The following is a 111,663-nucleotide window of genomic DNA, read 5'->3' on the forward strand; positions in this document are numbered from 1 at the left end:
GGCCCCGACGAATGGTTCAGCGGATCACTCGACGGCCAGCGCCTTGTCCAGCAGTTCCTGACCTTCGGGCGAGCCTTCCAGGAACGCTTTATAGGCGGTCTCCTGCGCGATCTCGCGCCAGGCGTCGAACTCTTCCTGGCTCATCTCGGCGATCTCCACGCCATTGTCCGCAAAGACCTGGCGCGCATTGCCGTCCTGGCTCTTGGCTTCTTCCAGATAGAACGCCTCCGCCTTCTCGGCGGCCTCCATCAGCGCGGTCTGCTGTTCCTCGCTCAGGCTTTCGAACTTGGATTTGTTCATCAAGAGCGGCTGATACATGAACCACAGCGCATAGTCGCCCGCCGGGGTAAAGCACGACACCTGCTCGTAGATGCGGTAGCTGACAAAGGACGAGGACGAGGTGTTCGCGGCATCCAGAACACCCGTCTGCATGGCGTTATAGATCTCGGCCGAGCTCATCGAGGCGATCGACGCACCGGCGCCCGCCAGCATCTGCTCGAACGCCTTGCCCGCCGCGCGGGTCTGCAGGCCTTCCACGTCCTCCGGCGCGGTGATGCACTTTTCCTTGCCCGCGAAACCGCCGGCCAGGTAGCCGTGCACGAGGACCATGATGTCATCCTCGGCCATGATATCCTCGATATCGCCCATGAACTCGGACTCGTTCAGACGCGCGGCATGGTCGTGGTTCTTCACCAGTCCCGGCATCAGGGTCAGGTTGTAGGCGTTGCGCAGGCCGCCTGCATAGGACAGCGGAAAGACGATCATGTCGACCTGCCCGCGGGCCAGCGGCTTGTACTGCTCTCGCGCCTTGAACAGCGACTGCGAGGGGAAGATCTGGATATCCAGATCAACATCCGCCGCCGCGACCTCGTCGGCGACCATCTGCGCCACCTTGTGACGCACGTCGCTGGTGGACCACTGGTGCGACAGGCGCAGCTCTTCGGCGCTTGCCGTAAAGCTGCCTGCGAAAAGGGCTGCTGCCGCGACCGCGGCTGTGAAATTCAGTTTCATGTGTTCCTCCCAAAACGTCCTGATTCGTGTTCGGACTGCCCGAACCCTAACGAGATTGTGTCGTCAGTCAAATTTTTTGTATACAAGAACGGATTTCTTGCGCTCTACGCGGCGCTGTGCTAGCGGATTTACATGGAACGCAAGCGTGCAGACCTCATCGCGGACGCCATCGAGGAGTTGATCCTCGAGGGGACGTTCGACGATGGCGACCGGCTTGACGAAGTTCAGCTGGCCGAACGTTTCGACGTTTCCCGAACGCCAATTCGTGAGGCTCTTCAACGACTTGCGCTCTCTGGCCTCGTCGAACAGATTCCCCGGCGCGGCGTGTTCGTGCGGCAACCCGGGCCGGTCGAACTGATCGAGATGTTCGAGGTGATGGCAGAGCTTGAAGCGATCTGCGCGCGGCTGGCCGCGTCGCGCATCTCGGATGAGGCGCTGGCCCGGCTGCGCATGATCAATGACCGGTGCCGAGCGGCGACAGAGGCGCAGGACGCCGACGGAAACTACCACCAGAACGACCTTTTCCATGCCACGCTCTACGCCCAGACTGGCAACGCGTTTCTGGAACAGGAGTGCTTGCGGCTACAGCGCCGCCTGCGCCCTTTCCGCCGCCTGCAACTGCGCTGGCGCGGGCGGATGGCGCAATCGGTAGCCGAACATGACGCGATCCTTGCGGCCATCGAGTCCGGCGAGGGTGAGCAGGCCAGCAATCTGCTGCGCCAGCACGTCACCGTTCAGGGCGAGAAATTCCACCGCCTGATGTCCAGCCTGAAAGCCGCTGCCGAATAGGCACGCCGCTCAGGCCAGCGCGGTGTCCACCGCCGTTCCCAGCTTGTGGACCAACTCATCGACCTGGTCCTCGGTCAGGATGAAGGGCGGCGCCAGCAGTACGTGATCGCCGCGTTGACCATCCACCGTGCCGCCCATCGGGTAGCAGATCAGCCCCGCCTCGAACGCCGCCGCCTTGATCCTGGCGTGCAGCTTGCGGGCCGGGTCGAACGGCGCCTTGGTGTCTCGGTCCTCCACCAACTCGATCCCCTGGAACAGCCCGCGCCCGCGGATGTCGCCCACATGCGGATGGTGCCCGAACCGCTCGACCAGCCGCGCGCGCAGCGCCTCTCCCAGAGGGGCGACGCGCGCCGCCACTCCGTCGTCCAGCAAGCGGTCCAGAACCGCGCCCGCCGCCGCACAGGCGGTGGGGTGCCCCAGGTAGGTGTGCCCATGCTGGAAGAACCCCGATCCTTCGGCGATCGTGTCGTGAATCTCGGCGGTGCAGAGCATGGCACCGATCGGCTGATACCCCGCGCCCAGCCCCTTGGCGATGGCGCAGATATCCGGCGCTATGCCGTCCTGCTCGCACGCGAAAAGTGTTCCGGTGCGCCCCATGCCGCACATCACCTCGTCGAGGATCAGCAGGATGCCATGCCTGTCGCAGACCTCCCGCACCGCGCGGTAATACCCCGCTACGGGCGGCACTGCGCCCAGCGTCGCCCCCACCACGGGTTCGGCTACGAAGGCCATGATCGTCTCGGGGCCGTACTCCTCGATCTCGGCATCCAGTTCGGCCACCAGCCGCGCGACATAGCCCTGCGCCGTCTCGCCCTCCTGCATTCCGCGATAGGCATAGCACGGCGAGACATGACTCACCTCCATCAAGAGCGGCGCGAAAGGCGCCCGCCGCCACGCATTGCCGCCCGTGGCCAGCGCCCCCAGCGTGTTGCCGTGATAGCTTTGCCGCCGCGCGATCACCCGGCTGCGCTGCGGTTGTCCAGCCTCGATGAAATACTGCCGCGCCAGCTTCAGGGCCGCTTCCATCGCCTCGGACCCGCCCGACACGAAATAGACCCGCGCCAGGTCGCCGGGTGCCACGGCCGCGAGCCGGGCCGCGAGCGCCTCGGCGGGCTCGGACGTCATAAACCCGGTATGGGCAAAGGCGACCCGGTCAAGTTGCGCCTTGATCGCTTGAGTCACGTGCGGATCGCCATGGCCCAGGCAGGACACCGCCGCGCCACCCGATCCGTCCAGATAGGCCTTTCCGGACTGGTCGAAGAGATAGGCCCCCTCGCCCCGCGTGACGGTCGGCGGTTCGACGCGGCTGTTGCGGTGAAACACGTGGCTCATTCGGCTAACACTTTGAATCTATTCATTTGTCGCCTCATGGTCTTGCAAGCCCGGCCAGTTCTGGCTCTACTGGCCCCATCGACTCATCTCGAGATGATGTTCGCAACTAAGGGAGAACACCATGAAAAACTACCTTCTCGGCGCCTTCGCCGCCGCAGGAATCGCCATTTCCGCGCCGGCCTCGGCGCAGGAATTCATTTCCATCGGCACCGGTGGCGTGACAGGCGTTTACTATCCCACCGGGGGCGCGATCTGTCGTCTCGTCAACAAGTCCCGCAAGGATCACGGCATCCGCTGCGCCGTGGAATCCACCGGGGGTTCGGTCTACAACATCAACACGATCAAGGCCGGCGAGCTGGAATTCGGCGTGGCGCAGTCCGACTGGCAGTACCATGCCTATAACGGCACCTCGACCTTCTCGGACAATCCGTTTCCGGAAATCCGCTCGGTCTTTTCGGTCCACCCCGAACCCTTTACGCTGATCGCCCGGTCCGACGCCGGCATCGAGAGCTTCGAGGATCTCAAGGGCAAGCGCTTCAACGTCGGCAATGCCGGCTCCGGCCTGCGCGCCACGACCGAGGTGCTGATGGCCGAGTACGGCATGACCATGGACGACTTCGCGCTCGCCACCGAGTACAAGGGGTCGGAGATGTCGCAGCAACTCTGCGACGGCAACATCGACGCCATGGTCTACGTCGTGGGTCACCCGGCCGCCGCCATCCAGGAAGCGGCGACCACCTGTGACGTCACTCTCGTGAACGTCACCGGCGACGTGATCGACAAGCTGATCGACGAAAATCCCTATTACCGTACCGCCACGGTTCCCGGCGGCATGTACGCCGGCAATGACGAGGACGTCACCACCTTCGGCGTCGGCGCGACCCTCGTGACATCCGCCGACGTGTCGGAAGACACGGTATACGTGCTTGCGAAGGCGGTCATGGAGAACATCGACGACTTCCGCCAGTTGCACCCGGCCTTCGCCAACCTCGAGCCTGCCGAAATGGTTCAGGATGCCCTGTCGGCCCCGCTGCATGCCGGTGCCGAAAAGGCCTACAAGGAACTGGGCCTGATGGAATAAGCCCGCGGGCTTCGAAGGGCGCCCCCTCGCGGGCGCCCTTTTACTTCATAGGAATTGCCTGAGGGGGCATGACAGTGAGCGATCTGACCGAAAACACACGTTCCGCCGACGACATGTTGGCCGAGACCGATACCGGCGCCCGCAACCCGTCCGCGGCCTGGCAGACCAAGCTGATCATCGGCACCTGTATCGCCTGGTCCATCTTTCAGCTCTACATCGCCTCGCGCGTCCCCGGCATCGTGGCCCAGGCCACGGGCATGTCGATCTTCGCCAATATCGTCGCACAGGCCCGCTTCGTGCACCTGGCCTTTGCCATCATGCTGGCGACGCTCGCCTTTCCGCTGTTCAAATCCTCGCCCCGCGACCGGATTCCGCTTTATGACTGGGCTTTGGTGATCCTGGGTGTGTCGGCCTGTCTTTATCTGGTGGTGTTCCGGTTCGAGATCGCCGACCGACCGGGCCTGTGGAACACCACGGACGTCACCATGTCGGCCATCGGGATGATCGTGCTTCTGGTCTCGGTCTACCGCTCGCTGGGCCTGCCACTGGTCATCATCGCGTGCTGCTTCATCCTGTTCGCCTTTTTCGGCGGGTATTCGGAATGGGCGCGCAACATCACCAATTACGGCGGCTCGTCGCTGCCCAAGGCACTGGGTCACTACTGGATGCAGACCGAAGGGGTGTTCGGCGTGGCGCTCGGCGTGTCGACCACGATGATCTTCCTTTTCGTCCTGTTCGGCGCCCTGCTGGACCGGGCCGGCGGCGGCAACTGGTTCATCAAGGTGGCCATCGCGCTTCTGGGCGCGCTGCGCGGCGGGCCAGCCAAGGCATCGGTTCTGTCGTCGATGATGACCGGCATGATCTCGGGCTCGTCCATCGCCAACACTGTCACCACCGGCACCTTTACGATCCCGCTGATGAAGCGCATCGGCTTTCCGGCGGAAAAGGCCGGCGCGGTCGAGGTGGCCTCGTCCACCAACGGCCAGCTGACACCGCCCGTGATGGGCGCGGCGGCCTTCCTGATGGTCGAATACGTCAACATTCCCTATATCGACGTGGTCAAGCACGCCTTCCTTCCGGCGGTCATCTCCTACATCGCTCTGCTCTACATCGTGCACCTGGAAAGCCTGAAGATGGGCCTCAAGGGGCTGGAAAAACCCGGCCGCCGCATCGGCGTTCTGATGATCCTGATCCTGTTCCTGTCGGGCTTCCTCTTCCTTGCCCTCTGCACCTTCCTGATGATCGGCCTGCGCGGCATCCTCGAGCCAATCATGGGCAACTCGGTCTATGCGGCGGTGGCGCTCGTGGCCGTGCTCTACATCGTGCTCGTCGCCATCGCGGCCCGCTATCCTGATCTGCAACTGGACAAGGATGAAGGCGGCCCGCCCGTCGCACCGCGTCTGACGCCCACACTGATCGGCGGGCTCTACTTCGCGATCCCGATCTTCATCCTGGTGTGGAACCTGATGGTGCGCACCGACACGCTCGACCGGTTGTCGCCCGCGCTCTCGGCCTTCTGGGCCACGATCTTCATGATCATCATCGCGCTAACGCACCGTCCGCTCAAGGCGATGTTCCGCGGCGAGGGTTTTGCCGGCGAAACCTGGCACGGCTGGCGCGACTTCATCGACGGCCTGATCCTGGGCGCGCGCAACATGATCGGCATCGGGGTCGCGACCGGGGCCGCCGGCATCATCGTCGGCACGATCAGCCTGACAGGCGCGCACCAGGTCATCGGCCAGGTGATCGAGGTGATCTCGGGCGGCAACCTGATGATCCTGCTGTTCCTCGTGGCGGTCCTGTCACTGATCCTCGGCATGGGCCTGCCGACCACTGCGAACTACATCGTCGTCTCCTCGCTGATGGCGCCCGTCATCGTGTCCGTGGGCGCACAGGCGGGCCTGATCGTGCCGCTCATCGCCGTGCACATGTTCGTGTTCTACTTCGGCATTCTCGCCGATGACACGCCGCCTGTGGGCCTTGCCGCCTATGCCGCCGCCGCCATCTCGCGCGGCGACCCGATCAAGACGGGTATCCAGGGGTTCGGCTATGACATCCGCACAGCGCTTCTGCCCTTCCTCTTCATCTTCAACACCGACCTGCTGCTGATCGACGTCGGCTTTGCCAAGGCGATCATGGTCTTCTGCATATCGCTCATAGCCATGTTGCTCTTCGCGGCGGCGACGCAAGGGTATTTCATCGCCAAGTCCCGGAAATGGGAAAGCGCGGCGCTGCTTTTCATCGCCTTCATGCTGTTCCGTCCGGGGTTCTTCCTCGACCAGATCTCGGAGCCCTACCAGACCGCCACCGGAACCGAGGTCTATGCGCTCATGGACAGCGCCGACACCGGCCAGCCGATGCGCCTGACCATCGAAGGCCCCGATTTCGACACGGGCGAGAACAGGCCCATCACCATTTCGGTGCCCGGAATCGAGGACGACGGCACCGCCGCCCTGTCCGAACAGGGCCTCAGCATCTTCGAAGAGGACGGCCAGTTGAAGCTCGAGGAACCCTTCCCCGGCACACCGCATTTCGAGGCCATCGGCATCGAATACGACTTCTACGGCGACAGCCCCGTGGTGGTCAGCAAGGTCGAGATCGAGAACGAGCGCCTGCCCAAGGAACTGTTCTTCATCCCCGCCCTGATCCTGCTGGCCGGCATCGTCCTGATCCAGCGGCCCCGCGCCAAGCAACCCGCCTTCTGAGGAGAACCGTGATGTTCCAGAAACTACTGCTGGCGATCGATATCAACGCGATGGAAGGCGCCAACCGTTTGGCACAGGCGGCCAGGCTGCTTGCCGCCGGCGACGGCGCCGAAATCCACGTCATCAACGTGGTTCCCGGCAGCGGCATGAACATGGTCGGGGCCGCGTTTGAGGGCGACTATAACCGCTCGGCAAAAGGCGCCGCCGAAAAGGCGCTGAAAGACTGGACGGATGGCGCCTTCGACGGCAAGGCGCATGTGCATGTGACCGAGGGAAATATCTATGACAGCGTGTTGCGCACGGCCGACAAGATCGGCGCCGACGTGATCGTCGTGGGCGCGCACCGGCCCGAGTTGCGCGACTACCTCGTGGGCCCCAACGCTGCGCGGATCACCCGCCATGCCAACCAGTCGGTCATCGTCATACGCTAGGAGTTTTTGGCGGTCACCCGCGCCAGCAATGCTTTCGCGGCGGTCTGCTCGGCCTGTCGCTTGGCCCCGGCGGTCGCCTGCTCGGCCTCGCCGTTCTCCAGCCGCGCCTCGATGGTGAATTGCGGCGCGTGGTCCGGCCCGCTGCGGGCGGTCTCCGCGTAGACGGGCGGGGCCAGCCCCTGCGCCTGTGCCCATTCCTGAAGCGCGGTCTTGGCGTCCCGCGCATCGGCCTTGACGGATGTCACGCGGTCCCCCCACAGCCGCAGGATCACCTCCTGCGCCGCATCGAACCCGGCATCGCGGTAGACGGCGGCGATCACCGCCTCCATCGCATCGCCGAGCAGCGCCTGCTTGCGCCGCCCGCCCGACATCATCTCGGACCGGCCCAGTTTCAGAACCGCGCCAAGGTCGATCTGCCGCGCCACCTCGGCGCAGGTCTCCTTACGCACCAGCGCGTTGTAGCGCGGCGCAAGCTGGCCTTCGGCGGCGCCCTTGTCGCTTTCCAGGAGCGCCTCGGCAATCACCAGCCCCAGCACCCTGTCGCCGAGGAACTCCAGCCGCTGGTTGTCATCCCGGTTGGCCGTGGTCATCGACCCGTGCGTCACGGCCCGCACCAGCAGCTCCGGCCGCCCGAACGCATGCCCCAGGCGGCTCTCGAAAGCCTTGAGATCGCCTGAGAGCTTCATCACTGCATCAGTCCAGCTTTTCGAAAAAGCGGTCGCCGCGCCATGTCCAGAAGAACAGCATCGACCGGCCTGCGGAGGAAAAGATCACCCGGTCCGCGCGTCCGATCAGGTTCTCGAAAGGAACATACCCCACCCCGCCCGGGGCCGTCAGCGGCGCGCGGCTATCGGTGGAATTGTCGCGGTTGTCGCCCATGAAGAAATAATGCCCGTCCGGCACCTCGTAGACTCCCGTGCTGTCGTAGCGCTGAGGGCCCACGTTCAGGATACTGTGCGACACGCCGTTCGGCAGGGTTTCGATCTTGCGTTCCTTTTCGCAGATACCGCCCACGCCGACAGCGCCATTGGCGCAGCGCGGCGTCTTGCCCAGCGGCCCCTGCGGCTCCAGCACTTCCTCGAAGTTTCCGGCGTCTTCCAATTCGACCGGCTCGCCGTTGATATGCAGCACGCCCTCTTTCATCTGGATACGTTCGCCGGGCAGGCCCACGACGCGCTTGATGTAATCCGTGCCGTTGCTGGGATGACGGAACACGATGATGTCGCCACGCTCGGGTTCCGAGCCGAAGAGCCGCGTGTTGTCGCCATCCAGGAACCCGCAGATGTTCTTGGCGTCGATATCCAGCCCGATCCGCTCGATCTTGATGTTCGGGCAGGACGCATAGGAATAGCCATATGCGAACTTGTTGACGAACAGGAAATCCCCGATCAGCAGCGTGTCCTTCATCGACCCGGACGGGATCCAGAAGGGCTGGAACAGGATCGTGCGGAAAACACCGGCGATCAGCAGCGCCCAGAACACCGTCTTGATGGTCTCCCAGATCGTGCTCGATGTCTTGGATTCTTCGGCCATGCCTGCCTCCGGTTGCTCTTCTGCGCTACATGCGGGGCGGGGGGACGGGTGTCAAGCCACGCTCGCGTCAGCGGCCCGGGTTGCGGTCTGCGACACCACCACGCAGGGGTGCATCACGTCGCCCGCCGCGCCTCGATCACCACGAAGGCCTGCGCCCAGGGATGGTCATCTGTCAGCGTGACATGGATAATCGCCTCGTGCCCCTCGGGCGTCATTTCCGCCAGCCGTTCCGCGGCCCAGCCCGTGACCTTCATCACCGGCTGCCCGGTCTCCAGGTTGCTGACCGCCATGTCCTTCCAGGCGATCCCCATGCGCAGGCCGGTGCCCAGCGCCTTGGAACACGCCTCCTTGGCCGCCCACCGCTTGGCGTATGTGCCGGCCACGTCGCGGCGCCGCTCGGCCTTGCGCTGCTCCACGTCGGTGAAGACGCGGTTGCGGAACCGGTCGCCGAACCGCTCCAGCGTGCCGGCGATCCGGTCGATATTCGCAAGGTCCGTGCCGATTCCCAGGATCATGAGTGCGCCCCTTATCCGGCTGAAAACAGGGGGAAACTTACAACCAAAGCCCAGGCAAGCGCCAGCCCCGGACCGACACTCTCCCCAACGCCGCCAAAACGTGACCCGGCAAGATCAAAAAGCCCAGCCGCGCCAAGATGCGACGGCCCCCTCCGGATGCAGGCACCGGCCATCAGCCACGCCACCTGTCATTTTCCGGGCCGCTCGTTACGGGCCTTGTCGCGGCTCATCGTGTTGCCCGCGCCGATGCCGAAAAAGAACCGGTTGGCCAGCAGGTAGCCCCCCGCGTACATCAACAGCAGCGTCACGAATTGCTGCGATCCCGGCGCGGCGATGGCCAGCTTGGCGAATTCCGGCGCCACGGTCGGTCCGGCATAAGCCAGGGCCACGTTCAAAACCGTTGCCACGCCCATCGCGATGAAGGCAAAGCGCCATGCCCCGCCCGACCCGGGCAGCGCCGCGTGGCGGCGGACATATTGCTGCCCTTCGATCAATGCGGCGATCATTGCCGGCACCATGATCTGTGCCGCCGATCCCAGCATCTCGTCCTTGGTTATGTCCAACAGCCGTACAACCTGCGCCACGCCGATGGCGACGGCCAAAAAAACGACCCCGTAGCGCAGCCAGGTCATCCAGCCGTCCGCAACGCGTCGCTGCGCGCCTCGTCCATCAGCCGCCGCATCTCGCCGATCGCCGGCCCCAGCCCGCGAAAGATCGATTCTCCTATCAGGAAATGCCCGATATTCAGCTCCATGACCTCGGGAAACGCCGCGATGGGCTTTACCGTATCGTAGGTCAGCCCGTGACCGGCATGCACCTCCAGCCCCAGCGAATGGGCGAAAGCGGACATGTCTCGCAGGCACTCCAGCTCCCGGTCCCGTTCTTTGAAATGTCCCTCCGCATGGGCATCGCAATAGGCGCCCGTGTGAAGCTCGATCACCTCGGCGCCGATCCGGTGGGCCGCCTCGATCTGGCGGCGGTCGGCGGCGATGAAGATGGACACCCGGCAGCCCGCCTCGCGCAAGGGTGCGATGAAATGCGCCAGCCGGTTTTCCTCGCGCGCCACTTCCAGCCCGCCCTCGGTGGTGCGTTCCTCGCGCTTTTCCGGCACGATGCACACGGCGTGCGGTTTGTGGCGCAGCGCGATCTTCTGCATTTCGTCGGTCGCCGCCATCTCGAAATTCAGCGGCAGCTTCAGCGCCGCCATAAGCCCGTCGATATCCGCGTCCGAGATGTGCCGGCGGTCCTCGCGCAGATGCGCCGTGATCCCGTCCGCCCCGGCCTCCTCGGCCAGTTTGGCGGCGCGGACCGGGTCGGGATAGGCCCCGCCCCGAGCGTTCCGCACGGTCGCCACGTGGTCGATATTCACGCCAAGGCGCAGTTTTCCGGTGTCGCTCATGACCTCTCCCGCTACAGATGCACGACTCGCTTCAGACCCTAGTGCTTCTCGATCTCCGCGTCAGCCTTGTCCTTGCGCCCGCCCCTGGCCTCTTTCGCGGCGGCTTTCTCGGCGGCTTTCTCGGCCGCCTTTTCCCGGATCGCGGCCAGCTTGGCCTTGAGCATCCCGCGGCGGCGATTCTGGTAGGCCTGGATCAGCGGCAGGCTGACATAGTAACAGGTCAGGCCCGCGATCGTGCCCGGGATCAGCCCGCCAACCATGTAGGGAAAGAACACCTCTTCATAGAAAACCGTCAGCCGGCTCCAGTCGGCGCTCTGTTCGTTGAAGATCGCCCAAAGGTTATCCTTCAGGTCCCGCCCCGCATCCACGAACTTGCTCCCAAGCGAGCCATGCGCCTCCAGCTCGGGATTGTTGCGCAGGCCCAGCAGGAAATATCCCGTCTGCAATGACGACGCCCCGATAAAGACGAATGTCAGCGGGTTGCCGAAAAAGGTCGACAGCAACGCGGCCACGATATTGCCGCGCAGGATCCACGCGACGACGGCAGCCAGAAGAAAGTGCAGACCGAAAAAAGGCGTGAAGCTGACGAACACGCCGGCCAGGATGCCCCGCGCGATCCGGTGCGGCGGGTCCGGCAGGCGCCGCACGCGGTGCTTTACATAGTGAAAAGCCCGCGTCCAACCCGATCTCGGCCAGAGAAACCGTAACGTGGCCTTCCACCAAGGCAGTCTGTCACGGCGTTTGAAAACCACGGGGCGCGGCTCCTTCGGGTCAGCTTTGTTCCGTTCCGCTACTGGCCGCCAGCCGGCCGGGATCGCGGAACCGTTCCACCGTGGCCACGTCGCTTTCGGCATCCAGAACCGAGATCACGCCATGCAGGTGTTCCGCATCGCGCAGCTCGACATCTATCAGCAGCCGGTAGAAATCCGGTTTGCGGTCCACGAATGTCAGGTCCGAGATATTGGCCTTCTGCTCTCCGATCAACGTGCAAATACGTCCCAGCACGCCGGCGTCGTTCCCGATCGTGACATCCAGGGTCGCCTCGTAGACGGCCGCGTGCGTGCCGCCATGCCACTGCAGGTCCATCCAGCGATCTGGCTGCTCTTCGTAGCGTTGCAGGTTCTCGCAGTCGATCGTGTGCACCACCACGCCCTTGCCGCGATAGGTGATCCCGACGATCCGCTCGCCGGGCAGGGGCTGACAACACGGCGCGCGGTCGAATCGCTGGTCCGGTTCAAGCCCGATAACCGCCCGGTCCAACCCCACCTCGTTGCCCGTATCCGGCGCAAGGTCCGGGTAGACCGCATTCAGAACCCGGCTGGTGGTCAGCTCGGCGCTGCCCAGACGCGCCAGAACCTCGTCGCGGCCTTTCAGGCGCAGGGTCTTGGCGGCGCGTTCCAGCGCCTTGTCGGTTGGTTTCTTGCCCACATGCTCGAACGCCGCGCGCGCCAGTTCGCGGCCCAGCCGGATATAGCGGTCCCGGTCCACCTCGCGCAGCGCCCGGCGAATTGCCGCGCGCGCCTTGCCCGTGGTGGCGATATCCAGCCACGTCGCCTGCGGCGTCTGACCGTCCGCGGTAATCACCTCGACCGACTGGCCGTTCTTGATCCGCGTCCAAAGCGGCACGCGCATGCCGTCCACCTTGGCGCCGACGCAGCCATTGCCGATGCGGGTGTGGATCGCATAGGCGAAATCGATCGGCGTCGCACCGCGCGGCAGCTTCACCACGTCGCCCTTTGGCGTAAAACAGAACACCTGGTCGGCATACATCTCCAGCTTCACCGCCTCGAGGAACTCGTCGTGGTCCTCCTCGCTGTCGAACTGCTCCGTCAGGCTGGAGATCCACTTGGCCGGATCGACGGCGAAAGGGTTCTCGGCCGGCACACCGTCCCGGTAGGACCAGTGCGCGGCCACGCCCGTCTCTGCGACCTCGTGCATCTGACGGGTCCGCAGTTGCACCTCCACCAGCTTGCCGTCGCGCCCCGATACCGTCGTGTGGATCGAACGATAGCCGTTCGACTTGGGCTGACTGATGTAATCCTTGAACCGCCCCGGCACCGCCCGCCAGCGACGGTGGATCACGCCCAGCACGCGATAGCAGTCATCCTCGGCCGCGGTGATGATCCGGAACCCGTAGATATCGCTCAGCCGGGAAAATCCCATCTCCTTTTCCTGCATCTTGCGCCAGATCGAATAGGGTTTCTTGGCTCGACCCAGGATCTCGGCCTTGATCCCGGCTTCCTGCAATTCCAGCCGCATGTCGCCGGTGATCCGCTCGATCACGTCGCCCGCCTCGCGTTGCAGGGTGATGAACCGCCGCATGATCGACGCCCGCGCCTCGGGGTTGATCACGCGAAACGCCAGGTCTTCCAGTTCCTCGCGCATCCACTGCATGCCCATCCGGCCCGCCAGCGGCGCGAAGATGTCCATCGTCTCGCGCGCTTTCTTCAGTTGCTTCTCGGGGCGCATCGCCCGGATCGTGCGCATGTTGTGAAGCCGGTCCGCCAGCTTTACCAATATCACGCGCATGTCCTTCGACATCGCCATGAACAGCTTGCGGAAATTCTCGGCCTGCTGGGTCTCGGTGCTGGAAAGTTGCAGGTTGGTCAGCTTGGTGACGCCATCGACCAGATCGGCGATCTCGCCCCCGAACCGCTCCGCCACGGCGTTGTAGGACGCGCGAGTGTCCTCGATCGTGTCGTGCAGAAGGGCGGTGATGATGGTGGCATCGTCCAGCCGCTGTTCGGTCAGGATCGCCGCCACCGCCACGGGATGGCTGAAGTAGGGCTCGCCGGAATGCCGGGTCTGGCCCTCGTGCATTTCCTGACCAAAGGCATAGGCTGCCCGGATCAGAGATGCATCACTCTTGGGGTTGTAGGCGCGGACAAGATCGACAAGCGTATCTGCACCAATCATCCGGTCCGCTTTCCGTCATCCGCCGCCCGGGCCGTGGTTCAACCCTGGCCCTGCGCCTCCATCAGCGCGCGCAGCAGCTTCTCTTCGGACATGTCGTCGTCGGCCGGCTTCTCGGTTTCCTCGCCCATCAGCAGTGCCATGGAATCGTCTTCCGGCTCATCGACCTCGATCTGGCTCTGGTTCGATTCGATCAGGCGTTCGCGCAGGTCGTCGGCCCCTTGCGTCTCCTCGGCGATCTCGCGCAAGGCCACGACCGGATTCTTGTCGTTGTCGCGGTCCACGGTGATCGGCGAACCCGACGAGATCTCACGTGCGCGGTGCGCCGCCAGCATCACCAGGTCGAAGCGGTTCGGAACTTTGTCAACGCAGTCTTCAGTGGTTACGCGCGCCATGGGGCCTCCAGATAGGGCAAATATCTCAAGAAGCCTTTCATTTAAAGCCTGCCCAACGGGTTTACAAGCAGAGAATCAGTCCAGCGGCACCACCTCGGCGACCTGATCCTCCGGCAAGGCGGCCAGCATTGCCGCCACGGTCAGGTTCGACACGGGATGCACCCAGTCTGACGCGACGTCATTCAGCGGGACAAGCACGAACCCCCGCTCGTGCAGTCTCGGGTGGGGCAGGATCAGGCGGTCGGGCGCATCGCGCATCTGCCGCTCCAGCGGCAGGCCCTGCCACGCGTCGAACGTCTCACGGTCCGGCAAGATCCTGTCCCCCGCCGCCAACAGGTCCAGATCCAGTGTCCGCTGGCCCCAGCGCTGAACCCGAGCGCGCCCGAACCGGTTTTCCAGTTCGTGCAGAAGTTGCAAGAGTTCTGCAGGGTTCCCATCGAATGCCAGCCGCGCCGCCGCATTGACGTAATCCGGCCCTGCCCCTGCTGGGAAACATGGCGTGCGGTACATTCGGCTGGCCGCCAGCACCCGCGCTCCCATGCCGGGCAACCGCGTCAGCGCGGCGTGCAACGTCGCACGGGGCGCCCCCGCGTCGGATGGCGAATTCCCGCCCAAGGCGATCAGATAGTGTTGCTCAGACATGCCGCGGCCTTATCCTTGTTCTTTATCTAACGGTCTTGCGAAGGTCTCACTAAACTTCTAAGTACAGCGCCTAGTTCTGCCGGGTTCCCAATCCACTCACTCGTACACCGTTTAGTACATCGTCGCGGCAGAGCAATCACATGCGGAAGGACATTTTAATGTTTTACAAGGACGAACGGCTTGCGCTGTTCATCGACGGCTCGAACCTGTACGCGGCCGCCAAGGCGTTGGGGTTCGATATCGATTACAAGCTTCTGCGAACGGAATTCATGCGCCGTGGCAAGTTGCTCCGCGCCTTCTACTACACGGCGCTTCTGGAAAACGACGATTATTCCCCGATCCGCCCGCTGGTCGATTGGCTGAACTATAACGGCTTCACGATGGTCACGAAACCGGCCAAGGAATACACCGACAGCCAGGGCCGCCGTAAGGTCAAGGGCAACATGGATATCGAACTGACAGTCGACGCGATGGAACTCGCGCCCCGCATCGACCACATCGTCCTGTTTTCCGGCGACGGCGATTTCCGCCCGCTGGTGGAAAGCCTTCAGCGCCAGGGCGTGCGTGTCTCGGTCGTCTCGACCATTCGCAGCCAGCCGCCGATGATCTCCGACGACCTGCGTCGTCAGGCCGATAATTTCATCGAGCTTGAAGACCTGAAGGAAGTCATCGGGCGCCCCCCGCGCGAGGATGCAACGGAACGTCAGCAGGCCTCTGCCTGACGGATCTCAAGCCAAAAATAACGGCCGGGACGCGGGCGTTCCGACGTCCCGTGCCGCTAGACGCCAACCTCCTATGCCCGCCCCCTCTGGACGCCGCACGCCACAGCCCTTAGGTCTGGAGAGTGAACAGGAGTGTCCATGACCAAGCCGCCCCTCACCCTCTACCTCGCCGCGCCGCGCGGTTTCTGCGCCGGAGTCGACCGCGCGATCAAGATCGTGGAGATGGCGCTCGGCAAATGGGGCGCGCCGGTCTATGTCCGGCACGAGATCGTCCACAACAAGTACGTGGTCGACGACCTGCGGGCCAAGGGCGCCGTGTTCGTCGAGGAACTTGACGAATGCCCCGATGATCGGCCTGTGATCTTCTCCGCCCACGGCGTGCCCAAGTCGGTCCCGGCCGAGGCCGCCTCGCGTCAGATGGTCTATGTCGACGCCACCTGCCCGCTCGTCTCGAAGGTGCATATCGAGGCCGAGCGCCACGCCGCGAACGGCCTTCAGATCATCATGATCGGCCATGCCGGCCACCCCGAGACCGTCGGCACCATGGGCCAGCTGCCGGACGGCGACGTCCTGCTCGTCGAAACGCCCGAGGATGTGGCGCATGTCGAGGTCCGCGATCCAGCCCGTCTGGCGTTCGTCACGCAGACCACCCTTTCGGTGGACGACACCGCCGATATCGTCACCGCGCTGCAAACCCGGTTCCCCGACATCACCGGACCGCACAAGGAAGATATCTGCTACGCCACAACCAACCGGCAGGAGGCCGTCAAGGCCATGGCCGAAAAGGCCGAGGCTATGCTGGTGGTGGGCGCCCCGAACTCGTCCAACTCCAAGCGCCTGGTCGAGGTCGGCGCCCGCGCCGGCTGTTCCTATTCCCAGCTCGTGCAACGCGCCGCCGATATCGACTGGCGCGCGCTCGAAGGCATCACCACAATGGGCATCACCGCCGGCGCCTCGGCCCCCGAGGTGCTGATAAACGAGGTCATCGACGCCTTCCGCGACCGCTATGACGTCACCGTCGAACAGGTGGAAACCGCGCAGGAGAACGTCGAATTCAAGGTCCCGCGGGTTCTGCGCGAACCAACCTGATCACGTGGCCCGCCGCTGTATTTCCTGGCGCGAATACGTGTGATCCGTCCCCGGGCCGTCAGCACAACGTCACTTGAAACCGCGCAACGGCGCCACCTGCGCCGCCCGTCCCGGGCCTGACCCGGGACCTCTTGATCGCGAGTCAGGTTTTCCTGCCTTTTCAATTCCCACCGTGACTGTAGGTTTCCCTCGAAAGACGGGAACGATCCTTTGACACGCAGCTTCCTTGCCTGGATAACGGGCAGCGCCATCACCACTTTCGCCCGGCTCATCACCGCCGTGCGCGCCATCTGGGACGGGTCCGAGCCCGTGCCGATGCAGCGCGTCTATTTCGCCAATCACACCTCCAACGGCGATTTCATCCTGATCTGGACCGTGCTGCCGCCCACCTTGCGCGCCCAGACCAGGCCGGTCGCCGGTGCCGACTACTGGCTCACGTCGCCGCTGCGCAGCTTCATCGGCCGCGATGTCTTCAAAGCCGTGCTGATCGACCGCAATGCCCAGGACCGCACCCAGGATCCGATGAACCTCATCCTGGAGGGGCTCGATACCGGCGCCTCGCTGATCATTTTCCCCGAGGGCACGCGCAACACCACGGGTAAGCCCCTTCTGCCCTTCAAGAGCGGCCTCTACAACATTTCGGACGCCCGTCCCGAGGTCGACCTCGTTCCGGTCTGGATCGACAACCTCAACGACGTCATGCCCAAGGGGAAACTCGTTCCGATTCCGCTTTTGTGCACCGTTACCTTCGGCGCGCCGATGCGGGCCGAGCCCGGCGAGGCGCGCAAGGATTTTCTGAAACGTGCCGAGGCCGCCCTGCTGGCACTGGCCCCTGCGGGTGACGCCACCGAAGAGGCCCCCGCATGACCGAAACACATGCCGATTTCCTGACCCTTCTGGCCGGCATCCTCTGCGTCCTCATCGTGGCCAGCGGCATCGGCTACGTGCTCAAGCAGCGCGTCGCGCCCGACGGCACCAACGCCACGATCGAGAACCTCAACGCCCGCATCCTCGCATGGTGGGGCATGACCGCGTTCCTCGCCGTGGCCTTCCTCGCCGGGCGCGGCGGCGTGATCGCGCTTTTCGCCTTCACCTCCTTCGCCGCCCTGCGCGAGTTCGTCACCCTGACCACCCGCCGCGCCTCCGACCACTGGGCCATAGCAACCGCCTTCTTCGTGATCCTGCCCGCGCAATACCTGCTCATCTGGTACGAATGGTATGGCATGTGGTCGCTCTTGATCCCGGTCTACGCCTTCCTCATCCTGCCCATCATCGCGGTGCTGCAAGGCGACAGCCGCAACTTCCTCGTCCGCATCAGCCAGATGCAATGGGCGCTGATGATCTGCGTCTTCTGCGCCAGTCACGTGCCCGCGCTCCTCTTCCTCGACATTCCCGGCTTCGAGGCGCGCAACGTCCTGCTGATCGCCTTCCTCATCGTCGTGGTCCAGCTGTCGGACGTGCTGCAATACACTTGGGGCAAGCTTTTCGGCCGCCACCCGGTCGCGCCGTCGCTCTCGCCCTCCAAGACGTGGGAAGGGCTGGTCGGCGGGGTGGCGTCGGCCACGCTGATCGGCACGGCACTTTTCTGGATCACGCCCTTCACACCGCTGCAAGCGGCGGGCATGTCGCTCGTCATCACGCTTGCGGGGTTCTTCGGCGGGCTGGTGATGTCGGCGATCAAACGCGACCGCGGGGTCAAGGACTGGGGCCACATGATTGCCGGCCATGGCGGGTTCATCGACCGGCTCGATTCGGTTGTCTTCTCTGCCCCGCTGTTCTTTCACCTGACCCGGTACTACTGGTCGCTGACGTGAGCCTGCTGCGGTCGAATTTCGCGCACATGGCGGGCGGCTTCGTCCTGATGGGCGGCTGGGCCGTCTGGGCCAACTCCTCCCATCCGATGCCCGCGCCTTTGACCGCTGGTCTGGTTCAGGGCGTGCTGTCCGCTTGCATAACCCTGCTGCTGAAAACCGTGACCGAGCGCCTTCTGCCACGCCTCTCCGGCGCGCCCGGCCTGGTCCTGCCCCCGCTGGCCTGCGCCGCGCTATCGGTCACGCTTTTGTCGCTCGTGCATCATGCCGCCGGCACGCCCGAAATCATGACGACGCTGGCCCTGCCCGTCACGGTCGCGACCAGCTACGCCGCGCTCTACAATTACCGCCTGAGACATGCATCATGACCGATACCCGCCGCCCCCTGAACAGCCGCGACACCGGCTGGGCCCGCCGCATCGCCCGCTGGCTCGGCCGCACATCGCTGACGCCCAATCGCACCAGCCAGGGCTCGATCCTGTTCGCCGCCCTGGCCTGCCTGGCTTTCTGGGCCTCCGCCCATATCGACGTGAACAAGACCGTTGTCCTCCTGCTCCTTGCCGCGCTCTGCTGCCAGCTGCGTTTGCTGTGCAACCTCTTCGACGGAATGGTCGCCGTCGAAGGCGGCAAGTCCGAACCCGACGGCCCGTTCTGGAACGAGGCGCCGGACCGCGTCGCCGACCTTCTGATCCTCACCGGAGCGGGGCTGGCCACAGGGTATCTTGATCTCGGCCTGCTTGGCGGCGCGCTGGCAATCGCCACCGCCTATATTCGCGAACTTGGCCGGGCCGAAGGGTTGGGCTCCGATTTCTCCGGTCCGTTCGCCAAGCCTCAGCGCATGGCCACCCTGACCGGCGGCGCGGTTCTGGCGGCTGTCGAGACCGGGCTTTGGGGCACTGCCCACGCGCTCCTTGTGGCGCTGGTCATCACTGTGCTCGGCACGGGCTGGACAGTTGTCTCCCGTTCGGTCCGCATGATCCGCGCCCTGAATGACCGCCCGACGGGCAGTTCCGGCACTTGATCCCGTCCGGGCGGGCTTCTAAACCGAACCGACCGCAACCGACCAAGGACCGCCCCGCGCCGTGACCGAGATCCCCCGCACGCCCCTCGTCCTCGCCCTTGCCGGCCTTCTGCCGTTCGTCTGGAGCGCCGCGACCGTGCTGTCGCCGGGTCTGTCGGACTGGGCGCAGGGCACGCTGGGCGCGCGGTTCGTCGGGCCCTATACGGGCCTCTTCTATGGCACGGTGATCCTCAGCTTCATGTCAGGGGTTCTCTGGGGCTTTGCCACGAAGATGACCGGATCTTCGGCCAATCTCGGCTACGTACTGTCTGTTCTGCCCGCGCTCTGGGTGTTCTTCACCACGGGCGGCGGGGCCCATAATGCCGGGGTCATGCTGCTGATCGGCTTCACCTGCATTCTCGGCCTTGACTGGTATTTCTGGCGCGCCGGCGCGGCACCCGGCTGGTGGATGCGCCTGCGCCTTATGATCACCGCCGTGGTGCTGCTCTGCCTCGTCATCGGCCTGACGCAATGAGCCGCGACGCCGAGACCATCCGCGTCTACGGCGCCGAGGCCGCGCGCTATGCCGACGTGACGAAGGATGCCGCAAAGGACCCCGTCCTGCGCCTCTTTCTGGACCATCTCGCCATGGGCAGCCACGTACTCGACCTCGGCTGCGGCCCGGGCATCGCCTCGGCCGCCATGGCCGCTGCGGGCCATACGGTCACGGCCACGGATGCCACGCCCGAAATGGTCGCACTCGCCGCCGCTCAGCCGGGCGTGACCGCCCGGCTCGCAACCTTCGACGACGTGACGGACGTGTCGGCCTATGACGCGATCTGGGCCAATTTCTCGCTGCTGCACGCCGCCCGTGCCGACCTGCCACGCCACCTCTTCGCGCTGGTCGCAGCCCTGCGGCCCGGCGGGCTCTTTCATATCGGCATGAAGACCGGCGAAGGGTCTCAGCGCGACAGGATCGGCCGCCTTTACACCTATGTCACCGAGGATGAACTGACCGGCCTGTTGCAGGAGGCGGGCCTGACACCCTTCGAGACCCGGACCGGCGCCGACGCCGGCCTTGACGGCACCGTCGCACCTTGGGTCACGATCCTGGCAAGGAAGCCCACCGATGGCTGATCTTTTCGCCTATACCGACGGTGCCTGTTCCGGCAATCCCGGCCCGGGCGGCTGGGGCGCGCTGCTCCAGGCCAAGGAGGGCGATGCGGTCGTCAAGGAGCGCGAACTCAGCGGCGGCGAGGCCGAGACCACCAACAACCGCATGGAACTGCTGGCCGCGATCACCGCGCTGGAAACCCTGTCAAAGCCCACGCGGATCACCATCGTCACCGACAGCGCCTATGTGAAGAATGGCGTCACCGGCTGGATTCACGGCTGGAAGCGCAACGGCTGGAAGACGTCGAACAAGAAGCCGGTCAAGAACGTCGATCTCTGGCAGCGCCTCGATGCCGCCGCCCAACGCCACGACGTGACATGGGAATGGGTCAAGGGCCATGCCGGCCACCCCGAGAACGAGCGCGCCGACGAACTGGCCCGCGCGGGCATGGCGCCGTTCAAGCCCGGCAAGTCCCGGGCATGACCGTGCTCTTCCTGCTCGATCACGCCTCGGTGCTGATCTTCGCTCTTACCGGCGCTCTGGTAGCCTCCCGCGCGCAGCTCGACGTTGTGGGCTTTGCCTTCATCGCCTGTCTCACCGCGGTGGGCGGCGGCACGGTGCGCGACGTGCTTCTGGATCGCAACCCGATCTTCTGGATCGCCAACCCCAGTTTCATCGCCACGGCCTGTGCCGCAGCACTTCTGATCTTCTTCACCGCGCATCTGTTCGAGAGCCGGTACCGCCTGCTGTTGTGGCTCGACAGCCTGGCGCTGGCCGTGGCCGTGCCGGCGGGCGTCGGCACCGCGCTGGCGATGGCGCAGCCCTTGCCGATCGTGGTGATCATGGGAATGGTGACGGGTTGCCTTGGCGGTCTGATGCGGGACGTGGTGTGCAACGAACTGCCGCTGGTGCTGAAACAGGGCGAGCTTTACGTGACCGCCGCCTTCGCCGGATCGCTGGCCGCGATGGGGGCGCTCATGGTCACCGATCGCGAACTTTTCGCCCTTTTCGCCTGTGCCGGGGTAACCTGGGCCCTGCGCGCAGGCTCACTGGCCTTCGGCTGGCGTCTGCCGGTCTACCGGTCTCGCCCCCCGCGGGCCTGAGCTATTTCCGCGCCTTGTACGCCTGGTAGCCCCAGATCAGGACAAGCGCGCCCAGAACCGCGCCGATGATCCCGCCCAGAAGACCGAGAAACGCCAGGATGCCTTGCAGGATCAACCCACCCAGCAGCGCGCCGGCCATGCCGATGCCGATAGTCACGAGCGGGTCGGCGTCGATCCGCATGATCCGCGTCGCAAGATACCCCGCCACGGCCCCGATGATGATGAGATAGATCAGCCCCATGGCGTCCCTCCGTTGTCAGCGCCCGCGGCGCCAATGGGTCGGGATGATGATCAGCGCCCCGATCGACGAGATGATCGCATCCACCCCCGGCGCACCAAAGCGAAGCCCGAACATGATCCGCACGAAGTAGAACAGGAAGGCCCCGCCGACGCAGATGATGATGGATTGCAGGATCCCGTTGCGGGTAAAGCCGGACTTCTCGCTGAGATATCCGACGATCCCGGCAATCACGACCGTCCCGAACAGTTGAAGGTACATGCGGCCTCGTCGCTTTGGCTGGCCGGATGCTGGCCTGTTTCGTGGCGGGACGCAAGCGCGTGTCGGCGCGTTTCGGATTGCGCGAGCGCAATTCGACCGGGGGGAGAGGCCAGCCCCTCGCGCTCCCCGGGATATTTAGGGCCAGAGGAAGGGGCGGGTCAGAGGCGGGTTCCCCTGGTCAGCGCAATGCCGCGCAGGAAGTCCGCCGTCGCCTGGGGCCCACGTCCGGCCTTTTGCAGGCGCAGGACCCGGATCGCGCCCGTGCCGCAGGCAATCGTGAGCGTGTCGTCGAGAACCTCGCCGGGCGCGCCGCTGCCCGCGCCGATCCGCGAGGCAAGAAACTTGATCCGCGTGCCGTCGTGGTCGATCCACGCGCCGGGAAATGGCGAGAGGCCGCGGATCTGACGGTCGATCTTTTCGGCAGGTCGGGTCCAGTCGATCCGCGCCTCGGCCTTGTCGATCTTGTCAGCATAGGTGACACCGTCCTCCGGCTGCGGCTCGGGCGTCAGTTCCTTCAGTCGCGCAAGCGCCTCGGTGATGGCATCGGCGCCCATCCGGGACAAACGGTCATGCAGGGCGCCCGTGGTCTCCTCCGCCCCGATCGACGTCTCGCGGCGCAACAGGACAGGGCCGGTGTCCAGCCCTGCCTCCATCTGCATGATGCACACGCCGGTCCTGTCATCCCCCGCCATGATCGCCCGGTGAATCGGCGCCGCCCCGCGCCAGCGCGGCAGAAGGCTGGCATGGATGTTGAGACAGCCCTGCCTGGGCGAGTCCAGGATGGCTTGCGGCAAGATGAGGCCGTAGGCCACGATCACCGCCGCATCCGCCTCGAGCGCCGCGAACTCGGCCTGCTCATCGACGCCTTTCAGGCTGACAGGATGGCGCACCCTCAACCCCAGGGCCTCGGCCCGCGCCTGCACCGGGCTGGGCCGGTCCTTCTTGCCGCGACCCGCCGGCCGGGGCGGCTGGCAATAGACCGCCGCGATCTCGTGGCCCGCCGCGACCAGCGCGTCGAGCGCCGGCACCGAAAATTCGGGCGTTCCCATGAAGATCAGGCGCATGACACTCTCCTGCCGTTGGTTCAGCGTCGCTTGGCCGCGCGACGCAGCAGCATGTCACGCTTCATCTTGCTCAACCGGTCGAAATACATCCGCCCGTCGAGGTGATCCACCTGATGCTGCACGCTGGTGGCCCAAAGGCCGACGAAATCACGCTCCTCGACCTCGCCATCCGCGTTCAAGAACCGCACCGTCACCGCGCGCGGGCGGGTGATCTTCGCGTGGACACCTGGCAGATTGGGACTGGCCTCGTCATGGTCGCGCATCTCTATGCTGGAATGCAGGATCTGGGGGTTGGCCATGCGCACCGCCTGTCCGCGCGTGTCGCTGGCATCCACCACGGCCAGCCGGCGCATCACGCCGATCTGCACCGCGGCCAGGCCCACGCCGGGCATCGCGTCCATCGTCTCGATCATATCCTCCCAGATCGCTTGCTCGGCCTCCGTCACCGCCTCGACCTCCGCCGCGGGCGTCCGCAACCGCCTGTCCGGCCAGGGCACGAAGGGGCGCACGGCCACGGGGCTAACCCCGCGCCTTTTCGCGCTTCAGCTTCTGCATCTTGCGGGTGATCAGCTGGCGTTTCATCGGACCAAGGTAATCGATGAAGAGCTTGCCGTTCAGGTGGTCTATCTCGTGCTGCACGCAAGTGGCCCACAGCCCGTCGAACGTGTCGGACCGTTCGTTGCCGTCGCGGTCGATCCAGGTCACGTCCACCACCTTGGGGCGCGTCACCTCGGCGAACTGGTCGGGGATCGACAGGCACCCCTCCTCGTAGACGTTCGTTTCGTCCGACGACGCCACCACCTCGGGGTTGAACATCACCAGCGGGCGCGGCGGCTCGCCCGCCTCGTCATCCTTGGCGCAATCCAGCACGATCAAACGGTTCATCACCCCGATCTGCGGCGCGGCCAGGCCGATGCCCGGCGCGTCATACATCGTCTCAAGCATGTCGTCGGCCAGCGCGCGCAGTTCGTCGCTCAGGTCGGACACCGGGTCGCACACCTTTTTCAGACGCGGGTCGGGATGGATCAGGATCGGTCGCAGCATCGGCCCTATCTATGCGTTCGTGGCACTCTTTTGAAGCCGGGCACCCGGCCATCGCGCCAAATGCTTTAGGCGATTGCGCCCGCGCCTGCAACGCCATAGCTTGCGCCCAGGATCCAAGCCACCAATACCGGAGACAGCCTTGAATTTCGACGACCCGATCGACCGCCGCGGCAGCAACTGCAGCAAGTGGGACAAGATGGAACAGCTCTACGGCGTGCCGGCCGAGGATGGGCTGGCCATGTGGGTGGCCGACATGGATTTCCGCCCCCCGCAGTGTGTCAGCGATGCGCTGCGCGGGATGCTCGACCACGGTGTCTTCGGCTATTACGGCGATGACAGCGGCTATCGCAAGGCGATCACGTGGTGGATGGACACCCGCCACGGCTGGCAGGTGGATCCCTCCTGGATCTTTACCACCCACGGGCTGGTCAACGGCACGGCCATGTGCGTCGACGCGTTCACCCAGCCGGGCGACGGGGTGGTCCTCTTCACGCCGGTCTACCATGCCTTCGCACGGGTGATCACTGCGGCGGGACGGCGGGTGGTCGAATGCCCGCTGACGAACAACGAGGGCCGCTACGAGATGGATTTCGCCGCTTATGACGGCATCCTCGACGGGTCCGAGAAACTGCTGGTCCTGTGTTCGCCGCACAACCCGGGCGGGCGGGTCTGGACCAGGGAAGAATTGCAAGGCGTGGCCGAATTCGCCCGGCGGCACGACCTCGTCCTCGTGTCCGACGAGATTCACCACGACCTCGTCTTTCCGGGGCAAAACCATACCATCATGGCCCATATCGACGGGATCGCCGACAGGCTGGTGATGATGACCGCCACCACCAAGACGTTCAATATCGCGGGCGCCCATGTCGGCAACGTGATCATACCCGATGAAACCCTGCGTGGCCGCTTCGCCCAGCGCATGGCGGGGCTGGGCCTGTCACCCAACGCGTTCGGGCTTGTCATGGCCGAGGCCGCCTATTCGCCCGGCGGCGCGGAATGGGTGGACGCGCTGGTGCCCTATCTCGATGCGAACCGCAAGGTGTTCGACGCCGGCGTCAACGCCATTCCGGGCCTCAGCTCCATGCCGTTGGAGGCGACCTACCTGTCATGGGTCGATTTCTCCGGCACGGGCATGACTCCCGAAGAGTTCACCGCCCGGGTCGAAAAATCGGCAAAAATCGCGGCCAATCACGGGCCGACCTTCGGGACCGGCGGCGAAAGCTTCCTGCGCTTCAACATCGCCACGACCCGCGCGCGGGTAGAAGAGGCCGTTGCCCGGCTTCAGGACGCGTTTTCCGACCTGCAATAGCCTCTGACCGGATGCGCCCCTGTCGCCATCCCGGCACGGGGGCGCGCCGCGTCAGTCTTCCGCAATCAGCGCGACAGGCGCGTCGTCGGGGCGTTCGAAATCCACCGGCTGCTCGCCCGAGGCCTCGTTGACCACCTTCAACTCAAACCGGATCTCCCCGCCGTCCTCCTCGGACGCGACGATCAGGCACCGCTTGAGGTGACGCGCGCCGTCATAAAGGTCCACCAGCCCGCGCAAGTGCGGCGCCGCCCCGGCGGGCAGCGCGAAACCGTCGTGCCAGGCCCGCAGAACCGCATGGGATTGTGCGCCAGCCTCAACGCGCAACCGGTTGCTTTTTTGCCAGCCGCGCATCCGCGCCTCTTCGAGGCCCGCAAGAACTTCGGGGGAAAGAAAGGTCGTCATGTCCGGCATCCGAGCAGAGAATCGTCACCACAGAATGTAAGGCTAAATCGTGACAGTCACGTAAAAATTTCGCCGCATTGCCGCAATGCAGACGCGGCGCGTCATTCCCCAAGCAGCCCGTCCAGCTGGTCGCCGAGATAATAGCACACGGCCACCTGCCCGCCGGCGCCATGCGGCCCCATGAAAACGCCGTCGGCGTCCGATATATAGGCGCAGATCGCCTGGAATTCCGCAAGCCGCGTCGCATCCACCGGCCCGCCCCGGCTCAGCAGGTCCTCGATCTCCTGCCGTTCTCCGAACTGCTGCACCGCCCAGGCCGCCTGCTGCATCCGCAGGGGCACATCCGGATGCCCCCAGGCCCACATCCAGCTGCCATCGTCCGAATGGGTGCCGACCACCTGCGCCTGCGCCGCGGTCTCCTGACCGGTCTCGGACAAAAAGACAATGCGGCCCTTCTTCAGGTTCAGGCGAAACCCGGTCGAACCGTCCGGCGGCGGCGCACAGTCGCTGCCGGCCATGCGGGTCTTCAGGTAAAAGCCCGCGTTGACGGCCAGCTGGCGGTAGCTTTCGGGCAATTGCGTCGCCCCGGCATCCGCCTGGCGGCCGGCAAATTCCAGCAGGATCTCGTTCATGTCCTCGTTCCTTTCGGGATGGCGGGTGGGGCGCCGTTGCGCCGCGGCGCAACCAGCGTCACCCGGCATCCTGTTCAGCGCTTCACCATGCTCCATTGCATGACGGGCGCCAGGGGCCGCCAGCGGGGCTCGCCACCCAGGACCTCCGCCCGCTCGACCCCCATTCTGACAAGGTCTCCGCCAAGCGCGCCAGCGAGATCCGACAGGACAGCTTCGGTTTCCGGCGTGTCCGCGTTCGCCACCAGCCGGCCCAGCGGGCGCAGCCGCGCCCACGCCGCGTCGAACACTGCCCGGTTCAGCCCTCCGCCGATGTACACGGCGTCTGGCGCAGGCAGCCCCTCCAGCGCGTCCGGCGCCGTTCCGTCGACGAGGTCCAGCTTCGGCACGCCCAGCGCCAGTGCGTTCGCAGCGGCCATCGCCCGGCGGTCGGCCCGCGGCTCGATCCCGATGGCCCGGGCATAGCGGGCGCCGCGCATCCATTCCACCGCGACCGAGCCGCACCCGGTGCCGATGTCCCACAGGACCGCGCCGCGCATCGGCATCAGTTTGGCCAATGTCGCCGCGCGCACCTCTCTCGGGGTTACGGTGCCGTCATGGTCGAACAACGCGTCATCAAGTCCCGGCACCCGCGGCAGAAGGGCGGCATCCGGCGCGGCCACGCACTCCACCGCCAACGTGTTGAACGCCGGCACCTCGTGGTTCCACGTGTCCGCCACGCCCTCGAACCGCGCCTCCTGGGTTCCACCCATCGCGGCCAGCACCGTCATGCGGGAGGCGCCAAACCCGCGCTCTGCCAAAAACCGCGCGATCCGGCCCGGCGTGCCGGCGCCGGTGGCCAGGATCAGCAACCGCGCATCCGGCTGGATGAAGGCGATCATCTGCTCCACCGGGCGGCCATGCACGGTCAGGGTTTCCACGTCCGCCAGGCTCCAGCCCATGCGGGCGGCGGCCAGCTGAAACGCGCTCACCTGCGGATGGTAGGTGATCTCGGCCGGATCGAGCACCCGCCCGATCCGGGCCCCGATGGAAAACCACAGCGGATCGCCGGCGACCAGCATCACGACGCGCCGCCCGCGCAGGCCGCGCAAAAGGGCGATCAGGTCCTCGAATGCCTCGGGCCACGCCACGCGCTCGCCCGCGCCGGGCAGGACCGGATGCCGGTCGCCACCCACGATGATCTCGGCCGCCTCGACCACGGCCCGGGTGGCAGGCAAGAGACCTTCCATGCCGTCCTCGCCGATGCCCGCCACATGCAACCAACGTGTATCCATTGCTCATCCATCCCCGGCGCGAGGGCCTTGCGGCGCGATGCTCCACCTGTCGGCACGACACCTACATCAGGCATCGCGAACGGGCAAACCAAAGCGAACGCGCCGTCGCGGCTGGCCCACCTTGTGTATGTCTGCACAGGGTCTGCGCGGCCGAGGGGCCTGCCCGAAACCATCTTTGCCGCTATGTGTTGACCCACAGGCAATGGAGGACCCGATGGGCGAACTGATAGACGGCGTCTGGCATAGCGGCTGGTACGACACCAAGAAACACGGCGGCGCGTTCAAGCGCGACACCTCACAATTCCGCAACTGGATCACCGCCGATGGCAGCCCCGGCCCCAGCGGCGACGGCGGCTTCAAGGCCGAGGCGGGGCGCTATCACCTGTATGTCTCGCTGGCCTGCCCTTGGGCGCATCGGACGTTGATCTTCCGCCGGCTGAAGGACCTGACGGACCTCATCGACGTCTCGGTGGTCCATCCCGACATGCTGTCCGACGGCTGGACCTTCGACGATGACTTCCCCGGTGCGACCGGCGACAAGCTCTACGGCCTTCCTTTCGCGCGAGACATCTACATCCGCGCCGATCCCGAAACGACCGGCCACGTCACCGTGCCGATCCTGTGGGACATGCAGCGCGAAACCATCGTGTCGAACGAAAGCGCCGAGATCATCCGCATGTTCAACTCCGCCTTCGACGACATCACCGGCAACCGCGACGACTATTATCCCGCCGACCTGCGCGCGACGATCGATCCCATCAACGACCGCGTCTACGACACGGTGAACAACGGGGTCTACAAGGCGGGGTTCGCGACCACGCAAGAGGCCTATGACGAGGCCGTCGGACCGCTTTTCGACTCGCTGGACTGGCTGGAAGAGCTGCTGTCCGAACGGCGCTACCTGGCAGGCAACCAGGTGACCGAGGCCGACTGGCGGCTTTTCACGACGCTCATCCGCTTCGACAAGGTCTATCACGGGCATTTCAAGTGCAACCGCAACAGGATCGTCGATTTTCCCAACCTGTGGGGATATCTGCGTGAACTCTATCAATGGCCCGAAGTGGCGATGACGGTGAACTTCGACCACATCACCCGGCATTATCATTACAGCCACGACACGGTGAACCCGCACCGCATCATTCCGATCGGCCCCGACCTTGACCTGACGGCGCCGCACGGGCGCGGCTGACCGACGCGATCAGGCGGCCTGCCAGCCGGGCGCGCCGCCTGAATTTGCGCGGACCGCAGCACCAGCGCCCGCGCCGGCTTCGCCTTGCGCGTCAAGGTGGAACCGCGTCACGAGGGCGTGCAATGTTTCGGCTTCATTCTTCAGGCTGGTGGAGGCTGCCGATGATTCCTCGACCATCGCGGCATTCTGCTGGGTGACATGATCCAGCTGCGCGACCCCGGTGTTCAGTTCGGCCAGGCTGGTTGATTGTTCATGTGCGCCGCTCGCGATGTCCGCGATCAGATCCGCGATGTTGCCCACCCGCGTGACGATGTCGGTCAGCGCGTCGCCGGCGTTGTTCACGAGCGAAACGCCGTTCTCCACATGCCGGCTGCCGGCCCCGATCAAGCCTCTGATCTCGCGCGCGGATTCGGCGCTGCGCTGCGCCAGCGCCCGGACCTCGGATGCGACGACGGCAAATCCCCGGCCGGCGTCACCGGCGCGCGCCGCCTCGACACCGGCGTTCAGCGCAAGAAGATTGGTCTGGAATGCAATATCGTCGATCACCCCGACGATCTGGTTGATCTCGTCCGACGATTTCTTGATCTCCGTCATCGCGCCTATGGCGTCGCGCACCACGTCACCGCTGGTTTCTGCGCGGCCACGCGTTTGCTGGGCCACGTCTTTCACACGCGTCGCACCTTCCGCGGCGGACCGCACGCTCGACGTCATTTCCTCGAGCGCCGCGGCGGTTTCCTCCAGAGTGGCGGCCTGTCCTTCGGTGCGGCGCGACAGATCCAGAGAGCCGGCGCTCAGTTCCTCTGCGCGCAGATGGATCTCCGTCGCGTTCTCGGCCACCGCGCCGATCAGCTCGCGCAGGCTCGTGACGGTCGTGTTGAAATCCCGACGCAGGCTGTCGTACTCCGCCGGGAAAGGCGTGTCGATCGTCTCGCGCAGGTTGCCGGCGGCAAGGGTGTTCAGCCGCTCGCGCAGAACGCCGACAAGGTCCTGCACGTCGCGCTCGGCCTGCTGTGCCGCGTTCCGCGCGGTGTCCGCTTCTTTCGTCAGCCTCAGCGCCTCGCTGCGCTGACCGATCATGGCCGCGCGGCGCCGGTTGGCATCCAGCATGGACAACGACAGCACACCGCCTTCGATCACGACGATCGTACCGTGCAGCGCCGTGCGTATCACGTTGCTCATCAACTCGGCCGAGGGATACACCATCGCCGGAACCGCCAGGGTCAGGCCAAGGTGATGCACCGCCGTCAGGCCGCAGGCCATGACGAGCACCCGGATGCTGCCCATGGTCGAAATCACCGCCAGCACGGCAAAGAACATCATGTGGGTGTCGATCTGCCAGGGATGTCCGGCCAATGCCGCCGTGAACAGCGCGCATTGCCCGACCAGGCCCGCGGCGATGAATGCGGCCGCCAGCCTGCTGCGCGAATGTTGCGCCAGTGCGCCCGCACCGGCAAAGCCGAATGACATCAGCACGAGCGGCAGAACCGCGTTGCCGGCCAGCCATGCCGCAGCCCCCGGCAGCGGCGCCATGAGCATCAGCATGAGGCTCGCGAATTTCAAACGATTTCCGTCGTCGATCGGTTCGTCCCTGGTCATCTCAATACCCTTCGATCCCGCAAAGCGACGCAAGCGCCGTGGCGTCCATCACCGCCCAGGCGCCAGCCGGAACCACGTCTTCCGGCCTGTCGAGAACCGCCAGGCGCGCCAAGGGCGCGGAACCCGGCCCGATTTCACGCCCACCGGCCGCCGCGATGATCCTGGCCGGGTCTGCACCCCAGGGCGAAACCACGACCAGCGCCGGACGACCCGCCCGGGCCGGAGCGGACATCAACACCGTCACCGGCAGCGTCGCCAGAAGCTGCACCGCAACAAAGCCCGCAAGGCAGGTTTCCAAGATCCTCGAACGTCGCACGCCCCGGGTTTAGAGGCACAATCCCTAACAGGCGGTTTAGCCGGGCGGAAAAATTCGGTCAGGCTTTCGGATCGGTTAAGGCAGACCCCGCAAAAACCGGCCCCGAATCCCTTGACGGGGTGGTCCAATGGCCGTAAAGACGCGCAACGGAATTCAGGGCGCTGCCTATGGCGGTGCCCCTTTGTATTGAGTGGGCCCGCTCCGCGCCCCAGTGAAAAACGAGGATGAACCCATGTCGCGCCGCTGCGAACTGACCGGAAAAGGCCCGATGGTTGGCAACAACTCCAGCCACGCCAACAACAAGACCAAGCGTCGCTACCTGCCCAACCTGAACGACGTGACCCTGCAATCCGAAACGCTGGGCCGCGGCATCAAGCTGCGCATCACCGCCGCTGCCCTGCGCAGCGTCGACCACCGCGGCGGGCTGGACCGTTTCCTGGCCAAGGCCAAGGACACCGAGCTTTCGGACCGCGTGCTGAAGGTCAAGAAAGAGATCGCCAAGGCGCAGGCCGCCAGCGCCTGATCGCCGTGCGCATTGACAAGACGAAAGCCCTGCCGTTTGGCGGGGCTTTTTCTTGTGCGGTTGTCTCCGCTTTTTTAGCGAACGTCGGCTAAGAGCCCAGAGTAACGAAAACTGCGGCCTGCGAGAAGGTCTGCTTAGCGGAGCAAGGCTACTTCGTTTCCAGTCGGAACTTCAGGAACCTCTCCCCGTCGTAATCGACATCCCCAACCTGCACCGCGCCCAATCTTTCGAGCGCTCCAAGATTCTTCCGGGAGGGTGGCAGCAGAAACGTCACAAATGGGATGCGGTCGTCAGCGATGGCGAAGTCTATGGCCTTTCTTGAAATTCGCCTGCCAAGGCCAAACGCATCCGGCCGCAAGACGAGCCCGAAATCCCACTCGTCACCTTCTTTCTGAAAACCGCCCCACCCAACGTATTCGCCGTCGACCAGAAATGCCCAATGCCCGAGTCCATCCCGGGCCCAGTACGCCTCTTTCATTTTGACGAATTTGAGTGCCATCTCCGTGTCCCACGCACCCGTCAAAAGCGGCATGTGTTCAGCAACCCTAGCGTCGGACATGTGCTCGGAAATTTCGGAAGTTGGCACATCAATCAGCCGGGAAAATGTAATCTCATGTGTCAACGTGTCGTCCCCTATGTCCTTCAGCTGCCGTATCCCGGCAGCGCGTTGGCAGCAACCTCCCAACCCGACTTTGGAGTCAGCTCTGCGGACGGCAGCAAAGTCCCGCAAAGCGGACAGCCCACCATCTTTCGTTCCGAGTGCTTGCGCTGTACCGGCCTGAACTCAGCTCCCCGCAGCATCCCGAATGGCCCGCATGTTCTGCCCGTAGACCTCGGGCTTATCCACCGAGCCACCCTTGAACACCGCCGAGCCGGCCACCAGCACATCCGCGCCCGCCTCCACCACCAGCGGTGCGGTTTCCGGCGTCACGCCGCCGTCGATCTGGATATGCACCTCGCGGTCCCCGATCATCTGGCGCAGCAGCCGCGTCTTCTCGATCCCGGACGTGATGAACTTCTGCCCGCCAAAGCCGGGGTTCACCGTCATCAGCACCACCATGTCCACCATGTCGAGCACATACTCGATCGCCTCCAGCGGCGTGCCGGGATTGACGCAGACCCCCGCCTTGCACCCCGCCCCGCGGATGGCCTGCAAGGTGCGGTGGATATGCGGCCCGGCCTCCACATGTGCGCTTATCATGTCCGCGCCCGCCTCGGCATAGGCCTCGATATACTGATCCACCGGCGCAATCATCAGGTGCACGTCCATGAAGGTTTTCACATGCGGACGGAACGCCTTCACCGCCGGCGGGCCGAAGGTCAGGTTCGGCACGAAATGCCCGTCCATCACGTCCACATGCACCCAATCCGCGCCCTGCTCCTCGACCGCCCGGATCTCGGCCCCGAAATTGGCGAAATCGGCAGACAGGATGGATGGCGCAATCTTGACGGAACGGTCGAACGGCATGGCAGGCTCTCCTTGGGGTTTGCCGTGCACATGCGGGGTTTGGCCCGCGCCGTCAAGCCTTGGGCAAACCCGATTGATCCCGGCCGATTGATCCCCCGGCCCATTCGTGCCACCAATTGGCCCCGCCATTCCGTTCAAGGGAACCCCCCGCCATGCTCGGCCAGATGCAGCACCGCCCGCTCAGGATCATCGATATCCTGATCTATGCCGCCGAAGCCTTCCCCGAACAGGGCCTCGTGTCCGTCCGCGACGAAGGCGACATTCACCGCGCCACATATCCCGAAACCCTGGCGCGCGTCGGCCAGTTGGCCCACGCGCTTGAGGCGCTCGGGCTGAAGACCGGCGACCGCATCGCCACGCTTGCTTGGAACGGATACCGCCATTTCGAGCTTTACTACGCCATCGCCGGCATCGGCGGGGTCTGCCACACGATCAACCCCCGCCTGCCGCCCGAGCAGATGCAGTATATCCTCGACCACGCGCAAGACAGCGCGATCTTCGTGGATATCAGCCTCGTGCCGCTGCTGGACAACGTCACCCTGCCCGAAGGCTGCCGCGTCATCGTCATGACCGACGCGGGCCACATGCCCGAGGCCCCCGAGGGTGCGCATATCTACGAGGATCTCCTCGCCGATCAGCCCACGGGCTACGACTGGCCCACCCTGCCGGAGGAGACAGCCGCCGGCCTCTGCTACACCTCCGGCACCACCGGCAACCCCAAGGGCGCGCTATATTCCCATCGCTCTACCGTGCTGCACGCGCTGCTGGTCATCGCCGGCCACCCGCAAAGCCTGCGCCACGGCGCGCGCGTCCTGCCCGTGGTCCCGCTCTTTCACGTCAACGCGTGGGGGATGCCCTACACCGCGCCGTTGGCGGGCATGACCATGGTCATGCCGGGCCGCCATCTCGACGGGGCCAGCCTCTATGACCTGATGGACCGCGAACAGGTCTTTTCCGCCTGGGGCGTGCCCACCGTCTGGGCCGGCCTGCAACAGGAAATCGCCAAGCGTGGTACGCCGCCCAACGGCTTCAAGGACCTCGTGGTGGGGGGCTCCGCCGCCCCCCGCTCGATGATCGCCGCCTTCGAGGAGATGGGCGTCAACGTCAACCAGGCCTGGGGCATGACCGAGATGAGCCCCATCGGCACTCGCGGCATCCTGCCCAGCCATCTCGACGACGCGCCCTTCGACGAACGCATAGACGCCAAGGTGGGCGCTGGCCGCCGCCTTTTCGGCGTGGATTTCCGGCTCAAGGACGATGACGGCACCCTGATCCCTCACGACGGCAAAACTCCCGGAGAGCTCTTCGTGCGCGGCAGCACCGTGATCTCGGGCTACTACAACAACGACAAAGCCACCGCCGACGCGATGGACGAAGACGGCTGGTTCGGCACCGGCGACGTCGCCACCCTCGACGGCAATGGCCGCCTCATCATTCGCGACCGCGCCAAGGACCTGGTGAAATCGGGCGGCGAATGGATCAGCTCCATCGACCTAGAAAACGCCGCCATATCGCACCCGCTGATCGACACCTGCGCCGTCATCGCCGTGCCCCACCCCAAGTGGGACGAGCGCCCCGTTCTGGTCGTCGTCCCGGCGGGCGATGAAAAACCCACATTGAGCGATATTCATTCCCATCTCGAACCCTATTTCGCCAAGTGGCAGATGCCCGACGACCTCCTCTTCACCGATGCCCTGCCGCTGACCGCGACCGCCAAGGTCTCCAAGCTGACCCTGCGCGAGCAATTCTCCGATTACGTCCACCCCGACCTGCGCGAGGACGGCGCGTGAGCCTGCCCCTCGACACGGCCGCGCTGGAGGCATGGGCAAAGGTTCACCTGCCCGTCCTCGGCGGTCCGGTCACTGCCACCAAGTTCTCCGGCGGGCAATCCAACCCCACCTACCTGCTCGACACGCCCCCGGGCCGCTTCGTGCTGCGCCGCAAGCCCCCCGGCGTGCTGCTCAAATCCGCCCATGCCGTCGACCGCGAATACCGCGTACAAAAGGCACTGGCGGACACCGACGTGCCGGTGCCGAAGATGCACGCCCTCTGCGAGGATGACAGCGTGATCGGCTCGGCCTTCTACATCATGGACCACGTCGAAGGCCGCAATTTCGACCAGCCGTCCCTGCCCGAAGTCGCACCCGAGAAGCGCGGCGCGCTGATCGACGCCATGAACCGCACCCTCGTGGCCATCCACTCCGTCGATCTCGACGCCACCGGCCTCGCCGACTATGGCCCGCCCGGCCACTATTGCGAACGCCAGACCGAACGCTGGACGAAACAGTACCGCGCCACCGCGACCGAGGACATCGCCGAGATGGACGCCCTCATCGACTGGCTCTTCGCCAACATGCCCCCCGATGACGGCCAGCGCACGCTCGTCCACGGTGACTACCGCCTCGACAACCTGCTCTTTGCGCCCGACGCTCCCCGCGTCGCCGCCGTGCTGGACTGGGAGCTGTCGACCAGCGGCCACCCCTATGCCGACCTGGCGGCGGTCATCATGCAATGGTCCATGCCCGCCACGACCGAGGGGCGCGGGCTGGAGGGGATAGACCGCGCCGCCCACGGCCTCTGGTCCGACCGGCAGTTCATCGACACCTATTGCGAAAGGCGCGGCCTCCCCGGCATCGAGGACTTTCACTTCTACCTTGCCTTCACCTATTTCCGCATGGCCGCCATCCTGCAGGGCGTCAAGAAACGCGCCCTTGATGGCAACGCCTCCGACCCCGACCGCGCCCTGAAACTGGGCGCCTACGTTCCCTTTTTCGCCCGTTCGGGCCTCCAGGCAGCAACAGGATGACACAGACCACCGATCCGACCACTTTCGAGACGCCCTCTCCGCTGTCCCAGACCTTCGGCTTTCGGCTGACCGAGTGGACCGAGGGGCACACCCGCGTCGAGGCCCCGATCTCGCACAACATGACGAACCGCCAGGGCCTGCCCCATGGGGGCGTCTACGCGGCCCTTCTGGACACCGCGATGGGGTATTGCGGATGCTACACCGGCGACCCCGAAGTGAAGCAGAACGCTCTCACGCTGTCGATGACCGTGAATTACCTCGCCCGGGCCACCGGCACGCGGCTCATCTGCGAAGCGCATGTCACGGGCGGCGGCCGCTCCACTTTCTTCGCCAGGGGCGAGGTGCGCGACGACACCGGCATCCTCATCGCCGAGGCGACCGGCGTCTTCAAACTGCGCTCCCGGAAATAACCGTAGGGTGGGATTCCACCCCACCGCGCCCCACTCGCACAAATGCCTCGCCAACGCGTAGGGTGGGTAAAACCCACGCGCCGGCACCCGGACCGAAGAAAGGCGTTCCACCCCCTTGACCTTCCAGTCACTGGAACCCTTATCTGCGTCCCATGACAACGCTCACCCTCGAACTTGACGGCATGTCCTGCGCCGGATGCGCAGGCCGGGCCGAGCGCGCCCTCACCGCCCTGCCGGGCGTGGGCAAGGCGTCGGTCAACTTCGCAACCGGCACCGCACAGGTGGACCAGGACGGCGCATCGCTCGAGACCATCACCGACGCGCTCGTCGCCGCCGGTTATCCCGCCCGCACCCAGCAAACCACACTCTCCATCGACGGCATGCACTGCGCCTCCTGCATGGGCCGGGTCGAGGACAGCCTGACCGCCACGCCCGGCGTCCTGACCGCCGCCGTGAACCTGGCCACCCAGACGGCGCAGGTCACCTATCTCTCGGGCACCACCACCCCCGCCGAGCTTGCCCGCATCGTTACGCAAACCGGCTATCCGACGCGCACCGCCGAGGATGACGCACCCGATCCCGCCGCCTCCCGCCGCGCGGCAGAGATCACCGATGCCCGCGACGCAACCCTGATCGCCGCCGTTCTGACGCTGCCTGTTTTCCTGGCAGAAATGGGCGGCCACCTCGTGCCCGTCTTTCACGAACGGCTGCACGCAACCATAGGCCAGACAAATCTCTGGACCCTGCAGTTTCTGCTCACCTCACTGGTCCTCGCCTGGCCCGGGCGCCGGTTCCTGACCCTCGGGTTGCCCGCGCTCCTGCGCGGCGCGCCCGACATGAACAGCCTCGTCGCCCTCGGCACGCTCGCCGCATGGAGCTTCTCGACGGTGGCCCTCTTCGCCCCCGGCCTCCTGCCCCCCGGCACCGTCGCGGTATATTTCGAGGCCGCCGCCGTGATCGTCACCCTCATCCTGCTGGGCCGCTGGATGGAGGCCCGCGCCCGCGGCCAGACCGGCGCCGCCATCCGCCGCCTGATCGGCCTGCAACCCGACACCGCCCGCGTGATCTGCAAGGGCGCGGCGCAGGAGATCCCCGTGGCCGAGGTCGTGGTCGGAGACACGCTTCAAATCCGCCCGGGCGCGCGCATTCCCGTCGACGGCACCGTCACCGACGGCACCTCCCACGTGGACGAATCCATGATCTCGGGCGAGCCCCTGCCGGTCTCCAAGGCCCAGGGTGACCCCCTCGTCGCCGGCACCATCAACAAAGAGAGCGCACTGACCATGACCGCCACCGGCGTGGGGCGCGACACGATGCTCGCCCGTATCGTCGCCATGGTGCAAGAGGCGCAGGGCGCCAAACTCCCGATCCAGGCGCTGGCCGACAAGGTCGTGCGCATCTTCGTGCCCGTGGTCATCGCCACCGCACTCGCGACCCTCCTCGCCTGGCTCACCTTCGGCCCTGCGCCTGCGCTCGGCCTTGCCCTCGTGGCGGGCGTTTCGGTTCTGATCATCGCCTGCCCCTGCGCCATGGGCCTCGCCACGCCCACCTCGATCATGGTCGGCACCGGCCGCGCCGCCGAGCTTGGCGTGCTCTTCCGCAAGGGCGACGCGCTCCAGACCCTTGCCGAGGCCCGCGTCGTGGCCTTCGACAAGACCGGCACCCTCACGATGGGCCGCCCGACCCTCACCACGCTGCACCTCGCCCCCGGCTTCGAGCGCGCCGAAACCCTCGCCGCCATCGCCGCCGCCGAGGCACAGTCCGAACACCCCATCGCCCGCACCATCGAGACCGCGGCGCGCGATGAGGGACTGACCCTGCCGCTGGTCAAGGACTTCACCGCAATTCCCGGCCACGGCCTGTCGGCAACCGTCGGTGGCCAGGTCCTGCTGGCCGGCACCGCGCGCCTGATGCGCGACCACGGCGTCGACACCGCGCCCTTTGCCGACCGGCTGGACGAACTGACGGCCAATGGCGAAACCCCGGTCTTTGCCGCCATCGAGGGCCGCCTGGCGGCCCTGCTCGCCGTCTCCGACCCTGTCAAGGACACCGCACGCGACACCATCCGCGCCCTTCACGCCATGGGCCTTCAGACCGCCCTCGTCACCGGCGACACGCCGGCTACCGCCCACGCCGTCGCCGTCGCACTGGGCATCGACCATGTCGAGGCCGAGGTCCTGCCCGCCGACAAGCGCGACACCATCGCCCGCCTGCAGAAGGTCCACGGCCGGGTCGCCTTCGTCGGCGACGGCATCAACGACGCCCCGGCGCTGGCGCAGGCCGATACAGGTATCGCCATGGGCACCGGTACCGACATCGCGATCGAAAGTGCCGACGTGGTGCTTGTCTCCGGCAACCCCAAAAGCGTACTGACCGCCCTGCATGTCTCGCGCCGCACGCTGCGCAACATCCGGCAAAACCTCTTCTGGGCCTTTGCCTACAATGCCGCGCTCATTCCCGTGGCCGCCGGCGTGCTCTACCCTGTCACCGGCACGCTCCTGTCCCCCATGCTCGCCGCCGGCGCCATGGCGCTCTCCTCGGTCTTCGTGCTGACCAACGCCCTGCGCCTGCGCCGCCTCTCGCCAGAGGGAACCTGATGAACATATCCCAAGTCTCCGACCGCACCGGCCTGCCGCCCAAGACCATCCGCTACTACGAAGAAATCGGCCTCATCACGCCCGACCGTGGCGCCAACGGCTATCGCGACTTCTCGGATCAGCACCTGCACAAGCTGGCCTTCATCGGCCGCGCCCGCGCGCTGGGATTTTCCATCGAGGAGTGCCGCATCCTGCTGGCCCTCTACGAGGACGACACCCGTGCCAGCGCCGACGTCAAGGCCATCGCCCGCCAGCATCTCGAACATATCAACGAGAAGATCGAACAGCTGCAGTCCATGGCCGACACGCTCGGCCATCTCATCGACTGCTGCGCCGGCGACAACCGCCCCGACTGCCCGATCCTCAACGACCTCGCCCGCCACTGAGCGCCAGAATTTTCGCACGAAAATTCTTCCCCAAGATTATTCGTACGAATAATCTCAAACCTCCGCGCCGCTCTCCATTCCCCCCGCTCATCGTCGCATCCGCCCCGATATACCTGAACGGCAGGCGCGACGGCGCGCCTTGCGCCATGACGTGCTCCACGATCTCGCTTTCGGCATGGCCATGCAGGGCAAATTGACCCCGGGCGCCGTCACCCGGGGCTCCGTTGTAACCGCTACACAACCGCCCTCGCGCCGCAGTTCCGTCACGGGCGGCTGCTTAAAAATCCGCTTTCGGTTGCGGGTCAGACCCTTCGCCCCCGGCCCCGCATCACGCGATCTCGTATTTTATCGGCAGGCTCAGCGCACCGGTGTTCCCGCTGTCCGGCAGCCATTCCGGCGCGCCGTCATACGCCACCGTACGGAACGTCTGCCGCAATGCATCCAGCGCACAGCCCGTATCCGTCCGCGCCACGAAATGACCGATACAGTGATGCGCCCCTCCGCCGAACCCGAAATGCCGCTTGCGCCTCACCGTGATGTCGAACGCCGGATCCTCGCAGATCTCCGGGTCTCGGGCCGACGCATGGACCAGCAGGTTCAGCACCGTTCCCTTGGGGATCACCATCCCGTCCATTTCCACATCTTCCACGGCCTCACGGGTGGACCACGTCGTGGTGGGCCTTGCCCGGATGAACTCTTCCACCGCGTTGGGGATCAGGCTCTCGTCCTCGCGCAGCATCTGCCACTGCTCGGGGTTCTCGATGAACAGCGACAGGCCAAGCCCCAGCAAGGCCCGCGTCGTATCCACGCCGCCAAAGATGGAAATGACGATGGTGTTCAGCAATTCCTCATGCGTGCAGTCGCCATTGCGATCGAACTCCGCCACCATGCGGGCCACGTAGCTTTCGCTGTCCTCGCCGCGCCGCACCTTTGTCACCAGTTGGTCGGCCAACTGGAACAGAGTCTCACACGCCGCGTTGAACCGCTCCTGGTATTTCGGCGCCTCGATCCCCATCGCCAGCCCCAGGTCGGCGGCATTATGCGCCACCAGCGGCCACGCCTCGCGTTCCATGCCCAGCAGCGTCGTGATCGCCTGCCCCGCGAACGGCTCGCAGAACGCCGACTGGAACTCGCATGTGGTTTTCTCGCGCAGGTCCGCGCAAAGGTCCCGTGCGATCTCGTCGAACGCAGGGACCAGCGACAGCACGTAGTCCTCGCTCAGCGCCGGCACCGCCAGCGCCCGCAACTTCTGGTGCGAGTCCCCCTCGCGCCCGATCACGGAATCGCGCCAGAAATCCGCGAAAGCGCCTTCGATGCCCACCGTCTCCGGCCAGTTATGGCTGCCTTGTCGAAACCGCCGGTCGCGCAGGATTTTGCCCACCTGCCGGTACCGCAGCACCGCCAGGCCAAAGGGCGTCTCGGCGCACCAATGGGCCTCCCGCGCGGCGATGACTTCCGGCGCCCGGGTCGAGAACGTCGGGTCCTTAAGGTTCAGATACGGCAGGTTGCCCATGTGCGTCACTCTCCCGCGCCGCTGCGCGTCTTGAAACTCCTGATCCATCGCGTCGGGTTTTCGCGCTCGCGCCCGGCAATATACGCCAGCAGCACCTCTTTCACCCCCTCGTCCAGCTTCGGCTCTTAATACTCGTTCAGCATCCTGCGCGCATGGGTCTTCCCCGAAGCACGATTTCTTTTGCGCGCATCGGCGCGGTCAGCGCCCCCCACGATCCTTCATCGGCAAGACGTCCAAATAGAAAGACTACCGCCGCCCGCCCACCGGCGGATCGGCCCGGCTCGCGTCCCAGTCGGGCTCGAATCCCAGCACCTCGGTCGCGGGTGGCAAGGCCGGGTTGAACAGGACATTATGCGCCATCGTCGCCTGGTGCAGCAGGTTGTGCGGCGCCAGCCGCCAGACCTTGCAAGCCAGCTCGAACTCCTGACCGTAGGCATCAAAGCGCAACGTGGCATGCCCCGCCTCGTGCAGCGCCTTGGCGCCTTCGCTGCCCGGCGGGAAGGTCGCGGTCAGGATGTCCGAGAACTCCTTGGCCTTCTGATAATACGTCGCCGACAGGAACTGCAGCGCGTTTTGCCGCCGCTGCGCCGGGTCGTTGGTCTTGGCCGCCATATGCTGCAACTCCGGCGTCACCGAATAGCCCGGCGCCTTGTTCAAAAGCGTGATCACCACGCCCATGGGCGCCTCATGCCCTTCGGGCGTCACTTCCGGCATGATCGCGTCATCGGGGCGCCCGTCATTGTTGCGCATCGCCAGCTGCCGCACATGGCACTGCCACTTCAAAAACCCCAGCCGCAGCGGATTGTCGGAATAGCTTTGCCCCAGTTGGGCCGCCAAAGATGTCATGCCACGCTCCTCTCGGGGTCTGGCGTTTCCATGTCGAAATCCCGGTCGCTGGTCAGGCTCGGCACCCGACCGGCGGCCTTGTCCACGTCATCCAGGTCGATCTCCGCCTGTACGACGCCGGGCTCCGTGCCGCCCTCGGCCAGCACCTCGCCCCAGGGCCCGAGGATCAGCGAATGGCCGTAGCATTCGCCCCCACCCGGCACCGGCCCGATGGCACAGGGACTGACGACAAAGCGCGTGGTCTCGATCGCCCTTGCCCGGTTCAGCACATGCCAATGCGCCTCGCCCGTCTTCCTGGTAAAGGCGGCGGGGCAAATCAGCATCTCCGCCCCTGCCTGCGCCAGCCCGCGCCACAGCATCGGAAACCGCAGATCATAGCAGATCGTATGCCCGATCCGCCCGAACGGCGTGTCGTGAATGACGGCCCGAGACCCCGGCGCCACCCGCTCGCTCTCGCGATAAACTTCCGTCTCGCTCAACTGAATGTCGAACATGTGGATCTTGTCATACCGCCCCGTGACCCTGCCCTGATCATCCAGCATGATCCCGCGATTGATGATCCGCCCGTCCGGTCCGTCCACCGCGACGGACCCGAGGTTCATCCACACGCCCGCCTCTTTCGCAAACGCCTGCGCGTCGCGCAGGAACGGATGCTCGCCTTCCGGGGCAGAGGGCGCCGCCACAGCCGCACCCTCCGTTTTCAGTCCGCCGCAATATTCCGGCAGGAAAAGAACCTGCGCGCCCTTTGCCACCGCCCTCTCGGCCAGGGGCCGAGCCTCCGCCCAGGCCGATGCGAAATCGGGCATGGGCCGTGTCTGCAGGCAGGCGATATTGATCGGGCGCGTCATGTCTGGTCCTTTCAAAGTCCTCTCAGAACTTCATATAGGCCTTGCGCAGGTTCACCAAAGGGTGCCGGTCCGACATCTGGAACTTGATCAAGAGCTCCCGCGCGATCATGTCCCGGTCCTGCTGGTTGTCCGGCAGGTCGATAGAATCGGGCACCCGCACCCAGCCATTGTTGTTGCGGTCGAACACCGCCGGCGCGCCCTCCTCGTAGCCCATGTGCACGTCTTCCAGCCAGTTCAGGTCGTCCCAGCCCATTGTTTCCATGTACTTTTCCAGGAACGGCGTGATCCGGTCATAGTCCGGCACAAGGTTCACGTCATAGCGATACCCGATATGCTGCCCGATTTCCTTTTCACGTTCCGAGCCAAGCCCGTCCTTGTCCTTCAGGAACTGGTCGACATCGGTAATCTGTGATCCGCGATACTGTGATCCAGCCATTGTTTTCCCTCCTTGTCGGGAGGTGGGGTGAAACCCCACCCTACGCGATATCCGTAGGGTGGGTTTCAAACCCACCGATTAGAAATGGTGATAATCCTCGACGCCAACCGTATGGCTGGTGCCCGCCAGCGGAACCCCCGCCATGGCCGAGGCCTCCATCGTCAGCGCGGCCAGGTCCTCGGGCTCGAGGCTGTGCAGGTAGGTCTTGCCGCACGCCCGTGCGAACAGCTGCGCCTCGATGGTCAGCGTGTGCAGGAAGTTGTACACGCGTTCCGCCGCCTCGTCCGGGTCCAGCCGCTCGCGCAGCTTGGGATCCTGCGTCGCCACACCCACCGGGCAGCGGCCCGTGTGACAGTGATAGCAATAGCCCGGCTCGGCCCCGATTTCCTCGGGATAGTTGGCCTCGGGGATATCCTTGTTGCAGTTCAGCGCCATCATGGCCGAGTGGCCGATCGCGATGGCATCCGCGCCCAGCGCGATGGCCTTGGCCACGTCCGCGCCGTTCCGGATCCCGCCCGCGTAGACCAGGCTGATCTCGCCGCGCTTGCCAAGGCTGTCGATGGCTTTCCGCGCCTGACGGATCGCCGCCATGCCCGGCACGCCGGTATCCTCGGTCGCAAGGTGCGGACCCGCGCCCGTGCCACCTTCCATCCCGTCGATATAGATGCTGTCCGGGTCGCACTTCACCGCCATCCGCACATCGTCGAACACGCGGCTCGCCCCCAGCTTCAACTGGATCGGGATCTGCCAGTCTGTCGCCTCGCGGATCTCCTGGATCTTCAGCGCCAGGTCGTCCGGGCCCAGCCAGTCGGGGTGCCGCGCCGGCGAGCGCTGGTCGATCCCCGCGGGCAAGCTGCGCATCTCGGCCACCTGATCGGTCACTTTCTGACCCATCAGGTGCCCGCCCAGGCCCACCTTGCAGCCCTGTCCGATGAAGAACTCGCAGCCATCGGCCAGAACAAGGTGGTTGGGGTTGAAGCCATAGCGCGACTGGATGCACTGGTAGAACCACTTGGAGCTATAGCGCCGCTCGTCGGGGATCATGCCCCCCTCGCCCGAACAGGTCGCCGTGCCCGCCATCGTGGCGCCCCGCGCCAGCGCGGTCTTCGCCTCGTAGCTGAGCGCGCCGAACGACATGCCGGTGATATAGACCGGTATATCCAGCTCCAGCGGCACCTTGGCGCGCGGGCCGATCACGGTCTTGGTCTCGCATTTCTCGCGATAGCCTTCGATCACGAACCGCGTCAGCGTGCCGGGCAGGAATGTCAGGTCATCCCAGTGCGGGATCTTCTTGAACAGCGAAAACCCCCGCATCCGGTAGCGGCCAAGCTCGGACTTGATGTGGATGTCATCCATCACACGCGGCGGGAAGATGAAGCTGTCACCGATGCGGTTCACATCGCGGTCCAGCTGTTTTTTCTGCGGCAGATCACCATCAGCCATGTTTGTCTCCTTCGTGCATGGTGAGGTGGGTTGCAATCCCACCCTACACGCCCGGCGTAGGGTGGGGTTTCACCCCACCATTACAAAATCAGTTTCTTCTCGGTCGGCTCGAGGTTGTCGTAGTTCCACAACATCTTGCCCGCGACGATCTTGGTGAAATGATCCACACCCTTGTCGGGCATCAGGCCGTATTGCGTCAGCTTCCGCGTCAGCCACTTCTTGTCCAGCTCGGTCAGTTCCGCCTCAACCGCGTCCACGCCCAGGCTCTTGATTTCTCCGCCCACATAGATCGTGCCGTCATACATCGAGTCGCCCAAGTTCTTGCCCGCGTTGCCGCAGACCACCATCCGGCCCCGCTGCATCATGAAGCCACTGAGCGCGCCGGTATCACCACCGACGATGATCGTGCCGCCCTTCTGGTCGATCCCCGTCCGCGAGCCCACCGAGCCGCGGCACACGAGGTCACCGCCCCGAATGGCCGCGCCAAAGGTCGAGCCTGCGTTCTTCTCGATCATGATCGTCCCGGACATCATGTTCTCGCCGCAGGACCAGCCCACACGCCCGCTGATGCGCACGTTCGGCCCGTCGATCAGACCAACCGCGAAATAGCCCGTCGAACCCTCGATGATCAGGTTCAGTTTGCTCAGGATGCCCACGCCAAGGCTGTGCATCCCGCGCGGGTTCTGCAACACGATCGTGCCATAGCCCTCGCGCATCAGCTCGCGGATGTTCGAGTTCACTTCCGTCACGGTCTTGCCGTCACAGTCGATCTCGGTCCGCTTGTTGAAGTCGACATCAGGCGCCCACGGATAGGTGAACCGCTCCTCAGCATCCGGGTCGAACTCGACATACAGCGACTTGCCCGTCAGCTGTTCGGTCCGCATCCCCAGCGCGGTCACCCGCTCCTCCTGGGTCATCTTTTTCAGTTCTGCGTCGCTTACGCTTGCCATACCCGGACCTCCTCATCATAGGGATCTGTCGTGTCGATTTCCTGCGGCAGGATCGCGCGGATCGCCACCTCTTCGCTCGCCATGGCAATCAGGTCGTCGGATTCGTAAAGAACCAGCGGTTTCGCCGCCATCGTGTCCTTCGCCATGCCCAGTTGGTCCTTGGTGGCCACCAGGTAGGTGAACACCCCGTCGATCTCCTCGATCGACTTGCGCAGGCTTTCCTCCAGCGTGATGCCGTTGGCCAGGTTATGCGCGGTATAGACCGCCAGCAGCTCGCTGTCGCAGTTCGACATGAACCGGTGGCCCTTGCGCTCCATTTCGCGGCGCATGATCCAGTAATTCGTGATCTGGCCGTTATGCACCACGCTCACGTCGTTATAGGGAAACGCCCAGTAGGGGTGCGCCGACTTGATGTCGACATCCGATTCCGTGGCCATCCGCGTGTGCCCGATGGCATGCGTGCCCTTGAAATCGTTCAGCCCATAGGCTTTCGACACCACCGACGCATCGCCCAGGTCCTTGATCAGCTCCAGCCCATTGCCCATCGACAGGATCTCGATCCCGTCGGTTTCCTCGATATGCTCGGCCATCTCGCCGACATTGTCGGCCCCGCTGAACACGTAGCGCAGCGCGTATTCCAGCGGCGCTTCCTTGGACTTGATCTTGGCGCCATGCTCTTCCATGACCTGCTCGACATAGGCGATCCGGTCCTCGATCACCTTGTGAACGCCGCGGCCCTTTTCCATGTCCTCGGCCTCGGCCACCTTGAGGCGCATGATGTAATCGCCCTCGGTCGGTTCACCGTATACCGCGTAGCCGGTGCTGTCCGGCCCCCGGTGCTTGAGCGCCAGCAGCATCGAGGTCATCTCCGACCCCACGTCGCTGCTCTTGCCCTTGTAGATTAGTCCAGCAATTCCACACATCGCGAAACGCCTCCTCTGGGTTGCATAGTCGTTAGATCGGCGGCGGGCTCCTCAACCCGCCGCCAGACGCATGGGGTGCCTCAGGGCAGACACTCCATGTACGTGTCCTTGTCCCAGTCCGTCACGGTAGACATGAACCGGGCGTATTCGTCGTGCTTGTACTCGTCGTAAAGCCGGTACATCTCGCCGGGCATCCCGCGCTGAACGACCTCATCGTTCTTCAAGAAGTCCAGCGCCTCGCCGAGCGACATCGGAAGCTTCTTGACCTGCTTGCCGGCCTCGATCGCGGCGTAGATGTTGCGCTCCTCGGGCGCGCCCGGGTCCAGCTTGTTGTCGATGCCGTCATCCATCGCCGCCAGCAGGGTCGAGCCCATCAGGTACGGGTTCACCATGCTGTCGACCGAGCGGTACTCGAACCGCCCCGGCGCCGACACGCGCAGGCCGGTGGTGCGGTTCTGGAAGCCCCAGTCGGCAAAGACCGGCGCCCAGAAGCCCGTGTCCCACAGACGGCGATAGGAGTTCACCGTCGAACAGCCCACCGCGGTCAGCGCCTGCAGGTGATGCACCACGCCGCCGATCGCCTCGAGGCCTTCCTTGCCAGGCATCTGCGGGTCGTCGTCATCGGGCATGAACGTGTTCTCGCCGCCCTTGACGTACATGTAGTTCTCTTTCATCCCCGGCAGGTCCTTGGGGTCGTTGCCGCACTTGACGAACTCGTCCTCGCCGCCGCGCCACAGGCTCATGTTGTGGTGGCAACCGCTCGCCGACACGCCCATGAACGGCTTGGTCATGAAGCAGGCGAAAATGCCGTTCTCGCGCGCGACCTGCGCACAGATCTGGCGATAGGTGGTCAGACGGTCCGCGTTGCGCAGCACGTCGTCGAACATCCAGTTCAGCTCCAGCTGGCCGGGCGCGTCCTCGTGGTCGCCCTGGATCATGTCCAGGCCCATCTGCCGCGCATAGCGGATCACCTGCATGGAGACAGGCCGCAGGCTCTCGAACTGGTCGATGTGATAGCAGTAGGGCTTGGAGAAGCCGTCGCGCGGCTTGCCGTTCTCATCGAACTTCAGCCACATCATTTCCGGCTCGGTCCCGATCCGAAGGCTCCGGCCATGCTTCTTCTTGAAGTCCTCGTGCATCCGCCGCAGGTTGCCCCGGCAATCCGAGGTCAGAAAGCCGCCCGGATTTTCCTTTTCCTCGCGGTTGCGGAACAGCGTGCAGTAGAACCGGCCGATCGTCGGCGCCCACGGCAACTGCATGAAGGTTTCCGGCTCGGGGATGCCCACCAGCTCGGCCGCTTCCGGGCCATAGCCCAGGTAGTCGCCCGCGCGGTTGGTAAACAGGTTCACGGTGGCGCCATAGACCAGTTGAAAGCCCTTCTTCGCGACGGTTTCCCAGTGATCGGCAGGAATGCCCTTGCCCATGATCTTGCCGGTCACCGACACGAATTGCAGATAAAGGTACTCGATGCCCTTCGCATCGATCATCTTGCGGACTTCTTTGATTTTCTCGTCGCGCCCGGGGGCCTCGACAAATTTCTCAAGATCCATTTCAGCCACGGTTCAGCTCCCTGATGTTGTGCCGCCTTGCTTCGGTCTGGGACCAAGAAGCGGCTGGTATTTTAGGTGGCATGGGCAGGCATCGCGATACCGCCCAGCCCCTTCACGATTCCGAGGCTCAATCCAAAAGTCAACCGAATTTGATCCAAACATGCAGATTTTGCTGGAAATGGCCGCTATATGGTATATAATTGGTCCAGTTAACGGAGGAATCACAGTGGGTGACGCACAAAGAATGGGCGCGGCCGATATCGCCGGCCTCATCCGGCGCGAAATTTCCAAGGGCACGCTGCAACAGCATGACCGCCTGCCGCCCGAACGGGTGCTGGCCGATACCTACGGCGCCGCGCGCGGCACCGTGCGCAAGGCGCTCATGCAATTGGAATCCGAAGGTTTTGTCGAGATCCGGCCGGGCAGCGGCACCTATGTTCTGCACAAGACCGAGACGGCGGCGGCCAGCGCCATCGACAATGCCACGCCGCTGGAATTGATGGATGCCCGATTCGCGCTCGAGCCGCACAGCTGCCGCCTGTCGGTCCTGCACGGCCGCCACGCCGATTTCGACCGGATGGAGGCTCTGTGCGAGCAGATGGAGGCCAGTCTCGATGACCCCGCCGCGTTCTCCGAGGCCGACACGCAGTTTCACCGCGCCATCGCCGACAGCACCCGCAACGGCCTTCTGGTGTGGATCCTGACCCAGATCGGCAGCGTCCGCGGCCAGGACGACTGGACCCGCATGCGCCGCCTGACGCTGGATGAGCCGACGATCACCACCTATAACACCCAGCACCGCCAGATCCTCGACGCCCTGCGCGCCCGCGAACCCGAACGCGCCGCGACCATCATGAAGGAACACCTGGAAACCGCCCGCCTGTCCCTCACGCGCGCATCGGAAACCTGATACCCGTCCCGGGCCTGACCCGGGACCTCACGCTGCAAAAGCCCATCGCCAACCGCGTAGGGTGGGTAAAAACCCACCTTTGGTGGATGAAAACCCACCTCTGGTGGGTGCAAACCCACGGGCCGCAACGCCCTCTACTTCTCGTAAAGCCGCGCCATCTCGTCCCCGAAATACCTGTCGAACGCCTCGGGCGGCAACCACCCCACCGGCGCATCCTCCAGCTTCTGCCCCAGGAACAGCTTCACCGCCGCCACCGCGTGCCAACTCTGGCTGCCCGCCGCGTGATAGGGCCGCATCGGCACATAGGTTCCGTCCGTCAGGCGCAAATGCGGCCGGTCGATCCCGCTATCCGTGCCCTGGGCGCCCACCGTGCCGATCACGGCGGTTTCGACGTCACTCAACCGCCATTCCCATTCCTCGGCACCCTTGCGGTCCGTCACCGTCAGATGCACCCGGTCCGCCGCCCGGTCGAAGACCAGCACGGATCGCATCTTGCTGCGCTTCCAGTAGACCACCATCACGACGATCAGCACCGCTCCCGGCAACAGCAATTCGGGAAAGCCCTCCCACGCCATGAAGAGGCTCATGCCCGCCACGAACACGCCGGCCAGCGTCAACCCCAGCTTCTTGTCCGCCTGCTCATCGACCAGGGTCAGGGTGGTATCGGTCTTGTCCTCGATCCGCATCCACCGACGATGCCCCGCGCCCCGGAGTCCGTCAATACTACGTTGGGTGGGTGAAAACCCACACGTCCCACCGCACGCCGCATTAACGCCCCGGCCTGCCGACGTCTCCACCGCCGCGATACCACCCGGATACCGACGCAGGTACCGATGTCCGAAATCAGCAAAACAAGGCCGTTAACCTTTTCACTCGCGCCAGTCGAAGAACCCCGGCCCCGCGCGCTCCAGCAGCCCCCGCGCCAGCGCGTCGCCCAGCTTGGCCCCGTCCTCGACGGGCGCCTCGCCCTCGTCGCTCAGGCTCTCGCTGCCATCGGGCCGCAGCACCTCGCCGCGCAGCCGGATCGTGTCGCCCTGCAACTCCGCCAGCCCGGCAATCGGCGTCTCGCAGGACCCGTCCAGCGTCGCCAGAAAGGCCCGCTCCGCCGCCAGCCGCTTGCCCGTCTCGACGTCATGGATCGCCGCCAGCATTTCTGCCGCGCGGCTGTCATCCGCACGCCGCTCGATCCCGATCGCCCCCTGCGCCACGGCGGGCAGCATGTCATCGGTATCCACCGCGCCCACCGCCACCTCGGGCTGTCCCAGCCGGTTCAGCCCGGCCATGGCCAGAAAGGTGCATTCCGCCACGCCGTCATCCAGTTTCTTCAATCTTGTCTGTACGTTACCGCGAAACTCCACCACCTGAAGATGCGGAAACTTCACCAGCACCTGCGCCTTGCGCCGCAGGCTCGACGTGCCCACCTTGGCGCCCTCGGGCAGGCCCGCCAGCCCCTCGTAGCGCGGCGACACGAAGGCATCGCGCACGTCCTCGCGCGGCAGGTACGTGTCCAGCATCAGCCCCTCGGGCTGCAACACCGGCATGTCCTTCATCGAGTGTACCGCGATGTCGATCTCGCCCGACAGCATCGCCTCCTCGATCTCGCGGGTGAACAGACCCTTGCCCCCGATTTCCTTCAAAGGCCGGTCGATCACCCGGTCGCCCGTGGTCTTGATCACCACGATCTGGAACGCCTCGTGCGGCAGGTCGAACGCGTCCGCCAGCCGGTCGCGCGTCTCGTTCGCCTGGGCCAGCGCAAGCGGGGAACCTCGTGTGCCGATCTTCAGCGGCGCGGCGGGGGTGGGCATCGTCACTGTCATGCAGACGGTCTAGACGTGTAAATCTGGGCTGACAAGTTTTGGTTGACTTTCCAAGGCTCAAAGCGGACCAAACCACCAAAAGGGAGACCGCACATGGCGCCAAAGAAAACCATTCTCAAGGCCCTCGCCGGCGAGACGCAGGCAACGCCGCCGATCTGGATGATGCGCCAGGCCGGGCGCTATTTGCCCGAATATCGCGCCACGCGCGAAAAGGCCGGGGATTTCCTGTCGCTGTGCTACAACCCCGATCTGGCCACTGAGGTCACGCTGCAACCCATCCGCCGCTACGGCTTTGACGGGGCAATCCTTTTCGCCGATATCCTGCTGGTCCCGCAGGCGCTCGGCGCCGACCTGTGGTTCGTCACCGGCGAGGGCCCGCGCCTGTCGACCATCACGTCCCAGGCGGATTTCGACAAGCTTGGCCCCGCCGACGAGGTGCACGAAACCCTGAACCCCATTTACCAGACCGTCCGCAACCTTTCGGGCGCCCTGCCCCCCGAGACCACGCTCATCGGCTTTGCCGGCGCCCCCTGGACCGTCGCTACCTACATGATCGCCGGCCGCGGCACGCCCGACCAGGGCCCCGCCCACGCGCTCAAATCCGAAAACCGCCCGCTCTTCGAGGCGCTGATGGAACGTATCACCGAAGCAACCATCCAATACCTCTCGGCCCAGATCGACGCCGGCGCCGAGGCGGTAAAAGTCTTCGACAGCTGGGCCGGCTCCCTCAAAGGCCAGGATTTCGAAGATTTCGCGGTGGCGCCGACCCGCCGCATCATCTCGGCGCTCAAGGAAAAACACCCCGGCATCCCCGTCATCGCCTTTCCCCGCGAAGCCGGCGACGGCTATATCGGCTTCCACGAAAAGACCGGCGCAGACTGCGTCGCCATCGACAATTCCGTGAGCCCCGACTGGGCCGCCGAACACGTGCAAAAGGACGGCTGCGTGCAGGGCAACCTCGCCTCGTCCCACATGGTCACCGGCGGCGACGACCTGGTGCGCGAAACCCGCGCCGTGGTTGAGGCGTTCCGCGGCGGCCCGCACATCTTCAACCTCGGCCACGGCATCACCCCGGATGCCGACCCCGACAACGTGCAACTGATGATCGACACGGTGCGCAGCACCTGACCTCAGGGACGTTTTCTTGGAAAGAAAACGCCCCGAAATCTTTTCAAGATTTCGCCCCACCTGTCAGAAAGCGACCAAAAATCATGTCGCGTTCCGGCGGGCCGCCCCGTCGCGCCTCCGTCAAGCTGGCTTGAGGGAGGCCTGCCGGATGAACATCCATCACCGCGACACGCGCAAGATCGACCCCACCCGTGGCCCCGTTCTGGGCGACAACACCCCCAACGACGCCGACCGGATCGAGATCGGACCCACCCAGCTGGCGTTCCGCGAATGGGAAGCCGCAGGCCTGCAGCTCCCCGACCTGCAAGCCATGCGCCGCTACCGCTGGCAGCGCCTGACCCGCTTCATCCAGGACCGCGACTATGCCGGCCTCCTGGTCTTCGACCCGCTCAACATCCGCTACGCCACCGACTCGACCAACATGCAGCTCTGGAACACCCACAACCCGTTCCGCGCCCTGCTGGTCTGCGCCGACGGCTACATGGTGATGTGGGACTACAAGAACTCGCCGTTCCTCAGCACGTTCAACCCGCTGGTGCGCGAACAACGCTCCGGCGCCGACCTGTTCTATTTCGACCGGGGCGACAAGGTGGACGTGGCCGCCGACACCTTCTCGAACGAGGTGCGCGTACTGTTGACGGAACGCGCTCCCGGCAACACCCGCCTCGCGGTGGACAAGATCATGCTGCACGGCCTTCGCGCACTCGAGGCTCAGGGCCTGCAGATCATGGAAGGCGAGGAGCTGACGGAGAAATGCCGCGCCGTGAAAGGCTCCGATGAAATCCTCGCCATGCGCTGCGCCTCTCACGCCTGCGAAACGGCGGTGGCGGAAATGGAGCATTTCGCCCGGCTCAACGTGCCGCTAGGCCAGACCAGCGAAGACGACATCTGGGCCGTCCTGCACGCCGAGAACATCCGCCGTGGCGGCGAATGGATCGAAACCCGCCTGCTTGCCTCCGGCCCCCGCTCGAACCCGTGGTTCCAGGAATGCGGACCCCGCATCACGCAGCCCGACGAGATCATCTCGTTCGATACGGATCTCGTCGGCAGCTACGGCATCTGCGTCGATATCTCGCGCAGCTGGTGGATCGGAGACCGCAAACCGCGCCCCGACATGATCTACGCCATGCAGCACGCGCACGAGCACATCATGACCAACATGGAAATGCTCAGACCCGGCGTCTCGATTCCGGAACTGACAGCGGGCACCCATGTGCTCGACGACCGCTACCAGGCGCAGAAATACGGCTGCCTCATGCACGGCGTCGGCCTGTGTGACGAATGGCCCCTCGTGGCCTATCCCGATCAGGCCGTCCCCGGATCGTTCGATTACGTGCTGGAGCCGGGCATGACCCTCTGCGTCGAGGCGCTGGTGGGGGAGGTCGGTGGAGATTTCTCGATCAAGCTCGAAGATCAGGTGCTGATCACCGAGACGGGCTTTGAGAACCTGACGAAGTATCCCTTCGACGCCGCGCTGATGGGTCTTGCCTGATCGGGCTCGACAGTTCGTCGGCATCGGAACCCCAGCGACTTCACCCTGTCGCGAGCCAAGGCATTCTCAGGTTCCCCTGCAATTCGCCTCGAAGATTTCCGTCAACTTCAGGCGATCCCCGAACTCACGCAGCGCCATGTCGACGGCACTCACCGCGCCCGTTGGCCCCTTGCCCGAACCCGCCAGCCGGATGCGCTCGGGCCCGCTCTGGCCTTCCAAGGTCACGACCCCGTCCAGCAAATGCCCCTCGAACCCGTGGCTGGTTTCCTCTTCCGGCACGATCGTCGCGGTCGCGGTCACCCGCCGCACCGTGACCTCCCGGCACTCCAGACGCGTCAGATGCTCCGACACCCTTTGCGCGACCTCGCGCTCCAGGGCCGTGCCGCCGCCGTTTGCCATCGCGGGTCCGGTTGTCTCGGAGGCACCGTCTGTCTCTGGCGCCTCCGGATCGACCGCGCCGCCAGGCTGCGACGTCATGAACGTGTCGCTCAGCGCGAACAACCCCACGCCCCCGCACCCAAGGGCAAGGACCAGGATGACCGACTTGGCGATCAGGAAATCGCTGGACATTCCGGCGTCTATCACCTTCCAACCATGCCGCCACCATGGCACAGCCCAAGGGGAGGCGGCAACAAAACAGGGGCTCTGCCTCCCATATTGCTCTGCCCACGCCGCGGACAGCCTCACATTCCCGAGACGACCGTGAAACACACCTTACGCTTCGGCCCGGAACCGCCATCTTGAAAGCAACCGAGAGGATTTCCGATGCCAAGCGAACGTTTCACATTCAAGGGCCATGACGGGCATGATCTGGCCGCCCGGCTCGACCTGCCCGAGGGGCCGCACCTGGCCACCGCGCTCTTTGCCCATTGCTTCACCTGCTCCAAGGACATCCCGGCCGCACGCCGCATCGCGGCAAGGCTGGCGGGCGCGGGCATCGCCGTGCTGCGATTCGATTTCACCGGGCTGGGTCATTCCGAAGGCGAGTTCGAGAACACGTCGTTCACCTCGAACATCGAGGATCTCGTCCTGGCCGCCGACGCCCTGTCGGCGCGCGGCATGCCCCCCAGCCTGCTGATCGGCCACTCTCTCGGCGGTGCCGCCGTGCTGGCCGCCGCGTCGCGCATCGTCAGCGCCCGCGCGGTCGCCACCATTGCCGCGCCTTTCGACCCGGGCCATGTCACCCACAATTTCGGTGGCGCGCTAGACCGGATCGCCGCCGACGGCTCGGCCGAGGTCGAGCTGGGCGGTCGCCGCATCCGCATCGGCCAGAAATTCGTCGAGGATGTCCGCGCCGAGAAACTCGCCCCCCGCATCGCCGGTCTCAAGCGCGCGCTTCTCGTGCTGCACGCCCCGCGCGACGAAACTGTCGGCATCCACAACGCGACCGAAATCTTCAAGGCCGCGAAACATCCCAAGAGCTTCGTCACCCTCGATAGCGCGAACCACCTGGTCACCGACCCCGGTGATGCCGAGTACGCCGCCGGCGTGATCGCCGCCTGGGCGCAGCGTTATCTCGACCTCAAGCATCCCGCGCCGCCCCCCGGCGCGCCCGAAGGCGTCGTGCGTGTGTGCGAGGTGGATCCCGACGGGTTCCTGCAAGACATCCACGCCGGCCCGCGCCACCATGTCCGCGCCGACGAACCCGAAGCATATGGCGGCACCGACCGCGGCATGAGCCCCTATGGCTTTCTCGCCTCGGGCCTGGGTGCCTGCACGTCAATGACCATCCGGATGTATGCCCGTCGCAAGGGCTGGCCGCTCGAGCACGTCTCGGTCGACGTCACCCACGACAAGGTCCATGCCCAGGATGCCGACTGCACCAGCCCCGCCAAGATCGACAGTTTCATTCGCACCATCCGTCTCAAGGGCGCGCTCAGCGACGACCAGCGCCAGCGCCTGCTGGAGATTGCCGACAAGTGCCCCGTGCACCGGACGCTGGAACAGACGTCCAGGATCGAGACCCGGCTGGCCGCGCCCGAGGCCCCGGCTCAGCCCGAACGCGCGTAATGCTCCACCATCGCCGTCAGGTCGTCGGGCGGCGTATCGGCGCTGACGAAGGCCCGTGCATTGGCGCACAGCCCGAAAACCGACCCGTCCGCAAAGAACGACGTACTCGAGACGAACAGGATCGGCACACCGGGAAACCGTGCCTCGGCCGCGTCTGCAATGGCAAAGGCGCTGCTGCGCGTCAGGATCAGGTTCAGCACCACGACGTCACAGCGGGTTTCGCTCAGCGCATCCAGTGCGCCCTGCTGGTCATGCTCCAACCGCACGAACATACCGTGCCGTTCCAGGTGCCGCTGCCACACCCGGCCCAGCGCCGCATCGCTTTCCACGATCAGCACACGCAGTCGTCGCTTCGCCACCCTTCGGTCTTCTTCGGTCGTTCCGTTCGCACATGTGATCCGATCTCTGCACGACCAAAGGTTAACAAAAGGTTAATTTCGACCGGCCTCGCAAGTTACCGGGCCTTGGAACCGGCACTCTTTGCCCTGCGGCGCACAGCGTTGCACACCCGGCAAAGCGCGTCGGATGAAACGCCGCCGCCCGCCCGCGCGTTCGGGCCAGGTGATATTGAATAACACGCATCCGAAACTACAGGTTTTCCGGACTGGCCTCGGCCCGTCCGCTGCTGCACTCTGACGCAAAAAAGGAAGTACTGAATGATCCGCTGCCTCGCTCTCGCCCTCTCGCTCTGCACCGCCACGACCGCCTATGGTCAAAGCTGCGGTGGCTCGTTCTCCGGCTTCGTCGACGCGCTCCGGCAAGAGGCGATTGCCCGCGGCCACGCACCGGACAGCGTGAACAGCTTTTTCTCCTCTGTACGCCAGGATCAGAGCGTGCTTCAGGCCGACCGCCAACAGGGCGTCTTCCAGAAACCCTTCACCGAGTTCGCCCGCCGCCTGATCAGCTCGGGTCGCCTCGACACCGGCCTTGCCAAGGCACAGGAGTACGATGCCGTCTTCGACCGGATCGAGGCCGAGTACGGCGTGCCGCGCGGGGTGCTGCTGGCCTTCTGGGCGTTCGAAACCGACTTTGGCGGTTTCCAAGGCGATTACAACACGCTCAACGCGCTGGTCACCCTGTCGCATGACTGCCGCCGGCCCGAACTCTTCCGCCCCCAGGTTTTCGCCGCGTTGGAGCTCTACGAGATGGGCGGCTTCGACCCTGTACGCACCACCGGCGCCTGGGCCGGGGAAATCGGCATGGTCCAGATGCTGCCGCAGGACATCATCGACAACGGCGTCGATGCTGACGGCGACGGCCAGGTCGACCTCAAGACCTCCGCCCCCGATGCGCTGATGTCGGGCGGCAAGATGCTGCAACATCTCGGCTGGCGCGCGGGCGAGCCGTGGCTGCAGGAAGTCGACGTACCCGACAATTTCGACTGGTCCAAGACGGGCCTGCGGACCACGCTGCCCGCCGCCGAATGGGCCGCGATGGGCGTCACGCCGCGCCACGGCCAGATCCGCGGCGACCTGCCCGCCAACGTGCTGCTGCCGCAGGGACATAACGGGCCGGCCTTTCTCGCCTACCCGAACTTCAACGTCTATTTCGAATGGAACCAAAGCTACGTCTACGTCCTGACCGCCGCCTATTTCGCCAACCGGCTCGAAGGCGCGCCGGTGTTCGACGCGGGCAATCCCGATCCGGGCCTTTCCGGCGAGCAGATGAAGCGCTTGCAGGAAAAGCTCGCCGCACGTGGCTATGACGTGGGCGGGGTCGACGGCATCCTCGGCTCCGGTACCCGCGCCGCCGTGCAGGACGTACAGCAGGAACTGGGCATGCCCGCCGACGCGTGGCCCACGCCCGCGCTCCTGAACGCCCTATGACACCACGCCGCGCGTTCGAGGTCTTTCTCACCGCCCCGCCCGGCCTGGAACTTGCGTTGAAGGACGAGGCGCAGGCGGCGGGGTTCGCCAAGCCCAAGGCCACCCCCGGCGGTGTGCGCTTTCGCGGCCATTGGCCGGACGTCTGGCGCGCCAACCTCGCGCTGCGCGGCGCAGGCCGCGTCCTGGCCCGCGTCGCCCGCTTCCAGGCCATGCATCTCGACCAGCTCGAGGCCCGCACGCGAGAGATCGGCTGGACGGACCTTTTGCGCCCCGACGTGCCGGTCACGGTCGAGGCCACGACCCGCAAATCAAAGATCTACCACCAAGGCGCCGCCGCCGAACGCGTCGCCCGCGCCATCCACCACGTCACCGGCGCGCCCCTGGAAGGCGAAAACCCCGTCCGCATCCAGCTGCGGATCGAAGACAACCAATGCCTGCTCAGCCTCGACACGTCGGGCGCGCCGCTCCATCGCCGCGGCCAGAAACCCTTCGTCGGCAAGGCCCCCATCCGCGAGACCCTCGCCGCCCTGTTCCTGCGCCAATGCGGCTATACCGGCACCGAACCGGTGCTGGACCCGATGTGCGGCTCCGGAACCTTCCTGCTGGAGGCCGCGGAAATCGCCCTCGGTCGTGCCCCTGGCCGCGACCGGTCTTTCGCCTTCGAACGCTTCGCCAATTTCGATGCAAGCGCATGGCAGGACCTGAAAGGGGGCCAGACTGACACCCGAACCACCCTGCACTTCCACGGCAGCGACCGCGACGCAGGCGCCGTCGCGGGCGCGCGCTCCAACGCGGCGACCGCCGGCCTCGGCGACCTCATCACGATCTTGCACCATGCCGTCAGCGACCTTCAGCACCCCGACGGCCCGCCCGGCCTCGTCATGGTGAACCCGCCCTACGGCACCCGCATCGGCGAGCGCAAACAGCTCTTCGGCCTCTACGGCGCCCTCGGCAAGACCTTCGCGGAACGGTTCACCGGCTGGCGCGTCGGCCTCGTGACCACCGACGCCGGCCTCGCCAACGCCACCGCCCTGCCTTTCACCGACCCCGGCCCGCCCGTCGCCCATGGCGGCCTGCGCATCACGCTCTGGCAGACCGGACCGCTGCCGTGAAGCGTTAACCAAGATCGCGCGCTCGGCTTTACTTTTTGGCAAGAAAAGCGCATCATATTGAGTATACCTGAATGTCTTCCAGTCTATCACTGAAGACGTGACCCCGCGAAGCGGCTACTTCGCGGGGTCTTTCTTTGTCAGGACGTCAAAGCCCTATCCAAAGACGGATGATCGCAACCGTCAGCGTTCCCGCCGCCAGAAAGACCATCCACTTTCTGAATGCCTTTTCATCCAGTCGTACCACCTCCTCTCACTGCAAAGGGTTGCAGCGAGACCAGAAATATCGGCTCAATGTTCGTAAAATCTTAACGACGGGCGGCTCAAGCCACCATCTGCTCGGCTTTCTTCAGGTCGACCGACACCAGCTGGCTTACACCCTGCTCGCCCATCGTCACCCCGAACAGGCGGTCCATCCGGCTCATCGTCACCGCGTGGTGCGTGATGATCAGGAACCGCGTCTCGGTCCGGCGGCACATCTCGTCCAGCAGATCACAGAACCGGCCCACATTGGCGTCGTCCAGTGGCGCATCCACCTCGTCCAGCACGCAGATCGGCGCTGGGTTGGCCAGGAACACCGCAAAGATCAGCGCCAGCGCGGTCAGCGTCTGTTCGCCCCCCGACAGCAGGCTCAGCGTCGCCAGTTTCTTGCCCGGCGGCTGGCACATGATCTCCAGCCCCGCCTCCAGCGGATCGTCGCTCTCGACCATCACCAGGTTGGCCTCGCCGCCGCCGAACAGGTGCTTGAACAGCATCGAGAAGTTCGAATTCACCTGCTCGAACGCCGTCAGCAGCCGTTCGCGCCCTTCGCGGTTCAGCGACGCGATGCCACCCCGCAGGGTGCGGATCGCTTCCTCGAGATCGGACTTCTCATTCACCAGCGTGTCGTGCTCTTCCTGCACCTCACGCGCGTCCTCCTCGGCCCGCAGGTTCACCGCCCCCAGCGCATCGCGCTGGCGTTTCAGCCGGTTCACATCCGCCTCGATCGCCTCCGATGCGGGCATGGTCTCGGGGTCGGCCTGCAACGTGTCCAGCAGGTCCTCGGGCGAACAGTCCAGCTCTTCCTCGATCCGCCCCGCCGCCTGTGCCTGGGTCTCCCGCGCGGCTTCCGCCCGCGCCTCGGACCGGGCCCGCGCCTCGCGCGCCTCGCCGGCCAGGCGCTCGGCGTCGCGCTCGTTCCCGACCGCCTCACGCGCCACCCCTTCGGCGTTCGACAGCGTATCGGCCGCCTCGGCCCGGCGCGCCTCGGCCTTGGTGATGTCGGCGTTCAATGCCTCGCGCTTCGCCGCCAGTTCGCCCGGCTTCGCTCCGGCCTCGGACAGTTCCGCTTCGCTCGCGTCCTTGCGCTCGGCCAGCTCCGCGCTGCGCGTCTTCGCCGTCTCCAGCCGGTGCCGCCAGCCCGACAATTCCTTGGTCACTTCCTGGCTGCGCTTCAGCCGGGCCTCGCCCTCGCGGCGCAACTCGTCATGGGCCGAGCGCTTGGACATCATCGTCATCCGCGCCGCCTCGACCGTCATCTTGACGTCTTCCACCTCGGCCCGCGCGGTGTCCAGGTCGGCCAGGTCGCCCATCGCCTTCTCGGCCTCGGCCAGCGTCTTGCGCGCGGCGAGCGCCTCCTCCTCGTGCCGCGTCACCGCCAGCCCGAGGCTTTCCAGCTTGGATCCCGCAAGGCTCCGCTCCGCCTCGGCCCGGCTCAGCGCCCGGTTCGCCTCGGCGACCCTGCCGTCCGCCGCGCGCCGCGCCTCGCGCGCCGCCTTGTCCGCATCGGTCAACTCCACCAGCCGCGCCTTCAGCGTCTCGTGCGCCCGCTGCGCGCCCTCGGCCCGCGCCGTGGCGTGCGACAATTGCTGCTTCAATTCCTCCAGCCGGTTCAACTGTTCCAGCCGCAGCGCGGCGGCCGAAGGCGCATCCTCGGCCCAGGCGCGGTACCCGTCCCAGCGCCACAGGTCACCCTCGACGCTGACCAGCCGTTGACCGGGTTTCAACAAGGCCTGCAGACGCGGCCCATCGTCGGAATCCACCAGCCCGATCTGCGCCATCCGCCGTGCCAGCACACCCGGCACGTTCACATGCGCGCCCAGCGCCGCAACGCCCTCGGGCAGGGTCTGCGCCTGGGCATACCCGTCCAGCGGCACCCACCCCGACGGCCCGTCTGCCTCCACTTCCGGCGCACGCAGATCGTCGGCCAGCGCCGCGCCCAAAGCTTTCTCGTATCCCGGCGCCACCTGCACCGCATCGAGGATCTGACCACCCTCCGCCGTGTCCCGCTCCAGCAGACGCGCCAGAGCCGACACTTCCGCCGACAGCGCACTCACCTCGCCCTCGGCCTCGGACCGTTCGGCGCGCGCTTCCGCCTCGCGCCCCTGCGCATCGGCCCGCGCGTCGTCGGCTTGCGTCAATGCAACCTCGGCCGCCTGCGCCGCGGCAACCGCCTCTTTCTCGGCCGTCTCGGCGGCGGCATATTCCTCGCTCGCCCGCCCAACGGTGTACTGCGCCGCTTCCACCGCCTCCTTGGCCCGTGCCGCCTCGGCATCGGCCCGGTCGCGGGTCTTGCGGCTGTCCTCGACCAGCCGCTGCGCCGACTGGTGCCGCGCGGCCAGCCGGGCGACATCCTCGGTCAGTTCCGACAGTTCCGTTTCCCGCGCCTGCAAGACTTGGCTGGCATCCGCCGCCTCGGCGCTCGCCGCCTCCAGCTTGCCCTCATGCCCGTCCGAGGCCTTGGCCAGTTCCTGCGCTTCCCATTCCAGCCGCTCGATCGTCTCGCCCGCATCGCGGTTCAGGCTGTCCTCGCGCTCCATGTCGCGGGCCAGCTGCTCGATGCGCGCCTGCAACGTTTCGATACGGTCCTTGGCCGCCGCTTCCTGCTCGGCCAGTGTATCCCGGCTCACTTGCAGGCGTTGCAGCACCGCGGCGGCAATCGCCTCTTCCTCGCGCAGCGGCGGTAGTGCCTCGTCCGCCCGCGCCCGCAGCCTTGCCGCCTCGCGCGCCGCCGCCTCGGCCCGCGCCGCATCGCTCGTCCGCTCGGTCAGCTCGGTCTGCGCATTGGCCCGCGCCAGGTCCGCTTCCTTCCAGCGACGATAAAGCAGCAAGCCCTCGGCCTGCCGCAATTCCTCGCCGATCTGGCGATACCGCGCCGCCTGCTTGGCCTGCCGCGCCAGCTGCGCCAGTTGCGTGGCCAATTGCTCGATCACGTCATCGACGCGGGCCAGGTTGCTCTCGGCCCCTTTCAGCTTCAGCTCCGCCTCGTGCCGCCGCTGGTAGAGTCCGGAAATCCCCGCCGCCTCTTCGAGGATACGCCGCCGCGCCGTCGGCTTGGCGTTGATCAGCTCCGAGATCTGCCCCTGCCGCACCAGCGCCGGCGAATGCGCCCCGGTAGAGGCGTCGGCAAACAGCATCTGCACGTCCCGCGCCCGCACGTCCTTGCCATTCACCTTGTAGGCGCTGCCCACATCCCGCGTGATCCGGCGGATGATCTCCAGGTGGTCGGCATCGTTGAACCCCGCCGGCGCCAGCCGGTCGGAATTGTCCAGGTGGATGCTCACCTCGGCAAAATTGCGGGCAGGCCGCGTGGCCGCTCCGGCAAAGATCACGTCCTCCATCCCCGAGCCGCGCATCGAGGTCGGCCGGTTCTCCCCCATCACCCAGCGCAGCGCCTCCAAGAGGTTCGACTTGCCACAGCCGTTCGGCCCCACCACCCCGGTCAACCCATTCTGGATGAACAAGTCGGTGGGGTCGACGAAGCTCTTGAACCCGGTCAATCTCAGCTTGGTGAACTGCACGGCGCGTGTCCCTCCGGTGGGGCCGGTCTGATTGTTCGACGTGATTCCGGCCTTGGGAGCACATGCAAGCGCACGACCTTGCATCCTGTCAACGCAAAACCCCTGCATATTGCGCAACAGCGATACTTATCCACAAGATATTGCGCCTCCTTGGGCAAAACCAAAGGCGACCCTGCCCGTTTGGCCCGCATGTCCGTGCAAGATATTGCGGCATGTGCCCGCGAAACATATGCTGCGACGCAGATCAATATCGATGCCACGGAAAACATCGCCATGTCCAATCCGATAGCCCTTCTCGTTGCCGGTCTTGCCGGTGGGGCCGGTCTCGGCGCGCTGGTCACCGCAACGGTGATCGACCGGCCCGCCATGTCCAAGGCGGCGATGTCCGAGGGCATGGCCCACGACCATTCCGCCCACGATCACGGGCAGGGAGACGCCATGCACGATCACAAGATGGTCGAGGCCGCCGACCCCGCCCCGACACTGGAAATCGAGCTTCATTCCGACGGTCCGCAAAGCCGCAACCTGCACATCATGACCACCAACTTCACCTTCGACCCCGAAGGCGTGAACGGCGCGCACCGCCCCGGCCACGGCCACGCCCATGTCTACATCAACGGCGTCAAGCAGCCCCGCGCCTACAGCCCCTGGGTGCAACTGGACGCCCTGCCCAAAGGCACCCACGAGATCCGCGTCACGCTCAACGCCAACGACCACGGCCATCTCGCCACAAACGGCACGCCGATCGAGGCCGTGACAACCGTGACCATCGAATAGCCCGCGCACCATGCTCATCGTCGAAATCGCCAACCCGTCCAGCCCCGGCCCCCGCGCCCTGCTGGAACAAAGCCACGCCCTGATGCGAGAGCTGTTCCCGCCCGAGGACAACTATGCCCTCGATATCGAGGAATTGCGCGGACCCGACATCCGCTTCTACGCCGCCCGCGACGGCGCCCAGACACTCGGCACCGGCGCGCTGGCTCTCAAGCGCGGTTATGCCGAGGTGAAATCCATGTTCACCTCCGAGGCCGCCCGCGGCCGGGGCGTCGCTGCCGCGATCCTGCGCGCGCTGGAAGACGAGGCGCGCGGCGAAGACATCCCCGTCCTGCGCCTGGAAACCGCCGACGCGCTCGGCGCCGCGATCCGGCTCTATGAACGCCACGGCTTTGCCCGGTGCGGCATCTTCGGCGACTACCGCCCGAACACCACCAGCGTCTTCATGGAAAAGATCCTGTCACCGCCCGCCGCTCAGAACGGGTAACAGATCAGCTCTTCGCCATCCGCGTCCAGTTCGAACGCGTCGCATTCGAGATACGTCTCGCGCCGCTCTGGCGCCGGGGCGCCCGCCCCGCAATCCAGAGTGGCCCGCATCATCGCCTGGTCCCCGCTCAATCGGTCCACCCGGCACCCGCTGACCCGCTCGATCGCCAGCACCGCGGGCACGCCCACGCTCGACAGGCGCAGCGCGGGTTGCGGGTTCAGCCGGATCGCCTCGGCCCGCCGCCCCGCCACCCGAATGTCGAATACCGACGCGCCCATCTTGATCCGCACCGGCGAAACCCCGGAAAACTCCGGGCCGGGCGTCGCGCAGGCCGCGACGGCAAGTATCGGTATCAGGACAGGCAGACGCATCGCCCGATCTTCGCAGGCATATCGTTAAAAAACAGTAACAACTGGCTTTTTCGCTCGGCGCAACGCAGAGGTCCGCGATTTGTTTCATCACGAACCCGGATTCTTTTTCCGGTCTCCGGGGAACGCCCCGGGGGGCCACGCACGTTTATCTACCAGATACGGAACGTAAAAAAGGAGAAACATCATGAAACTTTTTGGCACAACAGCCATCGCAATGGCGCTCGCCACCACCGCCGCGTTCGCCCAGAGCGACTCGGATACCGACATGGAGACCGACACCCAGAACACCCAGGTCGAGTCCAGCACTGAAATGGACACGGCCGATGACGCCGCCACTCGAGGCGGCAGCGATGCTGGCGACACCCAGTCGGCCATGAACGACGGCATGACCTGGGACAAATCCAGCGAAGAAATGGGCCAGATGCAAGGTGATCTGATCCGCAGCCGCGACATCACCGGCGGCGCGGTCTACACCACCAACGAAGCCAACGACGAAGGCGAAGGCTGGGAAACGTCCGAGTATAACGAAGTCGGGTCGGAATGGAGCCAGATCGGCGAAATCGAAGACCTCGTCATGTCTCGCGACGGCAAGCTGACCGGCATCGTCGTCGAAGTCGGCGGTTTCCTCGACATCGGTGACAAGCACGTCCTGCTGTCGGTCAAGGACGCCAAGCTCGTCCCGGTCGATGACGCGACCTACACCTTCGTGACCAAGTTCAGCGAAGAAGAGATCGAGGAAATGAACGGCGTCGACGAAGGCTTCTGGAACTAAGCCGAGCCACGTCTCGCCATTGCCGCCGCCCCATGCCGGGCGGCGGTTTTTGTTTGGCAGGTGCGCGCTACAGGCTCTTCCACCACTGGTGCGCCACGAACGCCGCCCGCATCGCGCCGGTCCTGGCCGCCTTGAACGGCACGCGGGTCAGATCGCTCAGCGGCACCGGCAGCGCCGCCGGATCACCCCCCGCGATCAGCTCCGCCATGCACTGGCCGAACACCGTTCCGGTCGTGATCCCCCGTCCGTTATACCCGATCGGCGTCAGCACCCCCGGCGCCAGCCGGATGATCCGTGGCAGATGATCGGGCGTCATCGCGATCTGACCGTGCCACGCCGCTTCGAACGTCACCTTCCCCAGTTCCGGAAACAGCCGCTCCAGCCGTTTTGCCGCCCAGCGCCGCGAAAGGCCCCGACCCGCCGCGCCCATCACCGGCCCCATCGAACCCAGAACCATCCGACCCGCCGCATCCCGGCGCAGGCTGGTCATGATCGTGCCGGTATCCCACACACCCTGCCGGCCCGGCAGCACATGCGCCATCTCCGCGCCCAGCGGCGGCGTCGCCAACTGAAAGAACTCGATCGTGGTGAAGATATCACGCAGCCCCGGCCACAGCCCGTCGGTATAGGCATTCGTCGCCAGCACCACGTGCCGCGCCCGTACCGTGCCGCGGTCCGTCTCGACAACCCATGCCTCGCCGTCCCGCCGCAGCGCCGTCGCCGTCACGCCGGTATGCACCACCGCCCCGGCCCCCTGCGCCGCCCGCGCCAGCCCGCGCACGTACCCCATCGGGTTCACCGTCCCGGCGCGATGATCCAGCAAACCGCCGTGAAACGCCCATGTCCCTGTCCGCTCGGCCACCGCCTCGCGCGACAACAGCTCCACCGGCGCGCCCAGCCGCTGCCATTCGTCATATCGCTCCCGCAGGCCGTGCATTCCCCGGGCGGCATGGGCGGCATGAATGGTCCCCGTCCGCGTCACCTCGCAGCGCATCTGGTGCGTCTCGATCAGGTCGAATACCTGCCCCGGCGCGTTGCCGAACCGCTCGATGAATCGCGGCCCATAGGTGTCGCCCAAAAGCTTTCGCACCTTCGCCGGCGGATACCACACGCCGGCATTTACCAGCCCGACGTTGCGCCCCGACCCGCCATACCCGATCCGCTTGGCCTCCAGCACATGCGCCCGCACCCCCTTCCCGGCGGCGTAAAGCGCGGTCGCCAGCCCGGTATAGCCACCCCCCACGATGGCCAGGTCCGTCACCACGTCGCCCGGCATCGGCACGCCGCTCTCCGGCTCCTCCGCCGAGTTGTCCCACAGGGATATGCTGGGGCCATGCCCTGTCATCGCTGCCGTCCCGCGCCGCGTCTCGCCGCGGCACCGTGAGACGCAATGCCCCCAACGTCAATATCGCAGGCGGCACGACGATGCACCGCCCTGCGCCTTTCACGCGGCGCGTCCGCCGATCCACTGACAGCTTGCAATTTCACTGTTCCAAAAATACTCCGATCCCGACGCCAGCCACTTCGGAGCCCCACATGCCCAAAACCCGCCTTCTCACCGAATTCGGCATCGGCTCGTCCCTGCGCCACCGCGACTATACCGCTGCCGCCCGCCGCGCACTTCAGGATGCGCTCTGGCGCAACTCCATCAACCTCGCGGAACTCTTCGGCCAGCCCAAAGAGGCGATGATCATCGACGTGGAAATCGCCGCCCCCGACCCCGACGCCGTCGATATCGCCGCGCTGGCGGATGTTTTCCCGTACGGCAAGGTCTCCATCACCGCGCACATGGGCGGCCTCGACGTGCCCCGCCCCGACGGCGGCACCCCCACCGTGATCGTCAACGCCGCCATCAATGTCAGCCTCAACCTGGAGCCCGTGCAATGACAGATCACCGCTTCATCATCGAAATGGGCATGGGCAACGATCAGTACGGCATGGATTACCAGAAGGCCGCCGCCCGCGCGATCGAATCCGCCATCCGCCGCTCGGCCATTCCGATGTATTCGACCACCGCGCTCGACCCCTCGCAGATGCGCGTCCAGGTCACCATCGGCGTGCAGGAACCCGACAAGCTCGACACCCACGCGCTCGCCGCCGGCCTGCCGCGCGGAAACGCCACCGTCACCGCCACCTTCGGCGGGCACAACGTGGTGAACCCCGACACCGGCGACACCATCGTCATAGCGACAGCGGCGGTCGAGGCGTTCCTGCCCGACCAGTCCGGCAACTACACCGCAGGCTAATTCCGAACGGTCCGGCGCTTGCCCCCTCACGCCGCTGGTCATATGATTTGACCAATCCAATCCCGGGGCCGCCATGCCGTTCCAGAAAGTCACGCCCGAAAAACTCTCGCTCGCGGTCACCCGCCAGATCGAGAAACTGATCCTGCGTGGCATCCTGCGCCCCGGCGAACGCCTGCCATCGGAACGCGAGCTTGCAGACCGCTTCGGCGTTTCCCGCCCCTCCCTGCGCGAGGCCGTGGCCGAGCTTCAGGACAAGGGCCTGCTGACCACCCGCGCCGGCGCCGGCATCTTCGTGGCCGACGTTCTGGGCAGCGCCTTTTCCCCCGCCCTGATCGAGCTTTTCGCCAGCGACGACGAGGCCGTCTTCGACGTCATCGCCTTCCGCCGCGACATGGAAGGGCTCGCCGCCGAACGCGCCGCCCGCCTGGCCTCGGACACCGACCTTGAGGTCATCGCGTCCACCTTCGCCCGCATGGAAAGCGCCAAGGGCCGCGCCAACCCCGAACGCGAGGCGCGGCTCGACGCCGAGTTCCACATGGCCATCCTCGAGGCCAGCCACAACGTGGTGATGCTGCACATGATGCGCTCGATGTTCCAGCTCATGCAGGAAGGCGTGTTCTACAACCGCCAGGTCATATTCAACCAATCGACCAGGCGCTCCAACCTGCTGGACCAGCACCGCGCCATCCGTGACGCCATCCTCGCGCGCGACCCCGTCGCGGCCCGCGCGGCGGTCGAAACCCACCTCGATTTCGTCGAACGGGCGCTGACCGACCAGCGCAAGGCCGAGGCTCACGAACACATCGCCCGCCAGCGCCTGGAACACGAGAACCGCCGCTGAATTCCTCACCAATACCGTAGGGTGGGTGGTTCTGCGCGACGCGCAGGTTCACCCACCGCTGCGCCATACGCCATACAGATGGCGGCCTGTCGCGCGCCTTCGGAACTCATTTCGCGCCGTTCACAAACTGCTCAAATTTTACCAATTGATAAAATTTTGATCTGTGCAATACTTTCTCCAAAGCGCACAGCCACTGGAGCCCTCCATGAGCCATTCCGCCCTGACCCCCGGCATCACCTCCGGCCGCCTGTCAGAGGACGACCTCGCCCGCAACTTCTCCGACCTGCACCCGCCGCTCGACGCGCACGAGGCGCTGGTGGCCGCGGACCGCTGCTATTTCTGCCACGATGCGCCCTGCATCACGGCCTGCCCCACCGATATCGACATCCCGCTCTTCATCCGCCAGATCGCCACCGGCACGCCCGAGGCCGCCGCAAAGACGATCCTCACCCAGAACATCCTTGGCGGCATGTGCGCCCGCGTCTGCCCGACCGAGACGCTCTGCGAACAGGCCTGCGTGCGCGAGGCCGCCGAAGGCAAGCCCGTGCTGATCGGGCAACTTCAACGCTACGCCACCGACACCCTTCAAGCCACGGGCATGCATCCCTTCGCCCGCGCGGCCGAGACGGGCAAGTCGGTCGCCGTGGTGGGCGCGGGACCGGCCGGTCTGGCCTGCGCCCATCGTCTGGCGATGCACGGCCATTCCGTCACGCTCTTTGACGCCCGCCCCAAGCCCGGCGGCCTCAACGAATACGGCATCGCCGCCTACAAGACGGTCGACGGCTTCGCCGAGCGCGAGGTCGACTGGCTGATGCAAATCGGCGGGATCACCCTGGAAAACGGCAAGGCGCTTGGAGCCGACCTTTCGCTTGACGACCTTCGCGCCCGCTTCGACGCGGTCTTCCTCGGCATCGGGCTGGGCGGCGTCAATGCCCTCGGCCTTGCGGGCGAAGACAAGACAGGCATGCTCGATGCGGTCGATTTCATCTCCGACCTGCGCCAGGCCGGCAACCTGCGCGACTTGCAGATTGGCCGCGACGTGGTGGTGATCGGCGGCGGCATGACCGCCATCGACGCCGCCGTGCAGGCCAAGCTTCTCGGTGCGCTCAACGTCACGCTGGTCTACCGCCGCGGCCGCGACCGCATGAACGCCAGCGTCTTTGAACAGGACCTCGCCGCCTCCAAGGGCGTGCGTATCATCACCAATGCCACGCCCCGCGCCATCCACGGCAACGGCACCGTGCGCGAGATCGAGTTCGAATACACCGACGACGCCCTCACCCCGACGGGCGAGACCGTGCGCATCCCCGCCGACCAGGTCTTCAAGGCCATCGGCCAGGCGCTCGCGGGCGACGCCCTGCCCGATCTCGACGGCCGCAAGATCGCCGTCACCGGCCCGGGCCGCACCTCGGTCGCCGGCGTCTGGGCGGGGGGCGACTGCGCCGCGGGCGGCGACGACCTGACCGTCACGGCGGTGGCCGAAGGCCGCGACGCCGCCGAAGACATCCACGCCCGGCTGACGGCGGGCTGACATGCCCGAGCTGCCCGAATGCGAGGCCAACCGCCGCAGGGTCGAGGCGCACTGCCTCCACCGTACCATCGAGGCGATCAAGATGGGCGAGACCTCGCACATGGACCTGCCCGGCAAAAACGCCCGCGGCCGCCTCACGGGCCGGCAGTTCACGGAAACCCGCCGCCGCGGCAAGGCGATCTTCGCCGGGTCGCAGACCGGCCCGTGGATCGTCGTCTCGCTCGGCATGACAGGCTCTTTGCGTCCCTATGAAGACGGCGACACGGCACCCGATCACGCCCGCATGACCTTCGTCTTCGAAGGCGGCCGCCGCCTCGCCTTCCGCTGTCCGCGCAAGCTGGGCTGGATCCGCGTCATCGACCGCCCCGACGACTGGATCGCAAAGGCCGGTCTCGGTCCCGACGCGATGGATATCGATCGCGACACCTTCGCCGACCGCGTCGGCAGCACGCGCGGCGCGGTCAAGTCCGCCCTCATGGCGCAAAAGAAGATCGCGGGCATCGGCAACCTGTGGTCGGACGAGGCGCTCTTTCACGCAGGCCTCTCTCCCGACAGCCGTGGCGATGCTTTGACCGGCGATCAGCTCGACACGCTTTTCGACTGTACTCACAATGTGCTTGGCCGCCTGCTCGACGCCAATGCCGATTACAGCCGGATTCCGAAAGAATGGCTTTTCCCGCACCGCCAGGAGGGCGCCACCTGCCCCACCTGCGGCGGGACCATCACCCGAAAAAAGGTCGGCGGCCGCTCCGCGTTCTACTGCCCCGACCATCAGCCCCGCACCTGAGGAGGTATCCCCATGGCAGACCTGACCACGAACTTCATCGGCATCACCTCGCCCAACCCATTCTGGCTCGCCTCGGCCCCGCCCACCGACAAGGAATACAATGTCCGCCGTGCCTTCGAGGCCGGCTGGGGCGGCGTGGTCTGGAAGACACTGGGCGAAGAAGGCCCGCCCGTGGTCAACGTCAACGGTCCGCGCTACGGCGCGATCTGGGGCGCCGACCGCCGCCTTCTGGGGCTCAACAACATCGAACTGATCACCGACCGCCCGCTGCAGACCAATCTCGACGAGATGACGCGCGTGAAAAAGGACTACCCCGACCGTGCGCTCATCGCGTCCCTGATGGTGCCCGTGAACGAGGACAGCTGGAAGTCCATCCTCGACCGCGTGCTCGAAACCGGCTGCGACGGCGTGGAACTGAACTTCGGCTGCCCGCACGGCATGTCCGAACGCGGCATGGGCTCCGCCGTGGGCCAGGTGCCGGAATACGTGGGCCAGGTCACCGAATGGTGCAAGAAACACTCGAACCTGCCCGTCATCGTCAAGCTCACGCCCAACATCACCGACGTCCGCAAACCCGCCCAGGCGGCCAAGGACGGCGGCGCCGACGCGGTCTCGCTCATCAACACGATCAACTCGATCACGTCCGTCAACCTCGACAGTTTCGCCCCCGAGCCCACCATCGACGGCAAGGGCGCGCATGGCGGCTATTGCGGCCCGGCGGTGAAACCCATCGCGCTCAACATGGTGGCCGAGATCGCCCGCACGCCATCGCTCGCCGGCCTGCCCATCTCGGGCATCGGCGGCATTACCACCTGGCGCGACGCCGCCGAATTCATGTCACTCGGCGCCGGCAACGTGCAGGTCTGCACGGCGGCCATGACCTACGGCTTCAAGATCGTGCAGGAAATGATCTCGGGCCTGTCGCAATTCATGGACGAAAAGGGCTTCACCTCCACCGAAGACCTCGTCGGCCGCGCCGTCCCGAACCTCAGCGACTGGCAGCACCTGAACCTCAACTACATCACCAAGGCCCGCATCGACCAGGACCTTTGCATCAAGTGCGGCCGCTGCTATGCCGCCTGCGAGGACACCTCGCACCAGGCCATCTCGATGTCTCCCGGCCGCACCTTCGAGGTGATCGATGCCGAATGCGTGGCGTGCAACCTCTGCGTCAACGTCTGCCCGGTCGAGAACTGCATCACGATGGAGCAAATGGCTCCCGGCACGACCGACCCTCGCACCGGCAGAACCGTCGAGGCCGACTACGCCAACTGGACCACCCATCCCAACAACCCCGGCACCTGCGCCGCGGAATGACAACCCCAGATTCTTCGTACGAAGAATCTGAACCCCCAGAAAATTCGTATGAATTTTCTGGGGGTGCGCGACAGTGGATCAAAACACGATCCGGATCGGCCCGGCATGACAAACGACGATCATCTGGTCGCCGGTTTCGATCAAGTGGTACCCGCGTCTGCGCACTTCCCGCTCGAACGCCTCTCGCCCGACTTCCCGTTCCACCCACCGGCGCGAGCGGCGCACTACCGCGCCGTTCCGGGCGGATTTGCTCGAAAACAACTGTGAGACCCAAGGGGCGGCGGGAACGGGGCGGGTACTCTGCATCATGCTCCGAACCTGACATCACCATGGTAAAGATGATGTTAAGGCTTCAGCACAAGCCGAGCCAAATGCGTCCCTGGACCTTTGGCCTTTACGCTCCGCCGTCGACCGCCGGCGCACCTGCCCGGCCGGGCGGCCGGTCACCGCGAACCTCGACCTTCAGAACCTCGATCATCTCGCGCAGATCGGTTATGTCGCGCACGGCCCGCGACTGTTCCTGCCGCGTGCTGGCGCGCAGGAGGTCCTGCTGTCGTCCTACAAGCTCATACTGCGCCGCCACCAATTGATCGCGCGGGGTCTCCTGGCTCTTGATTCGCGCATCGAGCACGCTTTCGCCCGATGCCTTGGCCGGCAACCGCGAGACCTCGTCGCGCGCCGAACGCACCGTCGCCTCCGGGCGCGGCCCGTCCTCGCCCGTGGCATTGTCGGAATTGTTGCCGCTCGCACTGCTTTCCGCCGACCCCGAGGCGCTCCTGACGGCGAGTTTCTGAAGGTTCTGCCCGGCGCCGGCCGGCACCGCTGGCAGGAAGGTCACAGGGGCTGGTCCTGTGATGTTCATGTGTCCACTCCAAACACGGGGGATCGCTAGATCCGGCGCCCGCACCCAACCGACCTTGTACCACGCCACAAGGGGGGCCGCGACGCCATTAAAGAAAGCATTTTAGGCGATTTGGCCGCGCCGGGCGTCACACCGCCAGCATCCGGCGATAGAGCGTGTCGAGGAAAACAGACGCATCTTCATGCCCGTCACGCCCGTCCAGCAGCACCTGCACCTGCGCGTCGAAATCCGCGTAGTGCTGCGTCGTGGCCCAGATCGAAAAGATCAGGTGGCGCCCGTCCACCGGCTTCAGCCGCCCCGCCGCGCCCCAGGATTCAATCAGCGCCGCGGTCTCGTCCACCAGCGGCTTGAGAACCGACACCAGCCCCGCCCCGATCATCGGCGCGCCCTGCAGGATCTCGTTGGCAAACAGCCGGCTCTCGCGCGGCAGCGCCCGACTCATCTCCAGCTTTCGATGCACATAGCGCAGGATTTCATCCAGCGGCTCGCCGGCGGGGTCGATGGCGCGCATCGGGTCCAGCCACGTGTCCATCAACCCGTTCAGCAGCGTCACATGGATCTCTTCCTTGCCGGCAAAGTAATACAGGATGTTCGGCTTCGACAGCCCCGACGCCTCGGCGATCTGGTCCAGTGTCGCGCCCCGGAACCCGTGCATGGAAAACACGTCCAGCGCCGCGTCCAGGATGCGCTTGCGGTTGCGCAACTGTATCCGGCTCGGCTTGGCTCCGCCGGCCGCCTGCGTCCCGTCTTCCATCGCGCCTCTCACTCATTGCTGCCCGAAGATGTAGCATCGCGCGGCCCGAATTGGCCAGCGACGGGTGCAATGCTTGACAGACCCGCCCCGCTTCGCAATCGTGCTTTTACCATTTGGTAAAAAAGTGGCAACCGGGATGGCAGCCAATATCGCGTCCGCCCGTGCTATGATACGACAGACAGGGGGATAGCGATGACCGCACCGGGCCAAAACCTCAAGATCGACGGCGACAGGCTCTGGGACAGCCTGATGGAGATGGCCAGGATCGGCCCCGGCGTCGCGGGCGGCAACAACCGCCAGACCCTGACCGACGAGGATGCCGAGGGCCGCGCGCTCTTCCAGTCGTGGTGCGAGGCGGCGGGCCTGACCATGGGCCTCGACACGATGGGCAACATGTTCGCCCGGCGCGAAGGCACGGATCCTGACGCGCTGCCGGTCTACGTGGGCTCCCACCTCGACACGCAACCCACCGGGGGCAAGTATGACGGCGTCCTCGGCGTGCTCGGCGGCCTCGAGATCATCCGCACCCTCAACGACCTCGGCATCAAGACGAAACACCCCATCGTGGTCACCAACTGGACCAACGAGGAAGGCACCCGCTACGCCCCCGCCATGCTGGCCTCGGGCGTCTTCGCCGGTGTGCACGACCAGCAATGGGCCTATGACCGCGTCGATGCCGACGGCAAGACGTTCGGCGACGAGCTCGAGCGCATCGGCTGGAAAGGCGACGAGCCTGTGGGCGACCGCAAGATGCACGCCTTCTTCGAGCTGCATATCGAACAGGGCCCCATTCTGGAGGCCGAAGGCAAGGATATCGGCGTCGTCACCCACGGCCAGGGCCTGCGCTGGATCGAATGCACCGTGACCGGCAAGGAAAGCCACACAGGCTCCACCCCCATGCACATGCGCAAGAACGCCGGCCGCGGCCTCGCCCGTATCACCGAACTGGTGCACGAGATCGCCATGAAGAACCAGCCCAACGCCGTCGGTGCCATCGGCCAGGCCAACGTCTATCCCAACAGCCGCAACATCATCCCCGGCAAGGCCGTCTTCACCATCGACTTCCGCTCTCCCGACCTGGAAAAACTCGAAGGCATGGTCGCGGAGCTGCTGGAAAAGGCCCCGAAGCTCTGCGAAGAGATCGAGGTCGGCTTTTCCTCCGAGATCGTCGGCCAGTTCAACCCGCCCGCGTTTGACGAGACCTGCGTCAAGGCCGTCCGCGACGCCGCCGAACGCCTTGGCTACTCCCACATGGACATCGTCTCGGGCGCCGGCCACGACGCCTGCTGGATTAACGACGTGGCCCCGACAGCGATGGTCATGTGCCCCTGCGTGGATGGGCTGTCGCACAACGAAGCCGAGGAAATCTCCAAGGACTGGGCCACGGCAGGCGCGGACGTCCTGATGCACGCGGTGGTCGAGACGGCGGAGATCGTTGAATGATCGTCAAACGATCATTCAACGTCCCGGACTTGATCCGGGACCTCCCGGCCACTTCGCGCACCGCAGTCCCGGACTTGATCCGGGACCTCCCCGCCACACCGCGCAACGCAGTCCCGGACTTGATCCGGGACCTCCCAGCCACACCGCGCACCGCAGTCCCGGACTTGATCCGGGACCTCCCAGCCACACCGCGCACCGCAGTCCCGGACTTGATCCGGGACCTCCCCGCCACCAGCGTCGCGCCACAAACACCAAAGCCGCGTGCACGCCAAATTAACCATGTTCCCGCACCACCGGACCATGGCGTTCTACACCTACATCATGGCCTGCCGCTCAAACACGGCGATCTACGTCGGAACCACAGGCAACCTGCGCGACCGCGCGGCCCAGCACCGGCTGGGGGCCGGCTCCGTGCACACGTCGAAATACAACATCACCAAGCTGGTCTACTTCGAGACCCACGAAACACTGGATGCCGCCGTCGCCCGCGAACGAAAGCTGAAACGCTGGCGGCGCGAGTGGAAAGACAGGCTGATCGAACACGCAAACCCAAGCTGGTCCGACTTGAGCATGGAGGCCTCGTTTCTCTGAGGTCCCGGATCAAGTCCGGGACTGCGTAGCACCAGAGAGAAACGCAAAATGACCACCAAAGTCATCAAGATCGGTACCGTCTGCACCACAAGAAGGTGGCAAAACGTGCAGGCCGTAAGGGCTAGGTGCGCTGCGTGAGGCTACTCGCATTCATAGCGGCGGTTCTGCTACCGCTTATTGCGCTCGAAATTGCCTATCGGGGAGCTGGTCTTGGTTTTACCGGGTACCGATTTGTTGGATTACTTTCCTGGTCGGCTCTCTCTTTCCAGACCAGAACGGGTTTTCCCCATGGCGATGTTTTTCTGGTCTTAGGGGCGTTGTCCGTCGTTTTGTCGTGCAGGATAAATATCGTGCTGTCGGCATTCATCGCGACGTTCCTTTACGTCGCTCAGTACTGCTTCAACAAGCCGCAAATCTTCGAACATTTTTTCTTCCGTGGAACGATCTATGAGCCACCAAGCCCTTTCGCTTATTTCAGCGGGCTCTCCAACGCCGAAATTGTCTATTTCCTCACGCTCGGGAAATTCATCCAGTTCTTGATCTTGATCGCGGTCATGTGGCTTTTGACGAAAGCGCTCTATGACCCAAAAAACCACGGAGCACCTGCGAACATCCTTAAGCGCTTTAGAACTCGAGAGCTCAGGACCGCGCACAACGCCTATCACGACAGCAAGATACTGCTCAAAAACCAGAACAGGGAGCGAAACCAATGACCACCAAAGTCATCAAGAACGGCACCGTCTGCACGGCTGACCGCACGTGGAAGGCCGATGTCCTGATCGAGGACGAAAAGATCAAGCAGATCGGCGAGAACCTCAAGGGCGACGAGACCATCGACGCCGAGGGCGCCTATGTCATCCCCGGCGGCATCGACCCGCACACGCATCTGGAAATGCCCTTCATGGGCACCACGGCGGCCGAAACCTTCGAGACCGGCACCTGGGCCGCGGCCTGTGGCGGCACCACGATGCTGGTGGATTTCTGCCTGCCGGGTGCGGATGGCTCCATCAAGAACGCCATCGAGGAATGGCACCGCAAATCCGCCCCCCAGATCTGTTCCGATATCGGCTATCACATGGCCGTCACCGGCTGGAACGAGACCATCTTCAACGAGATGAAGGATGCCGTCGACATGGGCGTCAACTCCTTCAAGCATTTCATGGCCTACAAGGGCGCCTTGATGATCGAGGATGACGAGATGTTCGCCTCCTTCAAGCGCTGCCGCGAGCTGGGCGCCCTGCCCATGGTCCATGCCGAGAACGGAGACCTCGTGGCCGACATGCAGCAGGAAATGTTGTCCAAGGGCATCACCGGCCCCGAGGGCCACGCCTATTCCCGCCCGCCCGAGTTCGAGGGCGAGGCGGCCAACCGCGCCATCACCATCGCCGACGCCGCCGGCGTGCCGCTCTACATCGTGCACGTCTCCTGCGAACAGGCGCACGAGGCCATCCGCCGCGCCCGCCAGAAGGGGATGCGCGTCTATGGCGAGCCTCTGGCGCAATTCCTGACCCTCGACGAGGGCGAATATTTCAACAAGGATTGGGACCATGCCGCCCGCCGCGTCATGTCGCCCCCTTTCCGCAACAAGGAACACCAGGACAGCCTCTGGGCAGGCCTTCAGGCCGGCTCGCTCCAGGTCGTCGCCACCGACCACGCCGCCTTCTCGACCGAGCAAAAGCGCATGGGCGTGGACGATTTCACCAAGATCCCCAACGGCTCCAACGGGCTGGAGGAACGCATGCCGGTGCTCTGGACCCGCGGCGTCGAGACCGGGCGCCTGACACCCAACGAGTTCGTCGCCGTCACCTCCACCAACGTCGCCAAGATCCTCAACATCTACCCCAAGAAGGGCGCGATTGTCGAAGGCGCGGATGCCGATATCGTGGTCTGGGACCCCAGGATCACCAAGACGATCTCGGCCTCCAACCATCACTCGATCCTCGACTACAACGTGTTCGAGGGCTTCGAGGTCACGGCCAATTCCCGCTACACCATCTCGCGCGGCGAGGTCATCTGGGCCTGGGGCCAGAACTCCCAGCCCCAACCCGGCCGCGGCCGCTTCGTGCCCCGCCCGGCCTTCCCCTCGGCGCATGAGGCGCTGTCGAAATGGAAGGCGCTGACCGCGCCCAAGATGATCGAACGCGACCCGCTCAATATCCCGGCCGGCATCTGACCCCATGCGCCTCGCCCTCGCCCTCCTCCTGCTGGCCAGCTCGGCCACGGCCCAGCTGGCGGCCCCCCTCGGCAATCCCGACGGCTGCGCCCGCATCCTGGGCGAGGAGGCCACCAAGGAAAATGAGGTCGCCATTGTCGCAGGTCACCTGAACCTGCACGGCGCGATCTGCCAGATCACCGCCGTGCAGACCGGCACGCTCATGGCCACCTGCCCCGGCGACGCCCAGAGCCGCAAAAAGGTCCTTGGCATCACCCGCAGTGCCGATGGCACCGGCGTCACCCTCACCCTGCCCGACGGCTCGGTCGAAGACCTGGCGCCCTGCGAATGAACCACATCGCCCTCCGCCCGCGCCATTGCCCGCAAATTCATCATGTGCCTGCAACGCGGGCATCTGACGCCCGGACCCGCCTTGACACCGCCTTGCGGCGTGGGATTGTTCCCTTCACCCGGCCCGGAGACACGACACCATAATGCAAGATGCCCAAGCCACATCGACCCCCAGCCCCGTGATCGCCGCCCGCGACCTGTCCCTGACCTTCCAGACCAATGACGGGCCCGTGCATGCGCTCAAGGACGTGACGCTGGACGTGGGCAAGGGCGATTTCGTCTCCTTCATCGGCCCCTCGGGCTGTGGCAAGACCACCTTCCTGCGCTGCATGGCCGACCTTGAACACCCCACCGGCGGCAGCATCTCGGTCAACGGTATGACCCCCGCCGAGGCCCGCCAGCGCCGCGCCTATGGCTATGTCTTCCAGGCCGCCGGCCTTTACCCGTGGCGCACCATCGGCGGCAACATCCGCCTGCCGCTCGAGATCATGGGCTATTCCAAGGCCGACCAGCAGAGCCGCATCGCCCGCGTCCTCGAACTGGTCGATCTCGCGGGATTCGAAAAGAAATTCCCCTGGCAGCTGTCCGGCGGGATGCAGCAACGCGCCTCCATCGCCCGCGCGCTGGCCTTCGATGCCGATATCCTGCTGATGGACGAACCCTTCGGCGCGCTCGATGAGATTGTCCGCGACCACCTCAACGAGCAACTTCTCCAGCTCTGGGACCGCACGAACAAGACCATCTGCTTCGTCACCCACTCGATCCCCGAGGCGGTGTACCTCAGCACGAAGATCGTCGTCATGTCCCCCCGTCCCGGCCGGATCACCGACGTGATCGAAAGCACGCTCCCTCGGGAACGCCCGCTCGACATCCGCGACACGCCGGAATTCCTCGAAATCGCCCACCGCGTCCGCGACGGGCTGCGGGCAGGACACAGCTATGAGGGCTGAGCTTGCACCGCCCGCCCCGGACCTGATCCGGGTGCCTGCCCCTGGCTTGATCCGGGAGCCCGCCCCGGACTTGATCCGGGGCCTTCTGCCCACCGCTGTCCCAGAGGCCCCGGCTCGGTGGCCGGGGCGGGGCCACGCGCGTGGTGCCAGCCCCACACGGGTTACGGTCCCCGGAACCGGGCCGCAGGTTCAAACAGTTGCCCCCGCCCGCCGAAGCAGGCGGAGGACTTTCACCGTTCACGGTCATCGGCTCTCCAGCCTGTACCGTGCGGCCAAAGTACAACGCAAACCTTTCATCGTTCTTAAAATACTCAAGAGACTGCGCTCAAATCCACGGATCGGATTGAGTATTTTTGGAACAGTGAAAGCAGGGGGCCTGTAATGCGCAACATCGTCCCTGTCCTGACGGTCGTCGCGACCCTCATCGCGCTCTGGTACGCGGGCGCCGTCGTCCTCAATGCGCCCTGGGCCTATGACAAGGCCGCGCGCGCCGAGGTCACGCTGACCTTCCCGGAACTCGTCGCCGACACCTGGTCGCAGGAAAAACCCAAGCTGCCCGCGCCGCACCAGGTTGCGGCGGAAATGTGGAACACCACCGGCGCGATGATCGCCAGCGGGCGGCCCTTTTCCAAGCGCTCGCTGATCTACCACAGCTGGATCACCTTCAGTTCCACCGCCCTGGGCTTCCTCTTGGGCACCGCCCTCGGCACGCTTCTGGCCATCGGCATCGTCTACAACCGCACCATGGACATGAGCGTCATGCCTTGGGTCATCGCGTCCCAGACCATCCCGATCCTCGCCATCGCGCCGATGATCATCGTGGTGCTGAACGCCGTGGGCATCTCGGGGCTTCTGCCCAAGGCGATGATCTCGATGTACCTGTCGTTCTTCCCGGTCGTGGTCGGCATGGTGAAGGGCCTGCGCAGCCCCAGCCAGATGCAGCTCGACCAGATGCGCACCTGGAACGCCAGCCGGTCCCAGACCTTCTGGAAACTGCGCCTGCCGTCGTCCATGCCCTACTTCTTCACCTCGCTGAAGATCGCCATGGCCGCCAGCCTCGTCGGCGCCATCGTCGGCGAGCTGCCCACGGGTGCTGTCGCCGGCCTCGGCGCGCGGCTTCTCGCGGGCAGCTATTACGGCCAGACCATCCAGATCTGGAGCGCGCTGATCATGGCCGCCACGCTGGCTGCCGTTCTCGTTGGCCTGATCGGCCTGATCCAAAGGGTCACGCTCAAGCGCATGGGGATGGCGACATGAGCTGGCTGATCGCAGGGGCGCTCATCTGGGCCGCGGGCTGGTGGATCAACACGCGGCTGGCCCGCCACCCGCAGAAGACCGCCGCACAACTGGCCGCGCCCATCGTATTCGGCGCCACGCTCATCGCCGTCTGGGAATGCCTCGTCTGGGGATTGGGCATCAAGCTCGCCCTCCTGCCCGCCCCCAGCGTCATCGCCGTGACGTTCGCCAATTCCCTCAACATCCTCTGGGGCGACTTCCTTCAGACCGCCATCAAGGGCGCGCTGACGGGCTATATCCTCGGCTGCGGCGTCGCGTTCCTGACGGCCATCGCCGTCGACCGCTCCGATTTCCTGAAACGCGGCCTGCTGCCCGTGGGCAACTTCGCCGCCGCCCTTCCCATCATCGGCCTCGCGCCCATCCTGGTGATGTGGTTCGGCTTCGACTGGCAGTCGAAGGCCGCCGTCGTCGTCGTCATGGTGTTCTTCCCCATGCTGGTGAACACCGTGCAGGGCCTCGCGGAGGCCGACGCGATGCAGCGCGACCTGATGCGCACCTATGCCGCCGGCTACTGGACGACGCTCCTGAAACTCCGCCTGCCCGCCGCCATGCCGTTCGTCTTCAACGGGCTCAAGATCGGCACCACGCTCGCGCTCATCGGCGCCATCGTGGCGGAATTCTTCGGCTCGCCGATCCAGGGCATGGGCTTTCGCATTTCCACCTCCGTGGGTCGCCTCGCGATGGATCTCGTCTGGGCCGAGATCGTCGTCGCCGCCCTCGCCGGCTCGGGATTTTACGGCGCGGTCGCCTTGATCGAACGCGCCGTCACCTTCTGGCACCCGTCCCAACGGGGCCGGACATAACCAAAGCAAACCAGAACAGGGAGAAGACAATGAAACACCTCACCACGACGCTCGGCCTTGCCGCCGCCACCCTCTGGGGGGGCATGGCCCAGGCCGCCGATGATGTCACACTGCAACTCAAATGGGTGACGCAGGCCCAGTTCGCCGGCTATTACGTCGCGCAGGACCAGGGCTTTTACGAAGAAGAAAACCTCGTCGTCACCATCAAGCCCGGCGGGCCGGACATCGCCCCCGCCCAGGTCATCGCCGGCGGCGGCGCCGACGTCATCATCGACTGGATGCCCTCGGCGCTGGCCAGCCGCGAGAAAGGCCTGCCCCTCGTCAACATCGCCCAGCCGTTCAAAAGCTCCGGCATGATGCTGACCTGCCGCAAGGACACCGGCATCGAAGGCCCCGAGGATTTCAAGGGCAAGACCCTCGGCGTCTGGTTCTTCGGCAACGAATACCCGTTTCTGTCGTGGATGAGCCAGCTGGAAATCCCGACCGAGGGCGGCGAGGATGGCGTCACCGTCCTGAAACAGGGCTTCAACGTCGATCCCCTGCTGCAGAACCAGGCCGCCTGCGTCTCGACCATGACCTATAACGAATACTGGCAGGTCATCGACGCCGGCCTCACGCCCGAGGACCTCGTTGTGTTCAAGTACGAGGACCAGGGCGTCGCCACCCTCGAGGACGGCATGTACGTGCTGGAGGAAAACCTCGAAGACCCCGAGTTCGTCGACAAGATGGTCCGGTTCGTCCGCGCCTCGATGAAGGGCTGGAAATGGGCCGAGGAGAACCCCGAAGAGGCTGCGATGATCGTGCTGGACAATGACGCCACCGGCGCCCAGACGGAAGAGCATCAAAAACGGATGATGAGCGAGGTTGCCAAACTGACCGCCGGCTCCAACGGCGCGCTCGACCCGGAAGATTTCCAGCGCACGGTCGACTCTCTGCTGTCGGGTGGCTCCGACCCGGTCATCACCGAGGACCCGGGCGAGGCCGCCTGGACCCACCAGATCACGGACGAGGCGCTGAACTGAGGCCAATCGCCGTTTAACTGACGCGTTCCGCCTGTCGCCTTCGCATGGGGCACCGGGCGGAACGCCCATTCTCTCAGGTGCCGGATACCTGCTGTGGCAAGGTCGAAAATGTCCGGGCAGAGCCACGCGGCGACTGGCGCCGTAAACAGTTAATTTCTTCGTTAATGAATTACACCGCTCACAGTTTCGTGATAACCTGTGAGACAACTAGATGAGTCGCACGCAATCCGCTGCGCATTTTTTTATAAATTCAGGGCGTCGGTAGCCCAGAAAAATATGTATTGCGCGTCGTAAGCGCGACACAGGGTGAGGGGAAGCCAAGTGTCACAGAGTTCAACTACGCCACATCCGACAACACTGACCCGGCCGGCAGACGGGACCGGGTCGAATATCGACAATCCGGAATGGGGGGCGACAGGCACGCACCTGTTGCGGATCGCACCGAGCGGCCTCGGCCCGGAGGCCGAAATGTCCGGCGCGGACAGGCCCGGCGCCCGCGAGATTTCCAACGCGGTGGCGGCGCAATCCGCCGATACCGAGAACGCGGCGGGCGCTTCGGACTTCTTGTGGATCTGGGGCCAGTTCATCGATCACGACATATCGCTGACCGAGGCGGGCTCGACCAAATACGTGCCGATCGACGTCCCCGCCGGGGACCCGTATTTCGATCCGTTTTATACCGGCACTGCCGAAATCCCGTTCTTCCGCGTCGATCAGCACGACGGCGTCTACGCAAACGAGATCACCAGTTTCATCGACGCCTCCATGATCTACGGCTCCGACGCGGCCACCCTGGCCGGGCTGCGCGCGGACGGGGGCAAGCTGCTGCTGGACGAAAACCAGCGGCTGGTGCTGGACGGCGACGCGCTGCTTACCGGCGACGTGCGCGCCGCGGAAAACGTGATGTTGTCCTCGATGCACACCATCTTCACGCGAGAGCACAACCGCATCGTCGATGAGCTGGCCGCGGACGACCCCACGCTGACCGATGAGGCGCTCTTCAACATGGCCCGCGCGCATGTCGAGGCCATCGTTCAGGCCATCACCTTCAGGGAATTCCTGCCGATTCTGGTCGGCGCAGATGCCATCGACGCCTATGACGGCTATGACCCGACGGTGAACCCCGGCATCTCGGTCGAGTTCTCCACCGCCGTCTTCCGTCTCGGGCACACGCTCTTGTCCTCGAACCTGCAAAGTGTCGCCGAGGACGGCACGGTCGGCCCGTCGCTGGCCCTGCGCGATGCCTTTTTCCAGCCGGCACTCCTCGACCAGCCGGACCTGATCGAGAGCGTGTTGCGCGGCGCGGCCACCCAGAACGCTCAGGCGCTCGACACCCAGGTGGTCGAAGACGTGCGGTCCTTTCTGTTCGGCCCGCCGGGTGCGGGCGGGTTCGACCTCGCCGCGCTCAACATCCAGCGCGGCCGCGACCTCGGCATCGCCAGCTACAACGACCTGCGCGAGGCGCTTGGGCTCGCAAGGGCCACGACCTTTCAGGACATCACCTCGGACACCACGCTCGCGGCCAAGCTCGCGGCGGTCTACGGCTCTGTCGACCTGGTCGATGCTTGGATCGGCGGGCTGGCAGAGGACCCTCTGGATACCGGCCTCCTGGGGGAAACCTTCCACATCATGGTGGTCGACCAGTTCTCGCGCCTGCGCGACGGCGATCCGTTCTGGAGCGAAGCGCGAGACGGGTTGACCGATGAGGCGCGCGCCGCACTCTGGGACACGACGCTCAGCGATGTCATCCTGCGCAACACCGATGTCGGCGCCCTGCAGAACGACGTTTTCGCCGCCATGGACCGCAGCATCGGTACCGTGGACGCGGACTTGCTGAAAGGCAGCGTCCGCGCCGATTTCATGTTCGGCGGCGCCAGCAACGACATCCTCCGCGGCCGCAAGAACCACGATGACCTGCAAGGCGGAGAGGGCAACGACAAGCTCTACGGCCAACAGGGGGCCGATACGCTGGAAGGCGGCGCAGGAAACGACATGCTCAAGGCCGGCTCCGGCTCCGACCTGCTCGAAGGCGGCGACGGCAATGACCGGCTCTACGGCGACAAGGGCCGCGACACCTTGATGGGCGGCGCCGGAACCGACGAGCTCTGCGGCGGTCAGGCCAGGGACCTCCTTATGGGCGGCGAGGGCGATGACACCCTTTACGGCCACGACGGAAGCGATACGCTCGAGGGCGGCGACGGCGATGACCTGCTTATCGGCGGCCGCGGCAACGATGTCGTCACCGGCGGCGCCGGCAGCGATTGCTTCGTGTTCCGGACCGGACAGGCCGGCCACAACACGATCACCGATTTCGAAGTCGGCGTCGATGTCTACAAGATCCACGAGAATTCGACCGAGACCCTCAGATTCCAGACGTTTTCCGACGACCTCGTGTTCTACGCTGGCGATGACTGGAGCCTGACGATCGAGGATTATTTCCTCTGACTCCCGGCCGCGCCTGACAGTCGCAACGGAAACGCGTGGCAAAAGCCGGGATCGCGCTGGTCATCCGCCGTAGGGTGGGTTTCCAACCCACCATCGCCTCACCCCAGGAACACCTTGTCGCCCGGGTAGCGCACCCGCGGCCGGCTCTTCACCGCCAGGAAGAACCCCAGCGTCAGCGGACCCACCCGGCCCAGGAACATCACCGCGATGATCACGGCCCGCCCCAGCCAGTTCAATTCGCCGGTCGCCCCGTGCGACAGCCCCACCGTGCCAAAGGCCGAGGCCACCTCGAACGCCAGGTCCCGGAACGCGATGTTCTGCGTCGCCGTCAGCACGAACAGGCTCGCGAACATCAACAGCCCGCTGATCGTCGCCAGCGCCATCACCTTCAGCACCTGATCCAACGGCAGGCTCCGCCCGAAGACATGCAGCGCCGGCCGCCTCTGGAAAAAGGCGACCGTCGCCAGCAGCATCACGATCAGCGACGTCACCTTGATCCCGCCCGCGGTCGAGGTCGACCCGCCCCCCACGATCATCAGCATGATCGTCAGCAGCGAGGTGGAATCCTTCATCGCCGCGGTGTCGATCGTGTTGAACCCCGCCGTGCGCGGCGTCACCCCCTGAAACCAGCTGGCCCACAGCTTGTCGCCCGTGCTCTCCAGCCCGGCCAGCGTGCCCGGATTGTCCCATTCCAGCACCGCGAAACCAACGACCCCGATGACGATCAGCCACAGCGTCCCCGCGATCATCAGCTTGGAATGCAGCGACAGCTTGCGCCACTTGCGGTGCTGATAGACGTCGCCCACCACGATGAACCCCAGCCCGCCGAGGATGAACATCGCCGTGACCGTCAGGTTGACCACCGGGTTGCCCACCCACTTCGACAGGCTGTCGGGCTCCAGTGCGAAACCTGCGTTGTTGAAGGCCGAGATACTGTGGAACACCGCGTACCACAGCCCCTGCCCCCAACCGAGCTCCGGCACGAAGACGACGGCCAGCAGCACCGCGCCCACCGCCTCGCAGCCCAGCGCCACGTAAAGGATGATCCGCACCAGCTGGCCCAGGTTGCTGATCGTCGCCTGGTTCAGGTCCTCGCGCAGCATCACCTTGTGCGGCATCCCGATGGGTATGCCGAACGCGGTCAGGATCAGCACCGCGAACACCATCAGGCCCAGGCCCCCGAACTGCATCAGGCAGGCGATGATGATCTGCCCGAACAGGGTGAAATCCGACCCGGTATCGACCACCACCAAGCCCGTCACCGTCACCGCCGAGGTCGCGGTAAAGATCGCCTCGCCCAGGCCCACCTTGTCGTGATGCGCCACCGGCAGCCACAACAGCAGCGCACCCAGCGCCACGGTCAGGAAATACATCACCGCCAGAACCGCCGGCGGCGACAGGTTCAGACGTCTCGAGCCCAGCTTGATCGACGATCTTCGCGCCACGCTCAGAGACTCGCGGAAAAGTCGCGCAGGTTGTTGCGTTCACCCAGCATCAACAGCAGGTCGCCGGCCTTCAGCGTGCAATCGTCTCCGTCCTGTCCGAGGAACTTGGTTCCCCGCATCACGCCCAGGCAGCGCAGGTCGAACTTGTCCACGTGGTTCAGCTTCGACAGCGTGGTGTCCTCCAACTCTGCCGGCACCTTCAGGTTCACCACGAAGAAACCGTTGCCCAGGCCGACATAGTCGCGCACCAGCGGATTGTGCATGACCTGCGCGATGCGCTGGCCGATCTCGACCTCGGGGTGAATCACCCGGTCTACGCCTATCCGCGACAGGATGCGGTGATGCGTCCGGGTGGTGGCCTTGGCCCAGACCGCGCCCGCGCCCACCTGCCGCAGGTTCACCGCCGCGAGGATGCTCGATTCCAGGTTGTCGCCCACCGCCACCAGCGCCATGTCGACCTCGCCGATGCCCGCTTCCTTCAGGGCTTCGTCGTCGCGTGCGTCCAGGATCATGGCCTCGCCCAGCTTGTCCGCGTGGCGGCTGACCCGGGTTTCGTCGATGTCCACGCCGATCACGTGGTTGCCGAACCGTTCCAGCTCGGTCGCCACCGTACTCCCGAAATTCCCAAGGCCGATCACGGCAAAACTGCGACTTGACATGAGGTCCCCTTCCTTTGCGCACGCAAACGCGCGGGGTGATGCGCCAGTTCCGCGGACGGCGTGGAACCCGGCCCGCCGGCCGCCCCTCGGGCCGACATAATCCCGCCACAATTGCCGGTTTAGCGGTCGAGGCGCTTGAAGCCACAACATGTGCCCTGCATTGCCCTGGAACTCCTTCAAAATCTTTGAAAATAAGCACTTTATCCAAACCAACCCCTGTGCTACCTTTTTTCCAATAATGACAAGCCAGCCGAAAAATCGGCGGTGAACGAGGCAGAGAAAGAGCAGTTCCATGAGAACGCGAAGCAGGCAGCCCATCCGCTGGGGTCTGGTGGCTATGGCCACTATCTGGATGATGGTTATCGTACCGCTGAGCGCGGTCGCGGCCCCTTACGCAGCACTGGTGATGGACGCACGATCCGGCGAGGTGCTCCACGCGAGCAACGCCGACACCCGCCTTCACCCGGCATCCCTGACCAAGATGATGACCCTCTACGTGGTCTTCGAGGCGGTCGAGAACGGCGAGATCACCCTCGACACACCGGTGCGCATTTCAAAACATGCGGCCTCCGAGCCGCCGTCGAAACTCGGCCTTCGGTCGGGCTCGACGATCAAACTGCGCTATCTCATCCGCGCCGCAGCTGTGAAATCGGCCAATGACGCCGCCACCGCCCTGGGCGAGGCGATCGAGGGATCCGAGGCCGCCTTCGCCCGGCGCATGAACCGCACCGCCAAGGCGCTCGGCATGACCCGCACCACCTTCAAGAACGCCCACGGGCTGACCGAAGAGGGCCACCTGTCGACCGCCCGCGACATGACCCTGCTGGGCCGGCACCTCTTTTACGACTACCCGGAATACTACAATCTCTTCTCCCGCGTCACCGCCGACGCGGGCCTCAAGACGGTCTATCACACCAACCGCCGCCTGCTGAGCGACTACAAGGGCGCCGACGGGATCAAGACCGGCTACACCCGTGCCGCCGGCTTCAACCTCACCGCCAGCGCCGAGCGGGGCGGCGAGCGCATCATCGCCACCGTGTTCGGCGGCCGCTCCACGGCAACGCGCAACGCCAAGGTGGCCGAACTCCTGGATCTCGGCTTCCGCAGCGCCCCCAGCCGCGTCGCCGTGAACCGCCCGACCAAGCCTGTCTACATGGGCAAGGTCGGCCCCGGCCCGGCCGATGATGGCCATTCCGTGCCCGGCGGCGTGGGCAAGACCGTGCGCCTGGCCTCGGCCGCGGCGGTCAAGAAATCCCTCCGCCCGCAGCCGCGCCCCGGCGAGGCCATCGTGGCCAGCGCCACGCCCGATGTCGGCAACAAGCAGGATATCGAAAAGGCCCTTCTCGCCGCCGCCGAAACCATTGCCGAGGACGCCCGGCCCGCCGCGCAGGGCAGCATCGCGCCCAGCGCAAACCCCAAGGCCCGGCCCCAAGACCTCGTCCTGGCCAGCGTCGACCCCACCGCCGAGACCACGCCGAAGGCGCAAGAGCCCGCCGGCGACCCGGTGCAGAAGGTCGTCACCCGCATCTCCACCTCCGGCGGGCGTCACTGGGGCATCAACGTCGGCCGCTATCCCAGCCAGTACAGGGCCCAGAAGGTCCTGCTGAAAACCGCGCTGAACGAGATGGAGACGCTCGACGGCTCCCTGCGCAAGGTGGTCAAGCGCTCCACCGGGTTCGATGCCAATTTCATGGGCCTCACCCGCGAAACCGCCGACCTCGCCTGCCGCCGCCTTCAGGCCAAGCAGATCACCTGCTTCATGATCGACCCCGGCGCGTAACCAGTACCCAAGGTCCGTAACCAAGAAAACGCCTGCGCCTCCTTCCGCGCAGGCGTTTGCCGTTGCGGGCCCCGCCCCCAGCTTTCACTGTTCCCAAAATACTCAAGATACCACCGACGCCACCCGGCACGCCGCTCTACAGCGATGCACTACCGCTTCGGCTTGTCGTCGTAGGTGTCGCTCAGGATGCGATGCGCATTGCCCTCTGGGTCGTCATACTGGTTGCTGCGCACCGTCCAGACAAAGAATGCCAGCCCCAGCCCGCCCAGTATCAGCGAAATCGGAATGAGATAGGCCAGAATGGTCATGCACGCCTCCCCGACAGCCTCAGCGCGTTCAGCGACACGGTAATCGAACTGGCCGACATCGCCAAGGCCGCGATCAGCGGCGTCGCCAGCCCGGCCACGGCCAGCGGCACGGCAATGACGTTATACAGCGTCGCCAGACGGAAATTCTCGGTGATCCGCCGCCGCGCCTTGCGCGCCACGACCAGCGCGTCGGCCAGCGGGCTCAGGTCCGTGCCCAACAGCACCACGTCGCTCGCCACCCGCGCGGCATCCAGCGCCGAGGCGGGCGAGATCGACACATGCGCCGCCGCCAGCGCCGCGGTGTCATTCAACCCGTCGCCCACCATCAGCACATGGGCACCCGTGTCGGACAACTCCGCCACGATCCGCGCCTTGTCCTCGGGCAGCACGCCCGCGTGCCACGCCTCGATCCCCAACCGTTCCGCCAGCGCCTTCACCGCCGGCTCCGTGTCCCCTGACACCAGCCAGACAGCCTTGCCCGAGCGCAACAGCGCCGCCACGGCCTCTTCCGCGCCGGGCCGCAACGCATCCTCGAAAGTCAACGCCACGGGCGTCGCCTCGCCGATCTTCAGATAGGTCGCTGTACTCGCCGCAGGCTCCGCCCCGACCCAGGCCGCCCGGCCCAGCCGCACCTCCAGTCCGCCCACGCGCCCCGACACGCCATACCCCGGCACCTCGGCAATCTGCGTCACGTCCGCCGCCTTCGCCTCCGCCTCGCCCAGCGCCTTCGCAATCGCCCGCGCCAGCGGATGGGCCGAGCCGCGCGCCAGCGCCAGCGCCACGCCCCGCGCCGCATCGTCCAGCACCTCCGCGTTGGTCAGCACCGGCACACCCGCCGTCAGCGTCCCGGTCTTGTCGAACACCACCGTGTCGACCTCCGCCAGCCGCTCCAGCGCGGTCTCGTGCTTGATCAGCATTCCCTTGCGGAACAATCGCCCCGACGCCGCCGTGGTCACCGCCGGCACTGCCAGCCCCAGCGCACAGGGGCAGGTGATGATCAGCACCGCCGCCGCGATGTTCAAAGCGGTGCGCATGTCGAACGTGTAGAGAAACCAGCCGGCAAAGGCCAAACCCGACAGGATATGCACCCCCGGCGCGTAAAGCTTCGCCGCCCGGTCCGCCAGCGACGTATAGCGCGACCGCCCCGACTCAGCGATCGCCACCAGATCCGCCATCCGGTGCAGCGACGTCTCCGCCCCTACCGCGCTGGCGCGAATGCGCAACGGCCCGGTCAGGTTCACCTCGCCCGCCGACACCGCCTGTCCCGGCCCGGCAAAGACCGGCACCGTTTCCCCCGTCAACAACGACCGATCCAGCTCCGACGTGCCCTCCACGATCTCGCCATCCACCGGCACGCGCCCCCCGGCCCGCACCAGCAGCACGTCGCCCACCGCCAGTTCCGCGATGGGCCGCTCGACCTCTTGGCCGTCCTCGATGCGCCACGCGCGCGGCACTTCCAAGGCGGTCAGTTCCTCGGCCGCCGACCGCGCGACGGCCCGTGTCCGGTGATCCAGGTAGCGCCCCGCCAGCAGGAAGAAGACCAGCGCAATCGCCGCGTCGAAATAGGCGTGATGCCCCGACAGCGCCGTCTCCCACAGCGACGTCACCACCGCCAGCGCCACGGCCAGCGTGATCGGCACGTCCATGTTCAGCCGCCCCTGCCGCAGCGCACTCCACGCGTTGCGATAGAAGGGCACACCGCAGAAGGCGACCGCCGGCAGCGCGATGGCCGCCGAAATCCAGTGGAACAAATCCCGCGTCGCGTCATCCGCGCCGGACCAGACCGACACCGACAACAGCATCACGTTCATCATCGCGAACCCGGCCACCGCCAGCCGCATCAAGAGCTCCCGCCCGGCCTTGTCCGTCGCCGTGGCGTTCAGCGTGCCGGGGTCCAGCTCATGCGCCTCGTATCCCAGCCCTTCAACCAGGCTCACCATCTCAACCGGCGTCACCTCGGCCTCGGCGTCGATGCTCGCCCGTTTCAGCGTCAGGTTCACCCGCGCCGAGCGCACACCGGGATGCGCGTTCAGCCCGTCCTCGATCTTCGAAATACACGCGGCACAATGGATCGTCGGCAAGGACAGCGCAATCTGCCCACCCTGGGGCGTAACCTCCACGTCCTCTGCCGCAGGGGCCGCAGCACAGGCCGGGCAGCCCATCGCCGCCTGATGCCGCATCGCCAGGGTCACGCGCCGCTCTCCTTGATGAGCACCACGCGCTGCTGGAACACCGTGCCGTCCTCGGCCCGGGCCTCCATCCGGATGTTCCAGTTGCCCGCGCCCAGCGGGACGGTGGCGAAATACGCCTCGCCGTCGAACCGGAACGCCGGCGTCACGTCATCCTGCACATGGGTCGCCCGCCCCACAGTTGCGTCCAGCGCCGCCACTTCCACCGGCTGGCCGTCCGCATCGGTGATCTTCAGTTCCAGCAGGCCCGCCTTGTGCGTCGCGGCCACGCTCCAGCCCAGCGCCTCCTGCGCGTCGCGCCGGTCGTCAAAGCTCTGGCTGGCGATGTAGGAGTTCTTCGTCTCCAGCCCCGGAAAGGTCTTCACCGCCGAGAACGCCAGCACAAGGTTCACCGATATTATGATCGAAAACGCCCCGGCGAACCCGGCAAAGACGTGCCATCCCTTGAGTGTGAAATCGCGTTTCATTCGCCCCTCCCGTTAAAGATCGTGTCCTTGTGAGCGCGGTCCCCGTTCGAGATATCCTCGACCCACAGGCGCACGTCCGTCGCATCGCTCTGCGCCGCGTCCGATCCCGGCGGCGCGATCAGGTAGACGCGCTGCAGATAGGTCTCGTTGGCGGGCACCTCTACCGTTTCATAGGGGGTCCCTTCAAGCTGCACGCGGATCGACGGGTCCCCCTTAACGGAAATCCGCATCGGGCGGGCCTCGCCATGCTTGTTGCGCAGCCGCACCTCGTAGGTGTTGCGGATCGACCCGTCCGACAGCGTGACGAATGTGGGGTTGCGCACCGGCGCCACCGTCAGGTCGATATCCGCCCGGATGAACAGCGCAAACAGCAGCCCCGCCCCCACCAGCGACCACAGCGACGTATACATGATCGTTCTGGGTCGCAGGATATGCTTCATCACCGGCTTCGGCGCCTTGCCCTCGCGCTCGCGCACCTCGTCGGTCAGCGCCATGTAGTCGATCAGGCCGCGCGGCTTGCCGATCCTGGCCATGATGTCGTCGCACGCGTCGATGCACAGGCCACAGGTGATGCATTCCATCTGCTGCCCGTCGCGGATGTCGATCCCCATCGGGCAGACATTCACGCAGGCCATGCAGTCGATACAGTCCCCCGGCCCCTTCGCCGCCGCCGTGGCATCGGGCACCATGTCGCTCTCGTTGTTCGGCACCGGCGTCCGGGCATAGCTGGCCCCCGTCGTCTCTCCGGCGGCGTGCGAGGCCGCCTCGGCCTTGACCGCAACCTCGGTCTGCCGCCGCCGCACATTGCCCTTGCCGCGCGGCTCGCCGCGCCAGTAGCGGTATCCGATGGTCAGCGTATCCTCGTCCATCATCGCCGCCTGGATACGCGGCCACGGGCAGGCATAGATACAGATCTGTTCCCGCGCGAACCCGCCGAAGAAGAACGTCGTACCGGTCAGGATGGCGATGGTCGTATAGGCAATGGGATGCGCGTTCAGCGTGAAGAGGTCGCGCAACAGCGTCGGCGCATCGGTGAAATAGAACACCCAAGCCCCGCCGGTGGCCACCGCGATCAACAGCCACAGCGCCCACTTGGTCAGCCGCAGACGCACCTTGCGGGCGTCCAGTTTCTTCTGCCGATGCAGCCGCAGCCTTGCGTTGCGGTCCCCCTCGACCCAGCGCTCCACCGCGATGAACAGGTCCGTCCACACCGTCTGCGGGCAGGCATAGCCGCACCAGACCCGGCCCAACGCCGAGGTGAACAGGAACAGACCCAGCCCCGCCATCACCAGCAATCCGGCCACGAAATAGAACTCGTGCGGCCAGATCTCGATCCAGAAGAAAAAGAACCGCCGGTTCGCCATGTCCACCAGCACCGCCTGATCGGGCAACGACGGCCCCCGGTCCCAGCGGATCCAGGGCGTGACGTAATAGATCCCCAGCGTCACGATCATGATGATCCACTTGAACCGGCGGAACCAGCCGCTGACACGCTTGGGAAAGACAGGCTCGCGCGCGGCGTAAAGGCTCGGCGGCGTCCCGGAAGACTCAGGTGATGAAGTCACGGCAGCTCTCGCTCCGATGAAGGTCTGTTGCGCGAGGTCCTTCTGCCACGGCGCGTTTTACAAAACCTTGACTCAGATCAACCCTTTTCGTCGCAGGGCGCTTCCTTCTGGCGCCGCAGCCACGTGACGAAGGCCCGCGCCTTCGGGCGCAAGACACCGGGCCGCGTGACGATGTGATACCCCGTCTCGCCCGCATCCCGAAAGAGCAGCCTCAGCCGCCCCGCCTCCAGCTCCGCCTCGACCGACGATCTGGCCGTGCTGATGATCCCCTGCCCGGCCCGCGCTCCGTCCAGCATCAGGTTCCCGGGCACCTGCGTCACGCTCTTGGCGCGGCCTTCCGTCACCCCGTGCTTGCGCAGCCAGTCGGTCGATTCCGAGGTGCCCAGCTCTTCCAGCCACGGATACTCCAGCAACTGCTCGGGCCGCGTGATCTCGCAATCGCCCACCAGCTTCGGCGCCGCGGTGATCACGATGTCCGACGGCACCAGCATCTCCACCTCCAGCCCCGGCCAGTTGCCATCACCAAAGCGCAGCGCAAGGTCATAGCCCCCCGGCGTCAGCTCGTGCAGCTCCGCCGACGGGTTGATCATCAGGTCCACGCCGGGATGCCGCGTCTGGAAATCCATCAGCCGTGGCATCAGCCATGTCGTGGCAAAAAGCTGCGTCGTCGACACCTGCACCGCCCGGTCCGCATCCGCACCCGTCAGCGCATCGATGCTGCGCGCGATCGTGTCGAAGCCGGTCTTCAGCGCATCGGCCAGTTCGCGCCCCTCCGTGGTCAGCTGCAGCTTGCGACCGCTGCGATCCACCAGCGGCACGCCCATCCGCGTTTCCAGCGCCTTGACCTGCTGGCTGATCGCCGCGTGGCTGACGTTCAGCGCCGCTCCCGCCGCCTGGGCCGAGCCGGTCTCGGCAAGGGCCGCGAAAGCGCGCAAGGCCGTCAGGGGCGGGAGGGTCAGCCAATCGGTCATGTAAGCCTGCCTTACATATCCAAATTTTTCCTGAGTCGCAACAACGCGCTATAGGTGCCAGATTGAGGCTATCACACGAACCAGAAAGGAGAACGACATGCTGGGTATTCTTTCAGATAGCTTCCACACCGCCACCCGCCTCAATGACACCAACGTTCGCGAGGGCCGCGGCCACTGGGCACCCAACACGCGCTTCGACAACCGCCGCGATGCCGAGCTCGAGGCGCACCGCGTCGGCCGTCTGCCGCGCTAGACCAAAGCGATGTGCGACGCCCGCATCTTTCACCCCAGACCGGCCTCGTGCCTCCGGCTCCGTCACTGTCCCTGGCCCTGGCGCACACGCCGCTGGCCCTACCCCATCACCGATGTCGGCCCGCGCGCGCGTTAGGCGCGCGGGGCGTCTCCCCCGACTGACCCGTGGTCCCGGCCTTCTGGCCGTGCCACGGGTCTTTTTTTCACCGACCGGATTATCGTGATGACCTGGAACCTTGATCACACTGCAGACACCCCCGCCGGCACCGTCGCCTGGGGCCGCGCCGGGTCCGGCCCGCCTCTTGTGCTCGCGCATGGCTGGCCGTGGTCGTCAGTATCGTGGCACCGGATCATTCCCGCGCTGGCCCAATCGCATACCGTCCACTGGTACGACATGCCCGGCTACGGCCGCTCCGACAAACGCGCCGATCAGCCCACCGGGCTCGACGTGCAGGGCCAGGTCTTCGCTCACATGCTGACGCACTGGGGCCTCGACCGGCCCCGCGTCGTGGCGCATGATGTCGGCGGTGCGACCAGCTTGCGCGCGCATCTGCTGCACGGGGCCGAGTTCGACCGTCTCGTGCTGATCAACGTGGTGGCGATGCGGCCGTGGGGGTCGGATTTCTTCGACCATGTCGGCCGCCATGTCGACGCCTTCACCGACCTGCCTCCGCACATCCATCAGGCCGTCGTGCGGGCCTATATCGACGGCGCGCTGGTCACCGACCTTGCCGACGACGACACCGAGGCGCTCGTCGCCCCGTGGCTCGACGAGGCCGGACGCGCCAGTTTCTACCGCCAGTTCGCCCAGGCCGACGAGTGCTTCACCGCCGAGATCGAGCCGCATTATGGCGCCGTCCGCTGCCCGGTCACGATCCTCTGGGGAGAGGCCGATCCCTGGATCCCCCTCGCCCGGGGCCGCGCCCTGCACGCCCTGATGCCGGGGTCGGAGTTCAAGACGCTGCCGGTTGTCGGCCACCTGCCCCAGCTCGAAGCGCCCGACGCGGTGCTGCGCGCCCTGTCGGGCGTGCTCGAAAACTGACCTGGTGAAACGAAAAACACCGGCCCCTCCTGGAATGCGCGAACAGAGGGAGGGGCCGGTGCCGTCCCGGGGGCATTGCAATAGTGCCTCCGGGAATCTCGTGTCGGGCTGTCAGATTACTCGCCGCCGCCCAGCTGGTGGACATAGGCCGCCACCGCGCGGATCTCGGCCTCCGTCAGGCGCTCCCGCCAGGGCGGCATCACGCCAAAGCGCGAGTTCCACACCGTCTCGTACAGCGCGTCATAATCGCCGCCATACAGCCAGATCGCATCGGTCAGGTTGGGCGCGCCCTGTTCGACCATGCCCGTGGCATCCTCGCCGTGGCAGGCGGCACAGTTGTATTCGAACACTTCCGCGCCCGCCTCGGCGGCCTGCGCGTCCTGCGGCTCGCCGGACAGGGACATCACGTAATTCACCACCTGCGCGACCTCTTCCTTGGTCAACAGCTCGTCACGGCCAAAGGCCGGCATTGCCGAGTAGCGCGCGTCGGGGTCCTCGTCGTTGCGAATCCCGTGGGTGACGGTGGTGTGGATCGCCTCCATCGTACCGCCCCACAGCCACGAGTCGTCCGACAGGGTCGGATAGCCGACGAATCCGCCGCCCTCGCGCCCGTGGCACTGCACGCACCAGGTGTTGAACACCGCCTCGCCCGCCGAGCGCGCATAGCCGGCCAGCTCATCGTCGCCGGGAATAGACGCCAGTTCGACACTGGCCAGCCGCTCGTTGATCTGCGAGTTGGCCGCTTCGGCCGCTTCGATGTCGACCTGCACATTGGCGCGGGTCGAGTATCCCAGATAGCCCTGCGTCGCGCCCGAGATCATCGGCCAGGCCGGATAGGCGATCGTGTACCAGACGCCCCAGGCGATCGTGGCGTAGAACACCCACAGCCACCAGCGCGGCAAGGGGTTGTTGTATTCCTCGATCCCGTCCCATTCGTGACCGGTCGTCTCGACCTCGTGCTTGTCTTTCGATGTCTTGGCCATCTCAGTGCTCCTCGTCCGAGGCATGGCGCGCGGCCCGTGCCGGCGCGTCTTCGTTGCGAAACGGAATGTCCGCGACATTCTCGTAGGTGTCCCGCGATCCGGGCCGCATGACCCAGATCACGACGCCGATGAAGAAGGCGAAAAGCGCCAGCAGCATCCAGCTGTCCGCGAACTCCCGCATCAGGGAATAGGTGTCCATCGTCGTTGCTCCTTACCGGCTGGCCACGGGCGTGAAGGTCGAGAAATCGACCAGCGTGCCCAGCATCTGCAGATAGGCGATCAGGGCGTCGGCTTCGCTGATGCCCGGGCGGCCGTCGAAATTGGCCACCTGCACCTTTTCGCCATACCGTTCGATCAGCCCGTCAAAGTCGCTTTCCGGGTCGGCCTGCGTCCGGAAATCCGCCTGCGCGTTTTCCACATGCGCGTCCTCGTAAGGCACACCCACCAGCCTGTGCGTCGCCAGAAGGTCCTCCACGTACTGCCCGTCGAGCAGCCGCTCCTCCAGATAGCCATACTTGGGCATCACCGATTCCGGCACCACCGATTGCGGGTCGCGCAGGTGGTCCACATGCCACGCGTTCGAGTACCGCCCGCCCACGCGCGCCAGGTCCGGTCCGGTCCGCTTGGACCCCCATTGGAACGGGTGGTCGTACTGGCTTTCGGCGGCCAGGCTGTAATGGCCGTACCGCTCCACCTCGTCGCGCATCGGCCGGATCATCTGGCTGTGACAGACATAGCATCCCTCGCGGATGTAGATGTCACGCCCGGTCAGCTCCAGCGGGGTGTAGGGGCGCATCCCCTCCACGTCCTCGATGGTGTTCTCCAGCCAGAACAGCGGTGCGATCTGCACGATGCCGCCGATCGTCACCACCAGGAAGGCAAAGATCGCCAAAAGGGTCACGTTGCGTTCCAGGATCTGGTGCCGGTCCAGGAAGGTCTTCTTCTTGGGCCGGTCGCCCACGCCCGTGGCCGAAGCCGGCATCGGGGGTTTCTGCATTTTATCGTCAGCCATTTTTCCGGCCCTCCTTATTCAGCCGGGACAGCGGAGTTGTCGGTCTGCACCGCCGGGCTCCGTCTGACTGTCATGTAAAGGTTGAAGCACATGATGATCGCGCCAGAGAGGAACATGACCCCGCCCAGACCGCGCACCACGTACATCGGCAGCTTCGCACTCACCGTGTCGGCGAAGGAGTTCACCAGGAACCCGTTGGCATCCACTTCACGCCACATCAGGCCTTCCATGATGCCGGTCACCCACATCGACGCCGCGTAAAGAATGATACCGATCGTCGCCAGCCAGAAGTGCCAGCTCACCAGGCTCAGGGAATACAGCCGCTCGCGGTTCCACAGCTTGGGCACCAGGAAGTAGAGGCAGCCGAACGTGATCATCCCGTTCCAGCCCAGCGCGCCCGAGTGCACGTGCCCGATGGTCCAGTCGGTGTAATGCGACAGGCTGTTCACCGCGCGGATCGACATCATCGGCCCCTCAAAGGTGGACATCCCGTAGAACCCAAGGCTGATCACCATCATCCGGATCACCGGATCGGTGCGCAGCTTGTCCCACGCGCCGCTGAGCGTCATCAGACCGTTGATCATCCCGCCCCAGCTGGGCATCCACAGCACGATCGAGAACACCATGCCCAGCGTCGAGGCCCAGTCGGGCAGCGCGGTGTAGTGCAGGTGGTGCGGACCGGCCCAGATATACAGAAAGATCAGCGCCCAGAAGTGGATGATCGACAGTTTGTAGCTGTAGACCGGCCGCCCGGCCTGCTTCGGCACGAAGTAGTACATCATCGCCAGGAACCCCGCCGTCAGGAAGAAGCCCACGGCGTTGTGCCCGTACCACCATTGCGTCATCGCATCCTGCACGCCCGAGAAGACCTGCACGGACTTGGAGCCGAAGATGCTCACCGGGATCGACAGGTTGTTCACCACGTGCAGCATCGCGACCGTGATGATGAACGACAGGTAAAACCAGTTCGCCACGTAGATATGCGGCTCTTTCCGCTTCACCAACGTGCCGACGAACACGGCCAGGTAGGACACCCAGACGATGGTCAGCCACCAGTCCACGTACCATTCGGGCTCGGCGTATTCCTTGGATTGCGTCGCGCCCAGCAGGTAGCCCGTGGCGGCCAGAACGATCACCAGCTGGAACCCCCAGAACACGAACCACGCCAGGTTCCCGCCCCACAGACGCGCGGCACAGGTCCGCTGCACCACGTAGAACGACGTCGCGATCAGGGCGTTGCCGCCGAATGCAAAGATCACCGCGCTGGTGTGCAGGGGCCGCAGCCGGCCAAAGTTCATGTAACCTTGCGCCCACTCGAAGTTCAGCGCCGGAAAGGCCAGTTGGAACGCGATGAACGTCCCCACCAGAAAGCCCACGACACCCCAAAGCGCCGTGGCGATCACCCCGGCGCGCACGACCCCGTCCATGTATTCCCCGGACAGGTCGACCACGGGGCGGTCCTCGTCCGTGTTGCGCAGCACCCAGATGAACATGCCCGCCGCCACCAGGGCGATGGTCAGCGCATTCACAAGGTACGCGATATCCCGCGCCTGGTTGGCGGCGAACAGCGCGAAGAACGCGATCAGCCCCAACAGGATCAGTTTTACGTAGTTACCCATTTTGCGTCCCTTTGCCGTATGTCCGCGCAGGCCCTGCCGGGGCGCACGGAGTCATTTGACTGGGGCCGCTTATTTCCGATGCCGCCTGCCCCCGCTTTGATCTGCATCAAAGGATTGGCGGGAATGGATTGACCGGCATCAAGGCAGCGTCTCGCCCCGGGGGCCAGACTGCGTTCGAAATGGTTAATGAAAAGCGAATCGCAATGTCCTGGAAAACGATCTTCTGCGCCCTGTCAGACGTGTCTCGCGTCGAGCACACCTTGACCCACGCCGCCGCCCTCGCCCGCCTGCACGGCGCGCATCTCGACGTGCTCAGCCTCGGCGTCGCCCGTGATCCGGCAACCCATTATTTCACCGGCGCCGGTGCCTCCGCCATGATGATGCAGAACATATTCGAAGGTTGCCACGAAGAGGCCGCCGAGATCGACAGCGCCGTGCGCGCCTTTCTTGCCCGGCAGGACGGTTTCCTCTGGTCCTGCGACAAGGGCGTCGCCCAGATTGCCGATCTCGGGCACCATGTCGCCGACCGCGCCCGCTTCGCCGATCTCGCCCTTCTGCCCATGCCCTATGGCGAGGGGCTGGGCCCCGAGCTTGCTCGCCTGACCGAGGCAATCCTCTTCGACGGGCGCATCCCCGCAATGGTCCTGCCGCACACGCCCGACATCACCCTCGACCCCAAGCGGGTCGTGATCGCCTGGAACGACGGCCGCGAGGCGCTGCGCGCCGCCCGCGACGCCCTGCCGATGCTGCGACGCGCCGACCGCGTGCATCTCGTGGTGGTCGATCCGCCGGTGCACGGCCCGAACCGCTCCGATCCCGGTGGGCTGGTCTCGCAGTTCCTCGTGCGCCACGGCGTCACGGTCGAGATTGACGTGTTGTCGAAAACCCTGCCCCGCGTCGCCGACGTGCTCTTGCGCCGCGCGCAGGACATCGACGCCGACGCGCTGGTCATGGGCGCCTATGGCCATTCCCGCGTCCGCGAAGCGGTCTTCGGCGGTGCCTCCCGCTACATGCTGGAACACGCGCCCCTGCCGGTCTTCATGGCGCATTAAAGCGTTTCCGGGTCGGTCTGAAACATGCATCGCTTTTTGCGTCTCAGGAGGCAGCGAAAAGCGATTCAGTGTTTCCCGGAAACGCTCTGAGGTCGGGGCTGGGTCGCGCAACGGACCAGACACATGGGCTCGTGCGCGCGGCCTCAGATCGTTTCGAGGTAATAGCCGATGGCCTCTTCCAGCTCCGTCTCCTCATACCCGAAATGCGAGCGCACGACCTCTTCCAGCTTCCGGAACGTGGCGGCGGCCTCGGCAAACTTCGCCTCAACCGGGTCTTCCGCCAATGCCTCGGCGGCGCGCCCCAGGCGGACGATCAACTCGTGCACCACCTCGTGCTCCGACATCAGCTTGTCCACGACCTCCCGGAACATGCCTCCCCCCGCCGCCTCGATCCGGGGGAACATATCGGCGCTTTCGATGTCGTGGTGAAACTTCAGCACCTGGCACTCGCGCCCGCACAGCGTCCCGAACACCCGGAAATTCTCGGCCATGTCGAGTGACAATACGATCCGCCTCAGGTTTTCGGGCGGGGTATCCCCGGCTTCGATCCGCGCCAGCACCGCGCCGACCTGCGCCATCTCCATAAGGTACTGACGATGAATTGCCGCCAGATGTCGACCTTGGCGTCGGTGCCTGTCCGTGGCGGCCGGAACCCTCGGCGCCCTGGGCCGCGCGGCTTCGTCGATCGTGAGGTCTTCCAGGGAATGGGTCGAGAGGTCAGCCATGCCCGGTAACAAAGCCCCCGCCCTCGTGAAGTCAAGCCCGCCCGACACACCGTAGGGTGGGTGAAAACCCACCTTTGGTGGGTGAAAACCCACGCGCCGCGCCTTAACCACGCATTAATCCCGAACGCTCCGCTAACCCGCCAAATCGCGAAAATTCCACCGTCGTAATACCACTTGAATACCGACGCGATACCGACACCGAATTTCTCCTTAATTCAAAAGGTTAACCCGATTCTCGCACTCAGGCCAGCATCCCGCCGTCACTGTCATCGCCCGCCTCTTCCAGCAGGCGGTCGAAATCCGGCACCGTCACATGCCGTTTGCCTTCCAGGTGAATCACCTGGTCGCGCTTCAGCGCGCTGATCTGCCGGCTCACCGTCTCTAGCGTCAGGCCCAGATAGTCGGCCATCGCCTCGCGTGTCAGCGGCAGGTCAAACACCACCTGCCCCGCGGCCTCGGACATGTTCAAGACCGCGTTGCGCCGCCCCAGGATCGCCAGGAACGACGCGATCTTCTCCCGTGCCGTCTTGCGCCCCAAAAGCAGCATCCATTCGCGCGCCGCATCCAGCTCGTCCAGCGTCATCTCCAGCAGGCGCTGGCCGATATGCGGCGTGGTTTCCATCATGTTCTCAAAGGGATGCTTGCGGAAACAGCACATCACCACGTCGCTCACCGCCACCACGTTATAGGCCGCCTTCTCGCGCCCCGGACGGCCCACGAAATCGCTCGGCAACAGCAGGCCCACCATCTGCGTGCGCCCGTCCTCCAGCGTCTGGGTCAGCATCGCGATGCCCGACACGACCGAGCCCACGAAATCCATCCGGTCCCCGGCCCAGATCAGCGTCCGCCCCGCCTCGAAGCTGCGATAGTACTTGATCTGGTCCAGCTTCTCCAACTCATGTGCGTCACATCGCGCACACACGGCCCGGTGTCGAATCGGGCACTCCTCGCACTCGCGGGGGGTCAGGTCCTGTGCCTCATTGAGCATCGAGAATGCTTTCGGTCGGGTTGATCTGCATCAAGGTTTCTGCGCTTTCCCGTGTCTAATTTAACGCCATGATTGACCGAGAACAACTCCGCAGACTGGGCCTGTTCGACGCGAACGTACCGCGTTACACGAGCTATCCCACCGCCCCGCATTTCTCCGATTCCGTCGGGTCCTCGACCATGCGGAACTGGATTTCCAACATCGAACCGGGCAGCGCAATCTCGCTTTACCTGCATGTGCCCTTCTGCCGCAGGTTGTGCTGGTTCTGCGCCTGCCGCACGCAGGGCACCAAGTCGCTCTCACCCGTCGCCGCCTATGTCGAAACGCTCAAGGCGGAACTGGCACTTCTGAAGAACACCTTGCCCGAGGGCGTCACCCTGTCGCGCCTGCACTGGGGCGGAGGCACGCCGACGCTGCTGTCACCGGACCTGATCACCGACCTCGCCGAGGCCGTCCGCAACGCCGTGCCTTTCGGTGACGACACCGAGTTCTCTGTCGAGATCGACCCCAACGAGATCGACGTCCCCCGGATCGACGCACTCGCCGCCGCCGGCATGAACCGTGCCTCGGTCGGCGTCCAGGATTTCGACGACGTGATCCAGCAGGCCATCGGCCGCATCCAGACCTTCGACATCACCCGCGACGCGATCGACGCCCTGCGCGCCGCAGGGGTGCGCAGCCTCAACGCCGACATCCTCTATGGCCTGCCGCACCAGACCAGGGGGCGCATGGTCGAAAGCGTGCAAAATCTCCTTTCGCTCAACCCCGACCGTGTGGCGCTTTATGGCTATGCCCACGTGCCGTGGATGGCCAAGCGCCAGCAGCTCATTCCGTCCGAAGCGCTGCCCACGCCCGAGGAACGGCTGGAGCTGTTCGACGCCGCCCGCCGCCTGTTCGTGTGGGACGGCTACCGCGAGATCGGGATCGACCATTTCGCCACGCCCGAAGACGGGCTCAGTTGCGCCAAAAGGCTGGGCCGCCTGCGCCGCAACTTCCAGGGCTACACCGACGACACGTCCGAGGTGCTGGTGGGCCTCGGCGCCTCTTCGATCTCGCGTTTCCCGCAGGGCTATGCCCAGAACGCCCCCGCCACGGGCGCCCATACCGGCGCCATCCGCGAGGGCCGTTTCTCGACCAGCCGCGGGCACGTCTTCAAGGGGCAGGATCTTTTGCGCGCACGTCTGATCGAGGCCGTCATGTGCGACTTCCGCATCGACGCGGGCGAGATCTGCGAAACCTTCAGCATGTCGCGCCTCGATGTCCGCACCCTGCTGGAACCGACGGCGCGCGCGTTCCAAGGGCTTGTCGATCTCAGCAACGAAGGCCTCTTCATCCCGCCTGCGGCGCGCCCCCTGACCCGCATGATCGCCCGCAGCCTGGACAGCTACGACCTCAGCCGCGCAGGCCACAGCCCGGCAATCTGAGGCATCTCAGGAGACCCGCTTTTCCAGCACCAGCGCATCGACCGGCCCTCCCTCGGGCCGGTTGTAGTACTCCTTGCGCCGCGCAAGCTCGGTGAACCCTTCGGAAAGATAGAGCGCCAGCGCCGCCACGTTGTCCGCGGCCACTTCAAGGAACAGCCTGTCGGCGTTTCGTCGCCGCGCCTCTGCCTCGAACGCCCGCAGGCAGGCCCGGCCATGTCCCTCGCGTCGCGCGTGCGGGTCGGTCGCCAGGGTAAGCAGCTCCGCCTCGCCCGCCACCGCCTGCCCCATGGCAAAGCCTTTCCCGTCGCCGGTCACGAAAACATGCGGGCGCTCCATAAGGTCGCGAAACTCCGCCGCGCTCCAGCCACGCCCCTGCCCTGCAAAGGCGCGTCCGTGCAGCGTCGCCAGCGCCTCAGGCGTCATCGAGGATGACCGGCGGTGCCTCGCGCGACGGCGCGGCATCGGCCGGTTTGAGGTAGAGCGGCGCGGGCGCGACTATCTCGCCGCCCAGCCGCTGCACGGCGATACGGGAAATGGCCGCTGCAGTGGGATGCTTCTGCGCCACCGCCTCGGCACCGATCCGCTCGGCCACGGCCTTTGCCGCCGCGCCAACGCAGACCAGCCCCGGTTCGCCAAGCACCGGGTCGATGGCGTCGACGGTCACAAGTGCCGGTGCGACTGGGCTGCGCGTTCCGAATCCCTGCACATAGACCTGCCCCAAGGGCGCGTCGCGCGTCGCCAATACCGGCCCGTCCTGCCCGAAGGCCGCAGCCTCCAGGATACTCACGCCCACCGCCGGAATATCCAGCGCCAGCGCAAGCCCCCGCGCCGCCGAGACCGAAATCCGTATACCGGTAAAGTTGCCGGGCCCGGTGCCGACGCCGATCGCGTCAAGCTCCGCCCACGCCACGCCGGCTGCCGAAAGAACCTCCTCCAGCGCCGGGAAAAGCGCCTCCGCCTGTCCCTTGGCCATCTCGACTGCGTGCTCCGACAGTACCTCCTGACCCGAAAGCAGACACACCTCCAGCCATGGGCCGGAGGTGTCGAAGGACAGGATCAGCGGTGCGTCGGTCACAGACGTGTCAGACACCGACCGGGCGCACCTCGGTCACTTCGGGAATGTAATGGCGCAGCAGATTCTCGATGCCCATCTTCAGGGTGATGGTCGAAGACGGACAGCCTGCGCAGGCGCCCTGCATGTGCAGGTAGACGACGCCCCGCTCAAAGCCGTGGAACGTGATGTCACCGCCATCCTGCGCCACTGCGGGGCGCACCCGCGTGTCGAGCAACTGCTTGATCTGGTCGATCACCTCGGAATCCTCGCCCTCACTCGCGGCGTGGCCCGATTCGGCGGCCTCACCCGTCATGACAGGCTGACCCGACTGGAAATGCTCCATGATCGCGCCCAGGATCGCGGGCTTCACATGGTCCCACTCGACCGCGTCCTGCTTGGTCACGGTCACGAAATCGTTGCCCAGGAAAACGCCGGTCACGCCTTCCACTCCGAACACACGGGCGGCCAGAGGCGACTTGTCGGCCCCCTCCGAGGACGGGAAGTCCGCCGTCCCGGTCTCCAGCACGGTCTGGCCGGGCAGGAACTTCAGCGTGGCGGGATTGGGGGTCGATTCTGTCTGGATGAACATGATGCACGCCCTTTCGAAACTGTTGCCCAAGATATGCGCAGGGGCGCGGGTGCTGTCAAGGTTTGGAACGATTCTAAATTTCGCGACGGCGATGCCTCAGGTGATCGCTTCCAGCCGTTCCTTGCTCAGATCGCCCGGAACGATGGTGATCGGTATCGGCAAGCCTCCCGAATTCTTCGACAATTGCGACACCAGCGGCCCCGGCCCCTTCTTGTCCGCGCTGGCACCCAGCACCAGCACGCCAATTTCGGTATCTTCATTGACCTGCGCCATGATCTCGGCCACCGGCTCGCCCTCGCGGATCACCAGCTCCGGGTCGATCCCCTGCTTGTCGCGCATCCACTTGGCGAAAACCTCGAAATGCGCATGGATGCGCTCGCGGGCCTCTTCGCGCATGATGTCGCCCACGCCGATCCAGTGGTTGAATTCCTCGGGTGGAATCACCGCCAGAATCTCGACCCCGGCCTGCGTGTTCTTGGCGCGCATGGCGGCGAACCGCATGGCGTTCAGGCATTCGCGGCTGTCATCCAGCACCACCAGAAACTTGCGCATGGTTTTCCCTTTGTCTTGCGGCGCTCATATTGACGGGTTCGGAGGCTTCGGGCAACAGCCGCTTTCGGGCAATCTCAGTCGAACGTCCCCGCCACGCGCCCCACCAGCATGAAGGCCCGCGCCGTGCGCGTATCCGACATTTCGGACATTTCCGCATCCGTCGCGGTTTCCGCGAACTGGCTGATGGTGCGGTCGAATATCCGCAAAAAATGGTGCGCCGCGTCGCGAAAGATCGTGTCCTGCTTCATCCGCGCCGCCGTCAGCGCCAGCGACGAGCGGTCGCGCACACCCCCCAGCGCCGCCACCGCCCGGCCCCGTTCCCCGGCAGCGAACCGACGCCACACCTCTGGCCGGGCCATGTCGGGGCGCAGATCGTCCATGTAGATGCCGTCCTGCGACAACAGCGTCAGCACGTCCTGGCTGGCCTGCACCAGCTGCGCGCTGTGCCGGACCTTCAGCGCCCGTCGCAACGCGGCAAAGCCTTCGCGGTCCTCGGCATTCTCCGGAAAGTTCAACGCCCGGATGAAATCCGATGTCGCCAGCGGCGGGGCCATCTCCTCGGGCGGGGTGCCCAGGGGCAGCGCCACCTGATCCGTTCCCGTCTCGACCGCGGTCGCCACAGGCGCGGGCCGCACATCCGCCGGGCTGCGCGAGGTCGAGAACATGGCCAGCGCGGTCTCGGTCTTGCGCTGCGCCGCCGCGATCTCCTCCAGCTTCTTGGTCACAGAGGGCTGGGCCGTCTCGTGCGTCATCTGGCTCTGCGCCACATAGGCTTGCCGTATCGCGTCGATCGCGGTCTGCAACCGCCGGCTCTCCTCGCGCATCACCTTGCTCGACCGTGCCGCCGTCGCCGCCACCCAGATCATCGCCACCGGCATGAAGATCGCTAACAGGACCACCACGAACTGCAATGCCCCGCCGGTTCCCCCGAAAACCCCCATGGGCGCCAGAACCAGAAAGAAAACCGCCGTTCCGACAAGCCAGGCCACCGTCAGCGCCAGCGCAATAACCTCGACGCCCGTGGCCCTGTCCTTTCGGGGCCGGTCGTAGACACCCAGCGGGGTCTGTGGGGCTTGCGGTCGATCGGTCATCGGTGAACCTGATTTCGGTGAGGCTGGCAAGGCCGGGTCAGATATACTCGACCTTCAGAACTTCGTAGGACTTGTCGCCACCGGGCGTGCGCACTTCTACGCTATCGCCCTCCTCTTTGCCAATCAACGCCCGTGCAATCGGCGATTTCACGTTCAGCAGGCCCTTCTCGATATTGGCCTCGTACTCGCCCACGATCTGATAGGATTTTTCCTCGTCCGTGTCCTCGTCCACCAGCGTGACCGTCGCGCCGAACTTGATCGGGCCCGAAAGTTTCCTGGGGTCGATCACCTCCGACAGGCTGATCGCGCCTTCCAGCTCCTTGATGCGGCCCTCGATGAACGATTGCTTTTCCTTGGCCGAATGGTACTCGGCATTTTCCGACAGGTCGCCATGCTCCCGCGCCTCGGAAATGGCCCGGATGATGGCGGGGCGCTCGACGGATTTCAGGTGTTTCAACTCCGCGTTCAGCGCGTCGAACCCGTCCTGTGTCATCGGGATCTTTTCCATGCCCTGTCCTTCTTTTCTGTCCCTAGTATCACCAAGGGGCCGCCCTTGCGCGACCCCGTGCCAATCTCAAACCATGCGCGACAGATTGACCTGACCTGACCCGCCAATGCAAGTAGGTCCTGACAGTCGACCGCGCAATCGCGCCGAAACTTGCGCCTTTTTGACGCTTTTGACCGCCTGTTACGTCGTGTTCGAATTGACCTTGCGCAACCCCGCACGATAACCAGTTGCGAAGTTTCTTACGCGGGCCGGCATGCGACCGGACGACCAGGAGAGGACCAAGATGACCCAAGTCGAACGCGAAGCCATGGAATACGATGTCGTGATCGTGGGCGCGGGGCCCGCCGGCCTCAGCGCCGCGATCCGCCTGAAACAGCTCGACCCCGAGCGCGAGGTCGTCGTGCTGGAAAAAGGCTCCGAAGTGGGTGCGCATATCCTGTCGGGCGCGGTGCTCGATCCCTGCGGCCTCGACGCGCTCATCCCCGACTGGAAGGAAAAGGGCGCGCCGGTCACGGTGGAGGTCAAGGAAGACAATTTCTACATGCTGGGCGAGGCGGGCAAGGTCCGCATCCCCAACTTCCCGATGCCGCCGCTGATGAACAACCACGGCAACTATATCGTGTCGATGGGCAATGTCTGCCGCTGGATGGCCGAACAGGCCGAGGCGCTGGGGGTCGAGATCTTCCCCGGCATGGCCTGCTCGGAAATCGTCTATGGCGAGAACGGCGAAGTGAAGGGCGTCGTGGCCGGCGAATTCGGCAAGAACCCCGACGGCACCCCCGGCCCGGGCTACGAGCCGGGCATGGAATTGCACGGCAAGTACGTGTTCCTGGGCGAAGGCGTGCGCGGCTCGCTGTCCAAGGAGGTCATCGCGAAATACGACCTCGCACAGGGCAAGGAGCCGCAGAAATACGGCCTCGGCATGAAGGAAATCTGGGAAATCGACCCCGAAAAGCACCGCGAAGGCACCGTCACTCACACGATGGGCTGGCCGCTGGGCAAGAACGCGGGCGGCGGCTCGTTCATCTACCACCTCGACAACAACCAGGTCTACGTGGGCTTCGTGGTTCACCTCAATTACAAGAACCCGCACCTTTACCCCTACATGGAATTCCAGCGGTTCAAGCATCACCCGGTGGTGGCCGACCTGCTGAAAGGCGGCAAGCGCGTCGCCTACGGCGCCCGCGCCATTTCCGAGGGCGGGTATCAGTCCATGCCCAAGATGGTCGCCCCCGGCGTCGCGCTGCTGGGTTGCTCGGTCGGCATGGTCAACGTGCCGCGCATCAAGGGCAACCACAACGCCATGCTGTCGGGCAAGGCTGCGGCCGAGGCCGCCCATGCCGCAATCGAGGCGGGGCGTGCCAGTGACGAACTGCCGGACTACGAGACCGAAGTGCGCAACGGCGCGATCGGCGCGGACCTCAAAAGGGTCCGCAACGTCAAGCCCTTGTGGTCCAAGTACGGCCTCACCGCCTCGCTCACGCTGGGGGGCCTCGACATGTGGACCAACACGCTGGGCTTTTCGTTCTTCGGCACGCTGGGCCACGGCAAGACCGACGCCGAGTCGACCGAAGAAGCCAGCAAGCACAGCGAAATCGCGTATCCCAAGCCGGACGGCAAGCTCAGCTTCGACCGCCTGACCAATGTCAGCTTCTCGATGACCAACCACGAGGAAAGCCAGCCGTCGCACCTCAAGCTGAAGGATCCGAAGATCCCGGTCGAGGTGAACCTGCCCAAATATGCCGGCCCCTCGGCCCGCTACTGCCCGGCAGGGGTCTACGAGTTCGTGGAAAAGGACGGCGAGCAGCAGTTTGTCATCAACTTCCAGAACTGCGTCCACTGCAAGACCTGCGACATCAAGGATCCGCCACAGAACATCAACTGGACCACGCCGCAGGGCGGTGACGGGCCGAACTATCCGAATATGTAGGCCACAGGCGAAATCACGCGGATAACGAGGGCGGCAAATTGGCCGCCCTCATTGCGTTGGCAGGCGGCTCATACTACCTTTGCGCAAATCATCGACCGCACAGGCAGGGAGCCCATACCCGTGAAAATCCTGACCGCAGGCGCAATTGCCGCGCTCTTGCAGGGCATCGCATTGCCCGCTCTGGCAGATATCAATGTCGGCGCCTATCTCGCCGCCCGACAGGCCCGCTACCAGAACGACTTCGATGCGGCCGCCCGGTACTACACCCAGGCGCTGACCCGCGACGCGGCGAACCCGGTGATCCTGGAAAGCACCGCCATCGCCTTCATGGCCCTGGGCCAGATCGACCGTGCCGTGCCCGTCGCCCGCCAGATCGAAGAGCAGGAGCTGCAAAGCCAGGTCGCCTTCATGGCCCTCATTGCCGAGGACGTGGCCGCCGGCAACCACGACGCCGTGATCGAGCGGATCGAGGCCGGCCAAGGCGTGGGCCAGCTGGCCGACGGGCTGATCATGGCCTGGACCGAACTGGCCCGCGGCGATGTCGACGCGGCCCTCGCCCTCTTCGACGAGGTCTCCGAGGAACGCGGCCTGAAGAACTTTGCCCTTTATCACAAGGCGCTGGCGCTCGCCTCCGTCGGCGATTTCGAAGCGGCCGAGGCCATATTCGCCGGCGGCAACGACGACGCCCCCCTGCAACGCACCCGCCGCGGCACCCGCGCCTGGGCCGTCGTGCTCAGCCAGCTGGAGCGCAACGACGAGGCCATCGCCCTTCTTGACGATGCCTTCGGCCCCACCGCCGATCCCGAGATCCTGGCGCTTCGCTCAGAGCTGGAAAGCGGCCTGCCGGTCGCCTTCAACATGATCTCCGGCCCGAAGGACGGCGTGGCCGAGGTGTTCTTTTCCATCGGTCAGGCCCTGCTTGGCGACATGGGCGACGACTATACCCTGCTCTATGCCCGCGTGGCGCAGTATCTCAATCCCGACCATGTCGACGCGATCCTGATGTCCGCGGAATTGCTGGAATCGCTGGAACGCTACGAATTGGCCACCCAGACCTACAAGAGCGTGCCGCGCGATCACCCCTCCTTCACCGCCGCCGAGATGGGCCGCGCTGAATCGCTGCGCCGCGACGACAAGATGGACGCGGCGATCGAAGTGCTGGAGCAACTGCGCGACTCGCATCCCGAACTGCCGCTGGTTCACGTGGCCGCCGCCGACCTTTATCGCCAAACCGAAAAATACGATCAGGCGGTGTCGGCCTATGACGACGCGCTCGATCTTCTCGGAGAGACTCAACCGGAGCACTGGTTCGTCTATTACGCACGGGCCATCAGCCACGAACGGCAAGACAACTGGGAGCAGGCAGAGGCCGATTTCCGCAAGGCGCTCGAGCTGAACCCCGAACATCCGCAGGTCCTGAACTATCTCGGCTACTCATTGGTCGAGAAACAGGTCAAGCTGGACGAGGCGCTGGGCATGATCGAGCGCGCCGTCGAGGCCCAGCCCGAGTCGGGCTATATCGTCGACAGCCTCGGATGGGCCCTGTACCGCCTGGGCCGGTACGAGGAATCCATTGGCCACATGGAACGTGCCGCCGAACTGATGCCGGTCGACCCGGTGGTCAACGATCACCTCGGCGACGTACTCTGGGCCGTGGGCCGCGAGATCGAGGCGCAATTCCAGTGGCGGCGCGCCCTGTCCTTCGTGGACATGGAAAACCCCTCGCCCGATATCGATCCGGAACGGATCCGCCGCAAGCTAGAGGTCGGCCTCGACACGGTGCTGCGCGAAGAAGGTTCGCCCCCTCTGGAGGTTGCGGATGACGGCGGCTGAGGGTTTCGCCCCGGCCAAGATCAACCTGACGCTGCACATCACCGGGCAGCGCGACGACGGCATGCATCTGCTCGATTCGCTGGTGATGTTTGCCGATGTGGGCGATCACCTGACGGTCACGCTGTCGGACACTCCGCACCTTTCGGTCACCGGCCCGATGGCCAAGGGCGTGCCGGACGGGCGCGACAACCTCGTGCTGCGGGCCGCCGAGCTGATGGGGATCAGCGCCGACATCACGCTCGACAAGGTTCTGCCCCATGCCGCGGGTCTGGGCGGCGGCTCGTCCGACGCGGCCGCAACCCTGCGCGTGCTGTCGCGCCTGACCGATACGCCCCTTCCCACCGATGTCACGTCGCTGGGCGCCGATGTGCCCGTCTGTCTCGGCAACGGCGCCGCGCGGATGCAGGGGATCGGCGAAAAGATAACCGCGGCCCATGACCTGCCCTGCCTTCACGCGGTGCTGATCAATCCCGGTGTGCCCATGCGCACGCCCGATGTCTTTGCCGCGGTCGGTCAGAAGAACAACACAGCGATGCCCACCGAAATACCTCACGATCTCAGCGCGATCGACTTCATCGACTGGCTTCGCGGAATGCGCAACGATCTGGAATATGCGGCCATCGGGCAGACGCCCGTCATCTCGCAGGTGCTGGGCGCGCTCAGCGTCACGGCGGGCTGCCGCATGGCCCGCATGACCGGCTCGGGCAGCAGCTGTTTCGGCCTTTACACCGGCGAGGAAACCGCTCGCGCCGCGATGGGCCGCCTGAAAGAGGAAAATCCGGGCTGGTGGGTCACCGCCACCCGCCTCAATGCGCATCCCTGAGGGCGCGGCCTAGCGGATCCGTGCCACCACGTAATCCGACAGCGCCAGCAGCATGTCCCGCACCGGGTGCTCGGGCAATTGCTCCATCGCCGCGTTGGCCTTTGCCGTCCATTCCAGCGCATCGGCGCGCGTCGCCTCCAGCGTGCCGTGATGGTTCAGCAGCCGCAGCGCCTCGTCCAGGTCGCCGTCGCGCTGGTCGCCCTTCTCGATGGTCCGCGCCCAGAAGGCCCGCTCGCTCTCGTCGGCCAGCGCCACCGCCTTGATCACCGGCAGGGTCAGCTTGCGCTCGCGGAAATCGTCGCCCACGTTCTTGCCCGTGGCCCTGGTATCGCCCTGGTAGTCCAGCAGGTCGTCGACGATCTGAAACGCGATGCCCAGCGCATCGCCATAATCGAAAAGCGCCTGCACCTGGTCATCGGACACGCCCGCGATCACGCCGCCCACCTCGGTCGCGGCCGAAAACAGCGCCGCGGTCTTGCCGCGCACGATCTGCAGGTAGACATCCTCGTCCGTCTTCAGGCTGCGCGACGCGGTCAGTTGCAGCACTTCGCCCTCGGCAATCGTCGCCGCTGCGTTCGACAGGATGTCCAGCACCGTCAGCGACCCGGTTTCCACCATCAACTGGAAGGCACGCGCGAACAGGTAATCCCCGGTCAGCACGCTGGACTTGTTGTCGAACAGCAGGTTCGCCGTCGGCCGACCGCGCCGCTGCGCGCTTTCGTCCACCACGTCGTCGTGCAACAGCGTCGCGGTATGGATGAACTCCACCGTCGCGGCCAGCTTCACGTCATCGCCGCCGCTGTATCCGCACAGGTCCGCCGCCGCCAGCGTCAACATCGGGCGCAGCCGCTTGCCGCCCGCCTCGACCAGATGCGCCGTCACTTCCGGGATACGCGGCGCATGGCGCGACGCCATCCGCTCACGGATCAGGATGTTCACCTCGTCCAGCTTGCCTTGCAAGTGCGAGGCCAGCTCCTCGTGCGGTTTGGTTGCGGCGTGGTCCAGTCCCATCAAACTCCCGTCACTCAGGCTCGACAATGCGCGTCCGGTGTCCTTAAGTCATCCCCATGAAGCATCTTCTCAGCACCACCGACCCGACCGTGATGGCGTTTGCCAAGGCCCTGCTTCAGGGCGAGGATATAGACTGCTTTGAATTGGACGTAAACATGAGCATCCTCGAAGGCGGCATCGGGATCTTCCCGCGCCGCCTGATGGTAGGAGAGGAAGATTACCTTCCCGCTCGCCAGACCCTTGAAGACAACGGGATAGAGGTCGAGCCGCTCTCGTGACGCGTGACACCACCTGCGACGATTTTCTCGGCGGCCGGCTG

Annotated in this window: 118 protein-coding genes (1 of these 118 only partly in view); 58 read left to right on the forward strand and 60 right to left on the reverse strand. The window is 65.4% G+C overall.

Annotation, left to right across the window (positions count from 1 at the left end; translation table 11 throughout):
* Positions 1-24 precede the first annotated feature (24 nt).
* Complete coding sequence (gene dctP / locus RBB31_RS06355) at positions 25-1,011, reverse strand: TRAP transporter substrate-binding protein DctP (protein WP_306128429.1); 987 nt, start codon at positions 1,009-1,011, stop codon at positions 25-27.
* A gap of 132 nt (positions 1,012-1,143) precedes the next feature.
* Here dctP and RBB31_RS06360 point away from each other — a divergent pair, with 132 nt between their 5' ends.
* On the forward strand, positions 1,144-1,800 hold the full coding sequence (locus RBB31_RS06360) for a GntR family transcriptional regulator (RefSeq protein WP_306128430.1): 657 nt from the start codon (positions 1,144-1,146) through the stop codon (positions 1,798-1,800).
* 9 nt (positions 1,801-1,809) lie between these two features.
* On the opposite strand, the gene RBB31_RS06365 is transcribed toward RBB31_RS06360, so the two are convergent.
* Positions 1,810-3,132 (reverse strand): aspartate aminotransferase family protein, encoded by a 1,323-nt coding sequence (locus RBB31_RS06365; RefSeq protein WP_306128431.1) that lies wholly within the window; start codon positions 3,130-3,132, stop codon positions 1,810-1,812.
* A 121-nt stretch (positions 3,133-3,253) separates the two neighbouring features.
* On the opposite strand from RBB31_RS06365, the gene RBB31_RS06370 reads away from it, so the two are divergent.
* The 3 genes from RBB31_RS06370 (at position 3,254) to RBB31_RS06380 (ending at position 7,349) form a co-directional block, all read left to right on the forward strand.
* Entirely contained in the window at positions 3,254-4,213 is a 960-nt protein-coding gene (locus tag RBB31_RS06370) for a TAXI family TRAP transporter solute-binding subunit (RefSeq protein ID WP_306128432.1), read from the forward strand.
* Positions 4,214-4,281: 68 nt separating this feature from the next.
* The gene (locus RBB31_RS06375) at positions 4,282-6,918 is read left to right on the forward strand and encodes a TRAP transporter permease (protein ID WP_371931299.1); all 2,637 of its coding nucleotides are present in this window, start codon (positions 4,282-4,284) and stop codon (positions 6,916-6,918) included.
* 11 nt (positions 6,919-6,929) lie between these two features.
* Positions 6,930-7,349 carry a universal stress protein gene (locus RBB31_RS06380; RefSeq protein WP_306128433.1) on the forward strand — a complete coding sequence of 140 codons (420 nt, stop codon included), beginning with the start codon at positions 6,930-6,932 and terminating at the stop codon, positions 7,347-7,349.
* Here the strand turns inward: RBB31_RS06380 and rnc are convergent.
* From rnc to folK, 9 genes are all read right to left on the reverse strand, one after another.
* Positions 7,346-8,035: a ribonuclease III gene (rnc, locus tag RBB31_RS06385; RefSeq protein WP_306128434.1), complete on the reverse strand. Its 690-nt coding sequence runs from the start codon at positions 8,033-8,035 to the stop codon at positions 7,346-7,348. The two genes, RBB31_RS06380 and rnc, sit on opposite strands and share 4 nt — an antisense overlap.
* A gap of 7 nt (positions 8,036-8,042) precedes the next feature.
* Positions 8,043-8,882: a signal peptidase I gene (gene lepB, locus RBB31_RS06390; protein ID WP_306128435.1), complete on the reverse strand. Its 840-nt coding sequence runs from the start codon at positions 8,880-8,882 to the stop codon at positions 8,043-8,045.
* Positions 8,883-8,995: 113 nt separating this feature from the next.
* Positions 8,996-9,397 (reverse strand): holo-ACP synthase, encoded by a 402-nt coding sequence (gene acpS / locus RBB31_RS06395; RefSeq protein ID WP_306128436.1) that lies wholly within the window; start codon positions 9,395-9,397, stop codon positions 8,996-8,998.
* 188 nt (positions 9,398-9,585) lie between these two features.
* Positions 9,586-10,029, reverse strand: a complete 444-nt coding sequence (locus tag RBB31_RS06400; protein WP_306128437.1) for an ABZJ_00895 family protein — start codon at positions 10,027-10,029, stop codon at positions 9,586-9,588.
* Positions 10,026-10,796 carry a pyridoxine 5'-phosphate synthase gene (locus RBB31_RS06405; protein ID WP_306128438.1) on the reverse strand — a complete coding sequence of 257 codons (771 nt, stop codon included), beginning with the start codon at positions 10,794-10,796 and terminating at the stop codon, positions 10,026-10,028. The genes RBB31_RS06400 and RBB31_RS06405 overlap by 4 nt, the downstream gene beginning before the upstream one ends.
* 38 nt (positions 10,797-10,834) lie before the next feature.
* The gene (locus RBB31_RS06410; RefSeq protein ID WP_306128439.1) at positions 10,835-11,548 is read right to left on the reverse strand and encodes a DUF2062 domain-containing protein; all 714 of its coding nucleotides are present in this window, start codon (positions 11,546-11,548) and stop codon (positions 10,835-10,837) included.
* A gap of 19 nt (positions 11,549-11,567) precedes the next feature.
* On the reverse strand, positions 11,568-13,712 hold the full coding sequence (locus tag RBB31_RS06415; RefSeq protein ID WP_306128440.1) for a bifunctional (p)ppGpp synthetase/guanosine-3',5'-bis(diphosphate) 3'-pyrophosphohydrolase: 2,145 nt from the start codon (positions 13,710-13,712) through the stop codon (positions 11,568-11,570).
* A gap of 38 nt (positions 13,713-13,750) precedes the next feature.
* Positions 13,751-14,104: a DNA-directed RNA polymerase subunit omega gene (rpoZ, locus tag RBB31_RS06420; protein WP_306128441.1), complete on the reverse strand. Its 354-nt coding sequence runs from the start codon at positions 14,102-14,104 to the stop codon at positions 13,751-13,753.
* A 75-nt stretch (positions 14,105-14,179) separates the two neighbouring features.
* Positions 14,180-14,746 carry a 2-amino-4-hydroxy-6-hydroxymethyldihydropteridine diphosphokinase gene (gene folK / locus RBB31_RS06425; RefSeq protein WP_306128442.1) on the reverse strand — a complete coding sequence of 189 codons (567 nt, stop codon included), beginning with the start codon at positions 14,744-14,746 and terminating at the stop codon, positions 14,180-14,182.
* A gap of 158 nt (positions 14,747-14,904) precedes the next feature.
* Between folK and RBB31_RS06430 the strand changes: the two genes are divergently transcribed.
* The 10 genes from RBB31_RS06430 (at position 14,905) to RBB31_RS06475 (ending at position 21,585) form a co-directional block, all read left to right on the forward strand.
* Positions 14,905-15,468, forward strand: a complete 564-nt coding sequence (locus RBB31_RS06430) for an NYN domain-containing protein (protein WP_306128443.1) — start codon at positions 14,905-14,907, stop codon at positions 15,466-15,468.
* 138 nt (positions 15,469-15,606) lie between these two features.
* Entirely contained in the window at positions 15,607-16,557 is a 951-nt protein-coding gene (gene ispH / locus RBB31_RS06435) for a 4-hydroxy-3-methylbut-2-enyl diphosphate reductase (protein WP_306128444.1), read from the forward strand.
* 210 nt (positions 16,558-16,767) lie between these two features.
* Positions 16,768-17,424 (forward strand): lysophospholipid acyltransferase family protein, encoded by a 657-nt coding sequence (locus tag RBB31_RS06440; RefSeq protein WP_306128445.1) that lies wholly within the window; start codon positions 16,768-16,770, stop codon positions 17,422-17,424.
* Positions 17,421-18,371 (forward strand): phosphatidate cytidylyltransferase, encoded by a 951-nt coding sequence (locus RBB31_RS06445; RefSeq protein ID WP_306128446.1) that lies wholly within the window; start codon positions 17,421-17,423, stop codon positions 18,369-18,371. The genes RBB31_RS06440 and RBB31_RS06445 overlap by 4 nt, the downstream gene beginning before the upstream one ends.
* A complete protein-coding gene (locus tag RBB31_RS06450) occupies positions 18,368-18,736 on the forward strand; it encodes a hypothetical protein (RefSeq protein WP_306128447.1) in 369 nt (122 codons plus the stop codon). The genes RBB31_RS06445 and RBB31_RS06450 overlap by 4 nt, the downstream gene beginning before the upstream one ends.
* A complete protein-coding gene (locus RBB31_RS06455; RefSeq protein ID WP_306128448.1) occupies positions 18,733-19,389 on the forward strand; it encodes a CDP-alcohol phosphatidyltransferase family protein in 657 nt (218 codons plus the stop codon). Before RBB31_RS06450 ends, RBB31_RS06455 begins: the two co-directional genes overlap by 4 nt.
* Before the next feature lie 61 nt (positions 19,390-19,450).
* Positions 19,451-19,903: a DUF3429 domain-containing protein gene (locus RBB31_RS06460; protein WP_306128449.1), complete on the forward strand. Its 453-nt coding sequence runs from the start codon at positions 19,451-19,453 to the stop codon at positions 19,901-19,903.
* Positions 19,900-20,505, forward strand: a complete 606-nt coding sequence (locus tag RBB31_RS06465) for a class I SAM-dependent methyltransferase (protein ID WP_306128450.1) — start codon at positions 19,900-19,902, stop codon at positions 20,503-20,505. The genes RBB31_RS06460 and RBB31_RS06465 overlap by 4 nt, the downstream gene beginning before the upstream one ends.
* Positions 20,498-20,965, forward strand: coding sequence for a ribonuclease HI (gene rnhA, locus RBB31_RS06470; RefSeq protein WP_306128451.1), 468 nt, complete (start codon positions 20,498-20,500; stop codon positions 20,963-20,965). The genes RBB31_RS06465 and rnhA overlap by 8 nt, the downstream gene beginning before the upstream one ends.
* On the forward strand, positions 20,962-21,585 hold the full coding sequence (locus tag RBB31_RS06475; protein WP_306128452.1) for a trimeric intracellular cation channel family protein: 624 nt from the start codon (positions 20,962-20,964) through the stop codon (positions 21,583-21,585). The genes rnhA and RBB31_RS06475 overlap by 4 nt, the downstream gene beginning before the upstream one ends.
* 1 nt (position 21,586) lies before the next feature.
* Here the strand turns inward: RBB31_RS06475 and RBB31_RS06480 are convergent, their stop codons facing one another.
* From RBB31_RS06480 to def (RBB31_RS06500), 5 genes are all read right to left on the reverse strand, one after another.
* Positions 21,587-21,826, reverse strand: a complete 240-nt coding sequence (locus RBB31_RS06480) for a GlsB/YeaQ/YmgE family stress response membrane protein (RefSeq protein ID WP_306128453.1) — start codon at positions 21,824-21,826, stop codon at positions 21,587-21,589.
* A gap of 15 nt (positions 21,827-21,841) precedes the next feature.
* Complete coding sequence (locus tag RBB31_RS06485) at positions 21,842-22,084, reverse strand: hypothetical protein (RefSeq protein WP_306128455.1); 243 nt, start codon at positions 22,082-22,084, stop codon at positions 21,842-21,844.
* A gap of 158 nt (positions 22,085-22,242) precedes the next feature.
* Positions 22,243-23,148 carry a methionyl-tRNA formyltransferase gene (gene fmt / locus RBB31_RS06490; protein ID WP_306128456.1) on the reverse strand — a complete coding sequence of 302 codons (906 nt, stop codon included), beginning with the start codon at positions 23,146-23,148 and terminating at the stop codon, positions 22,243-22,245.
* A 20-nt stretch (positions 23,149-23,168) separates the two neighbouring features.
* Positions 23,169-23,663, reverse strand: coding sequence for a peptide deformylase (gene def / locus RBB31_RS06495; RefSeq protein WP_306128457.1), 495 nt, complete (start codon positions 23,661-23,663; stop codon positions 23,169-23,171).
* Positions 23,664-23,667: 4 nt separating this feature from the next.
* Positions 23,668-24,192 (reverse strand): peptide deformylase, encoded by a 525-nt coding sequence (gene def, locus RBB31_RS06500; RefSeq protein ID WP_306128458.1) that lies wholly within the window; start codon positions 24,190-24,192, stop codon positions 23,668-23,670.
* Between the two features lie 139 nt (positions 24,193-24,331).
* Here def (RBB31_RS06500) and RBB31_RS06505 point away from each other — a divergent pair, with 139 nt between their 5' ends.
* Entirely contained in the window at positions 24,332-25,501 is a 1,170-nt protein-coding gene (locus tag RBB31_RS06505) for a MalY/PatB family protein (RefSeq protein WP_306128459.1), read from the forward strand.
* Positions 25,502-25,552: 51 nt separating this feature from the next.
* On the opposite strand, the gene RBB31_RS06510 is transcribed toward RBB31_RS06505, so the two are convergent.
* The 3 genes from RBB31_RS06510 to cbiE form a co-directional block, all read right to left on the reverse strand.
* Positions 25,553-25,903, reverse strand: coding sequence for a hypothetical protein (locus RBB31_RS06510; RefSeq protein ID WP_306128460.1), 351 nt, complete (start codon positions 25,901-25,903; stop codon positions 25,553-25,555).
* A 101-nt stretch (positions 25,904-26,004) separates the two neighbouring features.
* Positions 26,005-26,535, reverse strand: coding sequence for a DUF6882 domain-containing protein (locus tag RBB31_RS06515; RefSeq protein ID WP_306128461.1), 531 nt, complete (start codon positions 26,533-26,535; stop codon positions 26,005-26,007).
* Positions 26,536-26,609: 74 nt separating this feature from the next.
* Positions 26,610-27,806, reverse strand: a complete 1,197-nt coding sequence (gene cbiE / locus RBB31_RS06520) for a precorrin-6y C5,15-methyltransferase (decarboxylating) subunit CbiE (protein WP_306128462.1) — start codon at positions 27,804-27,806, stop codon at positions 26,610-26,612.
* Positions 27,807-28,020: 214 nt separating this feature from the next.
* Here cbiE and RBB31_RS06525 point away from each other — a divergent pair, with 214 nt between their 5' ends.
* Positions 28,021-28,995: a glutathione S-transferase family protein gene (locus tag RBB31_RS06525; protein WP_306128463.1), complete on the forward strand. Its 975-nt coding sequence runs from the start codon at positions 28,021-28,023 to the stop codon at positions 28,993-28,995.
* 9 nt (positions 28,996-29,004) lie between these two features.
* Here RBB31_RS06525 and RBB31_RS06530 read toward each other — a convergent pair whose 3' ends face one another.
* Together RBB31_RS06530 and RBB31_RS06535 are read right to left on the reverse strand one after the other, a co-directional pair.
* Positions 29,005-30,591 (reverse strand): methyl-accepting chemotaxis protein, encoded by a 1,587-nt coding sequence (locus RBB31_RS06530; RefSeq protein WP_306128464.1) that lies wholly within the window; start codon positions 30,589-30,591, stop codon positions 29,005-29,007.
* Position 30,592: 1 nt separating this feature from the next.
* Positions 30,593-30,889, reverse strand: a complete 297-nt coding sequence (locus RBB31_RS06535; protein WP_306128465.1) for a hypothetical protein — start codon at positions 30,887-30,889, stop codon at positions 30,593-30,595.
* Positions 30,890-31,139: 250 nt separating this feature from the next.
* Between RBB31_RS06535 and rpmB the strand changes: the two genes are divergently transcribed.
* A complete protein-coding gene (gene rpmB / locus RBB31_RS06540) occupies positions 31,140-31,430 on the forward strand; it encodes a 50S ribosomal protein L28 (protein WP_103764807.1) in 291 nt (96 codons plus the stop codon).
* A 148-nt stretch (positions 31,431-31,578) separates the two neighbouring features.
* Here the strand turns inward: rpmB and RBB31_RS06545 are convergent, their stop codons facing one another.
* Both RBB31_RS06545 and rpe read right to left on the reverse strand, forming a co-directional pair.
* Complete coding sequence (locus RBB31_RS06545) at positions 31,579-31,989, reverse strand: hypothetical protein (protein WP_371931305.1); 411 nt, start codon at positions 31,987-31,989, stop codon at positions 31,579-31,581.
* A gap of 225 nt (positions 31,990-32,214) precedes the next feature.
* Positions 32,215-32,898, reverse strand: a complete 684-nt coding sequence (gene rpe / locus RBB31_RS06550) for a ribulose-phosphate 3-epimerase (protein ID WP_306128467.1) — start codon at positions 32,896-32,898, stop codon at positions 32,215-32,217.
* A 152-nt stretch (positions 32,899-33,050) separates the two neighbouring features.
* Between rpe and RBB31_RS06555 the strand changes: the two genes are divergently transcribed.
* The 5 genes from RBB31_RS06555 to cueR all read left to right on the forward strand — a co-directional run bounded on the left by RBB31_RS06555 (position 33,051) and on the right by cueR (position 39,097).
* Positions 33,051-34,688 (forward strand): long-chain fatty acid--CoA ligase, encoded by a 1,638-nt coding sequence (locus tag RBB31_RS06555; protein ID WP_306128468.1) that lies wholly within the window; start codon positions 33,051-33,053, stop codon positions 34,686-34,688.
* On the forward strand, positions 34,685-35,704 hold the full coding sequence (locus RBB31_RS06560) for a phosphotransferase family protein (RefSeq protein ID WP_371931300.1): 1,020 nt from the start codon (positions 34,685-34,687) through the stop codon (positions 35,702-35,704). Before RBB31_RS06555 ends, RBB31_RS06560 begins: the two co-directional genes overlap by 4 nt.
* Positions 35,701-36,114 (forward strand): PaaI family thioesterase, encoded by a 414-nt coding sequence (locus tag RBB31_RS06565; RefSeq protein ID WP_306128469.1) that lies wholly within the window; start codon positions 35,701-35,703, stop codon positions 36,112-36,114. Before RBB31_RS06560 ends, RBB31_RS06565 begins: the two co-directional genes overlap by 4 nt.
* 152 nt (positions 36,115-36,266) lie before the next feature.
* Positions 36,267-38,711 (forward strand): heavy metal translocating P-type ATPase, encoded by a 2,445-nt coding sequence (locus tag RBB31_RS06570; RefSeq protein ID WP_306128470.1) that lies wholly within the window; start codon positions 36,267-36,269, stop codon positions 38,709-38,711.
* Positions 38,711-39,097 carry a Cu(I)-responsive transcriptional regulator gene (cueR, locus tag RBB31_RS06575; RefSeq protein ID WP_306128471.1) on the forward strand — a complete coding sequence of 129 codons (387 nt, stop codon included), beginning with the start codon at positions 38,711-38,713 and terminating at the stop codon, positions 39,095-39,097. Before RBB31_RS06570 ends, cueR begins: the two co-directional genes overlap by 1 nt.
* A gap of 328 nt (positions 39,098-39,425) precedes the next feature.
* On the opposite strand, the gene RBB31_RS06580 is transcribed toward cueR, so the two are convergent.
* The 8 genes from RBB31_RS06580 to RBB31_RS06615 all read right to left on the reverse strand — a co-directional run bounded on the left by RBB31_RS06580 (position 39,426) and on the right by RBB31_RS06615 (position 47,606).
* The gene (locus RBB31_RS06580; protein WP_306128472.1) at positions 39,426-40,610 is read right to left on the reverse strand and encodes a cytochrome P450; all 1,185 of its coding nucleotides are present in this window, start codon (positions 40,608-40,610) and stop codon (positions 39,426-39,428) included.
* 246 nt (positions 40,611-40,856) lie between these two features.
* Positions 40,857-41,456, reverse strand: coding sequence for a hypothetical protein (locus RBB31_RS06585; RefSeq protein ID WP_306128473.1), 600 nt, complete (start codon positions 41,454-41,456; stop codon positions 40,857-40,859).
* Positions 41,453-42,304 (reverse strand): carbon-nitrogen hydrolase family protein, encoded by an 852-nt coding sequence (locus RBB31_RS06590; protein ID WP_306128474.1) that lies wholly within the window; start codon positions 42,302-42,304, stop codon positions 41,453-41,455. The genes RBB31_RS06585 and RBB31_RS06590 overlap by 4 nt, the downstream gene beginning before the upstream one ends.
* Positions 42,305-42,326: 22 nt before the next feature.
* Complete coding sequence (locus RBB31_RS06595; RefSeq protein ID WP_306128475.1) at positions 42,327-42,740, reverse strand: hypothetical protein; 414 nt, start codon at positions 42,738-42,740, stop codon at positions 42,327-42,329.
* Between the two features lie 78 nt (positions 42,741-42,818).
* Positions 42,819-44,183, reverse strand: coding sequence for an FMN-binding glutamate synthase family protein (locus RBB31_RS06600; protein ID WP_306128476.1), 1,365 nt, complete (start codon positions 44,181-44,183; stop codon positions 42,819-42,821).
* Between the two features lie 80 nt (positions 44,184-44,263).
* Positions 44,264-45,133, reverse strand: coding sequence for a GXGXG motif-containing protein (locus RBB31_RS06605; RefSeq protein WP_306128477.1), 870 nt, complete (start codon positions 45,131-45,133; stop codon positions 44,264-44,266).
* Entirely contained in the window at positions 45,121-46,056 is a 936-nt protein-coding gene (locus RBB31_RS06610) for a glutamine amidotransferase (protein ID WP_103764721.1), read from the reverse strand. Before RBB31_RS06610 ends, RBB31_RS06605 begins: the two co-directional genes overlap by 13 nt.
* An 80-nt stretch (positions 46,057-46,136) precedes the next feature.
* Complete coding sequence (locus tag RBB31_RS06615; RefSeq protein ID WP_306128625.1) at positions 46,137-47,606, reverse strand: glutamine synthetase family protein; 1,470 nt, start codon at positions 47,604-47,606, stop codon at positions 46,137-46,139.
* A gap of 226 nt (positions 47,607-47,832) precedes the next feature.
* On the opposite strand from RBB31_RS06615, the gene RBB31_RS06620 reads away from it, so the two are divergent.
* Positions 47,833-48,516, forward strand: coding sequence for a FadR/GntR family transcriptional regulator (locus RBB31_RS06620; protein ID WP_306128478.1), 684 nt, complete (start codon positions 47,833-47,835; stop codon positions 48,514-48,516).
* A gap of 134 nt (positions 48,517-48,650) precedes the next feature.
* On the opposite strand, the gene RBB31_RS06625 is transcribed toward RBB31_RS06620, so the two are convergent.
* Entirely contained in the window at positions 48,651-49,202 is a 552-nt protein-coding gene (locus RBB31_RS06625) for a hypothetical protein (RefSeq protein WP_306128479.1), read from the reverse strand.
* A 183-nt stretch (positions 49,203-49,385) separates the two neighbouring features.
* Positions 49,386-50,333 carry a hydroxymethylbilane synthase gene (gene hemC / locus RBB31_RS06630; protein ID WP_306128480.1) on the reverse strand — a complete coding sequence of 316 codons (948 nt, stop codon included), beginning with the start codon at positions 50,331-50,333 and terminating at the stop codon, positions 49,386-49,388.
* A 93-nt stretch (positions 50,334-50,426) separates the two neighbouring features.
* On the opposite strand from hemC, the gene hemE reads away from it, so the two are divergent.
* Entirely contained in the window at positions 50,427-51,461 is a 1,035-nt protein-coding gene (gene hemE / locus RBB31_RS06635) for a uroporphyrinogen decarboxylase (protein WP_306128481.1), read from the forward strand.
* Positions 51,462-51,609: 148 nt separating this feature from the next.
* Positions 51,610-52,953: a dimethylsulfonioproprionate lyase DddP gene (dddP, locus tag RBB31_RS06640; protein WP_306128482.1), complete on the forward strand. Its 1,344-nt coding sequence runs from the start codon at positions 51,610-51,612 to the stop codon at positions 52,951-52,953.
* A 66-nt stretch (positions 52,954-53,019) separates the two neighbouring features.
* Here dddP and RBB31_RS06645 read toward each other — a convergent pair whose 3' ends face one another.
* Positions 53,020-53,523 carry a hypothetical protein gene (locus RBB31_RS06645; RefSeq protein ID WP_306128483.1) on the reverse strand — a complete coding sequence of 168 codons (504 nt, stop codon included), beginning with the start codon at positions 53,521-53,523 and terminating at the stop codon, positions 53,020-53,022.
* A 195-nt stretch (positions 53,524-53,718) separates the two neighbouring features.
* Between RBB31_RS06645 and RBB31_RS06650 the strand changes: the two genes are divergently transcribed.
* The gene (locus RBB31_RS06650) at positions 53,719-54,963 is read left to right on the forward strand and encodes a bifunctional alpha/beta hydrolase/OsmC family protein (protein ID WP_306128484.1); all 1,245 of its coding nucleotides are present in this window, start codon (positions 53,719-53,721) and stop codon (positions 54,961-54,963) included.
* Here RBB31_RS06650 and RBB31_RS06655 read toward each other — a convergent pair.
* Positions 54,945-55,322 carry a response regulator gene (locus RBB31_RS06655; protein ID WP_306128485.1) on the reverse strand — a complete coding sequence of 126 codons (378 nt, stop codon included), beginning with the start codon at positions 55,320-55,322 and terminating at the stop codon, positions 54,945-54,947. The genes RBB31_RS06650 and RBB31_RS06655 overlap by 19 nt on opposite strands.
* Positions 55,323-55,619: 297 nt before the next feature.
* Here RBB31_RS06655 and RBB31_RS06660 point away from each other — a divergent pair, with 297 nt between their 5' ends.
* Entirely contained in the window at positions 55,620-56,789 is a 1,170-nt protein-coding gene (locus tag RBB31_RS06660; RefSeq protein WP_306128486.1) for a lytic murein transglycosylase, read from the forward strand.
* The gene (locus tag RBB31_RS06665) at positions 56,786-57,901 is read left to right on the forward strand and encodes a class I SAM-dependent RNA methyltransferase (protein WP_306128487.1); all 1,116 of its coding nucleotides are present in this window, start codon (positions 56,786-56,788) and stop codon (positions 57,899-57,901) included. The genes RBB31_RS06660 and RBB31_RS06665 overlap by 4 nt, the downstream gene beginning before the upstream one ends.
* A 320-nt stretch (positions 57,902-58,221) precedes the next feature.
* Here RBB31_RS06665 and smc read toward each other — a convergent pair whose 3' ends face one another.
* Positions 58,222-61,677, reverse strand: a complete 3,456-nt coding sequence (smc, locus tag RBB31_RS06670) for a chromosome segregation protein SMC (RefSeq protein WP_306128488.1) — start codon at positions 61,675-61,677, stop codon at positions 58,222-58,224.
* 273 nt (positions 61,678-61,950) lie between these two features.
* Here smc and RBB31_RS06675 point away from each other — a divergent pair, with 273 nt between their 5' ends.
* Positions 61,951-62,454, forward strand: a complete 504-nt coding sequence (locus tag RBB31_RS06675; RefSeq protein WP_306128489.1) for a hypothetical protein — start codon at positions 61,951-61,953, stop codon at positions 62,452-62,454.
* Between the two features lie 10 nt (positions 62,455-62,464).
* The gene (locus tag RBB31_RS06680) at positions 62,465-62,938 is read left to right on the forward strand and encodes a GNAT family N-acetyltransferase (RefSeq protein WP_306128490.1); all 474 of its coding nucleotides are present in this window, start codon (positions 62,465-62,467) and stop codon (positions 62,936-62,938) included.
* On the opposite strand, the gene RBB31_RS06685 is transcribed toward RBB31_RS06680, so the two are convergent.
* On the reverse strand, positions 62,926-63,309 hold the full coding sequence (locus RBB31_RS06685) for a hypothetical protein (protein WP_306128491.1): 384 nt from the start codon (positions 63,307-63,309) through the stop codon (positions 62,926-62,928). The genes RBB31_RS06680 and RBB31_RS06685 overlap by 13 nt on opposite strands.
* Positions 63,310-63,493: 184 nt before the next feature.
* On the opposite strand from RBB31_RS06685, the gene RBB31_RS06690 reads away from it, so the two are divergent.
* Entirely contained in the window at positions 63,494-64,081 is a 588-nt protein-coding gene (locus RBB31_RS06690; protein ID WP_306128492.1) for a PRC-barrel domain-containing protein, read from the forward strand.
* A gap of 67 nt (positions 64,082-64,148) precedes the next feature.
* On the opposite strand, the gene RBB31_RS06695 is transcribed toward RBB31_RS06690, so the two are convergent.
* Positions 64,149-65,426: an FAD-binding oxidoreductase gene (locus RBB31_RS06695; RefSeq protein ID WP_306128493.1), complete on the reverse strand. Its 1,278-nt coding sequence runs from the start codon at positions 65,424-65,426 to the stop codon at positions 64,149-64,151.
* Between the two features lie 191 nt (positions 65,427-65,617).
* On the opposite strand from RBB31_RS06695, the gene RBB31_RS06700 reads away from it, so the two are divergent.
* The 7 genes from RBB31_RS06700 to RBB31_RS06730 all read left to right on the forward strand — a co-directional run bounded on the left by RBB31_RS06700 (position 65,618) and on the right by RBB31_RS06730 (position 71,070).
* Complete coding sequence (locus tag RBB31_RS06700; protein ID WP_306128494.1) at positions 65,618-65,968, forward strand: Lin0512 family protein; 351 nt, start codon at positions 65,618-65,620, stop codon at positions 65,966-65,968.
* Positions 65,965-66,327, forward strand: a complete 363-nt coding sequence (locus RBB31_RS06705) for a Lin0512 family protein (RefSeq protein ID WP_306128495.1) — start codon at positions 65,965-65,967, stop codon at positions 66,325-66,327. Before RBB31_RS06700 ends, RBB31_RS06705 begins: the two co-directional genes overlap by 4 nt.
* 73 nt (positions 66,328-66,400) lie before the next feature.
* Positions 66,401-67,168 (forward strand): FCD domain-containing protein, encoded by a 768-nt coding sequence (locus RBB31_RS06710; protein ID WP_306128496.1) that lies wholly within the window; start codon positions 66,401-66,403, stop codon positions 67,166-67,168.
* A gap of 205 nt (positions 67,169-67,373) precedes the next feature.
* On the forward strand, positions 67,374-68,699 hold the full coding sequence (locus tag RBB31_RS06715) for an NAD(P)-dependent oxidoreductase (RefSeq protein WP_306128497.1): 1,326 nt from the start codon (positions 67,374-67,376) through the stop codon (positions 68,697-68,699).
* A 1-nt stretch (position 68,700) separates the two neighbouring features.
* Complete coding sequence (locus RBB31_RS06720; protein ID WP_306128498.1) at positions 68,701-69,486, forward strand: Fpg/Nei family DNA glycosylase; 786 nt, start codon at positions 68,701-68,703, stop codon at positions 69,484-69,486.
* Positions 69,487-69,498: 12 nt separating this feature from the next.
* A complete protein-coding gene (gene preA / locus RBB31_RS06725) occupies positions 69,499-70,803 on the forward strand; it encodes an NAD-dependent dihydropyrimidine dehydrogenase subunit PreA (RefSeq protein WP_306128499.1) in 1,305 nt (434 codons plus the stop codon).
* A 105-nt stretch (positions 70,804-70,908) separates the two neighbouring features.
* Positions 70,909-71,070 (forward strand): hypothetical protein, encoded by a 162-nt coding sequence (locus RBB31_RS06730; protein WP_306128500.1) that lies wholly within the window; start codon positions 70,909-70,911, stop codon positions 71,068-71,070.
* Between the two features lie 127 nt (positions 71,071-71,197).
* Here RBB31_RS06730 and RBB31_RS06735 read toward each other — a convergent pair whose 3' ends face one another.
* A complete protein-coding gene (locus RBB31_RS06735) occupies positions 71,198-71,665 on the reverse strand; it encodes a hypothetical protein (RefSeq protein ID WP_306128501.1) in 468 nt (155 codons plus the stop codon).
* Positions 71,666-71,792: 127 nt separating this feature from the next.
* Positions 71,793-72,419, reverse strand: a complete 627-nt coding sequence (locus RBB31_RS06740) for a TetR family transcriptional regulator C-terminal domain-containing protein (protein ID WP_306128502.1) — start codon at positions 72,417-72,419, stop codon at positions 71,793-71,795.
* 192 nt (positions 72,420-72,611) lie between these two features.
* Here RBB31_RS06740 and RBB31_RS06745 point away from each other — a divergent pair, with 192 nt between their 5' ends.
* The 10 genes from RBB31_RS06745 (at position 72,612) to RBB31_RS06790 (ending at position 83,472) form a co-directional block, all read left to right on the forward strand.
* On the forward strand, positions 72,612-73,862 hold the full coding sequence (locus RBB31_RS06745) for a Zn-dependent hydrolase (protein WP_306128503.1): 1,251 nt from the start codon (positions 72,612-72,614) through the stop codon (positions 73,860-73,862).
* A gap of 300 nt (positions 73,863-74,162) precedes the next feature.
* Positions 74,163-74,453, forward strand: a complete 291-nt coding sequence (locus RBB31_RS06750) for a GIY-YIG nuclease family protein (RefSeq protein WP_222452293.1) — start codon at positions 74,163-74,165, stop codon at positions 74,451-74,453.
* Between the two features lie 134 nt (positions 74,454-74,587).
* Entirely contained in the window at positions 74,588-75,166 is a 579-nt protein-coding gene (locus RBB31_RS06755; protein WP_306128504.1) for a hypothetical protein, read from the forward strand.
* Positions 75,163-76,626 (forward strand): dihydropyrimidinase, encoded by a 1,464-nt coding sequence (gene hydA / locus RBB31_RS06760; protein ID WP_306128505.1) that lies wholly within the window; start codon positions 75,163-75,165, stop codon positions 76,624-76,626. The genes RBB31_RS06755 and hydA overlap by 4 nt, the downstream gene beginning before the upstream one ends.
* A gap of 4 nt (positions 76,627-76,630) precedes the next feature.
* Positions 76,631-76,957 (forward strand): hypothetical protein, encoded by a 327-nt coding sequence (locus RBB31_RS06765; RefSeq protein ID WP_306128506.1) that lies wholly within the window; start codon positions 76,631-76,633, stop codon positions 76,955-76,957.
* A 142-nt stretch (positions 76,958-77,099) separates the two neighbouring features.
* Entirely contained in the window at positions 77,100-77,906 is an 807-nt protein-coding gene (locus RBB31_RS06770) for an ABC transporter ATP-binding protein (RefSeq protein ID WP_306128507.1), read from the forward strand.
* Between the two features lie 381 nt (positions 77,907-78,287).
* Positions 78,288-79,163, forward strand: coding sequence for an ABC transporter permease (locus RBB31_RS06775; RefSeq protein ID WP_306128508.1), 876 nt, complete (start codon positions 78,288-78,290; stop codon positions 79,161-79,163).
* Positions 79,160-80,005, forward strand: coding sequence for an ABC transporter permease (locus RBB31_RS06780; RefSeq protein WP_306128509.1), 846 nt, complete (start codon positions 79,160-79,162; stop codon positions 80,003-80,005). Before RBB31_RS06775 ends, RBB31_RS06780 begins: the two co-directional genes overlap by 4 nt.
* A 29-nt stretch (positions 80,006-80,034) precedes the next feature.
* Complete coding sequence (locus tag RBB31_RS06785) at positions 80,035-81,027, forward strand: ABC transporter substrate-binding protein (RefSeq protein ID WP_306128510.1); 993 nt, start codon at positions 80,035-80,037, stop codon at positions 81,025-81,027.
* A gap of 321 nt (positions 81,028-81,348) precedes the next feature.
* Positions 81,349-83,472, forward strand: a complete 2,124-nt coding sequence (locus tag RBB31_RS06790; RefSeq protein WP_306128511.1) for a peroxidase family protein — start codon at positions 81,349-81,351, stop codon at positions 83,470-83,472.
* 98 nt (positions 83,473-83,570) lie between these two features.
* On the opposite strand, the gene RBB31_RS06795 is transcribed toward RBB31_RS06790, so the two are convergent.
* The gene (locus RBB31_RS06795; protein ID WP_306128512.1) at positions 83,571-84,917 is read right to left on the reverse strand and encodes a TrkH family potassium uptake protein; all 1,347 of its coding nucleotides are present in this window, start codon (positions 84,915-84,917) and stop codon (positions 83,571-83,573) included.
* 2 nt (positions 84,918-84,919) lie between these two features.
* Positions 84,920-85,576: a TrkA family potassium uptake protein gene (locus RBB31_RS06800; RefSeq protein ID WP_306128513.1), complete on the reverse strand. Its 657-nt coding sequence runs from the start codon at positions 85,574-85,576 to the stop codon at positions 84,920-84,922.
* Between the two features lie 292 nt (positions 85,577-85,868).
* Between RBB31_RS06800 and RBB31_RS06805 the strand changes: the two genes are divergently transcribed.
* Positions 85,869-87,356 carry a D-alanyl-D-alanine carboxypeptidase family protein gene (locus RBB31_RS06805; RefSeq protein WP_306128514.1) on the forward strand — a complete coding sequence of 496 codons (1,488 nt, stop codon included), beginning with the start codon at positions 85,869-85,871 and terminating at the stop codon, positions 87,354-87,356.
* Positions 87,357-87,505: 149 nt separating this feature from the next.
* Here the strand turns inward: RBB31_RS06805 and ccoS are convergent, their stop codons facing one another.
* The 5 genes from ccoS to RBB31_RS06830 form a co-directional block, all read right to left on the reverse strand.
* Entirely contained in the window at positions 87,506-87,664 is a 159-nt protein-coding gene (ccoS, locus tag RBB31_RS06810; protein WP_306128515.1) for a cbb3-type cytochrome oxidase assembly protein CcoS, read from the reverse strand.
* Positions 87,661-89,856: a heavy metal translocating P-type ATPase gene (locus RBB31_RS06815; protein WP_306128516.1), complete on the reverse strand. Its 2,196-nt coding sequence runs from the start codon at positions 89,854-89,856 to the stop codon at positions 87,661-87,663. The genes ccoS and RBB31_RS06815 overlap by 4 nt, the downstream gene beginning before the upstream one ends.
* Positions 89,853-90,320, reverse strand: coding sequence for a FixH family protein (locus tag RBB31_RS06820; protein WP_306128517.1), 468 nt, complete (start codon positions 90,318-90,320; stop codon positions 89,853-89,855). The genes RBB31_RS06815 and RBB31_RS06820 overlap by 4 nt, the downstream gene beginning before the upstream one ends.
* Positions 90,317-91,885 (reverse strand): cytochrome c oxidase accessory protein CcoG, encoded by a 1,569-nt coding sequence (locus tag RBB31_RS06825; protein WP_306128518.1) that lies wholly within the window; start codon positions 91,883-91,885, stop codon positions 90,317-90,319. Before RBB31_RS06825 ends, RBB31_RS06820 begins: the two co-directional genes overlap by 4 nt.
* 77 nt (positions 91,886-91,962) lie before the next feature.
* Complete coding sequence (locus tag RBB31_RS06830) at positions 91,963-92,856, reverse strand: LysR family transcriptional regulator (protein WP_306128519.1); 894 nt, start codon at positions 92,854-92,856, stop codon at positions 91,963-91,965.
* Positions 92,857-92,953: 97 nt separating this feature from the next.
* On the opposite strand from RBB31_RS06830, the gene RBB31_RS06835 reads away from it, so the two are divergent.
* The gene (locus RBB31_RS06835) at positions 92,954-93,109 is read left to right on the forward strand and encodes a hypothetical protein (protein WP_306128520.1); all 156 of its coding nucleotides are present in this window, start codon (positions 92,954-92,956) and stop codon (positions 93,107-93,109) included.
* A 222-nt stretch (positions 93,110-93,331) separates the two neighbouring features.
* On the forward strand, positions 93,332-94,150 hold the full coding sequence (locus RBB31_RS06840; protein ID WP_306128521.1) for an alpha/beta fold hydrolase: 819 nt from the start codon (positions 93,332-93,334) through the stop codon (positions 94,148-94,150).
* A gap of 116 nt (positions 94,151-94,266) precedes the next feature.
* On the opposite strand, the gene ccoP is transcribed toward RBB31_RS06840, so the two are convergent.
* Genes ccoP through ccoN form a run of 4 tightly spaced genes read right to left on the reverse strand, consistent with a single transcriptional unit; the run spans position 94,267 to position 97,764 of the window.
* Positions 94,267-95,133 (reverse strand): cytochrome-c oxidase, cbb3-type subunit III, encoded by an 867-nt coding sequence (gene ccoP, locus RBB31_RS06845; protein WP_306128522.1) that lies wholly within the window; start codon positions 95,131-95,133, stop codon positions 94,267-94,269.
* Between the two features lies 1 nt (position 95,134).
* Positions 95,135-95,332 (reverse strand): cbb3-type cytochrome c oxidase subunit 3, encoded by a 198-nt coding sequence (locus RBB31_RS06850; protein ID WP_306128523.1) that lies wholly within the window; start codon positions 95,330-95,332, stop codon positions 95,135-95,137.
* Between the two features lie 12 nt (positions 95,333-95,344).
* Entirely contained in the window at positions 95,345-96,115 is a 771-nt protein-coding gene (gene ccoO / locus RBB31_RS06855) for a cytochrome-c oxidase, cbb3-type subunit II (protein WP_306128626.1), read from the reverse strand.
* 44 nt (positions 96,116-96,159) lie between these two features.
* The gene (gene ccoN, locus RBB31_RS06860; protein ID WP_306128524.1) at positions 96,160-97,764 is read right to left on the reverse strand and encodes a cytochrome-c oxidase, cbb3-type subunit I; all 1,605 of its coding nucleotides are present in this window, start codon (positions 97,762-97,764) and stop codon (positions 96,160-96,162) included.
* 203 nt (positions 97,765-97,967) lie between these two features.
* Here ccoN and RBB31_RS06865 point away from each other — a divergent pair, with 203 nt between their 5' ends.
* Complete coding sequence (locus tag RBB31_RS06865) at positions 97,968-98,816, forward strand: universal stress protein (protein ID WP_306128525.1); 849 nt, start codon at positions 97,968-97,970, stop codon at positions 98,814-98,816.
* A gap of 143 nt (positions 98,817-98,959) precedes the next feature.
* Here RBB31_RS06865 and RBB31_RS06870 read toward each other — a convergent pair whose 3' ends face one another.
* Both RBB31_RS06870 and fnrL read right to left on the reverse strand, forming a co-directional pair.
* Positions 98,960-99,541, reverse strand: coding sequence for a hemerythrin domain-containing protein (locus RBB31_RS06870; RefSeq protein ID WP_306128526.1), 582 nt, complete (start codon positions 99,539-99,541; stop codon positions 98,960-98,962).
* Positions 99,542-99,782: 241 nt separating this feature from the next.
* Positions 99,783-100,529, reverse strand: coding sequence for a transcriptional regulator FnrL (fnrL, locus tag RBB31_RS06875; protein ID WP_306128527.1), 747 nt, complete (start codon positions 100,527-100,529; stop codon positions 99,783-99,785).
* A gap of 68 nt (positions 100,530-100,597) precedes the next feature.
* On the opposite strand from fnrL, the gene hemN reads away from it, so the two are divergent.
* A complete protein-coding gene (gene hemN, locus RBB31_RS06880) occupies positions 100,598-101,953 on the forward strand; it encodes an oxygen-independent coproporphyrinogen III oxidase (protein ID WP_306128528.1) in 1,356 nt (451 codons plus the stop codon).
* A gap of 6 nt (positions 101,954-101,959) precedes the next feature.
* On the opposite strand, the gene RBB31_RS06885 is transcribed toward hemN, so the two are convergent.
* The 6 genes from RBB31_RS06885 to greA all read right to left on the reverse strand — a co-directional run bounded on the left by RBB31_RS06885 (position 101,960) and on the right by greA (position 105,747).
* Entirely contained in the window at positions 101,960-102,376 is a 417-nt protein-coding gene (locus RBB31_RS06885; protein ID WP_306128529.1) for a GNAT family N-acetyltransferase, read from the reverse strand.
* Positions 102,366-103,043: a tRNA (adenosine(37)-N6)-threonylcarbamoyltransferase complex dimerization subunit type 1 TsaB gene (gene tsaB, locus RBB31_RS06890; RefSeq protein WP_306128530.1), complete on the reverse strand. Its 678-nt coding sequence runs from the start codon at positions 103,041-103,043 to the stop codon at positions 102,366-102,368. Before tsaB ends, RBB31_RS06885 begins: the two co-directional genes overlap by 11 nt.
* On the reverse strand, positions 103,036-103,596 hold the full coding sequence (locus tag RBB31_RS06895) for a NifU family protein (protein WP_306128531.1): 561 nt from the start codon (positions 103,594-103,596) through the stop codon (positions 103,036-103,038). Before RBB31_RS06895 ends, tsaB begins: the two co-directional genes overlap by 8 nt.
* Before the next feature lie 96 nt (positions 103,597-103,692).
* Positions 103,693-104,148, reverse strand: coding sequence for a universal stress protein (locus RBB31_RS06900; RefSeq protein ID WP_306128532.1), 456 nt, complete (start codon positions 104,146-104,148; stop codon positions 103,693-103,695).
* A 74-nt stretch (positions 104,149-104,222) separates the two neighbouring features.
* The gene (locus tag RBB31_RS06905) at positions 104,223-105,239 is read right to left on the reverse strand and encodes a hypothetical protein (protein ID WP_306128533.1); all 1,017 of its coding nucleotides are present in this window, start codon (positions 105,237-105,239) and stop codon (positions 104,223-104,225) included.
* A 37-nt stretch (positions 105,240-105,276) separates the two neighbouring features.
* Positions 105,277-105,747, reverse strand: a complete 471-nt coding sequence (gene greA, locus RBB31_RS06910; protein ID WP_306128534.1) for a transcription elongation factor GreA — start codon at positions 105,745-105,747, stop codon at positions 105,277-105,279.
* Between the two features lie 283 nt (positions 105,748-106,030).
* Between greA and RBB31_RS06915 the strand changes: the two genes are divergently transcribed.
* The 3 genes from RBB31_RS06915 (at position 106,031) to RBB31_RS06925 (ending at position 110,333) form a co-directional block, all read left to right on the forward strand.
* The gene (locus tag RBB31_RS06915) at positions 106,031-107,677 is read left to right on the forward strand and encodes an electron transfer flavoprotein-ubiquinone oxidoreductase (protein WP_306128535.1); all 1,647 of its coding nucleotides are present in this window, start codon (positions 106,031-106,033) and stop codon (positions 107,675-107,677) included.
* Between the two features lie 120 nt (positions 107,678-107,797).
* Positions 107,798-109,510 (forward strand): tetratricopeptide repeat protein, encoded by a 1,713-nt coding sequence (locus RBB31_RS06920; protein ID WP_371931301.1) that lies wholly within the window; start codon positions 107,798-107,800, stop codon positions 109,508-109,510.
* Positions 109,497-110,333, forward strand: coding sequence for a 4-(cytidine 5'-diphospho)-2-C-methyl-D-erythritol kinase (locus tag RBB31_RS06925; RefSeq protein WP_306128536.1), 837 nt, complete (start codon positions 109,497-109,499; stop codon positions 110,331-110,333). Before RBB31_RS06920 ends, RBB31_RS06925 begins: the two co-directional genes overlap by 14 nt.
* A 9-nt stretch (positions 110,334-110,342) precedes the next feature.
* Here RBB31_RS06925 and RBB31_RS06930 read toward each other — a convergent pair whose 3' ends face one another.
* Entirely contained in the window at positions 110,343-111,344 is a 1,002-nt protein-coding gene (locus RBB31_RS06930; RefSeq protein ID WP_306128537.1) for a polyprenyl synthetase family protein, read from the reverse strand.
* 56 nt (positions 111,345-111,400) lie between these two features.
* Between RBB31_RS06930 and RBB31_RS06935 the strand changes: the two genes are divergently transcribed.
* A complete protein-coding gene (locus RBB31_RS06935) occupies positions 111,401-111,622 on the forward strand; it encodes a DUF2007 domain-containing protein (RefSeq protein ID WP_306128538.1) in 222 nt (73 codons plus the stop codon).
* Positions 111,619-111,663: the beginning of a tRNA1(Val) (adenine(37)-N6)-methyltransferase gene (locus tag RBB31_RS06940; protein ID WP_306128539.1), read on the forward strand. It continues 711 nt past the right edge of the window; 45 of the gene's 756 nt are visible here — the first part of the coding sequence; it begins with the start codon at positions 111,619-111,621; its stop codon lies beyond the right edge, outside the window. Before RBB31_RS06935 ends, RBB31_RS06940 begins: the two co-directional genes overlap by 4 nt.

It is taken from the genome of Roseovarius sp. MMSF_3350, assembly GCF_030733425.1.
GTDB lineage: Bacteria > Pseudomonadota > Alphaproteobacteria > Rhodobacterales > Rhodobacteraceae > Roseovarius.

Bases quoted from the DNA above. Each gene is read 5' to 3' on its own strand.
- lepB (WP_306128435.1), bottom strand. From the start codon at position 8,882: ATGGCCGAAGAATCCAAGACATCGAGCACGATCTGGGAGACCATCAAG.
- dddP (WP_306128482.1), top strand. From the start codon at position 51,610: ATGAACATCCATCACCGCGACACGCGCAAGATCGACCCCACCCGTGGC.
- RBB31_RS06580 (WP_306128472.1), bottom strand. From the start codon at position 40,610: ATGGGCAACCTGCCGTATCTGAACCTTAAGGACCCGACGTTCTCGACC.
- RBB31_RS06820 (WP_306128517.1), bottom strand. From the start codon at position 90,320: ATGAAACGCGATTTCACACTCAAGGGATGGCACGTCTTTGCCGGGTTC.
- RBB31_RS06830 (WP_306128519.1), bottom strand. From the start codon at position 92,856: ATGACCGATTGGCTGACCCTCCCGCCCCTGACGGCCTTGCGCGCTTTC.
- RBB31_RS06835 (WP_306128520.1), top strand. From the start codon at position 92,954: ATGCTGGGTATTCTTTCAGATAGCTTCCACACCGCCACCCGCCTCAAT.
- RBB31_RS06930 (WP_306128537.1), bottom strand. From the start codon at position 111,344: ATGGGACTGGACCACGCCGCAACCAAACCGCACGAGGAGCTGGCCTCG.
- RBB31_RS06740 (WP_306128502.1), bottom strand. From the start codon at position 72,419: ATGGAAGACGGGACGCAGGCGGCCGGCGGAGCCAAGCCGAGCCGGATA.
- rnc (WP_306128434.1), bottom strand. From the start codon at position 8,035: ATGAAGCTCTCAGGCGATCTCAAGGCTTTCGAGAGCCGCCTGGGGCAT.
- RBB31_RS06700 (WP_306128494.1), top strand. From the start codon at position 65,618: ATGCCCAAAACCCGCCTTCTCACCGAATTCGGCATCGGCTCGTCCCTG.
- greA (WP_306128534.1), bottom strand. From the start codon at position 105,747: ATGGAAAAGATCCCGATGACACAGGACGGGTTCGACGCGCTGAACGCG.
- folK (WP_306128442.1), bottom strand. From the start codon at position 14,746: ATGTCTGAGCAACACTATCTGATCGCCTTGGGCGGGAATTCGCCATCC.
- RBB31_RS06840 (WP_306128521.1), top strand. From the start codon at position 93,332: ATGACCTGGAACCTTGATCACACTGCAGACACCCCCGCCGGCACCGTC.
- preA (WP_306128499.1), top strand. From the start codon at position 69,499: ATGGCAGACCTGACCACGAACTTCATCGGCATCACCTCGCCCAACCCA.
- RBB31_RS06935 (WP_306128538.1), top strand. From the start codon at position 111,401: ATGAAGCATCTTCTCAGCACCACCGACCCGACCGTGATGGCGTTTGCC.
- RBB31_RS06615 (WP_306128625.1), bottom strand. From the start codon at position 47,606: ATGGATCTTGAGAAATTTGTCGAGGCCCCCGGGCGCGACGAGAAAATC.
- RBB31_RS06600 (WP_306128476.1), bottom strand. From the start codon at position 44,183: ATGGCTGATGGTGATCTGCCGCAGAAAAAACAGCTGGACCGCGATGTG.
- RBB31_RS06595 (WP_306128475.1), bottom strand. From the start codon at position 42,740: ATGGCTGGATCACAGTATCGCGGATCACAGATTACCGATGTCGACCAG.
- RBB31_RS06770 (WP_306128507.1), top strand. From the start codon at position 77,100: ATGCAAGATGCCCAAGCCACATCGACCCCCAGCCCCGTGATCGCCGCC.
- rnhA (WP_306128451.1), top strand. From the start codon at position 20,498: ATGGCTGATCTTTTCGCCTATACCGACGGTGCCTGTTCCGGCAATCCC.
- RBB31_RS06850 (WP_306128523.1), bottom strand. From the start codon at position 95,332: ATGGACACCTATTCCCTGATGCGGGAGTTCGCGGACAGCTGGATGCTG.
- RBB31_RS06915 (WP_306128535.1), top strand. From the start codon at position 106,031: ATGACCCAAGTCGAACGCGAAGCCATGGAATACGATGTCGTGATCGTG.
- rpmB (WP_103764807.1), top strand. From the start codon at position 31,140: ATGTCGCGCCGCTGCGAACTGACCGGAAAAGGCCCGATGGTTGGCAAC.
- RBB31_RS06905 (WP_306128533.1), bottom strand. From the start codon at position 105,239: ATGACCGATCGACCGCAAGCCCCACAGACCCCGCTGGGTGTCTACGAC.
- RBB31_RS06750 (WP_222452293.1), top strand. From the start codon at position 74,163: ATGGCGTTCTACACCTACATCATGGCCTGCCGCTCAAACACGGCGATC.
- cbiE (WP_306128462.1), bottom strand. From the start codon at position 27,806: ATGGATACACGTTGGTTGCATGTGGCGGGCATCGGCGAGGACGGCATG.
- RBB31_RS06400 (WP_306128437.1), bottom strand. From the start codon at position 10,029: ATGACCTGGCTGCGCTACGGGGTCGTTTTTTTGGCCGTCGCCATCGGC.
- cueR (WP_306128471.1), top strand. From the start codon at position 38,711: ATGAACATATCCCAAGTCTCCGACCGCACCGGCCTGCCGCCCAAGACC.
- RBB31_RS06645 (WP_306128483.1), bottom strand. From the start codon at position 53,523: ATGTCCAGCGATTTCCTGATCGCCAAGTCGGTCATCCTGGTCCTTGCC.
- RBB31_RS06525 (WP_306128463.1), top strand. From the start codon at position 28,021: ATGGGCGAACTGATAGACGGCGTCTGGCATAGCGGCTGGTACGACACC.
- RBB31_RS06625 (WP_306128479.1), bottom strand. From the start codon at position 49,202: ATGCGGATCGAGGACAAGACCGATACCACCCTGACCCTGGTCGATGAG.
- RBB31_RS06800 (WP_306128513.1), bottom strand. From the start codon at position 85,576: ATGTCAAGTCGCAGTTTTGCCGTGATCGGCCTTGGGAATTTCGGGAGT.
- rpe (WP_306128467.1), bottom strand. From the start codon at position 32,898: ATGCCGTTCGACCGTTCCGTCAAGATTGCGCCATCCATCCTGTCTGCC.
- RBB31_RS06715 (WP_306128497.1), top strand. From the start codon at position 67,374: ATGAGCCATTCCGCCCTGACCCCCGGCATCACCTCCGGCCGCCTGTCA.
- RBB31_RS06610 (WP_103764721.1), bottom strand. From the start codon at position 46,056: ATGTGTGGAATTGCTGGACTAATCTACAAGGGCAAGAGCAGCGACGTG.
- RBB31_RS06735 (WP_306128501.1), bottom strand. From the start codon at position 71,665: ATGAACATCACAGGACCAGCCCCTGTGACCTTCCTGCCAGCGGTGCCG.
- RBB31_RS06870 (WP_306128526.1), bottom strand. From the start codon at position 99,541: ATGGCTGACCTCTCGACCCATTCCCTGGAAGACCTCACGATCGACGAA.
- RBB31_RS06765 (WP_306128506.1), top strand. From the start codon at position 76,631: ATGCGCCTCGCCCTCGCCCTCCTCCTGCTGGCCAGCTCGGCCACGGCC.
- RBB31_RS06585 (WP_306128473.1), bottom strand. From the start codon at position 41,456: ATGACATCTTTGGCGGCCCAACTGGGGCAAAGCTATTCCGACAATCCG.
- RBB31_RS06710 (WP_306128496.1), top strand. From the start codon at position 66,401: ATGCCGTTCCAGAAAGTCACGCCCGAAAAACTCTCGCTCGCGGTCACC.
- RBB31_RS06680 (WP_306128490.1), top strand. From the start codon at position 62,465: ATGCTCATCGTCGAAATCGCCAACCCGTCCAGCCCCGGCCCCCGCGCC.
- RBB31_RS06745 (WP_306128503.1), top strand. From the start codon at position 72,612: ATGACCGCACCGGGCCAAAACCTCAAGATCGACGGCGACAGGCTCTGG.
- RBB31_RS06865 (WP_306128525.1), top strand. From the start codon at position 97,968: ATGTCCTGGAAAACGATCTTCTGCGCCCTGTCAGACGTGTCTCGCGTC.
- ccoN (WP_306128524.1), bottom strand. From the start codon at position 97,764: ATGGGTAACTACGTAAAACTGATCCTGTTGGGGCTGATCGCGTTCTTC.
- hydA (WP_306128505.1), top strand. From the start codon at position 75,163: ATGACCACCAAAGTCATCAAGAACGGCACCGTCTGCACGGCTGACCGC.
- RBB31_RS06805 (WP_306128514.1), top strand. From the start codon at position 85,869: ATGAGAACGCGAAGCAGGCAGCCCATCCGCTGGGGTCTGGTGGCTATG.
- RBB31_RS06370 (WP_306128432.1), top strand. From the start codon at position 3,254: ATGAAAAACTACCTTCTCGGCGCCTTCGCCGCCGCAGGAATCGCCATT.
- RBB31_RS06665 (WP_306128487.1), top strand. From the start codon at position 56,786: ATGACACCACGCCGCGCGTTCGAGGTCTTTCTCACCGCCCCGCCCGGC.
- RBB31_RS06475 (WP_306128452.1), top strand. From the start codon at position 20,962: ATGACCGTGCTCTTCCTGCTCGATCACGCCTCGGTGCTGATCTTCGCT.
- RBB31_RS06365 (WP_306128431.1), bottom strand. From the start codon at position 3,132: ATGAGCCACGTGTTTCACCGCAACAGCCGCGTCGAACCGCCGACCGTC.
- RBB31_RS06445 (WP_306128446.1), top strand. From the start codon at position 17,421: ATGACCGAAACACATGCCGATTTCCTGACCCTTCTGGCCGGCATCCTC.
- hemC (WP_306128480.1), bottom strand. From the start codon at position 50,333: ATGACAGTGACGATGCCCACCCCCGCCGCGCCGCTGAAGATCGGCACA.
- fnrL (WP_306128527.1), bottom strand. From the start codon at position 100,529: ATGCTCAATGAGGCACAGGACCTGACCCCCCGCGAGTGCGAGGAGTGC.
- RBB31_RS06685 (WP_306128491.1), bottom strand. From the start codon at position 63,309: ATGCGTCTGCCTGTCCTGATACCGATACTTGCCGTCGCGGCCTGCGCG.
- RBB31_RS06555 (WP_306128468.1), top strand. From the start codon at position 33,051: ATGCTCGGCCAGATGCAGCACCGCCCGCTCAGGATCATCGATATCCTG.
- RBB31_RS06730 (WP_306128500.1), top strand. From the start codon at position 70,909: ATGACAAACGACGATCATCTGGTCGCCGGTTTCGATCAAGTGGTACCC.
- RBB31_RS06545 (WP_371931305.1), bottom strand. From the start codon at position 31,989: ATGTCCGACGCTAGGGTTGCTGAACACATGCCGCTTTTGACGGGTGCG.
- RBB31_RS06780 (WP_306128509.1), top strand. From the start codon at position 79,160: ATGAGCTGGCTGATCGCAGGGGCGCTCATCTGGGCCGCGGGCTGGTGG.
- def (WP_306128458.1), bottom strand. From the start codon at position 24,192: ATGCTGCGACCGATCCTGATCCATCCCGACCCGCGTCTGAAAAAGGTG.
- RBB31_RS06660 (WP_306128486.1), top strand. From the start codon at position 55,620: ATGATCCGCTGCCTCGCTCTCGCCCTCTCGCTCTGCACCGCCACGACC.
- RBB31_RS06785 (WP_306128510.1), top strand. From the start codon at position 80,035: ATGAAACACCTCACCACGACGCTCGGCCTTGCCGCCGCCACCCTCTGG.
- RBB31_RS06720 (WP_306128498.1), top strand. From the start codon at position 68,701: ATGCCCGAGCTGCCCGAATGCGAGGCCAACCGCCGCAGGGTCGAGGCG.
- acpS (WP_306128436.1), bottom strand. From the start codon at position 9,397: ATGATCCTGGGAATCGGCACGGACCTTGCGAATATCGACCGGATCGCC.
- RBB31_RS06375 (WP_371931299.1), top strand. From the start codon at position 4,282: ATGACAGTGAGCGATCTGACCGAAAACACACGTTCCGCCGACGACATG.
- ccoO (WP_306128626.1), bottom strand. From the start codon at position 96,115: ATGCCGGCTTCGGCCACGGGCGTGGGCGACCGGCCCAAGAAGAAGACC.
- RBB31_RS06360 (WP_306128430.1), top strand. From the start codon at position 1,144: ATGGAACGCAAGCGTGCAGACCTCATCGCGGACGCCATCGAGGAGTTG.
- RBB31_RS06510 (WP_306128460.1), bottom strand. From the start codon at position 25,903: ATGACGACCTTTCTTTCCCCCGAAGTTCTTGCGGGCCTCGAAGAGGCG.
- hemN (WP_306128528.1), top strand. From the start codon at position 100,598: ATGATTGACCGAGAACAACTCCGCAGACTGGGCCTGTTCGACGCGAAC.
- RBB31_RS06405 (WP_306128438.1), bottom strand. From the start codon at position 10,796: ATGAGCGACACCGGAAAACTGCGCCTTGGCGTGAATATCGACCACGTG.
- RBB31_RS06590 (WP_306128474.1), bottom strand. From the start codon at position 42,304: ATGACGCGCCCGATCAATATCGCCTGCCTGCAGACACGGCCCATGCCC.
- RBB31_RS06570 (WP_306128470.1), top strand. From the start codon at position 36,267: ATGACAACGCTCACCCTCGAACTTGACGGCATGTCCTGCGCCGGATGC.
- RBB31_RS06455 (WP_306128448.1), top strand. From the start codon at position 18,733: ATGACCGATACCCGCCGCCCCCTGAACAGCCGCGACACCGGCTGGGCC.
- RBB31_RS06695 (WP_306128493.1), bottom strand. From the start codon at position 65,426: ATGACAGGGCATGGCCCCAGCATATCCCTGTGGGACAACTCGGCGGAG.
- RBB31_RS06530 (WP_306128464.1), bottom strand. From the start codon at position 30,591: ATGACCAGGGACGAACCGATCGACGACGGAAATCGTTTGAAATTCGCG.
- ccoP (WP_306128522.1), bottom strand. From the start codon at position 95,133: ATGGCCAAGACATCGAAAGACAAGCACGAGGTCGAGACGACCGGTCAC.
- ccoS (WP_306128515.1), bottom strand. From the start codon at position 87,664: ATGACCATTCTGGCCTATCTCATTCCGATTTCGCTGATACTGGGCGGG.
- RBB31_RS06650 (WP_306128484.1), top strand. From the start codon at position 53,719: ATGCCAAGCGAACGTTTCACATTCAAGGGCCATGACGGGCATGATCTG.
- RBB31_RS06675 (WP_306128489.1), top strand. From the start codon at position 61,951: ATGTCCAATCCGATAGCCCTTCTCGTTGCCGGTCTTGCCGGTGGGGCC.
- RBB31_RS06480 (WP_306128453.1), bottom strand. From the start codon at position 21,826: ATGGGGCTGATCTATCTCATCATCATCGGGGCCGTGGCGGGGTATCTT.
- RBB31_RS06775 (WP_306128508.1), top strand. From the start codon at position 78,288: ATGCGCAACATCGTCCCTGTCCTGACGGTCGTCGCGACCCTCATCGCG.
- RBB31_RS06895 (WP_306128531.1), bottom strand. From the start codon at position 103,596: ATGTTCATCCAGACAGAATCGACCCCCAATCCCGCCACGCTGAAGTTC.
- RBB31_RS06415 (WP_306128440.1), bottom strand. From the start codon at position 13,712: ATGATTGGTGCAGATACGCTTGTCGATCTTGTCCGCGCCTACAACCCC.
- RBB31_RS06565 (WP_306128469.1), top strand. From the start codon at position 35,701: ATGACACAGACCACCGATCCGACCACTTTCGAGACGCCCTCTCCGCTG.
- rpoZ (WP_306128441.1), bottom strand. From the start codon at position 14,104: ATGGCGCGCGTAACCACTGAAGACTGCGTTGACAAAGTTCCGAACCGC.
- RBB31_RS06900 (WP_306128532.1), bottom strand. From the start codon at position 104,148: ATGCGCAAGTTTCTGGTGGTGCTGGATGACAGCCGCGAATGCCTGAAC.
- hemE (WP_306128481.1), top strand. From the start codon at position 50,427: ATGGCGCCAAAGAAAACCATTCTCAAGGCCCTCGCCGGCGAGACGCAG.
- RBB31_RS06885 (WP_306128529.1), bottom strand. From the start codon at position 102,376: ATGACGCCTGAGGCGCTGGCGACGCTGCACGGACGCGCCTTTGCAGGG.
- fmt (WP_306128456.1), bottom strand. From the start codon at position 23,148: ATGCGCCTGATCTTCATGGGAACGCCCGAATTTTCGGTGCCGGCGCTC.
- RBB31_RS06925 (WP_306128536.1), top strand. From the start codon at position 109,497: ATGACGGCGGCTGAGGGTTTCGCCCCGGCCAAGATCAACCTGACGCTG.
- RBB31_RS06515 (WP_306128461.1), bottom strand. From the start codon at position 26,535: ATGAACGAGATCCTGCTGGAATTTGCCGGCCGCCAGGCGGATGCCGGG.
- RBB31_RS06465 (WP_306128450.1), top strand. From the start codon at position 19,900: ATGAGCCGCGACGCCGAGACCATCCGCGTCTACGGCGCCGAGGCCGCG.
- RBB31_RS06485 (WP_306128455.1), bottom strand. From the start codon at position 22,084: ATGTACCTTCAACTGTTCGGGACGGTCGTGATTGCCGGGATCGTCGGA.
- RBB31_RS06605 (WP_306128477.1), bottom strand. From the start codon at position 45,133: ATGGCAAGCGTAAGCGACGCAGAACTGAAAAAGATGACCCAGGAGGAG.
- RBB31_RS06705 (WP_306128495.1), top strand. From the start codon at position 65,965: ATGACAGATCACCGCTTCATCATCGAAATGGGCATGGGCAACGATCAG.
- RBB31_RS06430 (WP_306128443.1), top strand. From the start codon at position 14,905: ATGTTTTACAAGGACGAACGGCTTGCGCTGTTCATCGACGGCTCGAAC.
- ispH (WP_306128444.1), top strand. From the start codon at position 15,607: ATGACCAAGCCGCCCCTCACCCTCTACCTCGCCGCGCCGCGCGGTTTC.
- RBB31_RS06690 (WP_306128492.1), top strand. From the start codon at position 63,494: ATGAAACTTTTTGGCACAACAGCCATCGCAATGGCGCTCGCCACCACC.
- dctP (WP_306128429.1), bottom strand. From the start codon at position 1,011: ATGAAACTGAATTTCACAGCCGCGGTCGCGGCAGCAGCCCTTTTCGCA.
- RBB31_RS06380 (WP_306128433.1), top strand. From the start codon at position 6,930: ATGTTCCAGAAACTACTGCTGGCGATCGATATCAACGCGATGGAAGGC.